The following is a 112248-nucleotide window of genomic DNA, read 5'->3' on the forward strand; positions in this document are numbered from 1 at the left end:
TGGCGGTGCGGCTCGCCCGGTGAGCGCTTGGCGATCTCGCGGAGGTGGGACGGGTGGGCGGTGCGTGCGGCGGCGAGGGCGCCCAGAAGGTCCTTGGAGGCGGGTGTCGTGGCCTCGTGGACGGTCAGTTCCCGGCCGATCCGGGCGCAGGCGTTCTCCAGGGCGCGCAGGATGTGATCGGCCTGGATCATGACCGCGTCCCGGGTGATCTGCGCGGTGACGTAGGGGTTCCCGTCGCGGTCGCCGCCGATCCAGCTGCCGAAGCGCAGGTACGGGCGGGCCTTCGGCGGCCGGGTGCCGTCGTCGCCGGGCTGCAGGGCGCGGTCCAGGGCCCGGTAGATGTGCGGGACGACGCGGAAGATCGTCTCGTCGAACGCGGCCATCGCGGTGCGGACCTCGTCGAGGGGGTCGAGCTGGGTGCCGCGGCGCAGCGCCGTCCGCCACAGCAGGTCGATCTCCTCGCGGAGGCTCCGCTCGATCTCCTCGCGCTCGGTCGCGCCGGGGGCGTCGTTCAGCCGCGTCATCAGGTCGCTGATCCGCTGGATGGCGGTGACGACCGCGCGGCGGCGGGCCTCGGTCGGGTGGGCGGTGAAGACCGGGCGGAACTCCAGGCCCTCGATGAGGCCGTCGAGCCGGCCGTCGGTGGAGGCGCGGATGTGCTGGACGGTGGCGGCCACGGAGCCGGGGACGGTGTCGCCGGTGTCGCGTTCCCGCAGCGTCCGGATGCGGTGGTGCTCCTCCGCGAGGTTCGTCAGGTGGAAGTACACGGTGAAGGCGCGGGCCACCTGCTCGGCACGTTCCAGCGTCCAGCCGTCGACGATGGCGGCGACGTCCGAGCCGGCCGTCTCGCCGCGGCGGGCGGCGATCACCGCGTGGCGGAGCCGTTCGACGTCGTCCAGCAGCCCCTGGCCGCCGTACTCCACGAGGCCGTCGCCGAGCATCGCGCCGAGGAGCCGCACATCGCGGCGCAGCGGTTCGGGCAGGTCCTGCCGAAAGATCTCACGCGTCTTCGTAGCCACCCGCCCAAGCCTAACGAGCCCCGGCCCCGTGGCGTTCATCCCGGTGAGCGGCCCCCACGCGCATCCGCGGCATCAGCGGCCGGTTACTCTGGCCCGCATGGCGACGGAAGCCCCTGAACCCCCGGTGGAGTACGACGTCCACACCACGGCGGGAAAGATCGCGGACCTGGAGCGGCGCAGGTACGAGGCGGTGCACGCCGGATCGGCGCGCGCCGTCGAGAAGCAGCACGCCAAGGGCAAGATGACGGCGCGGGAGCGGATCGACGCGCTCCTGGACCCCGGCTCGTTCGTCGAGTTCGACGAGATGGCGCGGCACCGCTCCACGAACTTCGGGATGGAGAAGAACCGCCCCTACGGCGACGGCGTCGTCACCGGCCACGGCACGGTGGACGGCCGGCCGGTCGCGGTGTTCAGCCAGGACTTCACCGTCTCCGGCGGCTCCCTCGGCGAGGTCTTCGGCGAGAAGATCTGCAAGGTCATGGACCACGCGATCAAGACCGGCTGCCCGGTGATCGGCATCAACGACTCCGGCGGCGCGCGGATCCAGGAGGGCGTGGTCGCGCTCGGCCTGTACGCCGAGATCTTCAAGCGGAACGTGCACGCGTCCGGGGTGATCCCGCAGATCTCGCTGGTGATGGGGCCGTGCGCGGGCGGCGCCGTGTACTCCCCGGCGATCACCGACTTCATCGTCATGGTCGACCAGACGTCCCACATGTTCATCACCGGGCCGGACGTGATCAAGACGGTCACCGGCGAGGAGGTGACCATGGAGGAACTGGGCGGCGCGCACTCGCACAACTCCAAGTCCGGTGTCGCCCACTACAGGGGATCGGACGAGGACGACGCGATCGAGTACGTCAAGGCGCTGCTGTCGTACCTGCCGTCCAACAACCTCGCGGACGCGCCCGCGTTCGACGTCCCCGTCGACCCGGCGGAGCTCGTCGAGGATCTCGACACCCTCGTCCCCGACTCGCCCAACCAGCCGTACGACATGCACACCGTCATCGAGCACGTGGTGGACGACGGCGAGTTCCTGGAGGTGCAGGAGCTGTACGCGCCGAACATCATCGTCGGGTTCGGGCGGGTCGAGGGCCATTCGGTCGGCGTCGTCGCCAACCAGCCGATGCAGTTCGCGGGGACGCTCGACATCGACGCGTCGGAGAAGGCCGCCCGGTTCGTGCGGACCTGTGACGCGTTCAACATCCCGGTGCTGACGTTCGTGGACGTCCCCGGCTTCCTTCCCGGCACCGACCAGGAGTGGAACGGGATCATCCGGCGCGGCGCGAAGCTGCTGTTCGCGTACGCGGAGGCGACCGTCCCGCTCGTCACCATCATCACGCGCAAGGCGTACGGCGGCGCCTACGACGTCATGGGGTCCAAGCACCTCGGCGCCGACATCAACCTGGCGTGGCCGACGGCGCAGATCGCGGTGATGGGCGCGCAGGGCGCGGTCAACATCCTGTACCGGCGCGACCTCGCCGCGGCCGGCGACCCCGACGCCCGCCGCGCCGAGCTGATCACCGAGTACGAGGACACGCTCGCCAACCCCTACGTCGCGGCCGAGCGCGGCTACATCGACAACGTGATCAAGCCGTCCGAGACGCGCGGGCAGGTCGTGCGTGCACTGCGGGCGCTGCGTGAGAAGCGCAAGACGCTGCCGCCCAAGAAGCATGGGAACATCCCGCTCTGACCGGACCCTCCCAGGAGGTCAGGAGATTCCGTGACCGCTGACAGCAAGCCCTTCCTCCAGATCGTCCGGGGCGATCCCGGCCCGGAGGAGATCGCGGCGCTCGTCGCCGTGCTGACCGCCCGCGCCCGGGCCGCCGCGGCCGCCCGGGACGGCGGCGGTGCGGCCAGGCCATCGCGCTGGGCGGACCGTTCCCGGCTCGTCCGCGGCACGTTCGCGGGCGAGCTGCCGCCGCGCGGCTCCGGCGCGTGGCGGGCCAGCGGCCTGCCGCGCTGACCTCCGGGAGCGAACCCCGTCCCGGGCGCCGGAGCGATGTGTAACCGCGGTTCATGCCCAGCGGGGGCCCGGCACGAATAAGGTGGAAGGTCATGGCCACCTCGGAGTTCGTTCCACAGCCAGCGCGATACGCCATCTTCGTCGACGCGGGGTACCTTTACGCGGCCTCCGGTGCCCTGTTGCTCAGCTGCGGGTCCAGGCGCGAGTACCGGGTCGCCGCCGAGAAGCTGATCAAGGCGCTGACCGCGCACGCCGACGACCAGGTGGCCGGCGAGCTGCTGCGGGTGTACTGGTTCGACGCGGCGCCGAAGCGGCAGCCGACGGTCGACCAGCGCGTCATCGCGAACCTGCCGCTGGTGAAGCTCCGCCTGGGCAATCTGAACGCGCAGGGCCAGCAGAAGGGCGTGGACGCCCAGCTCCGCGCCGACCTCGAGGCCCTCGCCCGGCACCGCGCCATCACCGACGCGGTCCTGCTGGCCGGTGACGAGGACATGCTTCCCGCCGTCGAGGCCGCGCAGCGTTACGGCGTCCGCGTGCACCTGTGGGGCGTCGAGCCGACCCACGGTTCGAACCAGGCCGAGTGGCTGGTGTGGGAGTCCGACACGGTCGAGGTGCTGCCCTCCGACTTCCTGCGTCCCTACTTCACCAAGGCCAAGGTGCTGCCGGTGCCCGCGCCCGGCAGCGCCGCCGCCGTCCGCGACGCCGCGGCCGCCGCGCAGCGCACGAGCCCCGTCCCGTCGCCGTCGCAGGTGTTCGCGGGACGTCCCCCGGCGGTGAAACCGTCGCCCGCGGCCGTCCGCAGCACCGTCCCCGTCCCGGGCGGTGCGACGCCCGCGACGGTGGCCGCGTCGATGAACTCCACCGCGGCGACCGACGGCAAGCTCGGCCCCGACCGCGACCACATGCTGGAGATCGGCGAGCATGTGGCACAGAAGTGGATCTTCGAGCGGGGCCGGGACAACATTCGCGACCTGCTGCCCGGCCCGATCCTGCCGCCCGTCATCGACAAGGAGCTGCTGATCGAGGCGGAGAAGGAGCTCGGCGGTTCCCTGCGCCCCTACCAGGAGGCCCGCACCTGGCTGCGGGACGGCTTCTGGGAGCGCGTCTACCGCGAGTTCGGCATCGGCATCGGCAAGTCCGACTGACCTTCGTCCGCGCCCTCGTCCGCGCCTTCGTCCGCGCCTCGGCCGTGGCCCGTCACGCCGCCACCGGTTCCCGGACGGTGCCCTCCCTCAGTTCGAGGCGACGGCCCTCGAAGGACGCGCGCATCCGGCGGTCGTGCGTCACGACCACGAGGGCCCCCGTGTAGCCGGCAAGGGCCTCCTCCATTTCGTCCACCAGGAGCGGTGAGAGGTGGTTGGTGGGCTCGTCCAGCAGGACCAGGTCCGCCTGCCCGGAGACGAGGCGGGCCAACTCCAGCCTGCGGCGCTGCCCGGCCGACAGCGTCCGGACGCCCTTGACCAGGTCCTCGGCCTTGAAGAGCCCCAAGGAGAGCAGTGTTTCCGCGTGCTCTTCGGGGTCACCTGGGCGGCCTTCAGCGAACGCGCACAGCAGCGACCGCTCGTCGCCGGTGGCCGCGCCCCCGTCCTGCCGCAGGTACCCGACCCGCGGCGGGCGCCGGACGCTGCCCGCCGCCGGGGTCAGCTCGCCGGCCAGCACCCGCATGAGGGTCGTCTTGCCGGAGCCGTTCGGCCCGGTGACGAGGATCCGCCGGCCCGCGTCGATCCGCAGCGACTCCACGTGCAGGCGGCCCGGGACGTGGACGCCGGTCAGTTCGGCCACCGGCCCGTCCCGCCGGGCGTCCCCGGCGCCCGAGGTGGACGGGCGTGCCGCGAACCGGAGCGGCTCGGGCGGCGGCGGGACCGGATCGTCCCCGAGTTCCCGGAGGCGCTGTCGCGCGGCGCGGATCCGGCTCATCGCGCCGTGCGAGCGTGACCTGGCCCGGAACGCGCCCGCGCCGCTGAACGCGCTCGGGGCCTTGCGCGGGATCGCCGACAGCCGGTCGATGTTGGTGTCGGCGAGCGTCTCGTGCCGGCGCACGTCCTCGCGCCACGCCTCGTACTCGTGCCGGTGCCGCTCCCGGGCGGCGGCCTTGGCGGCCAGGTAACCGGTGTAGCCGTTGCCGTAGCGGCGGACCGTGCGGGCATCGTGGTCGACCTCGATGACGGCCGAGGTGACCCGGTCGAGGAACGCGCGGTCGTGCGTGACGGCCACGACGGTGCCGCGGTGGCGGCGCAGATGCTCCTCCAGCCAGTGTGCGGCCTCGTCGTCGAGGTCGTTGGTCGGTTCGTCCAGCAGGAGCAGTTCGGGGGACGCCGCCAGCGTCGCGGCGAGCATCAGCCGCGACTTCTCGCCTCCGGACAGGGTGCCGAGGGCCCGGTCGCGGGCGAGGTCCGGTACGCCGAGCGCCCGCCGAGCGATCTCGACGCGCGTGTCGGCCTCGTAGCCGCCGCGCGCCTCGAACCGCTCGACGAGTTCGCCGTATCCGGCGAGTTCGGCGGGCGTGGCGGTGCCGAGCGCGGCCTCGGCGCGGGCCATCCGCGCCTGGAGGTCCCGCAGGTCGGCCAGCGCCAGGTCGATCGCGTCCTGGACGGTCGCGTCCGGCGGCAGGTCGAGCGTCTGGGACAGGTACCCGACGCCGCCGGGGGCCACGACGGCGGCGCTGCCGTTGTCGGGGACCTCGGCCCCGGCGATGAGGCGCAGCAGCGTCGACTTGCCCGAGCCGTTCTCCCCGATCACCCCGACCTTGTCGCCGGGCCGGATCGAGACGGAGGTCCTGTCGAAGACGACGTGGTCGTCGTAGCGCTTGGTGACCTCGGACAGGACGAACTGGGACTTCGAAGATGGATGCGCGGTGCGCAAGGGCGGACTCCTGGGAACTCGAGGAACGTGCGTTGACGGTGCGTGCGGAAACGCGACGCGCCGCCCGGCCGCGGAGCCTTGCTCAACGCAGGCGGACGGTGTCGAACGCACGAATCACAGAGTTCCCATGTCTCCCACAAGTAGTTCTGGAGCCTTCGCGGGGATGAACTTGATCGCTCCCGCATTTGTTCCCGCCGACGATCAACACGTTTTGCGATTGACCGGACACGGGGAGTCGTCTCTCGGTAGGGTCCCCGCCGTGTAAGGGGGACCGTGCATGGGACGTCAAGGAGGACGATCACGGGTCGCCGCCGTGCTCCCGCTCGCCGCGGCCCTCGCCTTGACCTGCGGTGTTCTGGCCGGATGCGAGTCGCCCGTGCCGTTCTACCGGCCCGGGGAGGGGGCCCCGGACGCGCCGGTGGTCGGGCTCGGCGGGCCGGCGCCGTACCTGAGCGCGCGTCCCCGCGACGCATCGCCCGAACCGCCCGACGGCGGCGACGGCGTCCCGGTGGCGCCGGCGGGCGGGCGCGTCTACGCCGCCACCGGCCCGGGGATGATCGCGCCGTACGCGCGGGGCATGCCTCCGCGGCTGTACGTCGCGCACGGGCGGTACATCGACGTCATCGACCCGGACACGCTCCGGACCGTCGGGCGGCTGCGCACCGGGGCGACGGCGGCACGGCTCGTGCCGTCCTGGGATCTGCGGCGGCTGTGGGCCACCGACCGGGCGCACGGCACGCTCGTCCCGGTCGGGCCGTTCGGCGCCGGGCGGGGCCGCCCGGTGACGGTCGCGGGCAGCACCGGGCTCTACTTCACCCCGGACGGGCGGAACGCGCTGGTCCTGGCCCGCCGGCCGCGCCGCGTCGACGTCCGCGACCCGGACACGATGCGGCGGAGGGCGTCGGTGCCGATGCCGTGCACCGCCGGGCACGCCGACTTCACGCCGGACGGGTCGTCCCTCGTGACGACCTGCACGTCCGCCGGCGCGCTCGCCCGCGTCGACCTCGCCGGACGCCGCGTCTCGGGGACGATCCGGCTGCCGGAGGGGTCGCGTCCCGGTGATCTGCGGCTGTCGCCGGACGGCGCCCTGTTCTACGTGGCCGACTCCGTCAAGGGCGGGGTCTGGCTCGTCGACGCCGAACGGTTCGCCGTGATGGGGTTCGTCCGCACCGCGCCGGGCGCGCGCGGCCTGTCCATCGGCCGGAACGCGCGCCACCTGTTCGTGGTGGGCGGCGGCATCCTCGCCGTCGTCGACTTCGGGACCCGGCGGGTCACGGCCCGCTGGCCGCTGCCCGGCGGCGGCTCACCGATACCGGGCGGGGTGTCGTCGGACGGGACGGCGCTGTGGCTCGCCGACCCCGCCGGCCTCGTCTACGCCGTCTCCACCCGCACCGGTGCGGTCGTGCGGAAGGTCAGGGTCGGCGGGCGCCCGGCGGGGCTGTCCGTCCACCCGCAGCCGGGCCGCTACTCACTGGGCGGCACCGGCCTGTACCGCTGACCCGTCGTTCACCGGCGGCGTGTCGTGGCTCCACGCATCCGGTATGTCAATCAGTGGTGATCAGCGACGGCTTGCCGTCCTCATCGCGTGCCAGGGCCCAGGCGGCGCCGCCGGGGGACGCCGCGATGTCCGTGGCGCCGGTCACCGAGTCCAGGACCACCTCGTGCCAGGTGCCGTTCTCGTAGCGGAACAGGCCGAGGCGCGGTGGGCCGCTCATCCGGGCCGTGACCCAGACGGCGCCCGCGCCGTCCACCGCGACGTCCTGGAGTTCGCTGGTGCCCTCGGGGGCGGGCGCGGCGGTCCAGCCGGTCCCGTCCCAGTGGGCGATCTCGCCGCGGGTGACGACCCATGCCCGGCCGGGACCGGACGGGGCCACCGCGACGATCCGGGCCTTGGGGCCGGATTCGCGGTGCGGGAGGACGCTGGTCCAGGAGTTCCCGTCCCAGTGGGCGAGGGCGGGGTGCTCCGGGCTGCCGTAGGTGTGCCGGGGCGGCTCGGTCTGCCCGACCGCCCACGCGTCGGTGGCGGTAAAGGCCTTCACGTCGTTGACGTAGCGCAGGTCCTCGGGGATCGGGGTGCCGGTCCAGCCGCCGCCGGAGCGGCGGTACAGGGAGTCCCCGGTCTCGGCGGCCACGCTGGTTCCCGCCCACACGCCGGCCGGTCCGGCACGGAGCACCTGGATGCTCCCCCCGGACGGACCGGCTTCGGGGACGAAGGCCGACCCGTCGAACCTGGCCAGATAGGCGCCCGCCGTCTCCTGCCGCCCCAGGATCCAGGTCTGCCCGGCTCCGGCGGCGACCTGGCGAATGGAGCCCTGTCCGCTCCATCCCTGAATGGGGTACTCGCGCCAGCCCGAGCCGTCCCATCGGCGGACGACAGGGTTGCCCGCGCGGTAGATCAGGCAGGGGGTCATGGGGGCCACCTGGACGCAGATCTCGCCCTGCTTCCCGCTGATCCACACCTGGTCGGGCGCGGCCGCGGCGACGTCCAGCAGCGACGAATGGTCCCAGAAGAACGGCAGCGCGACCGTGTGCCACGGGCCGTCCGCGGACGCCGGTCCCGCGGTGAGCGACAGGGCGAGGACGGCAGCCGCGCAGGACGCGGCCATCCGGGCGAGAGCGCGTGTCATGACGATCATTATCGGCACCCCGCCATAAAGATGCCAGTGTTCACTGGAAGAATTCAGGTCGTGGCGTGGCGCCATTGCGGCGCCAGTTCCTCCACCAGCGCCTCGGTCTCGGGCTGGAGCCGGTCGAGCAGCGGGTCGCGGCCGACGCGGCCGCGCAGCTCGTCCACCACGATCCGGACCTGGGCCGGGTCGCCGGTGGCGTGGGTGGCGCGGAGCAGGTCGCGCCACAGGCCCTCGTCCTCGGGCGCGAGCCGCAGCCCCGCGCGTGCCGCGCCGACCGCGCCGCGCGCGTCGCCCTCGTCCAGCCGCAGCACGACGAGCCGGTGCGCGACGTCGATGACCCGCGCGGACGCCTCGTACTCCAGGTCGTGGTCGGCCAGCCAGGCGTACTGGCCGCGCGGCCGGTCGGCGAGGAGCGGGCCGCGGACGAGGTCCAGCGCGTACGCCATGTAGGCGGTCTCGGACGCGGGCTCGGCCGCCGACCGCCACACCAGCCAGCGGAACACGTTGAGGTCGACCCGCACCTCCGAGCCGAGCCTGATCCGGCCGCGCTCGTCGTAGTACAGGTTCGGGCGGCCCCGCGCGTCCCGGCCGAGCCAGTCCGACACGCGCGCCACGCACGCGTCGCGGACCCCGGCGCTCGCGCCGCGCGGCCAGATCGCGCCGGACAGCACCGTCGGGTGGACGCCCTCCGGATGCGCCGCCAGGTACACCAGCAGTTCGGTGCAGAGCGCGCGGCGGCTCTCGTCCATCGGCCCGGACGCGTCGACCTCGATCGGGCCGAGCAGCCGGATGTCGACCGACGACTGCTGTGCGGTCGGCGGCTCCGGCCCGCCGGCGAGGCCCGGCAGCTCGGCGGAGTCGAGCCGGCCCGCCGTCCGGAACAGCTCGAACACGCCGCGGTAGTCGTCGTCGGGGACGAGCTGCGCGTCGACGTCGAAGCCGAGCACCCCGGCCTGGAGGCGGCCGGCCTCGTCGACGTCCCAGGTCCAGGTGGCGCCCTGCACGTCGCCGGGGACGAGGTACCCGGCGGCCATGCGGGTGCCGGTGCGGGCGAGCGCGACGAGCCGGTCCGCCTCCCGCTCCGACGGCCGGTCCGCCATGATCAGGTAGTGCGGCATCCACGCCTCGCCGAACACGCCGCGGCAGCGGCCGGTGAGCACCGAGTCGACGCCGGACGCGGCGAGCGCCTGCCGGACCTCCTCGCTGCGTCCCTCCAGCTCCGGCAGCGCGTCGGCGAGCGTCGGCACGGCCCGGATCCGGTCCGGCGCGATCTCCGCCAGGCCCTCGCCGAGTTCCCCGCCGAACCCGACGAGCGTGATCCGCATGTGGTCGGACCAGCGGTTGGTGGCAAGCTCCATCGCGACCGCGGCCAGCACCGCCCGGCGGGTGTCCTCGGGGCCGCGCAGCGCGATCAGGCCGTGCGCGGCCTCCAGGTCGACGAGGATGCGGCCGTTGTCGTTGGTGCCGATGGACACCAGGCCCGGATAGGGCGCGAGGACGTCGCCGAGGCCGGCCGCCTCCAGCCCGGCCAGCGCGTCGCCGTGCAGCCGCCACACCTGGCCGTCGTCGAACGCCTGCCACGGCGCGGGCGGGTTCCGGTCGGCGGGCGCGATCCACAGGTCGAGGCCGCCCTGCCCGGCCTGTCCCTGCCCGTCCTGCCCGCTCGATGAGGCGCCGATGTGCACCCCGTACACGGTCGGCAGGGCGCGGCCGCCCGCCGCCATCGACTTCGACAGGTGCCGCAGCCCGAGGTCGAGCAGCCGGACGGCCTCGTCGTCGGCGCCGAGCCGCAGCGCCCGTTCCGCCCCGGCCGCCTCCCCCTCCGGCCGGACGACCATGGTCCCGAACGCGCGGTTCCACAGCTGGACGCGGCGGCGCCGGCCGAGGACGGCGAGGAGTCCGGCGGCGAGCAGCGACGCGGCCGCCAGGCTGTGCGGCCAGCCGATGCCGAACGGCGCGCCGGTCTCGTCCTGCTGGTCGGAGCCCTGGCCGGGCACGGACGCGCCGCCGCTTCCGGCGTCGCCGCCCATCTCACCGGACGGCCCGCCGTGCACGGGCGGCTGCGCGGGTTCCGGCTTCTGCGTCTCCGGCTTCTGCGAGACCTCGGGCTGCGGCGCGGTCGGCGGCGCCTGCGACACCGACGGCTGCGGCGCCGTCGGCGGGGCCTTCGACACGGGCGGCTGAGGCGCGGTCGGCGGCGCCTGCGACGCCGGCGGCTGCGAGGCGGCGGGCGGGGCGGGCTGCTGCGGCTTCGGCTCCGGTTCGGGCGCCGGTGCGGGCTCCCGCGGCTTCTCCGGCTTGTCGGGGACGGCGTGCCCGTACCGGAAGTACTCGTCGAGGTCCTCGGCGGGGATGACCTTCGCGCCCTTGGCGTCCGCCGGCATCTCCAGGATCCAGCCCGGACGGATCAGGCTCGCGATGGTCAGCCGCGTCCCGTCCGGCTGGATGTGGCCCTTGTTGAGGGCGAAGATCTCCTTGTAGCGGCGTCCCTCGCCCAGGCACTTCTCGGCGATCTCCCACAGGCTCTCGTGGTGGCGTCCCTCCGGCGGCTGCACCCGGTAGATCTTGGTGGTGGCGGCCTTCTCCAGCGGTTCCGCGGCCGGATCGGCGGCGACCCGGTCGGTGACGGCCGTGCGTTCCGGCGCGGCCGGGATCCGGTGGAACTCCTGCGACTGCGTCTGCACCGGCGGCCGCTGCGACAGCCCGCCGGCGCCCGAGAACGCCGGCATGATCGCGGTGGTGGCGGTGAACAGCAGCAGCGCCGCGACGACGAGCCGGTGCACCAGCGACTGCGTCCCGCCGGCGAGCGGCACCCGCGCGGGCACGCCGACGCCGCGGATGCCCGCGTACACCTCGACGACCACGCACACCGCGAGCTGGAGCCAGGCGAGCCACACCAGCGCGACGAGGATGGCGATGAGCGAACCCGGCCCGACCCGCTGCGTGAGGTCGGACGCGGACGGCACGTGGTCCGGCAGCGGCGAGCCGAACAGGATGAGCAGCGCGGCCGGGACACCGGCCATGAGCGCCGACAGCGCGGCGACCGCGCCGATCCCGGCCAGGACGTCGCCCGCGCTGCGCCGCCTTCTGACGAGCTGCCCGCCGCCCCGGTCCGGGGTCCTCTGCCCTTGCCGCGTCACCATCGCGCCCCTGCCGTTCTCCGGTCCACGGACGTCGCAGACATCGTAAATCCGTTTCGCCTGGGGCTCACGGGTCGATTCCTCCCGTGACGGGATGGGCGGTCGCGCCGGAGGTCATCCGGAACTCGCTGAAGCCGGGGATGATCCCGAGCAGCTGCGGCCGGACGGTGATCTGCACGGTGACGGCCACCTCCTGCTCGTCGGCGTCGCACCGGGACGCGGTGACCTGGTCGCGGTAGGCGGCGAGCAGGTCGCAGGCGGCGGCGCGGGCCCGGGCCGGGTCGAGGACGGGCTCGCCGGTCGCCCGGAGCGCGTCGGTGTCGATCTGGTCGGCGCCGGCGCGGGCGGCCTGCTCGGCCATGTCCGCCGCGCGCTGCCGCGCGTGGATGGCGAGGCCGCCGTCGACGAGCAGCCCGGCCAGCAGGAAGACGATGGGGGTGAACAGCACCGTGTACAGCGCGATCGTGCCCCGGTCCCGGTCCCGGTCCCGGCCGCCGGCCGTGCGCCCCGTCATTGCCCGCCTCCGGGGTCTTCGGCGCCGCCCGCGTCCGTCCCCCGGTAGGTGAAGGTGTCGATGGGGGCGATCGCCTCGCCCTGGAGCCGTTTGCTGCCGGGCAGGCCGATGAACGACAGGTCGCCGAGGTCGACGTCGCAGGTGATCGTCACGCCGACGCGGCCGCCCGGCCCCCAGTCGGACACGTCGGTCCGGACGGTGGGCCCGCCGGAGCACCATTCGGTGCCGGTGAGGCCGGCCGCCGCGGTCTCGGCGGCGAGGCGCTGCGCGGCGGGGGCGCTGCGGGCGATGGAGGCGGCGCGGACCGCGTCCCGCGCGGCCCCGTCCACCTGGCTCTTGGCGTCGACCATCCGGCCGGCGCCGGCGAGGAAGAGCAGGAACGCCACGAACAGCGGCGTGACCAGTACCATCTCCAGCGACATCGACCCGCGGTCCGCGATTGTCATTGAGCGGCCCCCGGTTCGCACGCGACGCCTTCGCCGACGTCGGGACGGAAGCACTCGATCGGCCCCTGGGACCGCTGCGACACGTGGAACTTCATGAACGGGATGACCGCCACCGCGTAGCCGCTGACCTCGACCCAGCGCTGGTCGCCGGCCTCCCCCGCCCGAACATCGAGGCCGCTCAGCAGCTCCGGCCCGATCTCGCGGACGTCCCCGGCGGCCTTCGCGGTCGCCTCGCCCTGCCAGCCGCCGCCGACGGGCGCGGTCCGCGCGACGCGGGCGCCGGACTGCGCCGCCGCGAGCGCGACGTGGCGGGCGTGGAACACCATCGTGAACTGCACGACGATCAGCATCAGGAGGATGAGGAGCGGGGTGAGCAGCGCCCACTCCATCGACGACACGCCCGCGTCGGACCGGAGCGAGGCCGTCCCGGCGGGCCGGCGGATCAGCCGGTGTTGATCGTGTTGGCCTTGTCGGTGACCTTCTTCGTGATGACCGCGCCGATCGTGATCGCGAGCAGCGCCAGGATCGCGGTGATGATCGCCCATTCGATCGCGGACGCGCCTCGGTCGCGCTCCTGCGGGCCGCGCATCCGCGCGATCCGCGCGCCCGCCATGGCGCGCAGATAGACGACGACCGGATCGTTCATCGGGTTGTGCGGACTCATCGCGGTACCTCCAGGGGGCCGTCACGGGGACTCTTCGAACAGTGTGCGGGCTCATGAGGCGAGCACCCGCATGAGGGCCGGGTAGGCCAGGAAGATCAGGAAGCCGGCGCAGAGGAACAGCTGGGCGACGAGCATCGACTGGGAGCGTTCGCCCGCCTTGCCCTCCAGCTCCGAAAGCTCGCGGCTGCGCATCGACGCGGCGCGGGCGGACAGGGACTTGCGGACCTGCGCGCCGTCGTCGGCGACGAGGGCGAGCGCCCCGGCGAGATCGCGCAGCTCGGCGATGTCGAGTTCCTCGCCGAGCCTGCCGAGCGACTGCCAGGGCGTCTGGCCGGTGATGCGCGCGTTGGCCAGGGCGTCGCGGATGCGGTGCATGGCCCAGCCCTCACCGACGTTCGAGGCGGTCATCAGCGCCTCCGGCACACCGCGCCCGCCGGCGAGGTTCATCGAGACCAGGTCGAGGAACGCGCCGACGACGTGCCGGAAGTCCTGCCTGCGGGCCTGCGCCTCCTGCCGCAGCTGCATGTCGGGGAAGAAGAAGAACACGGCGGCGAACAGGATGCAGATCCAGACGGGGACGGCGACGGACGAGCCGAGCCCGAGCAGCGCGAAGTACGCGGCGATCAGCGGGATGAACAGCAGCGCGGCGGCGGGGAGCAGGAACTTCGTCGCGAGGAACGCCTCCAGCGACCGCTCGGTGATCGCCAGGTCGGCGCGAACCGAACGCAGCCGCCAGCCGCGCGACTCGCAGAACCGCGCCAGCTCCCTTCCCAGCCTGGAGCGCAGCCCGCCGACCCGCTCCAGCGTCGGGGACATCCGCCCCGCCTGCTGCTCCTCCAGGTCGCGACGGCGGGCGGCGTCGAGCGCGGCCATCCGCGCGGCGAGGCCGGGCCGCGGCGGGAACAGCGCCCGCGCGAGGACGTACAGGCCGAGGCCGACGACGGCGCCCGCGAGCATCGCGGCGTTCACTCCGCGCCACCCCCTCCCGCGTCCATGGTGTGCCGTCCGCGCAGCGGGAGTTCCTGCGGGCCGCCGGAACCGGGTCCGCCGCCCTGCCAGCCCGCCACGGTGCTCGGCACCTCACCGGGCACGCCGGGCTGGACGGCCCTGCGCGGCTCGCTGAGGAACCGCCCCGGCAGCTCGTACTTCGACAGCCGGCGCAGCCACAGGAACGCCGCCCCGTACAGCGCGACGACGATGCACAGGACGAGCTGGCCGAGGACGTCGTCGTACGGCTCGACGTAGGAGTGGTTGAACACGGCGAGGGCCAGGGCCGTCCCGACGGAGACGGCGACGACGATGCGGACGCTGCGCCGGGTGGAGCGCCGGTCGGCCTCCACGCGGCGCCGCATGTCCAGCTCGGCGCGGGCGGAGTTCGCGAGGGCACTGAGCATGTCGCGCAGGCCGGGGCCGCGGAGCTTGGAGTTCAGGATCAGCGCGGCGATCACCAGGTCGGCGGACGGGTCGTCGAGGTCGTCGGCGAACCGGCGCAGCGCCTCCGGCATCGGGACGCGGGTGTGCAGCCGGTCGACGAGGTTGCGCAGCGGCTGCTGCAGGGCCGGCGCGGCGGCGCGCTGCGAGGCGGGGATCGCCTGTTCGAGGCCGACGGCGCCCGCGATGGTGTCGCGCAGCGACTCCGTCCAGCCGGCGAGGGCCTCCAGCCCCGCCATGCCCTTGCGCTCCTCGGCGGCGCCGCCGACCAGGCCGTTCCAGGTGAGCACGAGCGCGCCGGTCCCGGCGGCGGCGATCGGCCAGCGCGTCACGACCAGCACGGCCACGCCGACGATGACGGCTACGGCGGTGCGGGTCGTGAGCGTCCTGACGAGGTCTTCGCGGCTGCGGACCTGCCGCCGCCCGCCGGCCGCGGACCGCGGCGGCAGCCCGCGCAGCGCGACGGCGAGGAGCAGCAGCCCGCCGCCCGCCACGGCGCCCGCGACGATGGCGAGCAGGACGTCCGGCGCGTACATCAGCGCCCTCCCCCGCCGGTCACCGGCGACCCGTTCACCAGGCACCTCCGGCGGACGGGTCGTAGCCGTGGTCGGCGAGTTCGGCGGCGCACGCGATCGGCGCGGCCGGCACCGCGAACCCGCCGGGCCCGAGCGCGAAGACCTCCGACGACATGACCCGCCCGTCCACTCCGGTGACCTCCCGGACGCTGGCGACGTAGCGGCGCAGCCGCCCCCCGGAGGCGTACTCGTTGCGCTTCTCGATGAACACGACGAAGTCGATCGCGCCCGCGATCAGCATGTGGGTCGCCTCGACGGGCAGCCGCTCGTCCGACTGGATCGCATACGTCGCGATGCGGTTGAAGACCTCCACCGACGAGTTCGCGTGGATCGTCGACAGCGACCCGTCGTTGCCCTGCGTCATCGCGTTCAGCATCGTGACGATCTCGTCGCCGAGCACCTCGCCGACGATCACGCGGGACGGGTTCATGCGCAGCGACCGGCGGACCAGCTCCGCCATCGAGATCGCGCCCTGCCCCTCGGAGTTCGGGAGCCGCTGCTCGAACGCGATGCAGTTGGGGTGCAGCTCGGGGAAGGCGTCCAGGCCGAGTTCGAGGGCGCGTTCGACGGTGATGAGCCGCTCGTCCGCCGGGATCTCGTTCGCGACGGCGCGCAGCAGCGTCGTCTTCCCCGCGTTCGTCGCCCCGGCGATCATGATGTTCTTGCGTGCCTGCACGGCGGCGCGGAGGAAGTACCCGATCTCCTGGGTGAACGTGCCGTTGCCGACCAGGTCGGCGAGGAAGACCTTGCCGAGGCGGGCGCGGCGGATCGACAGCGCCGGGCGGACCGTCACGTCCATCACCGCCGACAGCCGCGAACCGTCCGGGAGCCGCAGGTCGAGCTGCGGGTTCGCGGTGTCGAACGGGCGCGACGACAGCCCGCTGTAGGCGGCGAGTATCTGGATCAGCTCGACGAGTTCCTCGTCGCTCTCGGCGACCGGCTCGCCCATCACCTCGCGCCCGTCGGCGTAGCCGATGAACACGCGGTCGCAGCCGTTGATGTCGATGTTCTCGATCTCGGGGTCCTCCAGCAGCGGCTGGAGCCGGCCCACCCCGAACAGCGCCGCGTGCACCCCGGCCGCGAGCGCCTCCTCCTCTTCGGCGTTCGGCGGGCGGCGCCCGGAGGTGATCTCGCCGCGCGCGAACTCCTCCAGCACCTGGCCGATGAGGGCGCGGGCGAACTGCCGCTCGTCCTCCCCGGTCATCGGCGGCAGCCCGTTGGCGGCGTCGAGGCGGCGCTGCTGCGCCAGCCGGTCGCCGACCTCCTGGCGGAGACGTTTGACGAGCCCGTGGTCCATCTAGCGCCTCCCCTCCTCGTGCCGTCCGCCCGCCGGGACCTGCCCGGTCGCCGGGGGCCGCTCGCTCGCCGGGACCTGGCCGTCCGCCGACAGCCCCTCACCGCCGGGGCCGGGCGGGACCCTCGGGGCGGGCGGCGCCGACGGTGGTGGCGGCGGTGGTGGTTCGGGCGCCGGCCCGTACGGGGGCGGGACGTCGTGTCCGCCGCGGTCATGGCCCGCGCCCGGGACCGGCCGGGTCGACGCGAGACGTCCGGCGAGTTCGCCCGCGACCTCGCGCGCCGACCGGATCAGCAGCGAGCGGTCCAGGCGGCCGCCCCAGCGGCCCGACAGCAGCTCGGCGCCCTTGGGGTCGAGGGCCAGCCCGCCGAGGACGGTCACGTCCGGCGGCGGGGGCCCCTGCTGCGCGCCCGCGTCCATCGGCCGGGCGCGGCCCCGCACCCCGGCGAGGACGCGGTCGACCTCGGCGATCGAGCCGCGGAAGTCGCGCGGGTCGGCGAGGACGAGCACCCCGACGGGCGGGCCGCCGCGCAGCTCCGCCGTCAGCGCGGTGACGCGTTCGCGCAGGTGGGCGACCTGTTCCAGGGTGGCCCTGGTGAGCAGGACGACCATGTCGGCCTCGTGCATCAGCTCGGTCAGCGGGGTCCCGGCGCCGAGCCGCCCGCAGTCGGCGATCACGTCGACGGGGTCGAGGCCGGCGAACGCGCGGCCGAGCGGGCCCCACAGCCAGGTCATCGCCTGCGCCTGCTCGGCGTTGGTGGTCCCGACGAGCACGTCGAGGCCGCCGACGAGCCGCTGGCAGTGCTCGGCGATCTGGTCGGGGCGCAGGCCGCGGCGCGCGGTGGCGGCGAGGCTGAGCAGCCCGCGCGACGGGTTGAGCATCCCGCCGTCCCCGGCGTGATCCCGGGGGGCGTCACCGGCGTCCGGGGCGGCGGGCAGCCGGTACACGAGGTCGCCGCCCGCCTGGTCGCACTCCGCGACCAGCACGGGACGGGGCCACACGGCGCCGAGGGCGACGGCCGCGGTCGTGACGCCCGGCGCCCCCTTGTCGGCCGCGAGCGCGATGAGTGCCACGGTCAGTTACCGCCCGCGCCCGGTCCCGGTGTCCCGCTCTCGCCCGTGCCTCCGCCGCCCGGCACCGGCACGGTGCCGTCGGGAGGCTCGGCGCCGCCGGGCTCCTCGTTCCCGCCCGGGGTGGGCCCCTGCGGGCCGGGCCCGGCGGGTGCGGTGGCGGCCTTCGTCCCGTCCGGGATGAGCGCGAGCGCGACCGCCCCGGCCGAGGCCGCCTGGGTCACCTGCGGCGCGTCGGCCGGCAGGACGGCGACGTCCACGCTGGTCTGGTCGGACCGCAGCCGGGTGCCGCCGAGGTCGCCCCCGCCGCCTCCGCCGGAGAGGCCGACCACGATGGCGTCCTGGGCGAGGACGGTGCCGGCGCGCGGCCCGCCGTTCTGCCCGCCGCCGACCGCGTAGAGGGTGACGTGCTTGCCGACGGCGACGCCGCCGGACGGGAACTGGCCGGGCTTGAGCGCGAGCCCCACGATGAGGCGTCCCATCGCGGGGGCGTCCGGGGAGCTGATCATGGAGTTGGTCAGCAGCGCGCCCTCGACCAGCGGGACCGCCGCGAGGTGGCGGGCCACCTTGGCGCGCTCCGACCAGCTGATGTACTGGATCCCGGTGTCGCCGACCTGGACCTCTTCGAGTGCGGCGGCCGGGATCTGCTGCCCGGCGGCGACGGGCTGCGCGATCCGGATCGCCGACACCCGCTCGCCGCTGGCCATCACGAGGTAGGCACTCGCGAGGGCGCCGCCGAGGATGAGCAGCACCGCGAGGGCGGCCAGCGCCGGTTTGCGCTCGCGCGGGGAGGTGGGAAGCCGCTGCCCTCCGGACGTGCCGAGACCCGAACGTCCGAGCCCCGCCGCGGCGCCGGACGAGCCCGCCGCGCCACCGCCGGCCGAACCCGCTCCGCCTCCGCCCGAGCCCGTTCCGCCTCCGGCGAAGGTCGACTGGTTGGACTTCATCGCGCTGCCCACGCGCTCCTTCCCGCCCCTTCGCGGACCCGTTTCCCGGGATCCGCGCATCACCGAGCGATCCATGCTTGCGGGGGCGGCAAGGTCACGTCAATGGATTCGGTGAACGCAAGCCGTTCCATATCCGGGCATACCCCGGTGACCTGCGAATTCGTTGATCACCGGGTTCCTTACCACCAGTCACTTCTGTCACTGACCACATCCCGGGCGACTCCGGACGCGCGCCGGAGGCCCGCCGGATCGCGGTCGCGGGCGCCGGATCGCGGTCGCGCGCCCCGCCGGGTCAGGGGCGCAGGCCGATGAGACCCGCCAGCAGGGTCATGGTGTGGTCGAAGTAGCCGGCCCGGTCGTCCTCCAGCACATTGTTGAATTGCCCGAACAATTCGAAGCTGACCGTTCCATACAAACCGGCCCATGCCGTGAGGGAACGAACGATCAGGTCATCCGGGACGTCCAGGAAGACCGCGGTGCGCGCCCGGTCCAGGTCCGCGGCGATCGAGGGCGGCGGCGCCGGGGCGGCTCCGGCCGGCTCGATGGCGCCGGCCGCGTGCGCCTGGGTGACGATTTGCGCGAGGACGACCGTGTCGCGCACGGCCGCGGGGACGGTGTCCTCCGGCGCCTTGTAGCCCGGGACGGGCGACCCGTGCAGCAGGGCGTACTCGTGGGGGTGCGCCAGCGCCCACTCGCGGACGGCCCTGCAGACGGCGAGCCACCGTCCGGCGAAGTCGTCGGCGCGCGTTTCGGCGTCGGCGTTCTCCACGGCCTCGCCGACCGCGTTGTACCCGTCGATGATCAGCGCGGTGAGCAGGTCGTCGCGGCTCGGGAAGTACCGGTAGATCGCCGAGGACACCATGCCCATCTCGCGGGCGACCGCGCGCAGCGAAAGCCCCGTCGCCCCCTCGGTGGCCAGGTGCCGCCTGGCGATCTCCGTGATCTCGCGGATCAGCTCCGCCCTGACTCGTTCCCGTGCCGTACGACCCGCGCTCATGAGGCCAGGCTAGCAGAGCGTCGCACCAATTCGAGAGCACTGCTCTTGACAACGCCGCTCTCTAGAGAGAGCATTGCTCTCGTAACGGAGCACTGAACCCAGAGGAGCCCCCATGGCCGCCAGGAACCTCAAGACGCTGCACGAGGAGTACGCGCTGCGCGGCCGGATCGACGAGGGCGCGCCCGTCACCAGCTCGTCCGACATCGTCATCGACGCGCCGGCGCAGGAGGTCTGGGACGTCCTCGCCGACCTGCGCGGCTGGGAGACCTGGGCGCCCGGGTTCCGCGTCCGGGCACTGGACGCCGTGGAGCCGGGCCGGGAGTTCCGCTGGGCACAGGACGGCACCCCGCTGCGCTCCCGGTTCGCCGTGGTCGACCCCGGCAGGGAGCTCAGCTGGACGGGCAGCTCCCTCGGCCTCTACCGGGCGGTCGACCGCATGGTCCTGACCCCGGAGGGCGGACGCACCCGGGTGACCCTCCAGGAATCGCTCGCCGGGCCGCTCGTCCGCCGGGTCTTCGGGGCGCGCAAGCTGCGCGCGACCCACGAGACCCGCCTGAAGGCCCTCAAGACGCACGTCGAAACACCCGGCCGCACCCGTTGACCTGCGGCATGTCGCCCTCATGAGACCGCTGGAAGGGCGGCACACCGCAACCAGCGCAAGCACCGGACCAACCGAACGCAACGGAAGACAGGAGAACGACATGGGCAAGCACGTGATCGTTGGAGCCGGGCAGGTCGGCGCCCACCTCGCCGAGCGGCTCGCCGGGGCCGGGCACGACGTCGTCGTCGTGACGCGGTCCGGGTCGGGGCCCGAGGGCGTCCGGCGGGTCGCCGCCGACGTCGCCGACCGGACGCGGCTGACCGAGATCACCAAGGGTGCGGACGCGCTCTACAACTGCGTCAACCCGCGGTATCACCGGTGGGCGCAGGACTGGCCGCCGATGGCCGCGTCCTTCCTCGGCGCGGCCGAGGAGACCGGCGCCGTCCTGGCCACGCTGAGCAACCTGTACGTGTACGGACCGGTGGACGGGCCGATCACCGAGGACCTGCCGCTCGCGGCGACGGGAACCAAGGGCCGGGTGCGGGCGAAGATGTGGCGGGACGCGATCGCCGCGCACCGGGCGGGCCGCGTCCGGGTCACCGAGCTGCGCGGCTCCGACTACTACGGGCCCCGGAGCACCGACCAGGCGTACATCGGCGAGGTCCGGTTCGTGAAGCCGCTGCTGGCGGGCAAGCGCGTGTCGTACCTGAGCGACCCGTCCGTCCCGCACGCCTGGACGTACCTGCCGGACGTCGCGGAGGCCCTCGCCATCGCCGGGACGGACGAGCGGGCATGGGGGCGGGCGTGGCACGTCCCGACCGGCCCGGCCGTCTCCACGCTGGACGTCGCCGAGCGGCTGTGCGCCATCGCCGGCGCCCCGGCCCCGCGTGTCCGCGCGGTCCCGCGTCCCGTCTTCAACGCGCTCGGGCTCGTCTCGCCGATGATGAAGGAGCTGCGGGAGACCAGGTACCAGTTCGACAAGCCGTACATCCTGGACTCCTCGGCGTTCGAGTCCACGTTCGGCATGGCCCCGACGCCGATGGACGACGCCCTCAAGACCGTCGTCGCCGCCTACCGGGAGTCGGAGGGGACGGGTAACTAAGCTGAGCGCGGTTGTCCCGAGGACGTCGGAGGGCTCTGATGCGGATCTCGTTCACGGCGCTGACCGGCGGAGGACCGCGCGATGTCGTGCTGGACGCCGACTCCGAGGTCACGGTGGACGGGGTCGCGCAGTCCCTCGCCGCCCTGCTCGACGGCCGGGCGCCGTCGGCCGCGCCGCCGCCCGTCCCGGCGCCCCGCTACTCGAATGACGCCCTGCTCGCCAAGGACAGGCCCGCCCCCGGCGGCGGGCGGAGTCCGCGATCGAGGCGGGCCCTGTGGATGGACGGGCGGATGCTCGACCCGCAGGCCCTCGCCGTCAAGGAACTGCGGGACGGCGCCGTCGTGGCGGTCGAGCAGCGCGGCGCCGCCGCCACCGTCCTCGCCGAGCCGACCGGGCTCGTCGAGGTCCGCGTCGTCGGCGGCCCCGCGGCCGGGTCGGTGCACCGCCTCGGCCTCGGGGTCAGCACGATCGGCTCGGGCCGCGACGTGGACGTGGTGCTGGACGACCCGTCCGTGCCGGCCCGTTCGCTGCGGCTCACGGTCGGGCGCGAGTCGGTCGAGGTCGAGGCGTCCGCGCAGACGGTGCAGGGGGCCGCCGCGCTGGACGGGGCGCCGCTGGCCGCCAAGGCGATGTGGCCGGCGGGCGCGCTGCTGTCCGTGGGCTCCAGCGTGCTGGCGCTCGCGCCGAGCGCCGCCCCCGACACCCACCTGGAGCCGCTGCCGGAGGGCGGGCTGGCGTTCAACCGGCCGCCGCGGCTCAACCCGGCGCACCGTGACCGGCGGCTGGAGGTCCCGAAGCGTCCCGAACGGAATCCGCGTGAGCGGCTCCGGCTGTTCGGGGCGCTGCTGTTCTCGGCGTTCGGGCTCGTCATGGCGTTCGGGCTCGGGCAGTGGTGGTGGGCGCTGTTCGCGCTGGCCTGGCCCGTGATGACGGTCGGCGAATGGGTCGGCGACCGGCTGCACGGGCGCAAGTCGTACAAGAGGTCGCTGAAGGAGTACCACCGCAGGTCCGGCGAGTTCGACGGCGAGGTGGAGCGGCTGCGGCGCGAGGACGAGGCCGAGCGGCGCGCGTTCCACCCCGACCCGGCCGAGGTGCTGCTGACGGCGACCGGCCCGCGGCGGCGGCTGTGGGAACGCCGCCACGACGACCCCGACGTCCTGCACCTGCGCGTGGGCCTCGCCGACCTGCCCGCCGACATCGAGTTCACCGGCGACGCCCACATCGCGGTGCCGGCCGCTCGGCAGGTGCCGGTGGCGTTGCCGCTCGCGGAACTGGGCGTCATCGGGCTGACCGGTCCGCGTCCCGCGTCCCGCGCGCTGGCCCGCTGGCTGGTCGGGCAGGCCGCCGCCCTGCACAGCCCCCGCGACCTCTCCATCGTCGTCCTGTCCGCCGACCAGGGCGCCGGGGACGAGTGGAACTGGGTGCGGTGGCTGCCGCACTGCGCGCCGCGCGAGGGTGAGGACTGCGTCGCCCTCGTCGGCACCGACGCCGAGTCCGCCGCGCACCGCGTCACCGAACTGGCGATCCGGGTGACGGAACGGCGTCGTGCCGCGCAGTCGGAGTCGTCCTTCTTCGGGCAGGGCGGGAAGGCCGCCGACGCCGTCCCGTACAACGTCCTGATCGTCCTGGACGGCGCGCGCGCGTTGCGTCGCATACCCGGGATGCCGATGCTGCTGTCGCGCGGCGCCGAGTACGGGCTGTACGCCATCTGCATCGACGACGAGGAGCGCCTGCTCCCCGAAGAGTGCCAGGCCGTGGCGGCGTGGGACCCGCAGTACCCGTCGATGGTCCGGCTCCAGGGCCATGGGCTGGACGTGATCGGCCCCGTACTCGCCGACCAGGTCACGGCGACCTGGACAGACCGGGTGGCGCGCGCGCTGGCCCCCGTCCGGGACGTGTCACGCGAGGACGCCGAAGACTCCATCCCGCCCGAGGTGCGGCTCCTGGACGTCTTCGACATGCCCGACCCCACCGCCGAGCACATCCTCCAGATGTGGGCACGCACAGGAGGCCGGACCACACGCGTCCCCATCGGCGTCGGCCCGGGTGGGCACGGCCCCAGAGACCCGTACGTCATCGACCTCCGCGCGGACGGGCCTCACGGCCTCATCGCGGGAACCACGGGCGCGGGCAAGTCCGAGCTTCTGCAGACGCTCATCGCGTCCCTGGCCGTCGCGAACCGCCCCGACGAGATGACGTTCGTCCTCATCGACTACAAGGGCGGCGCCGCGTTCAAGGACTGCGCCCGCCTCCCCCACACCGTCGGCATGGTCACCGACCTCGACGGCCACGCGACGGAACGCGCCCTGGAGTCCCTCGCCGCCGAACTCCGCCGCCGCGAGGAGGTCCTCCTCGACGCGGGCGCCAAGGACATCGACGACTACAACGACCTGCGCGCCGCCGACCCGGACCTGCCCACCATGGCAAGGCTCGTCCTCGTCATCGACGAGTTCGCCGCCATGGTCACCGAACTGCCCGACTTCGTCACCGGCCTCGTCGACATCGGACGCCGCGGCCGGTCCCTCGGCGTCCACCTCATCCTCGCCACGCAGCGTCCCGCCGGGGTCGTCACCGCCGACATCCGCGCCAACACCAACCTGCGGATCGCGCTCCGCGTCACCGACCCCGACGAGTCCACCGACGTCCTCGATTCTCCCGAGGCCGCGCAGATCTCCAAGTCCACCCCCGGACGCTGCTACGTCCGCTCCGGCGTGTCAGCGCCGCAACCCGTCCAGTCCGCCCGGATCGGGGGGCGGCGCCCCGGAACCGGCACCACCGGCCACGGCCCCACCGTCCTGCCGCTCCCCTGGCAGGGCCTCGGCCACCCGCTGCCCGCGCCCCGCGACGGCGGCGACACCGCGGGCGACCCGGATCTGGCCACCGACCTCGGCGTCCTCGTCCAGGCGATCGACGAGGCGGCCCGCCGCGCCGGCGTCACACGCCTGCCGTCCCCGTGGCTGAGCCCGCTGCCCGAACAGATCACGCTGAGGCCCCGCACCGCCGCCGGCGGCTCCGTCGTCGACGTCCCCCCGATCCCGTTCGGCGTCACCGACCTGCCCGCCGTCCAGTCCCGCGAGCAACTCACCCTCGACCTCGCCTCCGGCGGCCACCTGTACCTCGCCGGGTCCGCGCAGTCGGGCCGCTCCACCGCGCTGCGCACCATCGCCGGGTCCCTCGCCGGCGCCTGCTCCCCCTACGACGCGCACCTGTACGCCGTCGACTGCGGCGCGAACGCCCTGCTGCCCCTCGTCTCCCTCCCGCACTGCGGCGCCGTCGTCACCCGCGACCAGCTCGACCGCTGCGAACGGCTCGTCACCGCGCTCGCCGCCGAGATCGCCCGCCGCCAGCAGCTCCTCGCCGAGGCCGGCTTCGCGTCCCTCGCCGAACAGCGCGCCGCCGTCGCCGCCACCGACCGCCTCCCCTGGATGGTGCTGCTCCTCGACCGCTGGGAGGGCTTCCTCGGCGCGTTCGAGCACTACGACTACGGCCGCCTCGTCGACCAGGTCATCCGGCTCCTGCGCGAGGGCGCCGCCGTCGGCCTGCGCGCCGTGTTCACCGGCGACCGCTCCGGCCTCGGCGGCCAGATCTCCACCGTCTTCGACCGCCGCCTCATCCTCCGCATGGCCGACCCGAACGACTACGGCTACGGCGGCCTCCAGGACAAGCAGGTCCCCGCCGCCATGCCGCCCGGACGCGCCCTGGAACCCACCGTCCCCGGCGCGCCCCCGCGCGAATCGCAGATCGGCCTCCTCGGGGACGACCCGTCCGGCACCGCGCAGGTCGCCGTCCTCCAGGAGATCGCCCGCACCTGCGTGTCCCGCTACGGCCGCCTGCCGCGCCGCCAGCGTCCCCTGCACGTGGACGAACTGCCCGTCCGCGTGACCTACCGCGAGGCCATGTCGCTCGACCCCGAGTTCCTCGCCCCGTCCGCCCTCTGGGCCCTCGTCGGCGTCGGCGGCGACACCCTCGCCCCCGTCGGCGTCGACCTCCTGAACGAGGGCCCCGGCTTCGCCGTCGCCGGCCCGTCCCGCTCCGGCCGCTCCACGACGCTGCGCACGATCGTCCACTCGCTCCTCGACCCCGCCGTCGGCGGCGGCCTCGTCCCCGTCGTCCTCGTCACGCCCCGGCGCTCCCCGCTGCGCCTGCTGTCGGGCCACCCGGGCGTCCTCGGCCTGCTCACCTCCGACTCCGACGCCGACGACCTCGCCGAAGCCATCGGCGACGAGCACCGCTACGCCGTCATCGTCGACGACGCCGAACTCCTCGACGAGACCGACCTGGACGACGCCCTCCGCGACGTCCTCCGCACCGCCCGCGACGGCGAGCACGCAGTCGTCATCGGCGGCACCACCGCCGACATCGGACGCGGCTACCGCGGCTTCCTCTCCGACACCCGCCGCTCCCGCTCCGGCGTCCTGCTGTCCATCGACTCCCCCGACGACGGCGACCTGTTCGGCCTCCGCCTCCCCCGCAACGCCCCGCTGGGCGGCCCCACCGGCCGCGGCCTCTTCGTCGCCACCGGCGCCACCACCCAGATCCAGGTCGCCCTCCCACCCCCGCTCAACACGGACTGATCACGGCTTCGGGGTGCACTCAAGTATTTCCCCGAACCGCTTCTGCGCGATCCGCATGAACTCGAACATGTCCTGCACCGCATCCCGCCCCCGCACCACCGGCGCGAAATCGATACTGATCCACGGCCGCTTCCCGCCGCACCTGAAAAGCGCGATCACGTAATTCGGCCTCGGATTGGCGCCCGACGTGGGACGGATGACCGCCAGCCCCTCTCCCATCTCGCGCGGAAGCGGATAAGACTGCGTCGCCGTATCCTCCTGCTGCCGGCGGACGATGTCCGCCCCATCGTTGTACGACCACCGCACCCCGAGCGGCGCTTGACGTCCCTTCGCATGCGCCAGGCACAACCCATTGTCCGTCTGCGGCCCCGCCCAGCGAACATTGAGACCGATGTTGAGCCCGGTGACCTCCTGGAACGCCTTCTCCGGGACGAAATCGCAGAGGTAAGGCGAACTTTCCACAACAGGACGCGGGGGCGCTGCCGGCGTTTGCCGGCCGTCCGGCGAATCTCCAGTACAGCCGACGGCCGAACCTCCCGTGGCCACCACCACGGCCATAAAGAGGGGCCATCTGGGAGTCATCGCTCAACACTTGGAGTAACGCTGTTGCCGTCTTTGTCTTCATAGTGCCCGGCGGCCTTCACCGCTCCATTATTGATGGCGTTCATCGCACCGTCGCTGATGGTCCGGAGCTTGGCCTCCTCGGTGGCCCAGCGCAGGAGCTCCTCCATTTCGATGGGGTCGAGTTCATCGAATGGGCGGATCTTCGGGTCCGGCCCGTCGGTGGCGAACGGCATTCCGGCAAGATCCGAGCCCTTGAAGGCTGAGCTCCTCGGCCACCAGCCTGCCGTCCTTGACCGCGAAGTGCTCGCGGGCGTCGGCGGCGAGGATCTTGGCGGCTGCGAACGCGAGGCCGGTCGACTTCTCGTCGTGGCCGGTTGCGGCGGCCTGGAGGGCCTTCCCGAGGGCGGCGCCGTGATCGGCGGCGCCCCAGATGGGGCGGCGGCGGCGGTCGTGGAGCAGGTAGTGACTCCACCCACGCGTAACGCGCGGGCTTCCCGTGTCGTCGGCTAGGCGACGGCGCGGAGGGCCAGCCCGGCCCTTGCTGCGATGTTGAGCGCTCCCACGTGGTCAGCGTGGTCGGCGTGCCCGCATCGGGTGCACTCGAACGCTTCTCGGTCGCGGTTCTGTTTCGCGGTGTGCCCGCACTGCGGGCATTCGCGGGAGGTGTTGCGGGGGTCCACGGGGATCAGTTCGCGACCGGCGCATTCTGCCTTGTGCGCGAGGACTCCCAGGAACACCCCCCAACCCGCGTCCAGGATGCTCTTGTTCAGCCCGGCCTTGGCCGATGCCCGGTTCGGCTCGAAGGTGCCGTCGTCGCCCTGCCGGGGCCGGGGACGGCGGACCATGTTCGCCACCGGCAGTTTCTCGTGCGCGATCACGTCGGCGGAGCGGACGAGGAAGTTGGCGGTCTTGTGTGCGTGGTCGAGGCGTTGGCGGCGGATCCTGGCGTGCAGACGCGCGACCTTCCGTGCCGCCCGCCGGTGCTTCTTGGTCCGCTTCCCGGCCTTCTTGCCGAAGGCGTCCAGGGCGCGTTGTGCGGCGGCGAGCTGGTCGGCCGCGTTCTTGGCGGGACGCGGGTTGGTCACGTACTCGTCGGCGCTGGTGACCAGGAAGTGCGTCACGCCCAGGTCGATGCCGACCTGGCGGCCTGTCGCGGGCAGGGACTCGGCCGGAACATCGGCACAGGACAGGATCACGTACCAGCGGCGGCCTTCCCGTTTGATGCTGATCGTCTTTACGCGGCCCTTGACGGGACGGTGCCGGTGCACGCGGACGTGCCCGATCCCTTGGAGCCGGACGCGGGTCTGCGCTTCGTGCGGGACGCTGTCCCACTTGCAGCCGTCACCGTCCTTGGGAAACTCGACGGTGTCGAATCGGGACCGGGACCGAAAGCGGGGGTAGCCGGGCTTGTCGCCGCCTGTGACGCGGCGGAAGAACGCCTCGAAGGCGCGGTTCAACCGGCGCAGGGTGGCCTGCTGGGAGGAGAACGACCATCGGGCCTGATCGGGGTCGAACGCGCGGATGCCAGACAGCTGGGCGGACTGATCCCCGTACCGGATACGGGTCTTGGAGGCGTGCGCGTAGGCGTCCCGACGTTCCTGCAACGCCGCGTTGTAGAGCGCGCAGTGGTCGGCCAGCATCGCGTGCAGCGCCCCGGCCTGCCGGTTCGTGGGGCGCAGCAGGAACTTGTACGACCTACGCACCCTTGCCCCCGGTGTCCTTCTTCCAGGGGCGTTCCCACTGGGTGTCGATGTAACGGCGCACGGTCGCCTCCGACACCGCGCCCACCGACGCGGCGAAGTACGACGACGACCACAGCGTCGGCAGCCGGGACTTCAGGTGCGGGAACTCGCTGCGCAGGACGCGGGAGGTGAAGCCCTTGAACTGGTTGGCCACATACGAGGCCGAGGCTTTCGGGTCGTGCTTGAGGAACAGGTGCACATGGTCAGGCATCACCTCCAGGGCGATGACCTCCCAGCCCTTCTCGTCGGCCTTGGCCCGGATCAGCTCCTCCAGCCGCGCCGCGACCCGGCCGACCAGCACCGGGCGGCGGTACTTCGGGCACCACACCACGTGCAGGCCCAGGTCGTACACGCCGCCGGAGAACCGGCGAACCTTCCGCGTCACGGACACGACCGATTATTATACATGTGAGGCACGTCTAACAGTGCACGATAGTGTTCACACAGGTTCAGCGGCGCTCCACGCCGTAGACAGGGAAGCGATTCCCCCCACGTCTAAAGGCGCTCGTCCTCCAGCGCGGATGATGCGGGTCCCGGCCTCGGGGGGATGGGCCGGGACCCGCGGCTCGTGGCGAGGCCTCAGCGGGTGGCGGCCTCGATGTTCTGCTGGGACTTGCGAATGTCCTGGCTGCCCTGCTCCAGGGCGACGGCCATCTTGTCGAAGGCGGTCTTGGCCTCGGCCCAGGCGCTGCGGAAGCGGTCGGCGCCCGGGCCCCACCAGGCGGCGCTGCTGCTGACGGTGCGGCCGTTGAGGTCCTTGATCAGGGCGTCGAGGTTGCGTGAGTGCTTGCTGAAGATACGGGACAGTTCCTCAAGCTCGCCGAGGTTGGCGCCGCGCTTGTCACCCATCGATCCGGCCCTTTCGTCGCTGATCGCTGGAACGTTTCAGGTCCTGCCGAAGAATGGGGGCCTTTTCCCGGTGCTGCGGGGGCGGAAACGGCTCACCACCGGCGTCAGCCTACGCCTCACCCATCACGTTGATCCAGGGCCATCACGCGGATCGTCCGCCGATACGGGTATTTTCGCGCCATCCCGGCGCGTCCGGATGTGGCCACACACGATCATCCACACCCCTTGTGACCCGCGTAATTACTGTCCGTCAAAGCATTTTCAGGGCCGGCGCTCGCGCAATTCGGCGGGACGTGTCAGCGGGCGGGAGAGACCGCGTCGTTCACCGGGTGCGCGTCCGGGTCGAGGACCCGCTCGGCGATCATGGTGATCTGCTCGCCCCGGGTCCGGAACACGAACCGGCGCCGCACCGACTGGGTGACCTTGCCGCCGCCGTACCGGACGACGGTGTGCTCGACCGCCTCCAGGGTGATGCGGTCCCCCTTCCGGACGGCGTGCCCGCCGTCGAGTCTCGTGCGGGCGCCGGTGTAGGCGGGGCCGCCCTCGACGGGGGCGCGGTTGCGGTTCTCCAGTTCGCGGACGGCCCGTTCCTGGGAGCGCGCGAGCCGCGGGGAGATCCGGACGCCGTACACCTCGCGGGGCACGGCCGTACTGTCGCGGTGGTGCTTCTGGACGAGGGCCTGCGAGCGGTGCCGCAGCAGCGTGCTCGCGGCGATCGTGAGCTGCCGGGTGACGTCGGCGTCCACGACGGGGCTCTCCCGCCGGACGGTGGACGAGGGAGCCAGCAGGCAGGCGGCCAGGGCGACCGTCAGGCCGACCCGGGGCCACGGGCGAACCATCGGCCTCTCCCGCTGATAGGAGCCGAGCAGATCCGAGCCGAAGATTACACCCGCCGGCCGGCGGCGCAGACGCGAAACGGTCACCGTGTACGAGTCCCCCTGGCCCGTGCCCGGCACGGGGCGGCAGACCCCGTGGCACGGGCGTTGCGGCGCCATAAGGAGGGGCTTACGAAAACCTGGTTCGGCGGTTATCTAGACTGCGCGTGCGAGGTTGAGGGAGGAGACCCACGTGCGCAAGGTCCTGATCGCCAACCGCGGTGAGATCGCGGTTCGTATAGCCCGTGCCTGTCGTGATGCGGGCCTGGCCAGTGTGGCGGTGTACGCCGAGCCCGATCTGGAGGCGCTGCACGTTCGGGTCGCCGACGAGGCGTTCGCCCTGGGTGGGCAGACGGCGGCCGAGAGCTACCTGAACATTGAGAAGCTTTTGAAGATCGCCGCTGAGGCCGGCGCGGACGCCGTCCATCCCGGCTACGGGTTCCTGGCGGAGAACGCCGACTTCGCGGCGGCCGTGCAGAACGCGGGGCTGACGTGGATCGGTCCGCCGCCCGACGCGATCATCGCGCTGGGCGACAAGGTGCAGGCCAGGCATATCGCCCAGAAGGTCGGCGCGCCGCTGGTCGCCGGCACCAAGGACCCGGTCTCGGGTGCGGACGAGGTCGTCGCGTTCGCCGAGGAGCACGGCCTGCCGATCGCGATCAAGGCGGCGTACGGCGGTGGCGGACGCGGCCTGAAGGTGGCGCGGACGCTGGAGGAGGTCCCCGAGCTGTACGACTCCGCCGTCCGGGAGGCGGTGGGCGCGTTCGGGCGCGGCGAGTGCTTCGTCGAGCGGTACCTGGACAAGCCGCGGCACGTCGAGACCCAGTGCCTGGCCGACAAGCACGGCAACGTCGTCGTGGTGTCCACCCGCGACTGCTCGCTGCAGCGGCGGCACCAGAAGCTCGTCGAGGAGGCCCCTGCGCCGTACCTGTCGGACGAGCAGGTCGAGCTGCTGTACACCTCGTCCAAGGCCATCCTGAAGGAGGCCGGGTACGTCGGCGCGGGGACGTGCGAGTTCCTCGTCGGCCAGGACGGGACGATCTCGTTCCTCGAAGTCAACACGCGCCTCCAGGTGGAGCACCCCGTCACCGAGGAGGTCACGGGGGTCGACCTCGTCCGGGAGATGTTCCGCGTCGCCGACGGCGAGGAGCTCGGGTACGGCGACCCGGAGCTGCGCGGCCACTCGATCGAGTTCCGGCTGAACGCCGAGGACGCCGGGCGCGGGTTCCTGCCCGCCGTCGGCACGCTGACCCGGTGGGAGCCGCCGACCGGCCCCGGCGTCCGGCTGGACACCGGGTACGGCGCCGGGCAGACCGTCCCGCAGGCGTTCGACTCCCTGATCGCGAAGCTGATCGTGACGGGGGCGACGCGCCGGCAGGCGGTCGAGCGGGCCCGCCGCGCGCTGGCCGAGTTCGTGATCGACGGGATGCCGACGGTGCTGCCGTTCCACCGCGCGGTGCTGGACGACGCGGCGTTCGTCCCCGAGGACGACGCGACGCCGTTCTCCGTCCACACCCGGTGGATCGAGACCGAGTTCGACAACCAGATCCCTCCCTACGAGACGCCCGTCGCCGGGGACGAGGACGAGGGCGGCCGGGAGCGCGTCACGGTCGAGGTCGGCGGACGGCGGATCGAGGTCGTCCTGCCCGCGGGTCTCGGCGCGTCCACGGCCCCGGGAGGCGGTGCCCAGCCCGCCAGGAAGCGCGGGGGCAAGAAGGGCGGCGGCGCGCAGGCGTCCGGTGACTCGCTGGTCAGCCCCATGCAGGGCACCATCGTCAAGATCGTCGTCGAGGACGGCGCGGCGGTGGAGGCCGGCGACACCATCGTGGTGCTGGAGGCGATGAAGATGGAGCAGCCGCTCACCGCGCACAAGTCCGGGACCCTCACCGGCCTGGTCGCCGAGGTCGGCCAGACCGTCTCCGCGGGCGCCGTCATCTGCGAGATCAAGGACAGCTGAGCCCGCCGGACGAGTCCGGCACGGCCGAGAAGGAGCCACCCCGTCCGGTTTCGGGCGGGGTGGTTTCCGGTCTGGGGGGCGGCCCCCATTGAACTCGGCCGCAAATACCTCTCGCGGAGGAAGCGATCCCGGCCTCCACGTGGGCAGACTGGGGACATGAGCACCGAGATCCGGGCCAACCAGGCGGCACGCCGGGGCGCCGTCTCGGCGATCATCGCCGCAGCGATCGCCGTTCCGGCGTTCGCCTTCACCGCCCCCGCACAGGCCGCCACGGAACAGTCCGCAACCACACGAACAGTCGCAGCACAGACAGCCGTCACGCACACGGCCATCGCCCAGACCGCCACGGCGCAGAGCCTCGCCGCGCCTCGGGCCGCGGCCGCCGACACGGTCGGGCAGATCGCCAACGCCCTGATCGACTCGCGGCTCTACGTGACGAGCGAGGCCGGGAACGTGCTGTCCCCGGCCGCCCAGAACCAGGTCAAGACCGCGCTGGCCGGTGACTCCGACGCCGACATCCGCGCCGTCGTCGTCAGCAACGACGTCACCGGGGAGCAGGTCAGGCAGCTGCTCCCGGCCGTCGCGCAGCGCGTCGGCGAGGGCGAGACGTATGTCGCGGTCACCGCCGACGGCAGCCGGATGGGAGCGATCTCCCAGAAGCTCGATCAGGCCGAGATCAACCAGCTGATCACGCGCACCAACGGCATGCCGCTGGAGGACCGGCTGACCCGGTTCGGCGAGCTCGCCGAGAACAAGGTCGACGAGAAGGCGCGGTCGAGCGCGATCGGCGGGTTCGTGACCCTCGGCGTGCTCATCATGGTGGCCGCGCTGGCGGCGAGCGCGTTCCTCGTGTCCCGGAAGCGGCAGCGCACCCGTGCGGCGCAGGAAATGGCCGACCTCAAGAGCGGCGTGGAAGAGGACGTGACGCTCCTCGGGGAGGACATCGCCCGCCTGGACCTCAACGTCATGGACAAGGACCTCGATCCCGACATCCGCGCCGACTACGAGCGCGCGATGAACTCCTACGACAGTGCGAAGACGGCGACCGAACGCGCCACCCAGCCGCAGGACATGCAGGAGGTCACGACCTCGTTGGAGGACGGCCGCTACTACATGACCGCGACGCGCGCCCGGCTCTCCGGCGACCCGATTCCCGAACGGCGTGCGCCGTGCTTCTTCAACCCGCAGCACGGGCCGTCCGTGAAGGACGTCACGTGGGCGCCGCCCGGCGGTGTCGCGCGTTCCGTCCCGGCGTGCCAGGCCGACGCCGACGCCGTCCTGCACGGGACCGACCCGGACGTCCGCATGGTGCCGTACGGCGGCGTCCGGCGCCCGTACTGGGACGCGGGCCCCGCGTACGGCCCCTACGCCGGCGGCTACTACCGCGGCTACGGCGGGATGGACCTGCTCGGCGGCATGATGATCGGCACCATGCTCGGCTCGATGATGGGCGGCGGCTTCGGCTACGGCGGCTACGGCGGCGAGGGCATGGGCGCGGAAGGCGGCGACATCGGCGGAGGCTGGGACTTCGGCGGAGGCGACTTCGGCGGGTTCGGCGGAGGCGGCGACTTCGGCGGCTTCTGAGCATCGGCGGCCTCTGAGCATCGCGGCCCGGATGCGGCGTGCCGCCCCTTGTCCAGAGGGGGCGGCACGCCGCGGGTCAGCGGAGCTCGGCGCCGACCGTGCCGCAGCGGCAGATCGGCAGGCCGGCGCGGACCGGGACCGTCGCGTCGGTGATGGAAACGAGGTCGGCGGCCACTCCCCATGGCCGGACCGCCTCGTTGACGCGCCGGACCAGATCGGCGTCGTCCCCGTCGGCCATCAGGGACGGCAGGTCCGCCAGGTCCCGGTCCGCTATCACAGCGCGCAGGGCGACCGCCGTGGTCTCCTGCGCGGCCGAGGACGGCGAGTCCGCTGCGGACGCGTACCTGACGGGGTCGTCGGCCCCCATCATCGCGAGCGCCTTGATGCGGACGGGCACGCCGTCCCTGGTGGTGGCCCTGAGCCAGATGTCGTGCGGCTGCATCCCCACGGGGACGCGCACGCCGGCGTCGGCGAGCGGGAGCAGGAACCGGAGCCCCGGCCCGCGGACACCGCGCGTCCTCCCGAACCGCCGGACGACGAGCCGTTCGGACGCCCCGACCCTCCGGAACCCGGAGGCGATGACCATGGCCACCAGGAGCCCGGCGACGATGACGAACGCCGCGCGGGCGCTCAGGAGGCCGTCCTGTGCGGCCAGGACTCCCGCCTGCTGCCCCACCTCGGCCTCCCTGGATCGTCGCCGGTATCCTCACCCTCCACCATCGGTGGTGGAACACCTCATCACCATCGGGCCGAGTGCTCATTTCGCGGGCGCACACCATGCAGACGAATCACCAGGCAGACGAATCACCCTGCAGACAAAGCACCCTGCAGACGGAACACGTCCCAGGCCGGGTGGCCGCCCTGATCGGAGAGCCGTGAATGCACAACAGGAGTGAGACCGGACCGGCGGCGGGCACCGGCGCCGGGGGCCGCGGCACCGAGCCGGGCGCCGGGCGGCCGCGGCGCCGGCCCAGGACTCCCGTGCCCGGCCTGTACTGGCGCATCCTCGGCATCAACGGGCTCATCTTCGTGATCGGCACCGCCATCCTGGCCTTCGCGCCCGTCACGGTGTCCTCGCCGGTGCTGCTGAGCGAGCTCGTCGTCCTGGCGATCGGCATCGCGCTGATGGTGGCGGCGAACGCGCTGCTGCTCCGCGCCAGCCTGGCGCCGCTGGACGGGCTCACTACGCTGATGGCGCGCCTGGATTCGCTGCGTTCCGGCGACCGGCTCGCGACGACCCCGAACCGCGACCTGTTCCGCCTGGTCGACCACTTCAACGCGATGCTCGACCGGCTGGAGGCCGACCGCAGCATCAGCACGGCCGTGGTCCTGGACGCGCAGGAGGCCGAGCGGCGCCGCATCGCCCAGGAACTCCACGACGAGATCGGGCAGAGCCTCACCGTGGTCCTGCTGGAGCTGAAATCGGTGGTGAACCGTGCGCCCGACGAGGTGGCGGAGGAGCTGCGCGGGGTTCAGGAGGTGGTCCGGTCGAGCCTGGACGAGGTGGGCCGGGTGGCCCGCCGGCTCCGTCCGGGCGTCCTGGACGATCTCGGCCTGACCAGCGCGCTCACCTCCCTCGCCGGGGACTTCTCCGCCACGGGCGGGCCGCGCGTGACACGCCGCGTCCAGACCGGCCTGGACGACCTCGGCCCCGACGTCGAGCTGGTGATCTACCGGATCGCGCAGGAGGGCCTGACCAACGTGTGGCGGCACTCCGGCGCCCGGAACGCGGAGCTGGCACTGGCACGCGACGACGACGGCCGGGTGATCCTGCGGGTCGTGGACGACGGCTCGGGGCCGCCCACCGAGTTCGGTTCCGGCATCCACGGGATGCAGGAACGCGCGATGCTCATCGGGGCGCAGCTCGACGTGGGTCCGGCCGATGGCGGCGGCACCGAGGTCAAGCTGGTCATCCCGCCGCCGGGTTCGCGGCGCGGCCAGTACCCCGCCAGAACCTGAGCCCGGCCCGGGGCGGGCGGGCCGGGGCGGGCGGCGGGGCTCAGGGCTCGACGAGGCCGACGCGGATGGCGTACTTGGTCAGCTCGAGCCGGTCGCGCATGCCGAGCTTGCCGAGGATGTTCGCGCGGTGCCGGTCGACGGTCTTGATGCTGATCGTCAGCATCTCGGCGATCTGCTTGGACGAGTAGCCCTCCGCGACCAGCTTGATGATCTCCTCCTCGCGCGGGGTGAGGAGGCTGTCGGGGCCGTCGCCGTCCCGGTCCCGGGCCAGGTACTCGCGGATCAGGGTGGTGACGGCACCGGGGTACAGGAACGGCTCGCCCCGCATTGCGGCGCGGCAGGCGTGCAGCAGGTCGCGGTCCGCGACGGACTTCAGCACGTAGCCGGACGCGCCGGCCTTGAGCGCCTCGAACAGGTACTGCTCGTTGTCGTACATGGACAGGATCAGCGTCCGCACGGAGGGGAACTGCCGGGAGATCTCCCGGACGGCCTGGAGCCCCGTCATGCGCGGCATCGCGATGTCGAGGATCGCGAGGTCGACCTCGGTGGCACCGCACGCCTCGATGGCCTCCGCGCCGTCGGCGGCCTCGGCGACGACGGTCAGGTCCGGTTCGGCGTCCAGGATCAGCCGGAGGCCGCGGCGCACCAGTGCATGATCATCGGCCAGCAGTATCCGGGTGCGGGTCTCCCGAGCGTGCACCGATCACCTCCGGTCTCGCCTCCATGGTAGGCAGGTCCCAGCTCATCCCGGACTGGGCGACCACAAATACATGGTTCCTCCCGCCCTATATGGGTGCTGGTCCCGATGCCGATGCGGTCCGCCGCCGCAAAGACTGGACAGCGTACGCAGAAAGGGGCGGACGCATGGCACAGCGATCTGGCATCGGACACGGTGCCCTGCCCAAGACGCCGCGGAGGCCGTCCTGCGACAGGACGCCCCCCGGCGTTAGGAGGAGGAACCTATCAGCCCTAGGAACCAGGCTCTCCGGAAGCCGAAAGGAAACCATGCAAGCGCGGGACATCGCCGTACAGGTGCCGACCGTGACACTCGGCGACTCGATCGCCCACGCGATCCAGGTCATGGCGCTCGGCCGCCTGCCCGGACTGATCGTCGTGGACGAGGAGCAGCGCCCCCGGGTCGTCCTGCCCGGGACGCAGGTGCTGAAGCTGGCGGTGCCCGCCGCCTATCACGAGGACCAGGCGCTGAGCCGCGCCGTGGACGAGGCGCACGCGGACGTGTTCTGGCAAGAGATAAGCGGCGACATGAGGGTAGGGGACTGTCTCGGAACACACACGGCCCGCCCGGTCAGCGTCAAACCGTCCGCCACACTGCTGGAGATCGCCACGCTGATGGCGCGGCACCGAAGCCCCCTGGTCGCGGTGGTCGACGAGGCTGGGCTGCTCGCGGGCGCGGTCATTCTGGACCGGCTCCTGTCGGCACTGGCGCTGACCAGGCCCGACGACTGAGGGACGCGCCGGGAGGGGACGCGCGCCCAAAAATCGCGCGCCCGGAAGGCGCACACCCCGACGGCACACCGTCCGGCCGCACCCGGTCCAACGGCACGGCGGGCGTCCGCACACGGTTCATCCGTAAACGGTTCATCCGCACACCGGTCACTTGCGCACCGGTCATCCGCACACCGCTTGACGGCACTTCGCTCGACGGCGCTCGGGAAGGGGACGCGCCATGAGCGCCGTAGCCGCGCTCGCCATCTTCGTCGTGGCGTTCTTCTTCATCGCGACGGAGAAGATCGACAAGGTCAAGGTCGTCCTCGTCACAGCCGGCCTGATGACGGTGCTCGGGCTCACCGCGGGCGCCGACGTGTTCTTCTCCGAGCACCAGGGGATCGACTGGAACGTCATCTTCCTGCTGCTCGGCATGATGATCGTCGTCGGCGTCATCAAGGACACCGGGCTGTTCGAGTACCTGGCGATCTGGGCGGCCAAGCGCTCGAAGGGGAGACCGTACCGGCTGCTGGTGATGCTGATGGCCATCACCGCGGTGGCCTCGCCGTTCCTGGACAACGTCACCACGATCATGCTGGTGGCGCCGGTGACGGTGGTGGTCTGCAACCGGCTGCGCATCCCGGCCCAGCCGTACCTCATCGCCGAGGTGCTGGCGTCCAACATCGGCGGCGCCGCCACCCTGATCGGGGACCCGCCGAACATCATCATCGCGAGCCGGGCGGGGTTGACGTTCAACGACTTCCTCATCCACATGACGCCGATCGTGGTGATCGTTTTCGTCACGTTCGTGGTGATGTCGCGGTGGATCTTCCGCAAGGCGTTCACCTACGACGAGCGGTACGTGGCCGAGGTGATGGCGCTGGACGAGCGCAAGGCGATCACCGACCACGGGCTGCTGGTGCGGTGCCTGGTCGTGCTGGGCCTGATCGTCGTCGGTTTCTCGCTGCACTCGGTGCTGGGCGTGGAGCCGTCGATCGTGGCCCTCGTCGGCGCGGGCGTCATGCTGCTGGTCACGAAGGTCGAGGTGTCGGACGTCCTCAGAGAGGTCGAATGGGGCGTCCTGGTGTTCTTCATGGGCCTGTTCGTGATGGTGGCGGCCCTCGGGCACACCGGCGTCATCGAGAACATCGGCACGTGGGCCGCGGACGCGATCGGCGACAACTACTTCGCCGCCGCAACCAGCCTTGTGTTCGGTTCCGCAGTGCTGGGCGCGTTCTTCGACAACATCCCCTACACGGCTACGATGGCGCCGATCGTGGAGGGGATGGCCGCCGGGGCCGACCCGCAGACCGCCGACGCGCTGTGGTGGTCGTTCGCGCTGGGCGCCGACTTCGGCGGGAACGGGACGGCCGTCGCCGCGAGCGCCAACGTCGTCGCGATCGGCATCGCCGCCAGGACCGGTCACCCGATCAGTTTCTGGCAGTTCACCCGCTACGGGGTGGGCGTCACGGTGGTGAGCACCGTGATGGCGTGGGTGTACGTGGCCCTGCGCTACTTCTAGCGGCCGGGTCGCCCGCCCAGGAGGCCGGGCACGTCTCTCAGTAGGCGTGCTCGGCCATCAGGCGGCGGGACGCCTCGGTGATGCTCCCCGACAGCGACGGGTAGACCGCGAACGTCTGGGCCACCTGGTTGACCGTCAGGTGCTGCTGGACGGCGATCGACACGCCCAGGATCAGTTCGCTCGCCCGCGGCGCCACGATGACGCCGCCGAGGATGATCCCGGTGGACGGGCGGCAGAACAGCTTGACGAAACCGTCCTCGAAGCCCTGCATCTTGGCCCGCGCGTTGGTGAACAGCGGCAGCATGACCGTCCGGGCGTTGACGTCCCCGGAGTCGACCATATGCTGCGTCACGCCGACCGACGCGACCTCCGGGTCGGTGAAGATGTTGGACGCGACCCAGCCGAGCTTCAGCGGCTGCACGGCCTCGCCCAGCGCGTGCCACATGGCGATGCGCCCCTGCATGCCGGCGACCGACGCGAGCATCAGGACGCCGGTGCAGTCGCCGGAGGCGTAGATGTTGGAGACCGACGTCCGCGACACCTTGTCGACCTCCACGAAGCCGCGCGCGTCGCACCGGACGCCGACCTCCTCAAGGCCGATGCCCGTCGTGTTCGGCACCATCCCGACGGTCATCAGGCAGTGCGTGCCCTCGACCTTCGTGCCGTCCTCCAGCGTGACGATCACGCCGTTGCCGGACCGCTCCACCCCCGCCGCCCTGGACCGCGACATGACGTTCATCCCGCGCCGCAGGAACACCTCCTGGAGGACGGCCGCGGCGTCGGCGTCCTCGGTCGGCAGTATCCGGTCGCGCGACGACACCAGCGTGACCTTCGATCCCAGCGACAGGTAGGCCCCGGCCAGTTCGGCGCCCGTCACACCGGACCCGACGACGATCAGGTCTTCGGGCAGTTCCGGCAGGTCGTACAGCTGGCGCCAGTCCAGGATGCGTTCGCCGTCCGGTTCCGCGCCGGGCAGCACGCGCGGCGTCGCCCCGGTCGCGATGAGCACGATGTCGGCCCCGATGTGCCGGTCGCCGACCGCGACCACATGCGGTTCGACCAGCCGCGCCTCACCACGGACGATCTTGACTTCCTCGTAGGCGAGCCGTTCGGCCACGTCGAACGACTGGGCCCGCGCGAGGTCCTTCACGCGGGTGTTGACGGTGGCGAGGTCGGCCTCCAGGGCCCCGACGATGCCGTCCGGGCCGCCGTTGAAGCGCAGGCCGAGGCCCGCCGACTCGGACATGACGGAGATCCGGGTCGAGGTGGCGATGAGCGTCTTGGAGGGCACGCAGTCGGTGAGCACGCAGGCGCCGCCCGGACCGTCGCGTTCGACGACGGTCACGTCGGCGCCGAGCTGCGCCGCGACGAGCGCGGCCTCGTAACCGCCCGGGCCCCCTCCGATTATCACGATGCGGGTCACATCTTCCATTCTTTCCTACTCCCGGCAGTGAAAAGTCCCGCCGCGGACCGGTTTTCGCCGCACATCCGCAGGACGGGCGCGTCGCGGCGCCTCATTTGGGGCCGGCCGCCCGATATCCGGATACGCGCCGCCCGCAATCCGCGCTTCGCTCCGGCCGGGGCGTGCGCGTGAGTTAGCCTTGGCCAACGTGGCACTGTACGCGGCGTACGCCTCCAACATGGATCCCGAGCAGATGGCGAGCCGGGCTCCGCATTCGCCCATGCGCGGCACCGGCTGGCTGGCCGGGTGGCGGCTGACCTTCGGCGGGCAGGACAAGCACTGGGACGGGGCCCTCGCGACGGTCGTCGAGGACGGTTCCGAGCAGGTCTTCGTCGTCATGTACGACGTGCCCGCCTGGGACGAGAAGGAGCTCGACGCCTGGGAGGGCGCCGCGCTCGACGTCTACCGCAAGATCAGGGTCCGGGTGCAGACGCTCGACGGCGACGCGCTGTGCTGGCTGTACGTCCTGGACGACTACGAGGGCGGGCTCCCGTCCGCGCGCTACCTCGGCATCCTCGCGGACGCGGCGGAGAAGGCCGGAGCACCCGACGACTACGTCAAGGAGCTGCGCACTCGTCCCTGCAAGTCGCTGGGAGACTGACCCACGGGCGGCCCGCAGAGGGCGCGGCGATCACGCCTGTAGTGTCGGCGATGTGAGCAACGACGCTTTTGCACTGGCGCGGAGCGCCGCGGACGAGCTGCGCGCCCGCACGTCCATCGACTCCTTCGACGTCGCCCTCGTGATGGGCTCCGGCTGGGTCCCCGCCGCCGACGCGCTCGGCGAGCCCGCCGCCGAGCTGCCGGTGACGGAACTGCCGGGGTTCGCGCCGCCCGCCGTCGAGGGCCACGCGGGACGCGTCCGCGTCGTCGAGGTCGGCGGGCGCCGCGCCCTGGTGTTCCTCGGCCGGACGCACCTGTACGAGGGACGCGGCGTCGACGCGGTCGTGCACCCCGTCCGGACGGCGCTGGCCGCCGGGGTGACGACGATGGTGCTGACCAACGCGGCGGGCGGGCTGCGGCCCGAGCACCAGCGGGTCGGTGACCCGGTGCTGATCACCGACCATCTGAACCTGTCGGGCGCGAACCCGCTGAGCGGCGCGGCGTTCCTCGATCTGACCGAGGCGTATTCGGCGCGGCTGCGGGCCCTCGCGAAGGAGGCCGACCCGACGCTGTCGGAGGGCGTGTACGCGGCGTTCCGCGGCCCGACGTACGAGACGCCCGCCGAGATCCGGATGCTGCGCACGCTGGGCGCCGACATGATCGGGATGTCGACCGTGCTGGAGACGATCGCGGCCCGGCAGGGCGGCGCGGACGTCCTCGGGATCTCGCTGGTCACCAACATCGCGGCCGGGCTGTCGGACGAGCCGCTCGACCACGAGGAGGTCCTCGCGGCGGGACGCGCGTCCGCCGGCCGCATGGGCACCCTGCTCGGCACCGTCCTGGCCAAGTTGTGAAATCGCGGGTCGTGGAGAAGACCAAAATATGAGCGAAGCGAACCGGGGGTGTGGGGTCGCCTCCCACGAGGGGCGGGTATGAGCGATCTGCGGGCACAGGCGGAGGAGTGGCTGGCACAGGACCCCGACCCGGGCACCCGCGCCGAACTCCGGGCGATCCTGGACGAGGGCGACGACCAGGCCCTCGCGGACCGGTTCGGGGCGCGGCTGGAGTTCGGGACGGCCGGGCTGCGGGGCGAGCTGGGCGCCGGGCCGAACCGGATGAACCGGGTGACGGTGATGCGCGCCGCCGCCGGGCTCGCCGCCCGCCTCCCTCGCAGCGGCCGGGTGATCATCGGGTTCGACGCGCGGCACGGCTCGCGGCGGTTCGCCGGCGACACGGCGGCCGTGCTCAGCGGGGCGGGCCTGCGGCCGGAGGTGTTCGCCGACCCGGTTCCGACACCCGTCCTGGCCCATTTCACCCGGACGTTCGACGACGTCGTGGCGGGCGTCATGGTGACGGCCAGCCACAACCCGCCGCGCGACAACGGCTACAAGGTGTACTGGGCGGACGGGGCGCAGATCGTCCCGCCGCTGGACGCGGAGATCTCCGCCGCGATCGACGCCGTCGGCCGCGTGGACGAGCTGCCGCTCGGCGCGGAATGGCCCGTCCACGGCGACGCCGGCCTCTACCTGGACGCGGTGTCGTCGCTGCGGCTCGGCGACGACCGCGACATCTCCGTCGTGTACACGCCGATGCACGGGGTGGGACGGGACGTCCTGCTCCAGGCGTTCGACCGGGCCGGATTCCCCGCCCCCATCGTCGTCCCCGAGCAGGCCGCACCCGACCCGGACTTCCCGACCGTCGACTTCCCCAACCCGGAGGAGCCGGGCGCGCTGGACCTGGCGCTGCGGCTGGCGGACGCCCGCGGCGCCGACCTCGTGATCGCCAACGACCCCGACGCGGACCGCTGCGCGGTCGCCGTCCCGGCGGGCGGCGGCTGGCGGACGCTGACCGGCGACGAGCTCGGCGGGCTGCTGGCCGAGCACGTCCTGCGGCACACCACCGGCGATGACCGCCTGGTCGTCACCACGATCGTGTCGTCGTCGCTGCTGCGCTCGATCGCGGCGGCGCACGGGGCCGGGTTCGCCGAGTCCCTCACCGGCTTCAAATGGATCATGAAGGCGGGCCGTCCGGGCGGGCGGCTCGTGTTCGGCTACGAGGAGGCGCTCGGCTACAGCGTCGGCGACGACCGCGGCGTGCTCGTCAACGACAAGGACGGCATCGGCGCCGCCCTCGCCGTGGCCGCGCTCGCCGCCGGCGCCCGCCGCGACGGCCGCACCCTGCTCGATCTCCTGGACGACCAGGCCCGCGAACACGGCCTGCACGCCACATCCCAGCTGTCCATCAGGGTTAGAGACCTCTCCCTGATCACATCAATGATGGCCCGCCTGCGGGCCGATCCCCCGGAGCGGCTGGGCGGACGGCCCGTCACGTCGTTCGACGACCTCTCGCACGGCGCGGACGGCCTGCCGCCGACCGACGGCCTGCGGTTCCGCCTGGACGGAGGTTCACGGGTGGTCATCCGCCCATCGGGGACAGAGCCGAAACTCAAGTGCTACCTGGAGGTCGTCCTGCCCGTCGACGACGACATCGCGACGGTCCGCGCGCGCGCCTCCGCGGAGTTGGACGCCCTCCGCGCCGACCTCTCCGCGATCCTGGGGTGACGGCTGCTCAGGTGACGGCGCCCACGATGGCGAGCACGACCAGCACCGCCGCGGGAACCGCCAGCGACGCCACCGCCGGGACGGACCATCGCACCGTTCCCCGCACCGGCTCCTTCTTCCCGGACTCCGCCTTGGCCGCGGCGGCCTTGTCCGGTGCCCCCGACCTGGTCTTCGGACGCTGACGGTCGAGGATCTCGTTCAGCCGCTGGGCCGCGAACGCAGCGGGCGTCCGTCCACGCAGATCGAGGCCCGCCGTCTTGCTCTCCTGTTTGCGGGCGCGGGCCTCCGCCTTGGCCTGGGCGCGCGGCGACGTCTGGTGAACCCAGGCCCGCGTCTCCAGCTCCGTCCCGTCGGGGCCGGTGAAGCGCACCGCCACCGCGTTGCCGCCCTGGATCCCGCGGACCGCGCCCCACGGCACCCGGACCTCCCGCAGCGGGTTGCGGACCGTGACGCCGTCATCGTCCCCGACGATCGCGGGCCGCAGCCCCACCGCGTACGCGATCCCGCAGCCCAGCAGCAGCACCACGCCGATGCCGAGCGTCATCAGGGAGTAGTCGGCGTCGCCGGTGATGCCGAACACCAGGTCGGCGATGTTCAGCGCCGCGAACACCAGCCACGCGTACGCCGCGATGCGCCCGCCGGTCGAACGAATGGTCATGGCTCGATCATGCCAGGGGCCGGGCGCCGCTCCACTTGAGCTGCGCGAAACCGGGCTTGATCACCCCGTTGATCAGTTCGAGCCGCTCGTTGAACGGCGCGAACGCCGATTTCATCGCGTTCACCGTGAACCACTGCAGATCGTCCCACCCGTATCCGAACGCCTCGGCGAGCTGCGCGAACTCGTTCGACAGCGTCGTCCCGCTCATCAGCCGGTTGTCGGTGTTCACCGTGACGCGGAAGCTCAGCCGCCGCAGCAGCCCGATCGGATGCTCCGCGATCGACTTCGCCGCGCCCGTCTGGATGTTGGACGTCGGGCACATCTCCAGCGGGATCCGCTTGTCCCGGACGTAGTCGGCGAGGCGGCCGAGCCTGGCGTCGTCCCCGTCCACCTCGATGTCGTCGATGATCCGCACGCCGTGCCCGAGCCGGTCGGCGCCGCACCACTGGATCGCCTGCCAGATCGACGGCAGCCCGAATCCCTCGCCCGCGTGAATGGTGAAGTGCGCGTTCTCCCGCTGGAGGTACTCGAACGCGTCCAGGTGGCGGGTGGGCGGGTACCCGGCCTCGGCGCCCGCGATGTCGAAGCCCACGACGCCCGCGTCCCGGTACCGGACGGCCAGCTCCGCGATCTCCATGCTCCGCGCCTGGTGCCGCATCGCCGTCACCAGCGTCCCGACGCGGATCCCGAAGTCCTCGCGGCCCCGCGCGAACCCGTCCAGGACGGCCTCGACGACCTGCTCCAGCGACAGCCCCGTAGTGAGATGCTGCTCGGGCGCGTACCGGACCTCCGCGTAGACGATCCCGTCTGCGGCGAGGTCCTCCGCGCACTCGTACGCCACCCGCGTGAGCGCCTCGGCGGACTGCATCACCCCGACGGTGTGGGAGAACGTCTCCAGGTAGCGCTCCAGCGACCCCGAGTTGGCGGCCGCCTCGAACCATTCTCGGAGATTGTCCGCGTCGGTGGCCGGCAGGTCCGCGTATCCGGACTCCCGCGCGAGGTCGACGATGGTCCCGGGCCGCACACCGCCGTCCAGGTGGTCGTGCAGCAACACCTTCGGCGCGCGCCGAATGTCCTCAAGAGTCGGCCGAACGTTCATCCCTAGACGCTACCCGCCCGCGGGGCCCACCGCCTCGTCAATTCACGCCAAGCCCCGGGCGCGTCACGCAGCCGGGGCATTGACGCCGTATGACCGCTTCGCCGGAGGTCAGGGCTTGCGCGCGACGCCGACGAACGCGTCCATCTCGGGGGCCTGCGCACCGGACGGCGCTGTGCCCGGCGGGTACCAGCGGCCCACCGACACCACGCCGGGTTCGACCAGTTCCAGGCCGGCGAAGAACGCGGTGAGCCGTTCGGGGGTGTGCAGATGGACCGGCGGGTTGCCGAACGCCTCGTTGTAGGCGGCGGCGGCGCGCTCCATGTTCTCCGGCTTGACGACGTTGGTGTTGACGGAGATCGCCAGGTGGCTGCCCGCGCATGTCGCGTCCATGAACCTGTCGATCAGGGCCTTGGCGTCGGCGTCGTCCGCGATGTGGATGAGGACGCCGAGCATCATGACCCCGACGGGCTTGCTGAAGTCGAGCGTCTCGGCCGCGGCGGCGAGGACCTTGCCGGGGTCGTGCATGTCGGCGTCGATGTAGTCGGTCGCGCCTTCCGGGGAGCTGGTGAGCAGCGCGCGGGCGTGCGCGAGCACGATCGGGTCGTTGTCGACGTACACGATGCGGGACTCGGGGGCGGCGCGCTGCGCGACCTCGTGGGTGTTGTCGGCCGTCGGAAGACCGGTGCCGACGTCGAGGAACTGGCGGATTCCGCACTCGCGCACCATGTACTCGACGGCACGCCCGAGAAATGCCCGATTGTGTCGCATCTGGTCAACAAAGTCGGGTTCAGCCTGAATGACCTGTTCACCGACCATGCGGTCGATGTCGTAGTGGTCCTTGCCGCCGAGCCAGAAATTGTAAATGCGGGCGGAATGCGGCACGTCGGCGCGGATCACGTCCTGGGTCGGGGCGTCGGCGGAAGGGTTCTCATCAGCGGTCATGCTCGGAGCGTACGACGAATTAGACCGATTTGTGGAGTTTTTTGATCTTCGAATCGGGGTCCACGATCCCTTGCAATCGCCCCTCGACCGGGCGGGCCGCCCGGCCGGCACGATTCCATGCTCCGGGCGGCCCGCACAGGCGAACTCAGGCCTTGGCGTACTCTTCCGCCGCGCCTCCGAAGTCGAGGGCCACGCATGGCTCGTCCCCGATGACCCAGGCGTCATGGCCGGGCGCCACGACGAAGACGTCCCCTGGTCCGACCTCTCCCTCGGAGCCGTCCCGCATCTGGATGCGCAGCCGCCCCTGGATGATGTTAACCCTTGTGGTCCGCCTCGCACAGGTCCGTGCCCATGATGTCCTTCAGCGACTCCGTCCAGCGCCATCCGGGCTCGAACGTCGCCTTGCCGAACAGAAGGCCCGACAACTGGACGACCTCCAGGTGCCCCCGCGGGAAGTCCCTTCGCTCGTCCGGCTTCTCGATGCTCTTGATCTCAGTCATGATGGGTCCCCCTTTCACCATCACCTTTCACGCTTGCACCGCCCCTGACCAGCGTCAAGAGAGGGCCCAAGCGGGTTGCCGCCCGCCGCCCCGGCCGCCGCGGGGCCGGCCGGGCAGGGGCGCGCCGATGCGCGGCAGGCCGCCGCCGTGCCCCGGAAAGCGATCCGGCGTTCGCGCGAAGTACCGGTGTAAGCCATCGAATTCCGCTCCGGAGGCACGGCATGAGAGAGACACGGATTTGAGCGCCGGCGTGGACGGGCACCTGACGGACGCCGACCTCGCCGCCCGCTTCCAACGCGACCCAGAGCTGTTCACCGCCGTCTACGACCGCCACTACCGCGACGTCTACCGGTACGTGGCAGGGCGCCTGGACGTGCACGCAGGCGAGGACGTCGCCGCCGAGACGTTCCTCACGGCGTTCGCCAAGCGCGACCGGTTCGACCCGGGGCGCGGCGAGCTTCGGCCCTGGCTTTTCGGCATCGCCACCAACCTGGTGGCCCGGCACCGCCGCGCGGAGGCCCGGCACTACCGGGCGCTGGCGGCGGTGCCCGAGCCCGCCGACGCGGGCCACGAGAACCACGTGGTCGCCTCGGTCGCCGCCCAGCGCATGAGGCCCGAACTCGCGGCGGCGCTGACGGGCCTGTCACGCGGGGAACGCGACGTCGTCCTCCTCGTGGCGCTGGGCCAGCTCACCCACGAGGAGGTCGCGCAGGCGCTCGGGATCTCCTACGGGACGGTCGGCTCCCGCCTGAACCGCGCCCGCAAGAAGCTCAACGAAGCCATCGACAGGGAGGCGTTCCATGGATGACCTGCAGACGCTCGCCACCGCGCTGCGCAAGCCCGACCCGTCCCCCGAGGCGGTCGACGAGGGGCGCCGCCGGCTCCAGGACGCGATGCGGCGCCGCCCGTCCCGCAGGCGCACGACCGGCTGGTTCGCCGCCGGCCTGAGCGTCGCCGGCGCCGCCGCGTCCGCGACGGTCGTCCTCGTCTCCGGGACGGCCGAGCCCACCGCTCCGCCCGGCGGGCCTCCGTCCCCCCTGTCGGCCGAGCAGGTCCTTCTCGCCGCCGCCACCTCCGCCGAGCGCACTCCCGAGGGCACGGGCGCCTACTGGCACGTCAGGATCGTGCAGCAGAAGCCGGAGACCGACGCGCAGACCCGCCTGATCCGTGAGCGCTGGACCACCCGCACCGGCGAGACATGGCAGCGGCACAGCGTGAAGACGGGCGGAAAGATTCTCAAATCGCCGGTCCGGTCCGTGGTCATGCTCGGCGGCGTCCCGGCGAACTTCCAGGAGATTCAGAAGCTGCCGGCAGACCCCGGCGCGCTCAAGGCGAGGATCGCCGAGGCCGCCCGGCGGTCCAAGCTCCGGACCAGCGCGGGCGAACTGACCGAGGCCGACCGGGAGAGGCTGCTCTTCCTGGACCTTGTGTCCCTGGTCACCACCGTCCCCGCCCCGCCCGGGGTGCGTGGTGCCGCCTTCCGCGCGATCGCCTCCTACCCCGGCGTGAAGAGCATGGGGAAGGTCGACGGCGGCCGGGGGCTGCGGTTCCCCGTCTCCGGCGGTCACGAGGCCAGGCTGGTCGTGGACCCGGAGACCGGCCAGGTGCGCAGCACCAACTTCTACGCCGCGCCCGGCGGCCCGACCGTCTGGTCGCCCCGCACCATGACGATCAGTGCCTCCTGGACCGACACGCTCCCCGGCTGACGGACGCGGCCGGGGGACGCTGCCCGCGCGTCCCCCGGCCGGCGCCGTCAGCGGCTCAGGCGCTGGTAGCGGCGGACGGCCAGGGGCAGGAAGACCGCCGTGATGACGATCGGCCAGACGAGCGCCATCAGGAGCGCGTTCTGCTCGATCCAGGTGTCCCCGACCGCCGCCGGGTTGCCGAACAGTTCGCGGGACGCCGTCACCGTGGAGGAGACCGGGTTCCACATCGCGATCGTGCCCAGCCAGTCCGGCATGAGGGACGGCGCCACGAACGCGCTGGAGATCATCGCGAACGGGAACGCGACCGCGAACAGGCTTCCGGCGGCCTCCTCGTTCGGCACCAGGAGCCCGAGGAGCACCCCGATCCAGATCAGCGCGAAGCGGAGCAGGAGGAACAGGCCGAAGGCGGCGAGGGTGCCGAGGACGCCGGCGCTGGAGCGCCAGCCGATCGCCAGTGCCGTGAGGGCCAGGACGGCGAGGTCGAGCGTCGCACCGATCAGGTCGCCGAAGCCCCGACCGGTGACGACGGCCGAAGGCGCCATCGGCATCGACCGGAACCTGTCGGTGACGCCGCGCGCGCTGTCGTAGACGACGACGTACGCGGTGTTCATGAAGCCCATCGCCATCGTCATGCCGAACATGCCCGGCATCAGGAACTCGCGGTAGTCGCCGCCCCCGGGAACCGACATCGCGCTGCCGAAGACGTACCCGAACAGCAGCACCGAGACGATGGGGAACCCCAGCTGCCAGGCGATGTTGCTGGGCTGCCGGACGTAGTGGGTCAGGCCGCGAAGGACGATCGTCCAACTGTCGGCGACGGCCCAGTAGAGGCGCGTGCCGAGTCCTTCGTCGGCGGCCGTCCTGCTTTCGACGCTCACGCCTCCACCCTTTCCTTCGCCTTTTCCTTCTTGTCGGCGTGGTGTCCGGTGAGGCGCAGGAACACCTCGTCCAGCGTCGGACGCCGTAGCCCGATGTCCTCCACGTCGATGCCGTCGTCCTGGAGCGTGCGCGCGACCTCGGTCAGCGCGGCCACGCGTTCGGCGACCGGCGCGTGGACCCGTGCCGCGGCCTCGTCGATCTGCGGCTCGGCGGACGCGACGCGGGCGACCACGGCCGCCGTCGCGGACAGGGTCGCGGGGTCGCGCACCACCACCTCGATGCGGTCGCCGCCGATCAGCTGCTTCAGCGACCGGGGCGAGCCGTCCGCGATGACCCGGCCGTGGTCGAGGACGGCGATGCGCCCGGCGAGCTGGTCCGCCTCGTCCAGGTACTGCGTGGTGAGCAGGACGGTCGTGCCCTGCGCGACCAGCGACCTGACCGACTGCCACACCTCGTTCCGGCCGCGCGGATCGAGGCCGGTGGTCGGCTCGTCCAGGAACAGGACGTCCGGCGCCAGGATCATGCTGGCGGCGAGGTCGAGCCGGCGGCGCATCCCGCCGCTGTACTCCTTGAGCCCCTTGTCGGCGGCCTCCACCAGGTCGAACCGCTCCAGCAGCTCGTCGGCGCGCTCCGCCGCCCGCTTCTTGCCCAGATGGAACAGCCTGCCGAACATGCGCAGGTTCTGCCGCCCCGTCAGGACCTCGTCCACCGCGGCGTGCTGCCCCGCCAGCCCGATCCGGCGGCGCACCTGCCGGGCCCGGGTGGCCACGTCCAGCCCGGTGACCTCGGCTCGCCCGCCGTCCAGCCGGACGAGCGTGGCCAGGATGCGCACGGCGGTCGTCTTGCCCGCGCCGTTCGGGCCGAGCAGCCCGTACACCATGCCCTTCGGCACCGCGAGGTCGAAGCCGTCGAGCGCCTGCTTGTCCCCGTAGTTCTTGCGGATCCCTTCGGCGAGGATCGCGTCGTCGGCCATGCCGCCTCCTGTTCCAGCAATTTGGGTACACGATACACTAATTCGCGTACACCATACTCTAAGTGGGGACGATAACGTCTGTACGGCGGCGCAAGCCGGTGCCGCACAGGCAGGAGCAGGGCGAACGATGACGACGGAGCATGGCGACGGCCGCGACCTCGGCTTGAGTCTGAAGCTGCTGTGGGGCGACAGGACCCGCCCGGCCCGCGGACGCCCGCCCACGCTCAGCCTCGACCGGATCGTCGCGGCGGCCGTCGAGGTCGCCGACGAACTCGCCGAGACCGAGGGCCTCGAAGCGCTGTCCATGCGCGCCATCGCGACCCACCTGGGCGTCGGGACGATGTCGCTCTACCGCTACGTCCCCGGCAGGAGCGAGCTGCTGGACCTCATGCTCGACCACGTCATCGAGGTCCCCGAGCAGGACGGGGAGGACGGCTGGCGGGAGGTCCTGACGGCCGAGGCCCACCAGTACTGGCGGCTGTGCATGGACCACCCCTGGTACCCGTTCGTGGACCAGAGCCGTCCGCTCCTCGGCCCCAACGGCCTGCGCGGCCTCGACCGGCTCTTCCGCCTGCTGCGTCCCGCCGGCATCGACGACCGGGCGTTGATGATGATGATCGGCGCCCAGCACGACTACGTGGACGGCGTCGCGCGCAGCTACATCAACGAACGCCGCGCCGAGAAGCGGACCGGCGTCAGCAACGAGGAGTTCTGGCAGGCCCAGGCCCCGACGCTCGAGGACGCGATGAACAGCGGCGCCTTCCCGACCATGGCCGCCCTGTCCGAGGACACCTTCGACTTCTCCTTCGAGCAGCTCTTCGAGTTCGGCCTGACCAGCCTCCACGACGGCTTCGCGGCCTTCATCGACAAGCCCCGCTGACCCCCGCCGCGCAACTCACACCGGGAACTCCGCGCGGACCCGGAACCCGCCGCCCGCCGCCGGCCCTCCGCAGCGCCGCCTCCTCCCGGGTCCGCTCGGCCTCGGCCGACCGCCACGAGCGCGACCGCAAGCCCGCACGCCCACGACAGGTCGGCGTGCTTCCTCGGCTTCATCACATGCCGACGGTAATCGCCGCCCGAAGCCGCGTCTTCCTGCCGGCGGACGAGGCCGCCGGTACTCCTCCCGCAGTAGGCGGCGCCTGCGCTACCGCAGGCGTCCTACTCCCCCGACGATCGTCCACGGCAGTTCCGGCAGGCCGGCCGCGCCGCCTCCGAGGGCCGGACGCCACTCCCGCACGTCGACCAGCCCGGGGTCGACCAGGTCGAATCCGTCGAAGAACTCCCCGATCCCGGCCCGCGTCCGGGGTGTGAGCGGCGCGCCCGAGGCGCGGAAGCCCCGCTGCGCCGCCTCCATGATCTCGCCGGGCGACTCGCTCGCGGTGTGCGAGAGGACCAGGTGGCTGCCCGGGGCCATCTTCGCGCGCAGCCGGGCGACGATGCCGTGGGGGTCGTCGTCCGGGCCGACGAAGTGCAGGATGGCCACCAGGAGCACGGCCACTGGCTCACTGAAGTCGATCAGGCCGAGGACCTCTGGATCGGCCAGGATCTCTTCCGGCCGGCGAAGGTCGCGTTCGGCGACCCGCACGGTGTCCGCGGTGCTCAGCAGGGCCCGCGCGTGCGCCACGACGACCGGGTCGTAGTCCACGTAGACGACACGGCTGTCCGGGGCGACCGCGCCCGCGACCTGATGGACGTTCTGCTGAGTGGGCAGCCCCGCCCCGATGTCGATGAACTGCCGGATGCCCTGTTCGGCGGCCAGGAACCGCACCGCCCGTCCGAGGAACTCGCGGTTCGCCCGCGCGGTCAGCGGAGCCGTCGGATTCGCGTTGACCATCTCCTCGCCGACCCGCCGGTCCGCGAGGTAGTTGTCCTTGCCGCCGAGCATGAAGTCGTAGATCCGGGCGCCGTTGGGGACGGCGGCGTCCACGCCTTCCGGGGGTTCTTCCACTTCGGCCACGGGCACTCCTCGATCAATTGAGGATGATCCTAGAACGCACCTCAAGCCTCGCGCCCGTGCTTCTGCGCGCTTGCGAGGTCAGGCGACCTCGACGCCGGTGTAGGCGCGTTCGAGGCGGCCCGCGGTGAGGTCGTCGTCATCGATCCAGAACGAGATGTTCACGACCTCGCCCCAGTCGATGCCGTCCACACCCTCCAGCTGGAGCAGCGGGCGTTGGCCGCCCGCACCGTCCCCTCCGCCGTCGTGCCAGCCCAGCAGCCGGTAGTCGACCTCCGGGAGAACGTCGGCCAGCGCGCTCACGGCGTCCATGGCGTCGATGAGGTCGTGGTCCCCCGGCAACCTGTCGATCGCCCGGCTGAAGGAGACGGGCAGCGACGGGGTCCGGGCTGCGGCGAGCGGGAGCGGGGGGATGACGGGCGTGTCCGGGGGCGCGGGACGTCCGGGCGCGTCGCCCGGCACGTGCAGGAGGCAGACATCGTCGGCGGAGACGGCGCCGAAGGTGTCGTCGTAGAAGAACAGCAGGAGCCCGTCACGCGGGAGGGGCCATTCGTCGCCGAGCAGCGGATGCAGGGCCGCGCAGTCGAGCTGCGCCACGAGTGTCCGCGGTCGCCCGCCGGCCGCCGGCCACCCGGCCTCCGGGGGAAGGGGCGGCAGGCCCCCGAGGCGCGTCGCCCCGCATCCCGGGCCGTCGGCGGGCGCGAGCGCGAGCGACGGGCGCAGCAATCCCAGCGCCTGGCGCGCGATCTGTGGGCTGGGGGCGTTGTCGGCGGCCTCGGCGAGCCGGGCGCGCAACTCCTCGTCCAGGACGATCTCCATGCCCGCCGAGTCTGCCACCACCGCCGGTCCGGCCGTGCTCAGTCAGGTACGGGGAACGCGACCGGGCTGCGGTGCCCATCGCGGTCGACGGCGCGGACGCCGAAGAAGACGTTGTCCTTGGACAGGTCGATGCCGACCTCGGTCACGTCCCCCACGGGGATCACATGCGTCCAGTCGGGGCTGGTCGTCTCCCTCCACACGACCTCGTATCCGGCGAGGTCGGGTTCGGTGCCGCGGTCCCAGGCCAGGTCGGTGTCGTTGGTGAGCCGGTCGGTGAGGACGCGGGCGTTCTTGGGCGTCCCCGGGGCCTGGGCGAGCGACCACAGGGCGGCGGCGTTCACCCTGGCGACGCGGGCGATGTAGGCGAAGTCGCAGAACTCGGGCAGGTCGCCGTACTGCGTCCCGTCCTCCACCCGGACGTCCTGGTGCTGGTGCGCGAAGTTCTCGTGGGGCTCGGTGAAGCGGGCGGCGGGATAGTCCTGCTCCAGGTAGCCGATGTGGTCGCCGCCGCGCAGATAGCGGTCGCGGCGGTAGATCGTCCGGATGCGCATGCCGGTGGCGTGGTTGTCGGCGACGGACGCGACGAACCGGGCGAGCTGACGGGCGGGAGAGTCGTTCTCGCCGCCCACCGCGCGCCGCACGTTCGCCTCCTCCGGAGTCTCGGCGGTGGGGACGCCCTCGGCGAACAGACGCAGGGAACGGGGGTCGCGGGTCCCGTCGTCGGCGGTGCTGCTGCCCACGATGTCGTTGGTGAACATCGCCTGCACGTCGGCCCCGGCGGACTTGTACTGCTTCGCCTGGTACCTGGAGCCGTACAGGCCCTGCTCCTCGCCGGCCACGGCGGTGAAGACGAGGGTGGCCTCCGGACGGCGCTCGGCCATGACGCGGGCGAGCTCCATGACGACCGCCACTCCGGACGCGTCGTCATCGGCGCCGGGCGCGTACGCCGTGGCGTTCATGACGTCGCTGACCCGGGAGTCGTAGTGGCCGGAGACCACGTAGATCCGGCCGGGGGCGGCCGATCCGCGCAGCGTCGCGACGACGTTGGTGATCCGGGTCGGGACGGGGATGCGGGACGCGGGCTCCTGGATGTAGGACTGCAGCTCGGCGGTCATCCGTCCGCCGGACGCGGCGGCGTACCGCTGCATCTCCGCGAGCATCCAGTCGCGGGCTGCGCCGATGCCGCGGTCCGGGTCGTCCTGGGCGGACAGGGTGTGCCGGGTCCCGAAGCTCACGAGCTTGCGGACGTTCGCCTCGATGCGGTCTTGGTCGATCTCGCGCAGTAATCCGCGCAGCTCCGCGTCCGGCGGCTGGTTCCTGACGGGCGCGCCGGGGCCGTCCGGCCAGCCCCGCTCCCGTGCACCGGCGGGCGCTGCGGTCAGCGCCACGCCCGCACCGGCGGTCGCGGTGACGGCGGCGGCTGTGGACAGTGAGAGGAATGTGCGGCGGCTCGCGGCGGCGGGGGGTTCGTTTGTGGTCACGACGCCGATGCTCCTCGGCGGTCCGCGCCTGTCCAGGGTCAGAGCCACCAGTCTTCAGGGTCCCCGGCTGTCGACAATTGCGCCCGCACCTCGCGGGGCGTCCACCCGTCGGCTTCGGGTCCGCCGAACCTGGCTAGGGTGAGGCGGGTGAGCAGGCCCGACGTCGACGCCGACGTGGTGAGGCGGGCGCAGCGCGGTGACCTGATGGCGTTGCACGAGGTTCTGGACGTGCTCACCCCGTACGTACGCCGGCTCTGCGGGCCGATCGCGTTGCAGGACGCCCCCGACGCCGCTCAGGAGGCGCTGATCATCGTCATGCGCAACCTGCGGACCCTGCGCGAACCCGCCGCCCTCTTCGGCTGGGTCCGGGTCATCGCCGTACGCGAGGCGGTACGGGTGGCGAGGCAGTCGTCACGGGCCGTCCCCGCCGAGATGCCCGAGCTGCCCGCGCCCGGCGACCCGTCGCTGGCCGCCGACGTCCGCGACGTCCTCAGCCGGCTGTCGCCCGAGCACCGCGCCGTGCTGACGCTGCGGGACCTGGAGGGCCTGGACGAGGAGTCGGCCGCGCGGATGCTGCGGGTCCCGGCCGGGACCGTCCGGTCGCGGCTGTTCCGGGCCCGGGCGAGCTTCCGGCGGAACTGGCGCGACGAAGGGAGTCCGCGATGACCTGGCCGCTCGGCGAACTGGACGACGTGCGCCGGCTCCGCGCGCTGGCGGCCTCGTTTCCCGGCGTCCTGCTGGAGGAGACCGTCCTGCCGTCCTCCTTCGAGGCCGTGTGGGCGGTGCTGGGCGACCCGGAACACGGCTTCCCCGGCCTGGTGCCCGATGTCCGCTCCTTGCGCATCACCGAACGCAGCGGCGAGAGGATGCGCGCGACGGTCCGCGGCCGTTCCGGCCTGCGGGCCCCGTTCGACCTGGTGCTGCGCCCCGGCTGGTGCCTCATGCAGAGCCGCTTCCTGGTGTTCGGCATGGCCGCCGTCCCAGAAGGGGACGTCACCCGCTTCGCCTACCTGGCCGGGCTGCGCCTCCCGGGCATGCGCATCCTGGGTCCGCCGCTGCGCCGGGTGCTGGGGCCCGTCCTCATGCGCCGGTTCGTCAGGCGCTTCACCCCGGCGAAGTGACCCGAATCACGGGAGTGCGGGAAGGCCCCCGCGCCCTCTTCCGGACATGCGAACCTACGAAATGGCGGCCCTCCTGGTCGCAGCGGTCCTCATCCTGGACGCGCTCCTGCACGTCTACTGGATGACCGGCCGCACCTGGCCCGCCCGCGACGTGACCTCCCTGTCCCGGGGCCTGCTGAACGCCGACGTCCCCTTCACCCCTCGCGTCCTGGCGCCGCTCGTCCTGGCCCTGTCCGGCGGGGCCGTCACCGTCCTCGCCCAGGCGGACGTGGTCCTCACCGGCCTGCCCGGCTGGCTTCCCATGGCCGGAACCGTCGCCGTCGCCGCCGGCCTCGCCCTGCGCACCCTCGCCGGCCTGGCCTGGGCCCTGGGCATCGGCGCCCGCAGGGACTCCACCTTCTACAAGCTCAACCTCGTCCTCTACACCCCCGTGTGCATCCTGCTGACAACCGCCACGACCCACGTCGCCTGTCGGTGGTGAGCAAGATGATGGGGACATGGCTGAGGGAACACCGGGCGGAGGGGCGGAAGTACAAGACTGGCTGGACGGCCTGGATGCACACGTCCGCGGCCAGGTGGAAGAACTGTCCGCATTGGTCGCCGCGGCCGATCCTCGGCTGGAGCGGTCGATCAAGTGGGGGCGGCTGACCTTCACGGTCATGGGCGACTGGCATCACTGGCTGTGCGGCATCGCGGCGCCGAAGAAGGGAGCCAAGCTGGTCTTTCACAAGGGGGCGCTGCTGGAGGACCCGGAGCGGCTCCTGACCGGCGCCGGGCGCTTCGTCCGGGAGGTGACGGCCGGAGTCGCACTCGGGCACGCCGAAGAGACCGTCGCCTTGATGCGCAGCGCCATCGCACACCAAACCGACATGCCGGCCTGAGCGACTTGCCGGCCCGACCGCGCGAGCGCGTGATCCGGGTCCTGCGCCTGCGCCGCCGCACCGGATGAGCCGGGCTGCCTAGGGGCGGGTCAGCGCGGCGGGCCGACGATGACCTGGCCGTAGGCGTCGGCCGCCGCGGACAATGCCTCCTTGGAGATCTCAAAGCCGTCCGGCCTGGGCGTGGTCATGTCGCGCCCGGCCTGGCGGAACATGCCCTCGATCCCACCGGGCGTGGCGATCATCAGCAGGTCCGCCCGATCGGAGGTGATGCGGTAGCCGTGCGGGATGTTCCTGGGCAGGTAGACGATGCCGCCTTCGGCGAGTTCCATCTCCTCGTCGCCGGCCCACAGCAGCGCGGTCCCCTTGATCAGCATGAAGATCTCGTCTTCGCGGGTGTGCATGTGGAACGGCGGCGCCTCGTCCTTGGCGACGTCGAACCGGCCGACGGTGAGCTGCCCGTCGGTCGCGGCGGCGTCCAGCAGGACGGAGAAGGTGCCGCCGGCGAGCCATTCGAGCCTCTGCTGCTGCTCGGGCTGCGCCAGGTACGGAATGCTCATCGGTTTCCTCCTCTTTAGCGGACGATTTCGTCCGTTTAACCACCCTACGTCGCGATGCGCGGGCCGTCCAGCGAAGCGGAATGAATCGTCCACTTTGCTAGGCTGGCCGAGGCGGACGGCATCGCCGTGCTCATGGATCCCTGAAAGCAGAGGCGTATGGCCGGAGTGCGAAACTCGACCCGCGGACCCGCGGCCGCCGGGACGTCCCAACACGGGCGGACCCGCCGGCCTCGACGGGACGCGGAGGCCAACCGCGAGCGGCTTCTCGCCGCGGCCGTCACCGTGATGCTCCGCGAAGGCCGCAACGTCCCCCTCGCCGCCATCGCCGCGGAGGCGGGCGTCGGCGTCGGGACCCTGTACCGCAAGTACCCCGATCGCCAAGCCCTGCTGCACGCGCTCGAGCAACGCGCCTACGACCTGCTCGTCGACCTGCTGGCGGAGATCGAAGAGCTGCGCCGCCCGGGGCGGGAGGCGGTCGCGGAGTATCTGAGACGCTGCGTCGCGGTCGGCGACCAGCTGGTTCTGCCCCTGCACGGCGCACCACCGCTGATGAGCGAGGACGCGGTGCGGTCCCGGAGGACGATCAGCCGGCGCCTGGAGTCGTTCCTCGAACGCGGACGCGCCGACGGCAGCGTCCGGGCGGACGCCGGCGCCACCGATGTCATCGTCTTCACCGCGCTGATCACACAGCCCCTCTCGTACGGCCCGGACTGGCCGCGCATGGCCGAACGCCAGATCGCCCTCTTCCTGAACGCGCTGGCCGCCGACGGCCCGGTCGGCATTCCGGGGCCCGGGATCACCGGCGCCGACATCGAGGACGCCTTCGCCGTGCACGCTGCGGGAGGCGACGAGCGGGGATAGCGGGGGCGGGCCGGCCGCCGCGGCCGGGGCTACGCCTCGTGGTGGTGCCGGCCGTTCCGCTCGGAGTCGTCGCGGTGCGCCCGGGGGCCGTCGGCAGGGGCGACGCCGTCGAAGAGGTTGGCGACCAGCGCGTCGGTGAAGCCGGTGCTCAGCGGCTCGGCCGGGAGCAGCAGCCGGTGGTAGCAGGCGCCCCACAGCTGGTCGACGAGCGTTTCGAGGTCGGCGTCGCCGCGGATCTGGCCCGCGTCCCGGGCGGCGGCCATGCGTTTCACGGCGAGCCGCCGGCGCGGTACGACGTACTGCTCCGACAGCGCGGCCGACAGGTCGGGGTCGCTCTGCGCGGCCCCGATCAGCTCGGCGAACGTGCCGCCGACGCGGTCGAGGAGGCCGACGAAGGCGCGCAGCTGCGCGGACAGGTCGGCGCGCACGTCGCCGGTGTCGGGGAAGGCGAGGGTCGTCTCGACGGCGCTGAAGTAGGCCTCCAGGGCCAGCGCGCCCGGGGAGGCCCACCACTTGTACAGGGTCATCTTGCTCACGCCGGCGCGCGTGGCGACCTTCTCGAACGTCACGCTCCGGATGCCGTCGGAGAGCAGCAGCTCGGCGGTGGCGGCCAGCGTCGCGCGGCGCACCTCGGCGGCCGGGCGGCGCCCGCGCCCCGGCTTGAGCAGAGGGGTCTCACGACTGTCGATGTGTTCCATATGTGTACTCCCTGTCCACTATAGCCGCGGGCCGGACGGCACCCGCCGAGCCCGCTTGCCGAACTATATGGACAAGTAGTCCACATATCGATTAGTGTACAACTCGTCCACATGTGATGAGGAAGAGCGGTTCCACCCTGAGCACCGTTGCGCAACCGGCCGGGCAGGTCGGGGTGGCCGGTGGGTCAACGGACAGGTCCTGTTCGCCCGCGGCGGCATCGCCCAGCGGCGGAAACGGAGGCACATCGTGCACACGAAGCAACCCCTCGCCCTGGCCTTGGCCGCCGTCCTGTCGGGTGCGGCGCTCGCCGGATGCGCAGGATCCGCAGCGCAGACCCCCGGCCGGACGGATCTCGGCTCGCCGGCGGCGGCTCCGGGCAAGGTGACCGAACTGGTCACCGGTCTCGACATGCCGTGGGGGCTGGCCTTCCTGCCGGACGGCTCGGCCCTGGTGTCCGGGCGCGCCTCCGGGCAGATCCATCACGTCCCGGCCGGTGGCGGAGAACCCGCACTGGTCGGCGAGGTGCCCGGCGTGGAGGTGAGCGCCGAGGGCGGCCTCCTCGGCCTGGCCGCCTCACCCGGCTTCGCCGAGGACCGCACCGTCTACGCCTACGTCTCGGCGTCGCCGACCAACCGCGTCGTCGCCCTCCGCATCGCCGAGGACATGCGGTCGCTCAGCCAGGAACGCGTCCTCCTGGACGGGATCGAGACGGCCGACCGCCACCATGGCGGACGGCTGCGCTTCGGCCCCGAGGGCAACCTGTGGATCGGGACCGGGGACGCGTTCCTGCCCGAGAACGCCGCCGACGAGAACTCCCTCAACGGCAAGATCCTCCGGATCCGGCCGGACGGGTCCATCCCGGACGACAACCCTTCGCCGGACTCCCCCATCTACTCCTCGGGCCACCGGAACGTGCAGGGCATCGCGTTCGGCCCCGACGGCACCGCCTACGCCTCCGAGCTGGGCCACCGCACCTGGGACGAGCTGAACGTCCTGCGGCCGGGCCTCGACTACGGCTGGCCCGAGACCGAGGGAACCGAAGGCGACACCGGCGAGCCGCCGATCTTCACCGTCCATCCCGACGACGCCTCACCCTCGGGGATCGCCTACGCCCAGGGGTCCATCTGGATGGGGGCCCTCGGCGGCCGGCGGCTGTGGCAGCTCCCCGTCGACGGCGCCGAGGCGGCCGGGAAACCCGTCGACCACTTCGTCGGCGACTACGGCCGCATCCGCACCGTCGAACGCGCGCCCGACGGATCCCTGTGGATCACCACGTCCAACACCGACCGGGCCACCTGGGGAGGCACCGCCCCCCGCCCCGGCGACGACCGCATCCTCCGCCTCGAACTCCCCCAAAACTAAAACCACCCGAACACGCGCTAGAGAAAGATGGCGAGGATGGGGTAGATCTCCAGTTCACCGGTGCCGGGGTCCCAGCGGATCTTGCCGAGGCAGTGCGCGATGAATGGGCTTTGCGGAATTTTCTCATGGCGCAGCCAGGCGGTGTCGGCGGTGACGCCGACCTTCGGCAGGTCGCCGGACAATTCGCTGGCATTGCCGTACGTAGCGGAGAATGTGGTCGTCGTCTCAGACTGGTCCGTGACCCAGAAACGCCCCTTGACCGAGACGAAGGCGGCCGTCTCAAGTTCTCGCAGAGGGGCGGAGGCCCGCTTGGCCCCCTTGCCGTGAGACTGCTCCAGCACCCGGTTCAGTCCGGCGCCCATCCCGATCGTACGCTCGATGAGGTCGACGTAGACGATGTCCCTCGCGCCGTCGAGCTCATGGATGATACGCCCGATGGTGGTGATCGACCCCGCGTCCTCGAAGTACTTTTCGATCTGTTCTTGCTTGACCGCGCGATCCACGGTCCCGCGTATGAGCGGGATCCGGAGCAGCAACCCCGACGCGCTGTTGCGGTGAGTCGTCCGCTGGACCGAGCGCTGCAGAGCCGGGTACTCCCCTTGCAGGTAGATGTCCAGGGCGCTTTTCTCGTCAAGGTACAGGCAGATCTTCGGTATCAGGTTTCTTCCCCACTTCCGCCGGTGGCGATTCACTTTGATCGCATAGGCGCAGACGATGCCCGCACCGGCGGCCAGCGCCATGGCGGTGACCAGTCCCACCAGCATCAACAATGTCTCAGAGGTCATCGGCAGCCACGGGTCTCTTTGATCGCCCGGTCCAGCGAGGACGCGTTGGCGTCCACCATGCGGCCGCCGGTCGCCTTCGCCACCCGGTCCAGTTCGGCCGGATCGGCCTCGCCGAGGCGTATCGGATAGGTGCGCACGGCCTTGGCCTCTGGCGATAGGGCCGAGTACCGGCGGAGGAATTCTTCCAAGCCGATGCCTGCGTTGCTCAGTCCGTCGGTCATCAGCACGATGGTCACCGGCCGTCCCGGGTCCGCGCGCTTCAGTTCGGCCGCCCGCCCGTAAGCGTGGTCGAGCGCAGACCATACGGCGGTGTTGTGGTCGAAGTCGTCGGCGGCGAGGAATCCGCGAATGACGCCGACGTCGCGCGGGCCGGAAATGGTGACGTCGCGCTCCGCCCGGACGTCCTCGCCGAAACGGATCAAGGTGAACTTCTCCCCCCGGTAGAAGCGCACGAACTTGCCGGTGGATGAGCCGTCGGCACCGCTGAGTCCGGCGAACGTGGTCCGCAATGCCCCGATGCGCGCCCCCTTCATGGACCCGGAGTAGTCGAGCACGAAGATCACTTGGCCTGGCCTCCTCGCACTCGGGTCATAGTTGGCGAGCAGCCGGTCGATGACTCCGGACCAGTCCGGGAAGTACAGCGCGTTGCCGATCTCCGTGCGCAGCCGAGGGTCCCGCCGCACGCCGGGGTCGACCGGACGGCGCAGCGTGCGGTTCATGATCTTCCGCTGGGTGTCCCGGCGGGCCAGCCACGCCACGACCTTGTCGTATGCGGCGCGGCGCGAGGGGTCGAGCAGCAGCAGCGGATAGTCCGACAGCACGATGCCGTCCTCGGGATAGACGATTTCCAGCGGCTCGCGCAACCTCCCGCTCGCGTTGAGGGACAGCAGCGTCGACTCGTATCCGATCAGGGCGTCTGCCCTGCCTTCGGCCGCGGCGAACGCGTCGACGAGTTCGTCCGTCGAGGGCGCGGTGAGCGTCTGGCCGGAGAACAGCCCGCGCAGCCGGTCGCAGGCGAGATCCTGCGGACGCAGCGCCCCGCCGGTGCCGGCGGCGGCCGTGGCCACACCGACAAGGGCGGCCAGCCCGCTCTCGGTGTGGCGCGGATCTGCCATGCCGAAGCGCACCAGCCCTTCGGCCGCGCCGTCGGCGATGTCCGCCCAGGACAGCTTCGCGCTCCGGGCACTGTGGCGGAGCCGCCGTGCGGTCTGCGGCCGGACGCCGAACACCACCGGGGACCTCATGATCTCCCTCGACAGCGGCCGCAGCCGCCGCCCGCCCGACTCCCGCAGCTTGAGCTGCAGATAGCGGTCGTTGGACAGCCAGGCGAGGTCGTGGTCGTCATCGCCTCTGGCGAGCGCGGTGGAGGCGTCCACGGTTCCCCGGTAGTCGAGCACGAGCTCGATCCCGGTGTCGCGCCGGAGCTCATCGAGTATGGGACGCATGTCGGCGAGCTCGTGACTGGCCAGCACCCGCAGTGTCGTGTCCTGCCCATCCGAGGTGCATGCGGTGTCCAGGACGAGCAGCAGGCATGCCACGAGACCGATGAACAGGCGCGGGGGCCGCCTCATCAGGGGCACCCGCCGACCGCGTCGATCAGCCGTTGCAGCAGGCTCAGCCTCGGCAGTTCGGCGCTCGTGTAGTCGGTGCGCTCGTCGGGCGTCGGCACGCCTTGGCCGGCGAGCAGCTCGAAGAGCCGCCTGGTTCCGGTGGAGTCGGTGTCATCGATGACCCGGAAGCCGAGCTGCATCATGCGCCGGCGCAACTCGGGGTCGGTGTGAAGCAGGGTGCCGAGCCGGTCACCGGCGCCCGGCTTGAGCGAGATGTACTCCGGATCGGTCTGGAACTCCTGCTTCGGGTAGAGCAGCACCCGCCCGGTGTCGACCCGGCCGGTACGGCTGCGATGGCTCTGCTGGTAGGCGAAATACTGGTGCTCGTAAACGACGACGATCGGCCCCTGGCTTTTGCCCTCCGGCGTTATATAGGACCGCCACGGCTTCGACTCCGGCATGCCGGACGCGGTGAAGAGCGGCTGGATCTCCCCGGCGATGCGGTCCACCTCGGCCTCGGTCTGCGCCGGTTCCCCGCCGTTCTCCACGAAGGCGGCCAGGCCGAGGTAGGTCGCCCCGGAGTTGGACCTGCACACGCCGGGGGTGTGGACGAGGACGCGGTTGCCGTTCGTGATGCTGGAGCCGTCCGGATTCGTGTATCGGTCGATCCCGAGGTCGTTCCAGGTTTTGCCGCGCTTGCCCAGCTCGATGAACTTCGCCGTGTCCAGCGTGTAGTAGAGCGCGCCACCGGGGCCGCCGGAGTGCCGATCCGCGGCACCGTTCCTGACCAGGGTCTCGGCGTACTCACGGTAGCTGGCGAGCACGATCGGGCTGGTGAACAGGCGCGTCGTCGCAGTGTGCAGTCCCCTGCTCCGCCGCTCGTTCTTGATCAGATCCGCGGCCGGCTGCCCCGAGGGGAAGGCGAAGTCGTAACGCTGCGTCTCCTGGTTGAGCACCTCGAAGGCGACTTCACTGGAACCGCGCGCGGTGACCTCGACGCGGATTTCGTGCTTCCTCAATAAGCGCTGGACTTCCTCGTCGTTAAAGAAGTCCTGCTTGGAGGCCATGATGCCGTGGATCGTGCTGATCTGCGCAGTCGGCCAAAAGGTGCTGACGAGCAGCGTCACAGTCCCGACGACCGCGACACTGACGCTGATCATGAATGACCTACCGAAGGGCGACGTCCAGAAACGGGGCGGGTGGGCAATGCCGAGCAAGGGCTCATCGACGTCGTGGGGAGCATCCGCCGTCACCGCGACTCCTCGCGATCGCTTTGCCGTACACCACAAACTTACGCACATTCCCGACGAAGAAGCGTGATTCCAACGGATTCACGTGCGCGGAACATCCGAACCCGAGATCACCGACCGGTGACGCTTGACCTCAAGCTTGCTTCAGGTTGAAGACTGGGCGGGTAGCTCGGGATTTCTTATGAAGGAGCCGGTCATGCGTGCTGTCCAGGTGGGTTCGTTCGGCGGTCCGGAAGTGTTGCGGCCTGTCGAGTTGCCCGATCCCGTGCCGGGGCCCGGCCAGGTCGTGGTGGGCATGGCGGTGGCGGACGTGATCTTCCTCGACACCCTTTTGCGCGCCGGGTGGGGCCAGGACTTCTTTCCCCGGGAGCTTCCGTACATCCCGGGCGGCGGCGGAGCGGGCGAGGTGCTGAAGGTCGGATCGGGGGTGGACCCCGCGTGGGTGGGACGGCGTGTGGTCGTGCGGACCGGGACCGGCTATGCCGAACAGATCGTCGCCGGGGCGGAGGAGATCGCACCCATCCCCGACGGGCTGGCCGGCGAGCCGGCGGCCGCGCTCGTCCACGATGGCGTGACCGCGCTCAGCCTGAACCGGCTGGGCGTGCCCGAGAAGGAGGAATGGGTGCTGGTGTCCTCCGCGGCGGGCGGGGCCGGATCGCTGCTGGTGCAGCTCGCCGTCCAGGCCGGCGCCCGGGTGGTGGCGGCCGCGTCCCGGCACGACAAGCTGGCGCTCGCCCGTGAACTGGGCGCGGAGGCCACCGTCGACTACACGCGGTCCGGCTGGGCCGAGCGGGTTCGGGAACTGACCGGCGGCGGCGTCGCGCTCGCCTACGAAGGGGCGGGCGGCGCGCTCGGCGCGGCCGCCCTCGACGCGGTGTCCGACGGCGGGAGGTTCGTCACCTACGGCACCGCGGACGGCTTCACAAGCCCGGACCCCGAACTCGTCGAGCGCCGCGGACTGCGAGTGTTCACCCCGCTCATGGACGGGCCACCCGACCAGGAGACCGTGAGCGAACTGCTGGGCGTCGCCCTGGACGAGGCCACGCGGGGACGGCTCAACCCGGCGATCGGCGCCGTCTACCCGCTGGCGCGGGCCGCCGACGCCCACCGTGCCCTGGCCGCCCGGACCACGATCGGCAAGTCGCTCCTCTCGGTGTGACCCTGCCCGTCCCGCGTCAGGAGGTCGTCGGGCTGCCGTAGACGCGGCGGGGGACGATGAGCACGGCGGCTCGTCGTTCCTCCGCCATCACCCGGTCGTAGGTGTCCCAGTCGTCGTGTGTGCCGCCGGCCGCTCGGAAGATGTCCCGCAGCAACACCCGCAGCGCTTCGCCGTCGACCTCGGGATGCGGGTCGTCAGGGCCGATGATCTCGGCGTCCCCCTCGACGGCCGTCCACCGCCACCCCGCCCGCGCGACGAGCGTGACGCGGGGGTCGGCACGCAGATTGTGCAGCTTGCGGGAGCCGCCGGTGGCGACGAGCCCGGCGACCCGCCCGCCCCTCAGCGGATGTTCCAGGACCCCGGCGTTGACCACCGACGACTGGACGCTCCCATCGCCCCGCACCGTGTTGACCACGCACAAGCCGTGGTCGAGAGGTATCAGCTCGGCAAAAGCGGAAAGGTCGGTCACGTTGATTCAGCCTCTCTCCGTGTCGTCCGTGCTCAAGTATGTTCCCGGCGCGGTCGCCGCCGGCGCGATGACCGGCCTCATCGGCACACCCGCCCAGAGCGCGGCCTGCAGGTCGGGGACGCGGCCATCACGTCGAGACTTCGTGCGGCTCAGATGCACGCCCTCGCAAACCGTCGGAGTGGCCGACTGGGGCACCGCGGTCCTTCTCGCCGGACTCGGCATCGGCCGCGTCCCCGGCCGGGTCGTTCACGGTAGGGCGACCCGGCCCTCGTGAGCGAGGACGGACACGATCTCTTCGGCCTCCGCGATGGTGACGTGGCGGGCGCTCTCCTCGTCGCCGGGCAGCTCGAAGGTGAGGTCGGGGCCCGGCCCCCACGACGCGATCAGGCCCCCGCCCGACGGGATCATGAAGTTGATGTAGTTGCCCTTGTAGGGCGCCACCGTGAGCAGGACGTCGCGTGCCTGCGGAAACGACACCGGAACCCACGCGTTCTGCACCCCGCCGCGCGGCATGTCGCAGTACGAGACGGACAGGGGCCGGTCGGACGAGTCCGGTTCGCCGCCCGGCCAGGCGGCCAAGGGGCCGAAGCGGCGGCGACGCCAGGTGAGCGACACGTCGATCCGCCTCTTGGGGCTGCCGTTCCAGTCGACCGTCAGGCCGTGGCGGCGCAGGGCGCCGGCCACCTCCTCGCCGATCCCGGCCTGCGCCTCCGGGGGCTGGTCGCCACGGCTCCGGACGCCGTAGGAGAGGGTCAGGCCTCCGCCGGGGACGGCCGCCTCCATGTCCTGACGGTGGGCGAAGACGTAGCCGCGCCGCTCTTCGTCCGCCGGGATCTCCCCGCCGATCTCCGAGATGCCGCAGTTCTGGCAGCAGGTGTGGTCGAGGCGGGCCACGATGCCGGACACGTCCAGCTCGCGGAACGCGCGGTGCAGGCGGTCGGTGTCGAGTTCGTCGGGCCAGGTCTCCTGCTCGGTGAGGTGGGCGGCGAAATGCTCCCCGACGATCCGGCGGGCGAGACGTTCGCTCGCCTCGGAGGGGTCGTCCAGTATCTCGGTGCACTGCTGGACGACAGATTCGAAGTCGTGGTCGCCGAGGGCGACCAAGAACCGGGCATGGTCGAGCAACACGGACTCGTCTGAGTTGTCGGTCATGGGCCGGGAGTATCGCAAAGACCACCGACATCGACCGGCGTAACGGGACCCCCGGCCGGTGAGCCCCTGCCGCCCGGCGGGCCCGGGGCGGGCCTGGCCCGCCGGGCGGAGGGGCCGCGCCGCTACCCGGCGTAGGTCTCGAACTCGGCGACCCTGGGGGTGCCGGCCGAGCCGGTGATCCTGAAGGTGATCTTGCGGAGCGAGGTCGGGGAGAAGGTGATGACGCCGGCCCCGCTACCGGAGGCCAGGACGGTCCCGGCGTCGTGGTCGAGGACCTCCCAGGACCCGATGTCGCCCTCGGAACCCGCAGCCTCCCGGATGTTGATCATGGACACCGTGGGGGTGGAGTCCCACTTGATCGAGATCGAGCCGGTGGAGCCGGCCGGCGACCAGTAGGTGCTCATGTCACCGTCCCGGACGTTGCCGTAGCTCGTCCCGTCGGCCTTGCTGGAGCCGTCGGAGTCCGCCCCAAGGCTGAGGTTGGTCCCGCCGGGCTCGGTCGGTCCCGGCGTGGGGGTGGTGGGACCCGGCGTCGGGGTGGTCGGTCCCGGAGTGGGGGTGGTCGGTCCCGGCGTCGGTGTCTGCGGCGTGCAGTTGCCGTCCGAGACCCGCAGGCCCTTGCCGGCGCCCGCGGTCTGGCTCACGACGTCCGGCACGCAGCCGGCGTCGTCGAGGGTGTAGGAGTACGGGATGCTGACGGTGGTGTTGGACTGCGGGTCGGGGCCGGCGGGGTGGTTCTCGCTCCCCGGGCTTGACCAGGTCACGTTGTCGAAGATGTTGCCGCTGACCTGCCAGTAACCGGCCTCGTCGGTGTAGAAGGTGCCCAGGACGTCCTTGGAATCCTCGAAGTAGTTGGCGTCGACCTTGGCGCGGGCCCCGGCCCGGGAGTTGATGCCGGACTTGCTGATACCCGCGAAGTGGCTGTTGTAGATGTGGGCTATGCCGCCGCGCAGCAGCGGCGTGCGGGAGTCGATGTTCTCGTACAGGTTGTGGTGGTAGGTGATGAAGCCGTTCGAGCGATCGCTCTCACTGCTGCCGACCAGGCCGCCGCGGCCGGAGTTGCGCAGGATGCTGTAGGAGAGCGTCACGTACTGGGTGTTGTCCTTCATGTCGAAGAGGCCGTCGAACCCCTCCGACTCCCCACCGGACGCTTCCAGCGTCGTGTGATCGACCCAGACGTTGCGGACGTCGCTCTCCATGCCGATGGCGTCACCCCCGTTGGACGTGGGCGAGCCCGACTTCTTGACGTTCCGGACGGTCACGTTCTGGATGATGATGTTGCTCGACTCGCGGATGTGGATGCCGATCTGATCGAAGACGGCACCGCCGCCGACCCCGATGATCGTGACGTTGCTGATCTGCTTGAGCTCGATCTTGTCGTCGGCGGTGCTGCAGCTGTCGCCCGACACCTTGCTGGTGTTCCCGTGGTTGATCGTCCCCTCGACCTGGATGGTGATCGGAGTGTCGCTGGCGGCCCGGTTGCACAGGGCCGCATGAATCGCGGTCCCCGTGGAGGCCCGCACCGTCGTCCCGCCGGCGCCGCCGGTGGTCCCGCCGTTCTGGGTCGCGTAGCCGGTGGCGCCGGCCGCCGCCGACACCTCGGGCGTCGCCAGGACCACACCGGCCGCGGCCGCGAGGGCCATCGTCGCCAGCGCCCCGGAAAGTCGCAGTACGACTGGTCGTCTCATGCTCGTCTCTTCTTTCGTCTTCGGGTGGTGGGGGTGGGTGCTCTGCCTTCCCGGCCGGGTCAGGGCGTCGCCGCTTTGCCGCCGAAGGTCACGACGAGGTGGCCGTCGGAGGCGAGATACCAGCCGAGGGCGCCGGCGTAGGAGGAGCAGCGGGAGCCGTTCGAGCCGGACCAGAACTGGTTGGAGCCGTCGGCGTCACCGACGGTCCTGTCGTTCGACCCGTCGCCGTCGAAGCGGCACGAGGTGTTGCCGCGGAAGACCGAACTGCCGTCGTCGAAGGAGAAGTTGCGTTCGGCGTTGTCGATGCTGACGTTCCCCGAGATCGTCATCGAGCCGGGGTTGCTGTTGTAGGTGAACCCGTGCTTGCCGTTGTCGACGGCGAAGGAGCGCCGGACGATGTGGTTGACCGGAATGTCCTCACCGCCGAGCTTGTAGCCGTTGCGGTCACCGTTTCCGCTCTGGCCGCCGCCGCTGAGCGTGCCGTTGTCGTAGGCGAGGGAGTCCTCGATGGTCACCGCGCCGATGGGGCCGGTCTCGCCCTTGGTGTAGAGGTCCCAGCCGTCGTCGATGTTGTTGTGGGCGACGGAGTGGCGGAAGACGTTCCCGGGGCCGGAGGTGAGCTTGGCGGCGAAGCCGTCGGCGTCCTCGCCGTCGGAGTCGGCGTTGTCGTGCGACTCCGCGCTCAGGATGAGGTTGCCGGACGGCCACTGGTCCTCGGGGGTGTCGGAGGTCATGCGCGACAGCTGCAGTCCCGTGTCGCGGTTGAAGCGCGTCACCGTGCGTTCGATGACGTTGCCGCTGCCGCCGACGAAGATCCCGTTGTCGCCGGCGTGCTCCACGACGATGCCGTAGACGTGCCAGTACGACCCGTTCACCGCGAGCCCGCGGTTCGCCGAGTTCTCGCTCATGGCCGAGAAGTTCAGCACCGGGGTCTCGCCCGGATAGGCGGACAGTTGCGTGCGGTCGCCGGAGGTGCCGTTGTTGCCGGGCGGGATGGTGACCGTCTGCGAGTGGCGGTACGTCCCGCCGCGCATGTAGATCGTCCCGCCCGGGGCGATGCGGTCGATCGCCGAGGTGAGGGTCGTCGGGTCCGCCTCGGTTCCGGCGGCGCCGTCGCTGCCGCCCGGCGCGACGTACAGCGCGTCCTCGTCGGACGGCGGGGGCGTGTCGCCGTCACCCGTCTCGACGTCGATGTAGTCGATGTTGGGCAGGCCGTTGGAGGTCGTGGGGGTGAACCGGATGGTGTTGCCGCCCGCGTTCACCGGCACCGTGATCGTCTTCGTCGTCCACGCGTCCCACGAGCCCGTGCTCTCGAACGACGCCGACGTGCTCGGCGACCCGTTCACGCTGATGTCCGCGGGCCGCGCGGTGGTGGTTCCGTTGGCGAAGCGGACGTGCAGTGTCGCCGTGCCCGATTCCGCGGCGTTCACGGTGAACTGCGCGTAGGCGCCGATCTCGTTGTCGCCGTTGCAGAATCCGCGGCCGGAGTAGCCGCTGTGGTCGGAGTCGATGGTTCCGCTGCACACCGCCGGGGAGGTCCCGGCTTCGTACCGGACGGTGGCGGCCTGCGCCGCGGTGCCGGACAGTGCGACGAGCGCACCGGCCAGCACGGTGCCGCAGGCGATGGCGGGTTTCACTTGCATTGCTGCTCCAAGCTCGGCCGGCTTGGCCGACCAGATTTCAGGGCATCGGTCGGCCTGGCCGACCGGACTTCGGGGAAAAGGTGCGGCCGGCGAATACGCGCTGCGGTGATGGTCGGTCCACCGGCGCATGTCGGCCACATTCGGATCGCTGTTCCCGGGCTTATTCATTGAGGGGTGCGGGGGGCGGCCGGGCTCGGCGGAGAGGGAGCGGGCACATGGGGGCTGGCCCTTCTGCGGCAATTGCGGCTGCGGCGATGCGGCCGTCTCGATGGCGGGGGCGGGGGGCGGACGCCAGTTGTCCGGTGCTACAGAAAGCGCTTTCTCACAAGCTATGCGTTCGCCGTGAACACGTCAATGGACTTGCGATCCTTTCATGGGTCTCGATGCGGGATAATTGTCCGCGACCATGTCGGTGAGCCAAGTGAAGGCCGCGTTCTGCATGGAACGGTCGAATTGGTGGGCGGCGTCGAAGAAGGCGCCGGTGTAATGGCCGGGCGCACTCCGGTAGGCCTCGGTGATCTGGTGATGGGCCCGGCGCATTCCCTGGACGGGGAAGAGCGGATCCGCGGTCGCGTAGAGGACCATCAGCGGCGCCGGGGCGCGGGCGGCGACCACGCCGGGCCAGTCGGCCAGGCGGGTCAGGCCCGGCGGGAACAGCATCCAGGAGTGGGCGGCCACGTGCTCGTCGCGCAGGTCCCGGAAGGACGAGACCATCGCGGCCACGACGACGGCGCGGATCCCGAGGTCGAGGACGCCGAGGAGGGCGGCACGCGCCCCGCCTCCCGACAGGCCGATCGTGCTGACGGAGGCGATATCGGGACGGGACCGCAGGTACGCCGCGGCCGCGAGGTCTTCGGAGGCGAGGACGCCGGCGAACGAGGTGCCGAGGATCGTGCACGCCTTCGCCAGGACGTGCTCATGGTCACGGGCGGCACGGTCATATCGGCCAAGGTCGTGGCGGTCGGGGGCGCTTTGGTCGCCGGTGAGTGGGAAGCGGCGGCTGCCCCAGGCGAACACGTCGTGCGCGAGCACCGCGAAGCCCCGGCGGGCCAGCTCTCCCGCGTAGGCGCGGCGGCCGTAGAGCCGGGTGCGCAGCCGGACGATCTCGGCGAGGGGCGGCTCCGGCCCGTCGGCGATCTTGTCCTTGCCCGCCCACTTCACGCCCCCGTGGCAGTGCATCGCGACCACGCCCGGAAGCGGGCCTGCGGCGTCGCGCGGGCGCAGCAGGAAGGCGCGGGTGCGGGGGCCGAACCCGACCGTCCAGGACAGTTCCTCTCCCACCAGGCCGGCGTCGCTCCACCGGCGCTCGACCCGGACGTCGCCGGCGCTCAACTCCAGGACGCCGAGCGCGTCGCGGAGACGTTCGGGCAGGTCCGGGCCGGGTGGAGGGAACAGGTCGCGGCTGCGGGCGGCGATGTCCGCCAGGCCGGAGAATTCGCCGAGCATCAGCCGGCCGTCCGGGTGCCGCCGGCCGTGAGGGCGACGGGAGCGCCGGTCGCCGCGGAGAGGTTCGCGGACGCGCCGATCATCACGGCGGCGACGCCCGCGCGGTACCCCGCCTGGCGGGCGAGCGGGTCGTCCGACGGGCCCCGGAACACGTCGTCGAGCAGCAGGACGTCGCCGCCGCCGTGCGCGCCCGCGCCGCCCTCGATCGCGATCTCCTCCGGCTTGCGCCAGTGGCGGTGCAGGACGAGCCGCTCGGACGCGCCCTCGGCGTGCTCCTTCCCGGACGCGGTCGGGTCGATCGCCGCGTGCGGCGGCGTCCACGCCCGCTCGACGACGTCCAGTTCCAGCCGTCCGGCGGTGCCGTTGAAGACGACCCGGTACCCCTCCGCGGGCGCGTGGGCGTTGAGGGAGTAGGTGAGGAGCGCGCCGCCTTCATAGCGGACGAGGACCGACATGTTGTCGTCGATCGTCACGCCTTCACCGAAGACGTCCTGGTCGCGGATGTAGCCGTCCTCGTGCTCGGCGTCCAGGTAGAGGCGCTTCAGCCGGGGATCGGCGGACAGGTCCAGAAGGAACGGGTCCGTGCCGAGTTCCGGAGCGCGGAACGCCCGCGCGGGACGGTCCGCGAGCCCGCGGGCGCGGGCGTTTCCGGCGCCGTAGAAGCGCAGGGAGGTCTGGGCGTAGACGGACGCTGCGGCGTCGTCGATCCACCAGTTGACCAGGTCGAAGTGGTGGGTGGCCTTGTGCACCAGCAGGCCGCCCGAGTTCGCCCTGTCCCGGTGCCAGCGGCGGAAGTAGTCGGCGCCGTGGATGGTGTCGAGCGCCCACGCGAAATGCACCGACGTGACGTCGCCGATCGCGCCGTCCGCGATCACCTGGCGAACGGCGCTGTTGCGCGGCGCGTAGCGGTAGTTGAAGGTGACGATGAGCCTGCCGGTGCCCCGCTCGGCCGCCTCCGCGATCGCCGCGCAGTCCTCGGCGGTGGTGCACAGCGGCTTCTCCACGACGACGTCCTTGCCCGCGTCGAGGGCCGCGACGACGTAGCGGGCGTGGGCGGCGTCGACGGTGGCGACCACGACGGCGTCGGCGAGTTCGAGCATCTTGCCGAACTCCTCGGGCGCGAAGCACGGCACGTCGCGGCCGATCCTGTCGAGGTAGTAGCTCAGGCGCGTCCGGTTGGGATCGCAGAGCGCGGCGATCTCGCCGGTGTCGCTCCACTCGCCCAGCAGCGCGTCCACGTACATCTGTGCCCGGTGGCCGAGCCCGACGAAGGCGTATCGCATGGTCTGGGGCTCCAGAGATGAGAGTGGCCGGAGGTCGGTGGCGCCGCGCGGCCCGGAGCTTTCACGGGCCGCGCGGCTCGTCGATGGGACGCCCCGTTACTGGGACAGGGCGTTGTTGGCCTCGGTCAGGAAGACCTTGGCCGCCTCGTCCGGCGTCGACTTGCCGAACAGCACCGAGTCGGTGGGGCGCTTGAGGATGTCCTCCATCTCCATCGCGCCCTTCGGCGGGACGACGATCGGGGTGAGATCGTCCTTGATCGAGTCCATGAAGGCCAGCACCTTCTGGTCGGCCGGGGACAGCTTGCCCTTGATCGCGGCGATGACCTTGGCGTTGGTGGGCAGGCCGCGGTCGCTGAGCACGATCGCGCCGGCGGCCGGGTCGTTGACCATGAACTCGACGAACTTCTGGGCGGCGGCGGACTGCTCGGTCTTGGCCGAGATCGTGTAGTACATCGCCGGCTGCAGGAACATGCCGGAGCCGGTGGCGCCCGGCGCCTTCGGCATGCGCAGCAGGTCCAGTTCCTGGCCGGAGCCCTTGGTCAGCGTGTCGAGCTGGTTGCTCCACCAGCTTCCGAACGCGCTCTTGTTGGTGGCGATCAGCGCCTGGTCGACGTTGGTGCCGGTCTCCAGCATCTCGGAGGCGCCGGGCCCGGCCTTGGTGTCGACGATCTTCTTCAGCAGGGCCCACCAGTCCTTGATGGTCTGCTCGGACAGGGCGACCTTGCCGTTCGCGTAGAACTGCTCACCGCGCTGCGCGGCGAAGATCTGCAGGAACGCGGGGTTCTCGTTCCATTCGGTGCCCCAGACCTCGCCGCCGCTCTTCTCTGTCACCTTGCTGGACATCTCGATGTAGTCGTCCCAGGTCCACGTCTTGTCGTCGGGAACCTTCTGGTCGTACTTCTCCAGGGTCTCCTTGTTGACGATCATCGGGAACGCGTTGACGCCGGTGGGGATCGCGTACTGCTTGCCGTCGACCTGGCCGGCCTTGAGGACGCCCTGGTCGAGGTCCGCGGTGTCGACCTTCCCGCTCATGTCGGCGAGGACGCCGCGGCCCGCGTACTCCGCCAGGCCGCGGATCTCGATCGTCATGACGTCCGGGGCGTCCCCGGCGGCGGTCTTGGTGGCGAGCTTCTCGTAGTAGCTGTCCCAGTCGGTGAAGTCGCCCTCGATGTCGATCGTGGGGTTCTTCTTCTCGAACTCGGTGATGGCCGCCTCGGTCAGCTTCTGCCGGGAGTCGCTGCCCCAGTAGGAGAAGACGACCTTGGTCTTGCCGCCGGACCCGTCGTCGCCGCCTCCGCAGGCGGTGGCCGACACCGCGAGCAGGGTGACGGCGGTGGCCGCCAGGATGCGTTTCATCAGTGGTACCTCCGGGGGGAGAGGAATGGGGGGAGGGGTTGTTTGAGGGCGGTCGCTGTTCGGGGGCGGTCGCTATTTGAGGCCGGTGGTCGCCACACCTCGGACGAGGTATTTCTGGCCGGCCAGGAAGAAACCGAATATCGGGCCGAGCGAGATGATCGACATCGCGAACATCGGTCCCCAGGACGAGTCGCCGCTGGTGTCCATGAAATGGCGCAGCGCGACCGGGGCGGTGAGGTTGTCGGAGTTGGTCAGGTAGAGGTTCTGGGTGAAGAAGTCGTTCCACGTCCAGATGAACGTGAAGATCGCCGTGGTGGCCAGTGCGGGCATGCACAGCGGCATCACCACCTGGAGGAACGTGCGCAGGTGTCCCGCGCCGTCGATCGCGGCCGCCTCGTCCAGCTCCCGGGGAAGGGTGCGGATGAACTGCACCATCAGGAAGATGAAGAACGCGTCGGTGGCCAGGAACTTGGGCAGGATGATCGGCCAGATCGTGTTGATCCAGTCGATCTTGCTGAACGCGATGTACTGCGGCACGACCGTCACATGGTGCGGCAGCATGATCGAGACCAGCATGATCGCGAACCAGAGCTTCTTGAACGGGAACTCCAGCCGCGCGAACGCGTAGGCGGCCAGCGAGCAGGCGACCAGGTTGCCGACGACCGCCAGGCCGGTGATGACGGCGGAGTTCCACATGTAGTAGCCGAAGGAGTGCGTGAGCGCGTCCCAGCCGCCGGTGTAGTTCTCGCCGGTCACCTCGGACGGGACGAGGCCGGGCTCCCGGAAGATCAGTTCCTCGGGCTTGACCGAACTGGAGATCATCCAGAGCAGCGGGTAGAGCATGAACAGCCCGAACACGATCAGCAGCACGTGCTTGGTCAGCCGCGAGGCGGGCCGGAACAGGACCGGCACGCGCGTGCCCGCCGGACGCCGGCCCGCCGGGCGCCGGCCCGCCGCGCGCTTGGTCCCCGTACGCTTACTTGTCGTCGCCATAGAAGACCCAGAATCGAGACATGAGGAAGTTGACGGCGGTCAGAGCCCCGATGATGAGCAGGAGCACCCACGCCATGGCGGCCGCGTATCCCATCTCGTAGTTCTTGAAGCCCTTGAGGTAGAGGTAGAGCGTGTAGAAGAGGGTCGAGTCGACCGGTCCGCCGTTGCCGCCGCTGACGATGAACGACTGCGTGAACGACTGGAACGACTTGATGACCTCCAGCACGGCGTTGAAGAAGATGATGGGCGTGAGCAGCGGCAGCGTGATCGAGCGGAACTGCCGGATCCTGCCGGCGCCGTCGACCCGCGCCGCCTCGTAGAGGTTCTGCGGGATCTGGCGGAGCCCGGCCAGGAAGATGACCATCGGGGCGCCGAACGTCCAGACGTGCAGGATGATCAGCGTCCACAGCGCGGTGTCGGGGCTGGTGACCCAGCCCTGGCCCTCGTAGCCGAACCAGCCCAGGAACGTGTTGACGATCCCGTCCGTCCCGAAGATCTTCCGCCACAGGATCGAGATCGCCACGCTGCCCCCGAGCAGCGAGGGCAGGTAGAACATCGACCGGTAGAACGACAGCCCGCGCAGACCCTTGTCGAGCGCCAGCGCCAGCCCGAGGGCGAACGCGAGCTGCAGCGGAACCGAGACGACGACGTAGGTGGTCGTGACCTTGAGGGAATTGAGGTAGCGGTCGTCGGCCGTGAACATCTTGTCGTAGTTGTCCAGGCCGACCCAGTGCGCCTCGCTCAGCAGGCTGTAGTCGGTGAACGACAGGTACAGCGAGGCGATCATCGGGCCGAGCGTGATGGCGAACAGGCCGATGAACCACGGGGCGAGGAACAGGTAGGCGGTCCATGCCTGTGAGCGGGTGCGGGAGCTCTTGCGGCGTCCGGGGCGGCGGGCGTCCGTGTTCACGGAGGACGCGAGCACGGGCTCGGCCGTCCCCGTCGCCGTGTCGGCAGCAGCGGGCCTCAGCGTCATCACCGGCCCTTCGGTGAGTCGGATGGCGGTTGAGATAGCGCTTTCTTAGCGCGAAGCCGGAGATCACGTCAACCCTTTGCAGTGAGATTCCTCACTGCGAACGTCGGCCCGTTCTCCTGTATTTCGAGGTCAGAGCCGCATTCGGGCACAGAGCATTGCCGAAGGGTTTTTCGGTGCCGCTGCTTGTTACTACAACCGTTTGCAGTGCTCAGGAAACGCTGAACCGGTACCCGGTGACCGAGACGTGCGTCTCTCCGGGCCGCAGGACCGCGGACGGGAACGCCGGCCGGTTCGGCGCGTCGGGGAAGCGCTGGGTCTCCAGGCACAGGCCCGCGAACGGGCCGTACGGGGTGGCGGCGCCGTCCAGCATGTGGCCGGTGTAGAACTGGACGCCCGGTTCGGTGGTGGTGACCTCCATCGAACGGCCGCTGCCCGGATCGGTGACCGTCGCCCGGCCCCGGCCGGGGGCGGTGAAGGCGTAGCAGTGGTCGTAGCGGCCGCCGAGCCGCGCGTCCACCCGGGCGGGGACGGTGAAGTCGAAGGGCGTCCCGGCCACCGGGGCGAGCTCCCCCGTGGGGATCTTCCCCTCGTCCACCGGGAGGTAGCGGTCCGCCTCCATCATCACCACGTGACCTCGTACGTCGCCGGCGCCCGCCAGGTTGAAGTAGGAGTGGTTGGTCAGGTTGACCACGGTCGGGGCGTCGGTCGTGGCCCGGTACTCCACCCGCAGCGTGTCGCCGTCCAGCAGGTACCGGACGCGGACGGTCAGCTCCCCCGGATAGCCTTCATCGCCGTCCGGGCTCACGAGGCTCAGCAGCAGTTCCGCCGGATCCGCCGACTCGACCCGCCACACGCGCTTGTCGAAGCCGCGGACGCCGCCGTGCAGGCTGTGCGCGCCGTCGTTGACCGGGAGCCGGTACTCCGTGCCGTCGAGGGTGAACCTGCCGCGGGCGATGCGGTTGCCGTACCGGCCGACGACCGCGCCGAAGTACCGGCTGCGGTGCAGGTAGTCCTCCAGCGTGTCGAGGCCGAGCACCACGTTGGCGCCGTCGGCCACCTCCAGCCGCTGGACGGTCGCGCCGTAGGTGAGGACGGCGACGCGCAGGCGCCCGTTGTCCAGCACGTGCCGCTCGACCTTCTCGCCTTCCGGGGTGGCGCCGAAGGCGACGTCGTGACTTCTCATGGGGGTCCTTTCGGGGGAGCGGTTGACTCGCGGACCACCAGATGGGTCTCCAGGACGGTGGCCGCGCTCATCGACGTGATGAGCAGGTCGACGGCCATGCGCCCGGCGTCCGCCGTGGGCATGGCGACCGTGGTGAGCTTGGGCCGGTACAGGCGTCCGGTGATGCTGCCGTCGATGCCGATCACGCTGATGTCGCCGGGCACGCCGACGCCCAGCTCGTCCAGGCCCTCGATGAGCCCGATGGCGACGAGGTCGTTGTAGGCGAGCACGCCGGTCACCCCCGCCGCCGCCACCTGGCCGGCGACGGAGACGCCGCCCTCCTCGGTGGGCGCGTTGGGGCCGATGACGACCGTTTCGAGACCGGGGACGTCGGTGACGGCCTTGCGGATCTCGCCGCTGGTCCAGGAGCCGGACGGGCCCGACACGAGGGCGACGCGCCGGTGGCCGAGCCCGGCGAGGTGCTCCATCGCGGTGCGGGCGCCCCGGGCGACGTCCATGACGACGGTCGTCACCCCGCGCAGCCGCCGGTTGACCAGGACGAACGGCAACGTCTCGACCAGTTTCTCCAGCGCCTTGTTCGATGACCGGGGGCTGCACAGCACGATGCCGTCGACCTGCTTGGAGAAGGCGTGGACGAGTTCCTCCTCCTTCGCGGGGTCCTCGTCGGTGTCGGCGACGAACAGGTGGTAGTCCCGGGCGCGGGCGGTGGCCTGCGCCGCTTTGATCAGCGGGGGGAAGAACGGGTTCGCGAGATCGGCCACGATCAGCCCGAGGTTGTGGGTCCGGCCCGTGGTGAGCGAGCGGGCCGCCCGGTTCGGCCGGTAGCCGAGCTGCTCGGCCACCGTCAGCACCCGGGTCCGCGTTTCGGCGTTCACCATGTGCGGCGCGGAGAAGGTCCGCGAAACCGTCGACACATGGACGCCGCACGCGTGGGCGACGTCCCGGATAGTCACTGCCATGGCGCCTACCTTAGCGCAACCGTTTGCAAGTCCGGGATGATCGTTGCGACTGTTTCCGCTGGTCGAACGCTGCTCACTTGACGGAGAGGTGGTACTGCCGCGATTGTTACTGCAACTGGTTGCAGCACGTTAAGGAGTCCATGCGGTGAGCAGAGTGCTCGTCACCGGAAGCGCGGGCCGGTTGGGCCGCAGCGTCGTCACCACGCTCGCGGCGGCCGGACACGAGGTGATCGGCGTCGACAGCGCCCCGGGGACCCCGCGGGAGGCCGCCGACACCCTGCCGGCCGACCTCACCGACCTCGGCGAGGCCCACTCGGCCATCACCCGGTTCCGGCCGGACGCCGTCGTCCACCTCGCCGCCATCGCGGTGCCCTTCGGCCGGACGGACGCGACGACGTTCCGGGTCAACACCCAGCTGGCGTTCAACGTCTGCGCGGCCTCGGTGGCGCTGGGCGTGCCGAGGCTCGTCGTCGCGAGCAGCCCGACGGTGATGGGCTACGGCGCGCCCGGCGGCTGGACGCCCGCGTACCTGCCGCTGGACGAGGAGCACCCGCCCCGGCCCTGGAACGTCTACAGCCTGTCGAAGCTCGTCGCCGAGCAGACCATGCAGACGTTCGCCCGCTCGGCCGCCGGGACGAGGATGGCCGCGTTCCGTCCCTGTTTCGTCATCGCGCCGGAGGAGTGGGAGGGCGCGCCGACCCAGTCGGGGCACACCCTCCGCGAGCGGCTGGACCGGCCCGAGATCGGCAGCGTCTCGCTGTTCAACTACCTCGACGCGCGGGACGCCGGCGCGTTCATCGACGCCCTCCTCGACAAGCTGCCCCGGCTGGAGCGCAACGGCGAGGTCTTCTTCGCCGGGGCCGGGGACGCGCTGGCCCGCGAACCGCTGGCCGAGCTGCTGCCCCGCTTCTTCCCCGCGACCAAGGAGGCCGCCGGCGCGCTCACCGGCACGTCCCCCGCGTTCTCCGCCGCCAAGGCCGAGCGGCTGCTCGGCTGGACCGCAAAGCGCAGCTGGCGCACCGAACTCGTCTGAAGGGCCCGCTCGTGATCGAGGATTCGGCATGATCAAGGACTTGTCGGTCGTACAGCGGTCGGTGCCTCTGGCCCGGCCGTGGGGCCCGGACGTGCCGTGCAACCACGTCCTGTTCGTCACCCTCACCCTGGACGACGGACGAACGGGGACCGGGATCTCCTGGACTCCCAAGATCGGGGCGCATGCGGTCAAAGCACTCCTGGAGCACGACGTCCGCGAGGCGGTGATCGGGCTTCCGCCGCACCCCGGCGTCGTGTGGGACAGGCTGTCGGCCCATCTCGGCGAGGCGGGGCGGTCCGGAATCGTCCCGATCGCGATGGCCGGCGTCGACCTCGCGCTGTGGGACCTGGAGTGCGGTGACCGTTCCCTGGTGGACGTCCTCGGGGCGCGGCGCGACAGCGTCCCGGTCTACGGCAGCGGGATCAACCGGCACTACTCGCTGGACGAGCTGACCGCGCAGGCCGCGCGGTGGGCCGCCGCCGGGTACCCGGCCGTCAAGATCAAGGTGGGACGGCCCTCGCTCGCCGAGGACGTCGAGCGGGTCGCGGCCGTCCGCGAGATCATCGGCCCCGGCACCGCGCTGATGATCGACGCCAACCAGCGCTGGGACCTGCACCGGGCCCGGACCGCGCTGCGGGCGCTGGAGCGGTTCGACCTGTTCTGGATCGAGGAGCCGCTGCCCGCCGACGACCTCGCCGCCCACGCGGAACTGCGCCGGAGCATCGGCACGCCGGTCGCCGTCGGCGAGAACGTCGCCACCGCGCACGGCTTCCGCGACCTGCTGACCGCGGGCGCCTGCGACGTCGTCCAGCCGAACGTGGTGCGGGTCGGCGGGATCACCCCGTTCCTGCGCATCGCCGGCCTCGCCCAGGTCTTCGACGTGCCGGTCCACCCGCATCTGCTCACCGAGCTGTCGGGGCAGCTCGCCCTCGCCCTGCACCATCCCGCGATGGTGGAGGCGGCGGAGGGCGCCACGCTCACCGACCTCGGCCTGCTCGCCGATCCGCCCCCGGTGCAGATCACCGGCGCGGAGCTGCGGGCGACGGGCGCACCGACGAGGTGGTCGCCGTGAGGCCGGTGAGGGTCGTCGTCGCCGGAGTCAACGGCTACGGGCGCAACCATCTGGAGAACGTCCGGCGGCTGGCGGCGGCGGGCCGCGCCGAGCTGGCCGGAGTGTGCGACATCGCGCCGCCGCCCGGGTTGGGCGTGCCCACGTCGGCGGACCTGGCCTCGCTGATCCGGGAGACCGGGGCGGAGGCGGCGGTCATCGCCACCCCGATCCACACCCATGCGCCGCTGGCCGTGGCCGCGCTCCGCGCCGGGGCGCACGTGCTCCTGGAGAAGCCGCCCGCGCCGTCGGTCGAGGAGTTCCAGACGATCTCCGCCGCGGTGGCCGAGACCGGGCTCGCCTGCCAGGTCGGCTTCCAGTCGCTCGGCTCGGACGCCGTCCAGGCGGCGCGGGACGTGCTCGGCGAACCGGTCCGCGGCATCGGAGTGGCCGGGGCGTGGACCCGGCCGTTCGGCTACTACACCCGTTCGGCCTGGGCGGGCCGCCGCCGACTGGACGGCGTCGACGTCATGGACGGCGCCCTCACCAATCCCTTCGCGCACGCCGTGGCCTCCGCCCTGGCCGTGGCCGGAGCGGACGCGGTCGATTCGGTCGCCGGCATCGAGCTGGAGCTGTACCGCGCCAACGCGATCGAGTCCGACGACACCTCCAGCGCCCGGCTCCGTCTCGCCGACGGGACGGTCATCGCGATCACCGTCTCGCTCTGCTCCGCCCGGCGCACCGAGCCCTACCTCCACCTCCACGGCGATACCCGGTCGGCCCGGCTCTTCTACACCCTCGACGAGATCGAGTCCGACGGGGTCAGGACCGGTTTCGGCCGGACGGATCTGCTCGGCGACCTCCTCGCGCACATACGGGACGGCACGCCGCTCCTGGTCCCGCTCGCGCGCACCGGCGGCTTCACCCGGCTGCTCGACGCCATCCGGCTCGCTCCCGGACCACGCCCGATCGAGGCGCGCTTCGTCCGGAGGGAACCGTCCCGGCTGGTCCTGCCCGGCATCGAGGGCCTGGCCGTCCGCGCCGCGCAGGACCTCAAGACCCTCTCCGAACTGAGCTTCCCCGACAGCCTCGGGTCTGTGGACGAACCGTGGCCGGAGACAATGCTGCGGGCGGGGACGCGAGGAGTGGCCGCCTATATCCAGCGCGGGGACGTGCAGGCCACCGATGCCCCGCGACCTCACCTGCATCCCGTCCGGACCCTCGGCGGGACGGTCGTCACCGAGACCCAGCCGGACGACCACGTCCATCATTTCGGCGCGGGCGTCGCGATCTCCGACGTCGACGGGGTCAACTTCTGGGGCGGCTCCACCTACGTCCCCGGCGAAGGCCCGAAGATTCTCCCCAACCACGGACGGCAGCGCCGCCGCACCCTCCGTCCCATCGACGGCGGCTACGCCGACTCCCTCGACTGGGTCGGCCCGGACGGCACCGTCCTGGCCGGTGAGGAGCGGACCCTGACGGCGCGTCCCGTCGCGGGAGCGTGGGCGCTGGACTTCGCGTTCACGCTGACCGGCCGGACCGGGCGGCCGCTCGTCATACAAAGCTCGGCCTGCAAGGGCCGCACGGGCGCGGGCTACGGCGGGTTCTTCTGGCGTGCGCCCAAGGACTCCCCCGGCCTGGCCGTCTTCACCGGCGAGGCGTCCGGAGAGGAGGCCGTGCACGGCAGCGTCACGCCCTGGCTGGCATTGACCTCGGACGCATGGAGCCTGGTGTTCGTCCAGACCGCCGGGCTCGACCCGTGGTTCGTGCGGGTCGCCCAATACCCCGGCGTCGGCCCCGCCCTCGCCTGGGACAAGCCGCTGACCGTCCCGCACCACATGACCCGCGCGATCACCGTGGTGGTCGCCGACGGCCGCCTCACCCCCGACCAGGCCGCCGACACGATCACTTCCCTGCACGTGCCGTGAAGGTCATACCACGCCCTCGACCCCGTGTCGGCACGGCGCCTGTGGGACCTGAGCGAGCAGCTGCTCAAGGCGTGATCACGATCTTGCCGATGTGCGCGCCGCGACGGAATTCGTCCTGGGCGGCGTGGACGTCGCTCAGGTGATACCTGGCGGCGATGCGCGGGCGCACGGCGCCGGTGCGGGCCAGCTCGACAAGGTCCGCGAAGTGCGAGCGGGTGTGCATCGAAGAGCCGATGAGACTGACGTTGTGCAGGTAGAGGCGCCGCAGGTCGAACGTGACCACGGGCCCGGCGACGGCTCCGGCGATGACCCAGCGGGCACCGTCGCGCAGTGCGGGCAGCAGGCGCTCAAGCCAGGGACCGCCCGCCACGTCAGCGACGGCGTCCAGCCCGCCGGGTGCCGCCGCGTCCAGCCGGCGTCGCAGTTCGGCCGGATCCGCGTCCCGGGAGACGGTCTCGGCGGCGCCGGCCTCGGACAGCGCCTCGGCTTTGGAGCCGCTGGTCAAGGCCACTACCCGCGTGCCGCGTGCTGCGGCGAGCTGGACGAGGGCGAACCCGACGCCACCGGAGGCGCCGGTGACCAGGACCGTTTCGCCGCTCGTGATGCGGGCGCGTTCCAGCATGCCCATCGCCGTGCCGTAGGCCACGGGAAGCGAAGCCAACTCCTCGTCGGACAGTGGTGAGGCGCTCATGTCGTGAACGCGGGCGGCGTCGACCGCGACGTAGGTGGCGAAGCCGCCGTCCGCTTCACTGCCGAGCAGCCCGATCGGCACGGCGTCCTCGCGGTCGTCGGCGTAGAAGGCGGGATCGACCAGTACCCGGCGGCCCACCCACGTGCCGGGGACATCGGCGGCCGCCTCCTGGACGGTGCCGGCGATGTCCCCGCCCTGAACGCGGGGGAAGTCCACCGGGCCGCGCCATCCGGCCTTCGCCTCGGGACGGCCCGGCAGCCCGTACGCGCCCTCCCGCGTCCAGATGTCGGTGTTGTTCAAGGCCGCCGCGCTCACCCGCACGAGCACCTGGCCTGGACCGACCCTGGGTACCGGCCAGTCGTCCCGCAACTCCAGCACGTCCGGCCCGCCGTGCCGGCGCAGGACGGCGGCGGTCATGAATTGATCGCTCCCCATGCACCCAGTCTGACTCCGCCGAGGTTCGGGGGCCCGTTCTAATTGGCTCCCTTCTGTTTTTGGAGGCATGCCTTGAGCGCCTTTTGGGCCTTCGCGGGGTCATAGCCGGGCGGCGGTGTCCACTGCTCGCCGGGTGCTGGGACCTTGATGCCCTGCCGGCGCAGGCAGTCCGTCAGGGTGCGGATCGCGCTGGGCGGCGCGGTGCTCGGGGCGGTCGGGTCGTTGTCGGGGGACGGGGTGACGGGCGCCGGCGAAGCGGCCGTGGGGGAAGGAGGCGCCGTCTGCGGGGCGGCGCCACCCGCGTCGTCGTCGTTCCCCCCGCAGGCGCTCAACGCAAGCACCAGTGCCAGTGGCAGAACCGCGAGACGGCCTTGGCCGAAGGTGAACTTCATCAGAAAAACCTCTCGGGACGGACGGGGCGGACCGCCCCCGGCCGAACCGGGGGCGGCCCGCGCGGACCTGGGCCGAAACCGCTCAGAGCGTCAGGTCACCGGGTTGTCGACGAGGTAGACGGACGGTGACGGCTTGCCGCAGGTCGCCTCGGTGGGCGCGCCGCCGTCGAAGGCGAGTTGCGCGCGGGCGCCGCCCAGCATCACCCGGACGTTCTCCGACCCGGACGACGGCTTGAACGGCCCCGCCGTCAGCGTGCCGTCCGCGGGCAGCGGCACGACGAGCCGCTGGTCCCGCACCAGGGTCGTCGCGGGGATCGGGACGCCCTGGCTCGGGATGACGTTCAGGGTCTGCGGCGTGCCGCCCTCGACCTCCAGGTTCAGTTCGGACACCTTGCCCGAGACCGTGGTCACGCCCTGGTCGAGGAGGTCGTTCACCGTCTCCTTCGGCACCGTCAGCGCCCCGGACGCGTTCGTGAAGGAGAACGAACCCGACCTGCTGACCGTGAGCGGGATGCCGTCGGCGCCGACCGCGATCCCCACGTCGTGCGACTGGCCGCTCCAAGTGCACTGGTACGGCGCGTTGATGATTCCCGCCAACTCACCCGACTTGGGCTCGGGGAAGTTCAGCGGCGCGCCGTGGAACTTCGCGGGCGGCTGCCCAGGCTCCCCGCCGACCGCGATCGTCAGCAGCGCGTTGCCGCCCCGCGGCTTGCAGTCCGCGGTGATCGGGAGCGAGAAGCCGGCCGAGGACTTCAGGTCGACCTGCGCGAACGCGCTGTTGAAGCCGAGCGTGACCTTGCCGCTCTGCGGCGCGGTGTACGGCCCCACGTCGAACGGGTCCTGTCCGGGTGCGGGCAGCCCGACCTTCAGCGGCTTGCCGGGCTCGACCGGGATGTCGGTGAGCGTGATCGGGTCCTTGGCGATGTTGACCGCGTCCGGCGTCGAGTTGGTCGCGCCGATGGACATGTCGCTGACCGTCGCGTCGGCCCTGTCGATGCCCAGGATCGGTGCCAGCGTGGTCAGCCATTCGGGGAAGGTGATGCTGCCCGACCCCTGCGTCAGCCAGAACTCCTGGCCGGGGCCGAGCTGCACCGGCGCGACGCCCTGGATGTCGACGTCCAGGGGCAGCCACAGCACCGGCAGCACTCCGGCGAAGTTGATCGTGCAGGCGATCGGGAGCTTGAACCGGCCGGTGTCCACGCCGATCGCCGGCAGGTCCTGCGCGGGGATCGCGTTGGCCGCCGGAGGCGCCACCAGCGTGGGCACCAGCATGACCAGCGCGCTGACGGCGGAGAGCATCGCGGTGCGGATCGGTCTGTGCCGGACGGGACGCCCGGGAGTGGGGCGTGGTGTCGGGGCGAGTCGCATGTGGTCCCTCATTCCTTCGGATCGGGGGAATGCGTCCCACAGTGTGTGTCACACAGTTGTCCGCCGAGTAGGAAGAGCGGTGCGGTTTTCGTTCGGCGACCTTCTGCCCTGACTCACAACAACGTCCCGGGGGCCTCAGCCCACCTGCGCGTCGAGCGCGGCGCGGAGCCGCCCCAGCACCTCCGCGTGCCACCCGTCCAGGAGCTCGATCGCCTGCCGGGCGGGGCCCATGTCCCCCGCCTCCCAGGCGCTGATGAGCTGGTCCCACCACCACACGTGCAGGCCGGGGGCGCCGAACACGACGTCCAGCACCTCCGGCACCTCGGCCAGCATCGGGCCCAGCGAGTTCAGCACCCCGAGGAAGACGCCGCCGCCGACCGCCATCGACCCCGCCCGCAGGACCTCTAGGACGCCCTGGTGGACGTCCGCCGGGGTCGCCTTCTCGTCCCGCGCCAGCATTTCGAGGCGCCGCCACGCCCGCCGCGCCGGCGCGGGGTCGTGGACGCCCGGGTTCGCCTCGATCTTGTCCGTGACCGACTCGTAGAACATGCGCAGGGTCTCCAGGATGTCCTGGAGGATCCGGACCGCCAGGTCGGGCAGCCTCCGCGAGAACCGGAACAGGTAGCGCCACGTCTCCACCCCGCCGTACGCCTCGACGTCGCGGACCACGGCGCCGATCCCGTGATGGGTCTCCACGAACCCCGCCGCCCGCAACTGCCCGAGGACGAGCTGGACCGTGGACGGGTTGATCGCGTACTCCCCGGCGAGCCGCCGGATCGACGGCAGCCGCTCCCCGGCCCGCAGCCGCCCCGACGCGATCGCGAACGCGATCTGGTCGGCGACCTCCTCGACCACCGTCCCGCGGGTCATGGCGTCCCCGCCCCGCCCCCGGACCGTCCAGCGCCCACCTGTGAGCTCCACATGCCGGCCAGCGTACGGCCCGCACCGCCGGGGCACGGCCGCTCCGCCGGTGCCGCCGTCCTCTGAGCCGTCACCGGCCGTCCGCCGCGCTCTCGGCCCCCCAGCGGGCAGCACACCCTTCTTGGGCCCGGTCGGGGCGAGGTACGTCTTCTGATCTTTTTCTGCGGGGTTGTCGGATGGCGACGAGCCCGTTCGTAGCCATGGTGAGAGACCGGCAGCGGGCCGGTCGCCACTCACCGGACCGGACCGGTCCTACGACGACGGGATCAGATCTTGACCACTGCGAACACGAGGCCCGGAGCCGGGCGGCGGGAATGGGTCGGGCTGGCCGTGCTCGGCCTGCCCACGTTTCTCGTCTCCATGGATTTCTCCGTGCTGTACCTGGGTGTTCCGCACCTGACCGCCGACCTCGCGCCGAGCGGGATCCAGCAGCTCTGGATCGTGGACATCTACGGCTTCCTGATCGCGGGCTTCCTGGTCACCATGGGCACCATCGGCGACCGGATCGGACGGAAGAAGCTGCTGCTCATCGGCGGCGCCGTGTTCGGCGTCGCCTCGGTGGCGGCGGCGTTCTCCACCAGCCCGGAGATGCTCATCGCCAGCCGTGCGCTGCTCGGCGTGGCGGGCGCCGCGGTGATGCCGTCGGTGCTGGCCCTGGTCACCGGCATGTTCACCGAACAGAGGCAGCGCAGCCGCGCCCTGGCCGTCTACCTGACCTGCTTCATGGGCGGGGCGACGCTCGGCCCGCTGGTCGGCGGCGTGCTGCTGGAGTACTTCTGGTGGGGCTCGGTGTTCCTGGTGGCCCTGCCGGGGATCGTGCTGCTGCTGGTGCTCGGCCCCTTCCTGCTTCCCGACCAGCGCGCACCGCGGCCCGGCAAGCTCGACCCGGTCAGCGTCGTGCTGTCCCTCGCGGCGATCCTGCCGTTCGTCTACGGGCTCAAGGAGCTGGCTCGCAACGGCTGGGAGTGGTTCCCCGCCGAGGCGCTGATGTTCGGCGTCGCGGCGGGTGCGGTGTTCGTCCGCCGGCAGCGACGCCTGGAGCACCCGCTGCTCGACCTGCGCATGTTCGGCAACCGCACGTTCAGCTCCGCGCTGACCCTGTTCTTCGTGACCGCCGTGGTGGGCGCGGGCGCCCTCCTGCTCGTCACGCTGTACCTGCAGAACGTCACCGGCCTCACCCCGCTGGAGGCCGGCCTGCTCCTGCTGGTGCCCAACGTGCTGATGATCGTGGGCAACCTGAGCACACCACCGCTGGCGAACCACGTCCGTCCGGCCTATCTGATCGCGGGCGGACTGTCCGTCGCGGGCGTCGGCTACCTGATGTTCGCGCTGGCCGACTCGACGTCCGGCCCCGAAATGATCTTCATCGCGATGTGCGTCGTCATGCTCGGCACCGCGCCGCTGGCCGCACTCTGCAACCACCTCGCCATGGGCGCCGTGCCGCCGGACAAGGCCGGCTCCGGGGCGTCGATCGTGCAGACGACCACCGAGTTCGGGCTCGGGCTCGGCATCGCCACGGTCGCCATGCTCGGGACCGCGGTCTACCGGAACAACGTGGAGGGCGCGCTGGGCGCGGTACCACCGGACGTGGCGGGCGCCGCCCGGGAGAGCATCGACCGCGCGGTCGCCTCGGCCGGCCGACTGCCCGCCGAGCAGAGCAGCGACCTGCTGGCCGCGGCCCGCGACGCGTTCACCTCCGGCCTGCACACGGTGGGCATCGTCAGCGCCATCTTCTACGCCGGCCTGGCCGTACTCGCCCTGCGGACGTTCAAGCACGTGCGGAACTCGCACGGCGACGATGCCGACACCACGAACCACGACAGGGAGACCGACCCTGTACCCGAGGCCACGTCGGCGACCGAGGCGTAAAACCGCCGATCATCGCGGGATGGGGGGCGTCGGGCTAAGGCAGGGTGGTGCGCTCGGTCAGGCGGCGCAGCAGATCGACGAGGTGGCGGCGGTCGGCCTCGGTGAACCCGCCGAAGATGTGCTCGCCCACCTGTTCGGCGGTACGCCGCGCCTCCGCCAAAGTCTGCTCACCCCGGCGCGTCAACACGATCGAGTACGCACGCCGATCCTGCGGCACCCGCTCGCGGGACACCAGGCCGCCGTTCTCCAGCTCGTCGATGAGCCGGACCATCGTGGACTTGTCGATGCCGATGTGACCGATCAGGTCCCGCTGGCTGACCGGGCCGTACATCGGAAGCGCGAGCAGCACGGTGAATCCGCGGACGTCGATGCCCAGCGGGTTCAGCGCCCGGTTGAGCCGGTCCCTGCTCTGGTTGTGGGCCGCGGCCAGCAGCATGCCGACCCCCACGTGGTCGGCGGCAGGGCCGCCGTCCCCGGACAGGAGGCGTTCGAGCAGGTCGTCGAGCATGCGGCCACTCTAGTGCCATCTGATATAGTCTCACTTGAGATTATCTCGTGTGGGCGGCACCAGGCGATCGACCAGGAGACGTCCATGCCCGACCTGACCCGCCGACGCACCCTCAAGCTGACCGCCGCGACCGGGATGGCGGCCGCCGCCGCGACCCTGCCGGTGCGCGAGGCCGCCGCGAGCCCGCACCGTCCCTCGTACGGACGGATCGACACCCACCACCACGCCGTGCCGCCGAAGATGCGGCAATGGGCGGTGGAGCAGGGCATCATCCCGCCCACCGGCGGTCCCTCCTGGGCCCAGTGGACCCTGCCCGACACCCTCGCGACCATGGAGGCCAACGGCATCGCCGTCGGGGTCGCCTCCGCACCCGTGCCGGCCGAGATATTCGCTGACCGCAAGGTCGCCGAGTCGGGTGTGCACGTGTGCAACGAGTCCCTGGCCGAACTGGCACGCGACCACCCCACCCGGTTCGGCTTCTTCGCCAACGTCGCCATGCTCCACCCGGACCTGGCGCTCAAGCAGGTCGCCTACGCGCTGGACGAGCTGGGCGCCGACGGGGTCCTGCTCAACACCTCGGCCGGCGGCCGCTACCTCGGCGACCCGGTGTTCGCCCCGCTGCTGGCCGAGCTCGACCGCCGCGGCGCCGTCGCGTTCACCCATCCCTTCTCGCCCGAGGGGATCGTCGAGGTGCCCGGGGTGGGAGGCTGGCTCGGCGACTTCCTGCTCGACACCACCCGCACCGCCCTCAGCCTCATCGCTTCCGGGGCCCTGGACCGCTACCGCAGGCTGTCGATCATCCTGTCCCATGGGGGCGGATTCCTGCCGTACATGGCCGGCCGCGCCGAACGCTGGGGCAGGGAGGACGACGGGCCCGACCCGGCGAAGATCCGCCGGGCGCTGCGACGCTTCTTCTACGACACGGCGCTGCCGATGTCCCCGTACGCCACCCCGACGCTGCTCGGCGCGGCCGGCGCCGATCGCGTGCTGTTCGGCACCGACTGGCCCGCCAACTCCGCCCGCGAGGTGACCCTCAACACCGCGGCTCTCGACCGCGACCCCAATCTGAGCCGCCGCGCGCACAAGGCCATCGCCCGGGACAACGCTTTGCGCCTACTCCCCCGCCTCGCGGAACGACGCCGATGACCGGCCCCCACCCGACGCCCCGGTCGCCGGAGCGGCGCCCGCGTCCACCATCGACGCCGTCCACGCCCACATGCGCGAGATGGAGGGCTGACACTATGGGCAACCCCATGTGGCTCATCGCGCGCCGGTCGTTCACGGAGGGTTGGCCGCGGCTGATCGCCACGCTGCTAGCGGCGCTGGGGTCGATCGCACTCATCGCGGGCTCGCTACAGTTCGCGCTGCGCGCACAGGAGGCGGTGTCGGGCAGCGACGCCAGCGTCTACTTCCGCGCGGACGTGCTGGTGCAGGGCGGCACGGTGGATCCGGGCGACCCTTACGCGCCGCCTGACGGCCGGATCCGCCTGGACCGGGTCAGTTCCCTTCCCGGGGTAGAGGCGTCCGCCGGAGACGCCGCAGTGACGGTAACGGCCACCGGTCCCGACGGGAAGGCGATCAGGCCGGCGGCCGAGGGCCGTACGCTGCTGCGTCCGTGGGTGCCCGACCGGCGGCTGAACCCCTACCGGCTGGAGGAGGGGCGCGCACCCGCCGCCGGCGGCGAGGTCGCGGTCGTCCGGCACATGTCGCGCGCCGGGAAGCTCAAGGTCGGCGACACGATGACGCTGACACTGCCCCGCGAGACGCGCCGGGTGCGGGTCGCCGGGGTGGTCAGCGTCCAGGGAAGCGACGCGGTGGCCGCCGGCGACCTGGTGCTCGCCCCGCCCGAGACGGTGCGGCACGCGGCCATGCTGCCTCCGGGGACCTGGCAGGGCGTCTGGGTGAAGGCCGCCGCGGGCGTGCCCGCCGATCGGCTGCGCGACAACCTGGCCCGGGATCTGGGCGGCGCGGCCACGGTGCGCACGGCGGAGTCCGCAGGACGCGCGCAGAGCGCCGCCGCCGCAGGTGAGGGCGCCTCGATCGCCGGGGTGGTCGGAGGTCTCTCCCTTGTCGCGATCTTTGTCGGCCTGTTCGTGGTGGCCAACACGTTCGGCACGCTGGTGCGGCAGCGGACCCGCCGACTGGCGCTGCTCGGCGCGATCGGCGGCACACCGCGGCAGGTCAAACGGCTGATCCGGTTCGAGGCGCTGGCGGTGGGCGGGATCGCCTCGGCGGGCGGGGTGGCCGCGGGCTTCCCGTTGTCCGCGTTGATCGTCCGGCTGTTCGCACGGGACGGCTTCGACGTCTCGGCCGCCGGAGCGCAGTTCGGCTGGGCCGCGCTGGGCGTCCCCGTCGCGGCCGGGATCCTGGTCACCCAGGCGGCCGCCTGGCGGGCGGCGCACCGTGCCGCGAACCTCCCGCCCGTGCAGGCGCTGCGCAGCACGCTCACCGAGACCCGGGAACGACGCCGGCCGCGCCTCCTGGCCGCGTCCGCGATCTTCACCGGTACGGGTTTCTGGTACGCGGTGGCGGTCGTGATCCGCGTCACCGATCCGCCCGGCGCGGACCGCACGTTCGGGGTCGCGCTGATGGTCATGTTCGGTTCGCTGCTGGCCGTGGCCGGGCTGGCCGTCCTCACCCCGTTCTTCGTCGCGCCGCTGGGCGGGCTGGTGGGCCGCCTCGGGATGCTGGTCGGCGGGGAGACCGGACGGCTGGCGCACGCCACCGTCACCCGCAGCCCGCGCCGGGTCGCCTCGGCCGCCTCGTCGCTGATGGTCGGCGTCGCACTGGTCGCCTCCGTGGCGCTGGTGACGCAGTCGGTGCACGGCCGGTTCCAGGAGGCGGGACGGCAGGTCATGGCAGCCGAGCATGCGATCGCCGCGACCGCCAGGACCTCCGAGGGCGCGCCCGCCCCGCTCTCCCGCAACGTGGCCGCCCTGGCAACCGACGCGCCGGGGGTGTCGCGGGCGACCGCCCTCACACAGGCCGAGGTCAAGCTGGTGTCACCACCACCGGACGCCCCCGACCCGGACGAGGAACCCGAGCCGTTCTACTTCCTGGTGAGCGGGGCCGAACAGGCCGGGCTGCGCGACGTCCTGCGGCTGGGCGGCCGGCCGCCCCCGCTGCGTCCCGGGGAGATCGCGCTGTCGTCGACCGTCATGAAGGAGCGGGGGCTGCGCCGCGGGCAGGAGATCGTCGTCCGGGGCGTCCAAGGCCGGGTCACGCTGACCGTGGCGGGCGCCTACCACGACCCGTCCCACCTCTTCGCAGATCAGGCACTGGTGGCACCGGCGACGATGGACCGGCTCGACGCCAACGCCGCGACCCGGGCGATCCTCGTGCGGGGCGGCTCCGCGGAGGCACTCACCCACGCCGTCGCCGCTGTGCCCGGCCTGCAGGTCCTCGACCGGAACGCGTACGTGGACGCGGCGTCGGACTCACTCACCCGCCCACTGCGGGCGACCTACGCCTTCGTCGGCATGGCGCTGCTCCTCGCACTGTTCGGAATGGCGACCACGGTGTCGATGAGCGTCGCCGAACGCACCAGAGAATTCGGGCTGCTGGGTGCCGTCGGCGCCACCATGCGGCAGATCCGCTCAATCGTCCGCTGGGAGGCGGCCACCATTGTCACCCTCGGCACCACCCTCGGCCTGTTGATCGCAACGGGATGGCTGGCGCTCCTGCACATGACGACCGGCAGCTCATTCCTACGCCCAGCCCCACCATGGTGGCTGTTCCCCACAGTGGCAGCGGCCGCCGCAATAGCGACACTAGCGACCTCGTCCCTACCCGCACGCCGAGCCGCCGCCGTCCCAGTCCTCGAAGCCGTCAAGGCAGAGTGAGCCCTCCGGCTGCATCACACACCCGCGGATGGGCCGGCTCCTGACGGGACGGTCCGGGCCCGGGGCGCCCTACCGGGCTGACCGTGCGTCAGCGAGCCACCGAGGTGCTTGGTAGGCATGTGCCAGAACACCGCCAGTTCTTGGTCCTTCGATAAAGAAGGCGGGTATAGCGTGACAGTGTTCGCCGTCGGCGCCGGCACCGTTCCGCCGCTCGACAGGAGCGTGCCGGAGCCGCCTTCACCGACGTCCGGGCTCGTCCAGGGCCCGACTTCCAGGAGGAATGATGTCCTCTCGGCTGAACCCATATTTGACGTTCAACGGCAACGCCCGCCAGGCGATGGAGTTTTACGCGAGCGTGTTCGGCGGAAACCCCGCCTTCAACACCTTCGCCGAGTTCGGCACCACGGATTCACCGGACGCCGACCGGATCATGCACGGAATGTTGGAGACCGACGCCGGTTACACGATCATGGCCAGCGACGTCACCAGCGACATGGAGTACCAGCCCATGGCGGGGTGCTCGATGAGTATCAGCGGCGACGACGCCGACCTCCTGCGCGGCTACTGGGAAAAGCTGTCCGCGGACGGGACCGTCACGATGCCAATGCAGAAGCAGGTTTGGGGTGACGAGTTCGGCATGTGCGATGACAAGTTCGGCGTGACGTGGATGGTCGATGTCACCCAGCCGCAGACCTAGCAGCTCAGGGATACCGCCCGGTCGCCGCCGGCGTGCCGGCCACGCGGTCCGGCCGGTACCGGCGCCCACAGCAGAAGCGGGCATTTGAGCAGTGGACGGCTCACAACGTGACCGGGTGATAGCGGAATGCCTCGCCAAGCCAGGATCGTTGGAGGACTACCCGTTCGGCGACCAGGTGGCCGTCTTCAAGGTGGCCGGGCGGATGTTCGCGCTGGTGCCGCTGGATCCGCCGCCGGGGACCGTCAGCCTCAAATGTGATCCCGATCTGGCCACCGACCTGCGTGCGCGCTACGCGGCGATCACGCCGGGCTACCACCTCAACAAGCGGCATTGGAACACCGTGGTCCTCGATGGCTCGGTGCCCGACGAGGAACTGATGGATCTGATCGATCACTCTTACGTGCTGGTGGTGGCACGACTCACCAAGGATCAACGGAAACGCTGATGTCCTGACATGCGGATGAAGGCTCCGACCATCTGGGGCCGGTTCGAAGGCCAAGCCCGCCTGTGAAGGTCGCCGCCCGCCGGGCAGATCGACCCTGCGGATCGGGAAGGACGGCCCCGGAACTCCGACAGGTCGTGGCGAACCGCCCGAAACCACGGCTACTGCGGATCGTCGGTGTGCCAGGGGTAGAGGAACTGTTCGGGGCGCAGATCCCACGCTTCGAGCGTCGCGGTCAACTCCTCCTCGCCGACGGACGTCGCGTCCCGGATCAGCACGGCTCCGATGTCGTGGTCGTAGCCGTCGATGTGATCGATGTCGTAGTCCCAGTGCTGGAGGCGGAACGTGCGGTCGTGGTCGGCCCGCGTCCAGCCCTGCCGGTGGGCCACGACATCAGCTGGTGTGGCGACCGGGGTGATATCGACGAACGCCCGCCGACCGGGCCCCGATGCCGGCACTTCGGTGACCAAACGCCGACCGAGCCGCAACGCGTTCCGCTTGTCGACGGGCCATCCCGGGAGCCTCCCACCGCCGCGTGAACGACTCGGCGAGCTCACGACTAACGTTCCAGGTCGAACTCGCACGCCTTCGCACCGTCGGCGAACACACGCCATGCCGCAACATCGAACGCTAGCGTCGCGCCGTCCGGGTCCTTCGAATCGCGCACCGCCACTCTCGGAGCGAGCCACGCAATTTCTACGCATTCACCACCATGCTGTGAGCTACGGCTGCTCTTACGCCACAGGGTGCCCGAAACATCCGAAGTGCTCATAGGTGCTCCATCGCATCTTGGATCATGGCCAACGACTCCTCGACGGAGAGCGTCTGGCCCTGGATCAGGTCCCACGTTACGACTTGCAGTGCGACCCTGTCGCGCTGCTTCAGCAGTATCCCCTCTGCGGAAGCCTCCGTATAGGCAACGTCTGGCTCGTCTTCGAAACCTAGGATGATGAAGCTTCCTGCCAGGCCAGCGTGAAATCCCGCAGCATACGGGACGATCTGTAGTTGAGTCTTCTCGCGCCGCCCTACCTCCAGCAGGTAGTGGAGCTGCTCACGCATGACCTCCTTACCTCCCACGTTCCGGCGGATAAGGTCCTCGTCCATTACGAGGAAAGTGTGCGGAGGGTTCTCTCGCTCGAAGATCGACTTCCTCTCCATGCGTTCGGCGACGAACTTCGGTGTAGCCGAGCCCATCATCACGCTGATGACCGTGCCTGCGTAAGCCTCCGTCTGGAAGAGACCGCTGATGAGGTTGGTGCTGCAGACGCGGACGTGGCTGGCCCTCTTCTCGTAGCCCAGGTACTCCGGGAAGCCCGGGGGCAGGGTGGTCAGGTGCCGCGTGTCGTTGATCCGCTCCCATAGGCGGCAGAACAGGCCGTCCGTCTCGAAGAAGGTGTCGAGGGCGGCGGCGAATTCTTCGGACGGAAGGTTCTTGCATAGTTCGACCTGGCCGACGTAGGAGTCGGCGAAGCCGAGCTTTTCAGCGAGTTCCTTCTTGGTGAGACCGGCCTGCTTTCGGCGCCACTCGAGTTCCTTGGCGAAGGTGACGATGGCGGGTCCGTCGTAGGGCTCGGATTGGGCGGGCATCACGACCTCCGGGGGGCTGCACCCATCCGCCGGGTGCGGACGATCTTGCCTTTGGTGCATTGCTGGTAGTGCTCAGTCGATTCCTAAGCGTAGTCGAGCGTGTGAGGGTGGTCACACGAAATGGCGAGTGGGAACGAGTCAGAGGGAACTCGATGGATACGCGAGTGCAGGTGGACGAGCGGGAGCTGGGGCGGCTGCGGGCCGACTTCGGCGGGTGGCGGATCTGGCGGGCCGTCAAGCAGGACGGGCGGCTGGGCGAGTGGGTCGCCAGCCTCCACGACCCCAAGGCCGGGGTCGAGCCGACGCTGATGTTCCCCACAGCGGCCCTCCTGCGGAAGGCGCTGCTCCGGCAGGCCGAGAGGGCGCGAGCGAAGGGCTGAAAGCCGAGGTGATGGGCGCAGGTCGTCCATCACCTGACGTGAGGCCCCCCAGAGCGCGGCGCGGTCGGTGGACGTCCCCCCGGGCCCACCGGCCGCGCCGTCCCACGAGAAGAGGTGAGTGATGGGAATGCAACCCGGCAGGCAAGCGGCCACGCCCGTGCCGTCCAACGAGAGGCGTGCGCACCTGGACGCGCTGCGGGCGGCGGTCGAGGCGCGGCGGGAGCTGGCGTGCGGGGTCGTCGAACGGCGCGGGGTGACCTGGGTGAGCGTCGTCGGGGTCGGTGAGGCGCGGCGGCTGGTCGAGGTCGGGTGCGACTACGTCCGGTCGGCGTGGTGGTTCATCCGAGACGACGGGCGGCCGATCGCACCGGCGCGGGACGTCCACCATGCGGTCGACGTGCTGGTTCGTGAGCTGGTGGACGCGTGAGTCCGGGCGAGCTGGGGTCGGTCGCAGTGGACATCGCCCTGTTCGGCGTGGCCTGCGTCGCGACGGGATGGTTCTTCGGGTTCCTGGCCGGGAGCCGGTGACCCGCTGGGGCCGGGTCACCGGCGCAACGCTCAGCCCTGGGGAACGGGCGGCAGGTCGGCGTGCCTGACGTTGTAGTCGCCCTTGACGACCGGGGCGAAGGCCGCAGGGCCCATGCAGGTGCCGACCTTGCCCTGTCCCCATGCGCCCTCCTCGTTCTGGTCGCTGTTGACGACCGACCAGGAGAAGCCCATGCGGTCATGCCCGCCACCGGGGCCGCCGTCGTGGACGGTGAAGCCGAACCGGCGGCCGATCCAGTCCTTGATCTGCTCGTCGGCCTTGGTGACGACCGCGGTCAGGGTGGCGTTGCCGGGGCTCGTCGCCAGGCAGTCGACCCTGGCCTCCGACCGGACGGTCGACCCCGCCTCCGGGGAGTAGTGGGAGATCTTCACGATGCCGCGGGCGTCCGTGGGCAGCCCGTTGGGAAGCCCCGGCTTGGGCGCCGAGTACGGGACGGCGTGGGCATTGAAGGTGAAGGCGCGGACGTCCTGATCGGGCCAGTAGGTAAGGCGGATCTGCGCGGAGCCCGACACGCGCGCCGTCTTGGCCTCGGCCGCGGGCGCCGCTGTCGGCGTGGAAGTCGCCTGCGCCGCGACCGGCGCGGCCATCGCGGTGATGGCCGCGCCGATCAGAATGGCGGTCTTGGTCGTGTTGCGCATTGGGGGCCCCGTTCGGTCGACGGACGGGCCCCGGCGGCCCGGCCACCCCAATGCTCCGATCGGGCACCGCCCGCCGCCCTCCCCCGTTCGGGCCGATCACCTCACCCGTCGGTATGAGTCGGCACATCGGCATGGCCGGCGTTACTCGTCAGCCGCCGGGGAGGTGGGCGGTAGCGGGCTGCCTATGCGGAGGAGGTTGCCGCTGCGGTCGATCAGGGCGAACTCGCGCAACCCATAGTCGGTGTCGCGTGGCGGCTCCAGCCGGCTCCCCGTGGCGCTGTCGGTCGGCACTCCAATTCCGGCCCACGTGCGGTGCAAGGCGTTCGCGTCCTTGACCCGGACGTAGCAACCGGTGGCGGTGGTCAGCGGATCCACCTCTGGATGGTGGAAGAAGTGCAGTTCCACGGTCCCCCGCGCCACGATGAGGTACCCGTACTGCTCCGGTGGGGCACCACGCATCTCGAAGCCCAGCCGGGCGTAGAAGTCGAACGTCTCGTTCAAGTCCCGGCTGGGCAGGATCGGGACCGCGTACTCGTCCATGCGGGCAAAGGTAACCCGCCGCGTGCCGCCGGAGCGGTTACTTCCACTCGAAGACCTTGGACTCGGTCTTACCGCTCGCGTCGGCGTCGTATTCGAACATGGCGGCCACCTTGTTCAGGCGTGAGAACTTCTCGGACGTCGCCCGGTAGAAGATCGCGCCCCGGAAAGACGTCGCGCCGTCGTTCAGGAGCCTGCCGACTCCCATGCCCTTCCAGGTGGTGGTCTCGCCGTCGCCGGACATCGTGCAGCCCTGGCCTTCACCGCGCAGAACGCCGTCCGAGCCGAGGACGGACACGTACGTCCCCATGTCCACGACCTCTTCGTCGAGGAGCCGGCCACGGGACTCGAACGAGACCTCGACCCGCGCTTCACCCTGCTCGGTCGGCGGCAGGACGCGAGTCCCCGTGACCTGGCCCGTGTCATGACCCAATTGATCGCCCAATGCCATCTTGATCCTCCCCCTTTCGGATCACTCAATTTCAGTCGAACACCGGCCCCGCTCGCCGGTCAATGCCGTCGGCGCGTGCGGCCGTCCCCCTTGTCTCCCGCTTTTCGGCAAAAGGGATCTCCGTCCGCGGCGGCGTGGAAACCTCGGGCAAAGCGCCTGTGCGCGTCAGTCTTTGCGCGCGAGGCCGGCGTAGTAGTACGCCTCGTGCGGGTCGGACGGGGGCGTGTCCGGACGCCACGTCGCGATCGGCACCGCGCCCGGTTCCAGCAGCGTGGTGGCGCCGAACAGGGCGGTGAACTCGGCGCGCGTCCGGGAGACCAGCGAGATCCCCGCCGCGTTCGCCGCGGCGTTGGCGGCGGCGACGGCCTCCGGGTCGAAGTCGGCGGTGGGGTGCGACAGCGCCAGGCGGCTGCCGGACGGGAGGGCGGCGAGCAACTCCGCGACCCAACGCTCCGGACGACGCTCGGCCGGGAAGTACATCAGCAGCGCGACGACCATCAAAGCGACCGGCCGGGAGAGGTCGAGCGTTCCGGCGAGAAGCGGGTCCGCGAGGATCGTCTCCGGCTCGGTGAGGTCCGCGTGGATGTAGGCGACACCCGGGACGTCCGCGAGCATCGCCCGCGACTGCTCGGCGACCAACGGGTCGTTGTCGACGTAGACGACGCGGACGGACGGGTCGATCGCCTGCGCGATCTCGTGCAGGTTCGGTGACGTGGGGATCCCGCTCCCGATGTCGAGGAACTGGGTGACGCCGGACGACACCAGATGCCGTGCCGCCCGTTCCATGAAGGACCGGTTCGCCCGCGCCATCGCGGGGAGCGTCGGGATGGCACGGATCATCGCGTCCCCGAGTTCCCGGTCCGCCGGGAAGTTGTCGGTTCCGCCGAGCCAGTAGTCGTACACCCGGGCGGGATGCGCGACGGAGGTGTCGAACTCCGGGGAGGCTGCCATGCGCGGTCCTTCCAACAAGATCGGCTGACCCGATCCTCGCACCTCGGGCGCCGCGGCGAAACGACGAAACCGGCCACGCGGCCCGCCGCGCCGCGCCCGCTGGTTCGCCTTCCGGCGCAGGTGCCGGTCACGGCGCAGTCGGCCTCGTAGATGCCGCGGGGCAGACCGGAGTAGTGCGCGAACTGCTCGATCTCGGCCGTCTGCGCCGGCGGTCGTGACCGCCGCGGGGCGTCCCCCGCCGTCCCCCCGTACGGGCCGTCCCCCGGTGGTATGGCCCGGGCGCCGCGGCTCAGGAGATTCTGTCGATCACCAGGGGGTGAAGGGACGGGGTGCCGCCGTCCACGATCTCGTAGGCGCCTTCCAGGGACTCCAGGGCGCGGGGCAGGCGGGTCTCGTCGTCGGTGTGGAGGGTGAGGAGCGGCTGCCCTGCCGTAACGGTGTCGCCCGGCTTGGCGTGGCAGGTGATGCCCGCGCCGAACGAGACCGGGTCCTCCTTGCGGGCCCGGCCGGCGCCCAGGCGCCAGGCGGCGACGCCGACGCCGTAGGCGTCCAGGCCGGTCAGGACGCCGGAGGACGGGGCCGTGACCGTGTGGGTCTCGCGGGCGGACGGGAGCGGCGCGTCGGGGTCGCCGCCCTGGGCGCTGATCATCCGGCGCCAGACGTCCATGGCGGAGCCGTCCTTCAGCGCGTCGGCCGGGTCCTTGGACGACAGCCCGGCGGAGGCGAGCATCTCGCGGGCCAGGGTCAGCGTCAGCTCGACCACGTCGGGCGGGCCGCCGCCCGCCAGCACCTCGACCGACTCGGCGACCTCGACGGCGTTGCCGACCGCGTTGCCCAAGGGACGGTCCATGGCGGTCAGGAGGGCGACGGTGCGCAGGCCGTGGTCGGTGCCGATCGCGACCATCGTCTCGGCGAGTTCGCGGGCGTTCTCGACCGTCTTCATGAACGCGCCGGAGCCGACCTTGACGTCCAGGACGAGTGCGCCCGTCCCCTCGGCGATCTTCTTCGACATGATCGAGGACGCGATCAGCGGGATCGACTCGACCGTCCCCGTCACGTCGCGGAGGGCGTAGAGCTTCCGGTCGGCTGGGGCCAGGCCGCTGCCCGCCGCGCAGACGACGGCCCCGGCCGAGCGCAGGACGTCGAGCATCTCCGCGTTCGACAGCGACGCCCGCCAGCCCGGGATCGACTCCAGCTTGTCGAGCGTCCCGCCGGTGTGGCCGAGGCCGCGGCCGGAGAGCTGCGGGACGGCGGCGCCGCACGCGGCCACCAGCGGCGCCAGCGGCAGGGTGATCTTGTCGCCGACGCCGCCGGTGGAGTGCTTGTCGGTGGTGGGGCGGTCCAGCGCCGACCAGTCCATCCGCTCGCCGGAGCGGATCATGGCCTCCGTCCAGCGGGCCACCTCGGGACGGGTCATGCCGTTCAGCAGGATCGCCATCGCGAGCGCCGACATCTGCTCTTCGGCGATACCGCCGCGGGTGTAGGCGTCGACCGCCCAGTCGATCTGGCCGGGGGTCAGCGTCCCGCCGTCGCGCTTGGCGCGGATGACGTCGATGGCGTCCACAAGGTCCCTTTCAAGCACGTTCGATCAGGTCGTCGGGGCCGAACGCGTCCGGCAGGACGTCCGACATGGGCAGGATGCCGCGCGTCGTCTCCAGCAGCATCGGGGCGCCGCCGTGCTCCCAGAGGAGCTGCCGGCAGCGCCCGCACGGCATCAGCGGGTTCCCGTGCCGGTCGACGACCGACAGCGCGACCAGGCGGGGCCGCTGCGACTTGCCGGGGCCGTGCAGCGCCGACACGATCGCGCATTCGGCGCAGAGCCCGATCCCGTACGAGGCGTTCTCGACGTTGCATCCGGTGATGACGCGGCCGTCGTCCACCAGGGCGGCGGCGCCGACCGGGAACCCCGAGTACGGGCAGTACGCGCGCGTCATCGCCTCCCGCGCGGCGTCGCGCAGAGCAGGCCAGTCGATCTCCATACGGTTATCGTGCCTCACCGCGCCGGTACCGCAGCCCGTTGGCGGCGGGCATGCGGAGTCGCTGGCTGGCCAGAGACAGGACGAGCAGCGTCGTCAGGTGCGGCGTGAAGGAGACCAGTTCACCGGGGACCGCGTCGCTCAGCAGGAACCAGGCGAGCAGCCCGACGGCCGCCGCCAGCGCGAGGACGGCGCCGATGTAGGCGTTGCGGACCTCGCGGCGGGCCAGGTCCGTCGCGGCCTGGGGACGCAGCTTGCCCGCGCGCAGGGCCTGCCAGATCGCGACGCCGATGAGCAGGATCGCCACGAACAGCAGCAGCGCGTGGACGGCCTGGCCGCCGCCGCGCACGTTCATCGCGTCGGTGTAGCCGAACAGTAGCGAGCCGGCCGTGAGGCCGCCGGGACGCCAGTTGCCGAAGATCATGGCGGCGAGGCCGATGAAGCCGCGGCCGTTGGTCTGGCCGTCCTGGAACAGCGGGGCGGCGACGGTGACGAGGAAGGCGCCGGCGAGGCCGGAGAACCCGCCCGAGATGATCACTGCGGCGTACTTCATCCGGTACACGTTCACGCCGAGCGACTCGGCGGCGTACGGGTCCTCGCCGCAGGACCGGATCCGCAGCCCGAACGGCGTCTTCCACAGGACCAGGAAGCTGAGCGGCACCAGCAGCAGCGCGACGAGCGTGAGCAGCGACATGTCGCTGGTCAGCCCGCGCAGGATGCCCGCGAGGTCCGACGCCAGAAACCAGTGCCTGTCCTCCAGCGACCCGAGCCAGTCGGGGCTCTGCCAGCCGCCCAGCTTCCCGCCGGACAGCACCGGCATCGTCAGCGTCATGATCGGATCGACCGGCGGGGACTGCCGGGGACCGCCGCCGAGGGCCTTCGCCTCGCCGGTGGCGAAGATCAGCCCGGCGAGGAACTGGGTGAGGCCGAGCCCGAGAATGTTGATCGCGACACCGGACACGATGTGGTCGACGCCGAACGATACGGTCGCGATCGCGTGCAGCAGCCCGCCGAGGGCGCCGCCGAGGATGCCGAACAGGACGCCGATCCACGGGCCCCACTGGAATCCGGCCCACGCGCCCGTCCAGGTCCCGAGGATCATCATGCCCTCGAGACCGATGTTGATGATGCCGGACCGCTCCGACCACAGCCCGCCGAGACCGGCCAGGAAGATCGGCACGGCGAGGCGGAGCGAGGCGCTGACCGTCCCGCTGGACGTCACCGGGTCCGCGTCGTCGATCACGCGGACCAGCGACAGCAGCACCAGCAGCCCGGAGGCGATCAGCAGGTAGTGCGGCCAGCGCAGCCGGCGCTTGCCGTTCGCGGGCTTCTTCGCGGCCATCGTCTCGGTCGCGGCGCTCATGAGCGGTCCCCCGTGGACTCGCGGGCCAGGTCGTGGCCGGTGGCCAGTTCGATGGCGACGGCCCGCTGCTGCATGCGGATCTCCCAGCGCCGGACGAGTTCGTACACGATGACGACGGTCAGCACGACCACGCCCTGCATGACCCTGACGATCTCCTTCGGGACGTCGACCGCCTGGAGGACGTCGGACGTCTGGTCGAGGAACGCGAACAGCAGCGCGGCGAGCGCGATGCCGGCCGGATGGTTGCGGCCGAGCAGCGCGACCGTGATGCCGGTGAACCCGAGGCCCGCCGGGAAGTTCAGCGAGTACTCGTAGGACGCGCCGAGCAGCTCCGGCATGCCGATCAGCCCGGCGACCACACCGGACGCCAGCATCGTGTAGACGATCATGCGGCGGGCGTTCACGCCGCTGGCCTGCGCGGCCGACGGGGACAGCCCCGACACCTTCAGGTCGAACCCGAACCTGGTGTAGTTGATGACGACCCAGAACACGATCCCGACGATGATCGCGAGCGGCAGCAGCCCGTACATCTGGTTGGGCAGGTCGAGCCCGAGCGAGGACAGGAAGCCGTTCAGCGGGCCGACCCGTCCCGACTCGGGGATCTGCGGGGTCGCGACGTTGTTGCTTCCCGGCCGGAGCTCCGCAAGCCGCTGGTCGTTCAGCAGGTAGGCGATCAGGCCGGTCGCGATCGCGTTCAGCATGATCGTGGACAGGACCTCGCTGACCCCGCGGGTCACCTTCAGCACCCCGGCGATCGCAGCCCACAGCCCGCCGACCGCCATCGCCGCGACGATCACGAGCATCTGGCCGAAGGGCGCGGGCAGGGTCACCGCCCCGCCGAGCACGGCGGCCATGAACGCGGCGAGCCGGTACTGGCCGTCCACGCCGATGTTCAGCAGCGCCATCCGGAACCCGATCGCCACCGCCACCGCGGACAGGTAGTAGCGGGTGGCGCGGTTCACGATGTCGACGATCGAGTGTTCCGTGGTGCCGTAGTTGATCATGCTCCGGATCGAGCTGATCGGGTCGGCTCCGGTGACGCGCAGCAGGATCATCGTGATGCCGAGGGAGATCAGCAGCGCCAGCGTCGGCGCGCCGATCTTCAGGCCCAGCCCGGTGGGGCCGAGGCCCCGCAGGATCGCCTTCCACGCGGGCACCGGCTCCGGCTCCACGGGCGCGGCGCCGCCGTTCGGGTCGCCGTCCTTCGGGTCGCCGTCCTTCGGGTCGCCGTCGGTCGGGCCGGTCATGACGCCGCCCCGGCGCCGGTCATCGCGGAGCCGAGGTCCTCCGGCGTGACGGTCCGCGGATCGACCTCCGCGACGAGCCGTCCCCGCAGGATCACGTGCAGGGTGTCGGACATTCCGATGAGTTCCTCAAGATCGGCGCTGATCAGCAGCACGGCGAGCCCGGCGGCACGGGCCTGCCGCAGGTAGTCCCAGATGGCGGCCTGGGCGCCGACGTCGATGCCGCGCGTCGGGTGCGCGGCGATCAGCAGGTGGGGCTCGCCGGACATCTCCCGCCCGACGATGAGCTTCTGCTGGTTGCCGCCCGACAGCGCGGCGGCGGGCACCTCGATGCCCGGGGTCCGCACGTCGTACTCCCGGACGATCCGGGTGGTGTCGCGGCGGGCGCCGCGCCGGTCGACCAGCGGGCCGCGGACGTTCGGCGGCTGCGTCTGGTGGCCCAGCATGCGGTTCTCCCAGAGCGTCCCCTCCAGGACGAGCCCGTGGCGGTGCCGGTCCTCGGGGATGTAGGAGATGCCGGCCTCGCGGCGCCACCGGGTCGTCCAATGGGTGATGTCGTCGCCGCCGTGGACGATCGACCCGGCGTCCGCCTGCCGGATCCCCATGATCGCCTCGATCAGCTCGGTCTGCCCGTTGCCCTCGACCCCGGCCAGCCCGACGATCTCGCCGCGGCGGATGCGCAGCGACACCTCGTCCACGATGGAGCGGCCCTCGGGGGACAGCACCGTCAGCCCGCCGATCTCCAGCTGGACGTCCTCGGTGACGGTGGACTCGCGCAGCTCCGGGGTGGGCAGCTCCGACCCGACCATCAGCTCCGCCAGCTGCCTGGAGGTGACCTCCCCCGGGTCCAGCCTGGTCCCGACCGTGGTGCCGCGCCGGATCACCGAGATCGTGTCGGCGACGGTCAGCACCTCGTCGAGCTTGTGCGAGATGAACAGCACGGTCAGGCCCTCGGCGCGCAGCTCCCGCAGGTTGCCGAACAGCTCGTCGACCTCCTGCGGGACGAGCACCGCGGTCGGCTCGTCCAGGATCAGCACGCGGGCGCCCCGGTAGAGCACCTTGAGGATCTCCACGCGCTGTCGCTCGCCGACGCCGAGCTTCTCGACGAGCACATCGGGGTCGACGTGCAGCCCGTACGCCTCCGACATTTTCTTGATCTTGGCGCGGGCGGCGGTGAAGTCGATGCGGCCGAGGCGCCTGCCCCCGTCGGGGCGGGGCACACCGCGCAGGACCTTGCGCTCCAGGAAGTCCAGGGCGCGGCCGCCGACGCGGGGCTCGGCGCCGAGGATCACGTTCTCCAGCACGGTCAGGTTGTCGGCCAGCTTGAAATGCTGGTGGACCATGCCGATGCCGCGGCCGATCGCGTCGGCCGGGGTCCGGAAGGAGACCTGCTCCCCCTCGACCTCGATGGTGCCCTCGTCCGGCCGCTGCATCCCGTAGAGGATCTTCATCAGCGTGGACTTGCCGGCGCCGTTCTCGCCGCAGAGCGCGTGGACCTCGCCGTGCTCGATGGTGAGGTTGATGTCGCGGTTGGCCACCACACCGGGAAACCGCTTGGTGATCGATGTCAGCCGCACGGCCGGCACCTGGTCAGGCACGAGTGCCCCTCCTCCTGCCTCGAACGTGCTGTGGGACGTGCCGGACGTGCGCGACGGGACGTGCCGCGCACCGGGCGTCATCGGATCGGTGACGCCCGGTGCGCGATTACGGCCGTGCGGAACAGGCCGGTCACGTCACCGTGCGGAGACACGCCCCGCCGGCGTCACGCCTTGGTCGGGACCTTGATCTCACCACTGACGATCTTGGCCTTGAACTCGTCCAGCTTGGCCTTGATGTCGTCGACGTGGCCGCCGGACGTCGCATAGCCGACGCCGTCGTTGCTGAGGTCGTACAGCTTGGTGCCCGCCTTGAACTTGCCGTCGGCGACGCTCTTCACGAAGTCGTACACCGCGACGTCCACGTGCTTCTCCATCGAGGTGAGGATCTGGTCCTTCACCCCGGCGACCGCGGGCTGCTTGTACTGGTCGGCGTCGACGCCGATGGCCCACTTGCCGGCCGCGCCGACGGTCTTGATGACGCCGATGCCGGCGCCGCCCGCGGCGTGGTAGATGACGTCCGCGCCCTGGTCGAGCTGGCCCTTGGCGGCCTCGTTGCCGAGGCCGGTGTCCTGGAAGCCGTTGAAGTTCGGCGGCTGCGTCAGGTACTTCGCCGGAAGGATCTTGATGTCGGGCTTGGCGGCCTTCGCGCCCGCCTGGTATCCGGCGAAGAACTTCTGGATCAGCGGCACGTTGACGCCGCCGATGAAGCCGATCGTGCCGGACTCGGACTTCAGCGCCGCGGCGGCGCCGACGAGGAAGGAACCCTGCTCCTCGGCGAAGCAGGCGCCGCTGACGTTGGCTCCCTCGACCTTGCACTGGTCGGCGTCCACGACGAGGAACTTGGTGTTCGGGAAGTCCTTGGCGACCTTGACCACCGAGGTGGTGTAGGCGAAGCCCACGCCGATGATCGGGTTGTAGCCCTGGTTGGCCATCAGGCGCAGCCGCGACTCCTTGTCGGAGTCGGGCTCGTCGGGCTTGGCCGAGATCTCCTCGGTCTCGAGCTTCAGTTCCTTCTTCGCCCGGTCGAGGCCGGCGGCGGCGGAGTCGTTGAACGACTGGTCACCGCGGCCGCCGATGTCGAACGCGAGGCCGACCTTGAGGGCCTTCTTGCCGCCCTCGTCGCCACCGCCGGTATCCGCCTGCTTGCCACCGCACGCGGAGGCGGCGAACGTCAGCGCCGCGCCCGTGAGGGTGACGAGTGAAATCTTCAGTCCACGGCGCAAGGTAGCGCTCCTCTCGTTCCCCACCCAGGGTCGGCGGCCGTTCCGGCCACCGAAATCGATCGGACGCTACCTCGCGAATGCGGGCAAACTTCCCGCTTGCACTGATTCGCAACAGGTCCGTTACCAATGCGTACGCATATCGCCACAGGTCAGCGCGGGGGGTCACCACCAGGGACTACGCCAGTGCGGCACCCTCGATCGTTTCGGGGTCGCCGGGACGTCCGCCTTCCCACAGCGCGGTCAGCGCGGTCGCGCTGAGCACCCGCACGCCGACCGCGACGCACCGCTCGTCGACGTCGAAGTCGCCGCGGTGCAGGTCGTACTCGCCGGACGACCCGGGGGTGCGGACACCGAGCCGCGCCAGCGCGCCGGGGATCGACTCCAGGTACCAGCCGAAGTCCTCACCGCCGAGGCTCTGCGGGGTGGGGACGACGCCGTCCTCGTCGATGACCTGTGCGGCCGCGTCGCGGAACATCTGCACGCTGGTCGCCTCGTTCACGGTCGGCGGGACGCCCCGGACGTACTCCAGGGACGCCTCCACGTCGTAGGCGGCGGCGACCGACTGCAGCAGCGCCTTCATCATCTCCGGCGCGCGGTGCCACGCGTCGTCGTCCAGGCAGCGGACGGTGCCCTCGGCGATCCCGTCGTCGGGTATGGCGTTGGCGACCGAACCGGCCGAGACCCGTCCCCACACCAGCGACAGGCTGGAACGCGGGTCGACGCGCCGCGACAGCGCCGACGGCAGCTCGGTGACGATCTTGGCGAGCGCGTACACGAGGTCGGCCGTCAGGTGCGGCCGGGCGGTGTGCCCGCCGGGACCGGTGACCTTCACGTACACCTTGTCGCAGGCCGCGGTGATCGGGCCGGTGCGCAGCCCGAGCTGGCCGACCTCGATGCGGGGGTCGCAGTGCAGGGCGAACGCGCGGTCGACGCCCGCGATGCCGCCGGCGGCCATGACGTCCAGGGCGCCGCCCGGGGTCTCCTCGGCCGGCTGGAACAGCAGGCGCACCCGGCCGGGCAGCAGCCCCGCCTCCGCCTGCTGGGCGAGGAACAGGCCCGCGCCCAGCACCATCGCGGTGTGCACGTCGTGGCCGCACGCGTGCGCGACGCCGGGGACGGTCGAACGGTAGGTGACTCCGTCCTTCTCGTCCTCCAGGGGGAGCGCGTCAATGTCGGCGCGCAGCGCGACCGTGGTGCCGTCAGCGGGGCCGATGTCGCAGAACAGGCCGGTGCCGCGCGGCAGGATCACCGGCTCCAGCCCCACCGCGCGGAGCCGCTCGGCGATCTTCTTGGTGGTGCGGTGCTCGGCGTAGCCCAGCTCAGGGTGCATGTGCAGGTCGCGGCGGAACTCGATCAGCTCGTCCTCATGCCCGGCCAGGAACGCGTCGAGCTGCGGCTGCAGCACCGCCCCGCCGAGCACCTCGGACCCGGCGGAGGCGGCGGCCACGGCGGGCGGACCCGGCACGATCTCACCGGTGACCGAGCCCTCCGGCCCTGCCGGCGCGTCCTCGCCGGCCACCAGATCCTCCTCCACCGGCATGTTCTCGCGGGCCGGCACGATCTTGGAGACGGGCGCGGCCGCACCGGCGCCGCGTTCGTCCCGGCCCTCGGGGCCGACGGGCCCCGGGGCGGCGGGAGGTTCAAGGCCGGGCATCACCCCGGGTCCTGGACGTGTCATCTGCGCCCCCTGCGCGACGGCGGAGCCGAAGGGTCTCCGCCCGGTGGTCTTGTCTGTCTTCTCCCCGGGGCCGCCCCCGGGTTCACGGACGGCACCGGATTCGGCGCCGGAGCCGGGTTCGGAGCCGGGTTCGCGGACGGCGCCCCGCCCTGGGACGGCGCGCTCAGGGTCGGCGGCGCCGCGCGGCTTCCCCGGGACGGCCGGTTCCTCAGGCTCCGGCATGTGCGACCTCCCCCAGTGTGACGAACCTGTCCTCCGCGAGCTCGGTGATCGCCGCGTCGACGATGTTCTCGAGCGTCCCGCCCTCGGCGCGGATCGCGCGCTGGCGCTCGTACGGGGCGCCGTGCTCCAGGACCTCGCCGGCCACCTTGAGCTCCTCGGCGCAGCCGAGCCGGTCGGCCACCGGCTCCAGCTCCCTGATCAGTTCGTACAGGTCGTCGCGGAGCGGCGCGGTGCTCCCAGTGTCGTCGGTGATGGCGATGGCGTCGAGCCCGTACCTGGTCGCGCGCCACTTGTTGTCGCGCACCACCCAGGCGGCCGGCCGCGGCAGGGTGTAACCGCGGTCGAGCTGCTGATCGAACAGCGTGACCAGGCTCTGGCACAGCGCCGCCGCCATGCCGACCTCGCGCATGGTGGGGATGCCGTCGAACATCCTGATCTCGACCGTGCCGAAGTCGGGATGCGGGCGGATGTCCCACCAGACTTCTTTGATGCTCCTTATCGTTCCCGAACGCAGAAGCGTGTCCATGTAATCCTCGAAGGCCGCCCAGTCGTCCAACGAGTGGGGTGGACCGGCCGTCGGCAGCTGACCGAAGACGACCGCCCTGCAGGACGCGAGGCCGGTGTCGCTGCCGCTCCAGAACGGGCTGGAGGCGGTCAGCGCGAGGAAGTGCGGAAGGTAGGACGAGAGCGCGTTGACGATCGGGATCGCCTTGGCGCCGTCGGAGATGCCGACGTGGACGTGAACGCCGAACGTCTGGATGCGCCGGGCCAGCCACTGCATCTCCTCGATGAGCTCGGCGTAGCGCCGCATGGGCGCCATCACCGCGTCCCGCCAGTCGCTGATCGGGTGGGTGCCCGTGCAGGCCAGCGCGATGCCCCGTTCGGCGGAGGCGGACCGGAGGGCGGCGAGCGTCCCGGCCAGGTCGGCCTTGGCCTCGCCGACGGTGTCGCAGATGCCGGTGACGACCTCGACCGTCGATTCCATCAGCTCGTGCCGGACGCGCGGGTTGTCGCCCTCCTCGCTGAGGAAGGGCAAGGCGGCGAGCACCTCGCGTGCGTCCTGCCGCAGGTGCCTGGTCTCCGCATCGACGAGCTGGATCTCCCACTCGACGCCGAGCGTCGCCCCGTTCGATGCGTTGAAGTCAATGGCCACGGCCAACCTCCGTCCACAATCCTTGCAGGTCGTTGCGTGGCACGTGGCGCTATTCAGCCAGCGGGTCCCTAAGCCTGGACAAACGCCGGTCCAGGTCACGTGTTCGCTCCATGATGACGCCCGCGCCCGCGACCCTGCCGGGTCTCCATGCCCTTTGCGGATCATTTGACTCATGCGGAGGGTCAGTGAGCACCGCGGTGCCATACCTTTCGGTCATCGATCTTGTCTGCGACACCATCCGATCGAACTAGTTAGTCCGTCCCAAAATACCGTCGATGACGGACTGTAACCGATAGGGGTCGTCCCATACATACCGTATTGGTCACGTCTGTACCTTGCGTCACGTAAGTCACGTGCTTGCCGCCTTCGCGGTCGGGTACCCCTTCGCCGGATACGTCGCCTAGTCTTCGGGGGGAGTCATGGGCGTCGAGCGCATGCGCGCCGGAAGCGAGAGGGCTTCCGCGGGAACGAGGAGCGTCGGAAGCTTGCGAGCAGAGCGACGAGGGCGGGCGGACGCCCGCCGCGCCCTGACGATGATCACAGTGCCCCTGGCCGCGGCCTCGCTCGCCGCGGCGCCCGTCCTCGTCGCGGCCCCGGCCACGGCCGCGCCGCAGATCCCGCCGGAGACCGCGCCGTCCGGCGCACCGGGGACGGAGACCATCGGCGGCCCGCAGCTCGCCGGCCGGGGCATCGTCGTCAACAAGGCCCCGGGCGTCCCCGACCTGCCGAAGATCAAGGCGTCCTCGTACCTCATCGCGGACGCCGAGACCGGCGACGTCCTGGCCGCCAAAGACCCGCACGGGCGCTACCTCCCGGCGAGCACGATCAAGACGCTGACCGCGCTGGCCCTCGTCCCCAGGCTGGACGCGAACCGGCTCGTGCGGCCCTCACAGAAGGCGTGCGACGTCGAGGGCACCAAGGTCGGGCTCACCCCGAAGATGCGCTACAAGATCTCCGACCTGTTCCACGCGCTGCTGATGATGTCGGCCAACGACGCGGCGGTCGCGCTGGCCGAGGCGAACGGCGGCCTGAAGAAGACCGTCGCCGACATGAACGCCGAGGCCAGGCGGATCAACGCGCACGACACCCTGGCGGGGTCGGCGAACGGGCTGGACGTCGACCTCGGGCTGAACGTCCGCACCCAGCACACCTCGGCGTACGACCTGGCGCTCATCCTGCGCGAGGGGATGAAGAACCCCGACTACCGGACGTACATGCAGGCGATCGACCACAAGTTCCCGGCGCCGCCGACCAAGAAGGAGCGCAAGAAGGGCAAGAAGGTCGGCGGATATCCGATCCACACCCACAACCACATGCTGCCGGGCGAGCGGGAGGCCTACACCGGGATGCTCGGCGGCAAGAACGGCTACACGATCGCCGCCAAGCAGACCTTCGTCGCCGAGGCGCGGCGCGGCGGGCGCACGATCGTGATCGCGCTGATGCGGGCCGACCGGCCGCCGTCCCCGTACGCGGCCGAGCTGCTGGACTGGGGCTTCACCGCCCACGGCAAGGTCCAGCCGGTGGGTGTGCTCGTCTCCCCCGGCAACCCGAAGCAGGCCAAGAAGGACGCCGGCTCCGGCGGCGTGCTGCCGGACGCCCCGCTCGCCTCCGACGACGCGTCCCGCAGGTGGCTGCTCGTGGGCGGCGGCGCCGTGGGCGCCCTGCTGGCCATCGCGGTGCTGTTCGCGGTACTGCGCCGCCGCCGGTTCGACAAGTCGCTGCGCGGCGGCCGGTAAAGGTTCCCTCACCCGCTCCGAGGGCACTGGCCTGGCCGCGCCGGCGGGCTTACGCTCGCGGTGGCGCCGGTGACCTCGCCGCCGCAGGAGACGGCGGACCGGCGTCGCAGGAGGGAGCGCGCCATGTCCGACATGTACGTCTCTGCGCTCGGTGCGCCCGCGCTCGAACATCCGAACGTCACGCTGCTGAAGGACGGCTACACGGCCTTCGCCAAGGGCGACGCGGCCTTCATCCGCGGGCTGCTCGCCGATGACGTCGTCCACCGCGTCCCCGGCCGCGGGCCCCTGAGCGGCGAGTACCGCACCCCCGAGGAGGTCCTCGGCTTCTACGTCCGCCTGTTCGAACTGTCCGGCGGGACGTTCCGCGCCGAGCCCTACTCGGTGATGGCCAACGACGAGTACGGCGCAGCCCTCGTCCAGACCTACGCCGAACGTCCGGGCCGGGTCCTGGACGGCCGCTCGGTGGACCTGTTCCGCATCCGGGACGGCAAGATCACCGAGATCCGCACGCTGGCCGAGGATCAGTACGCCGACGACGCCTTCTGGTCCTGAACCGGCACGTCCCGCGCGGGCGCGTCCTTCCGCTCGCGGTCGTCGTCGGCCTCGGCCCGCTCCTGGAGCGCCTCGGCCTCCTCGCGGTCCGCGACGTTCTCCGGGTTGCCGGCGTCGGCGGTGAGGACGACCCGCCGGGTCGCCGTCCACGCCGCGACGAACAGCGTGAACCGCGACACGATGTTGATCCACACCATCAGCCCGACCAGCACGGCGAACGTCCCGTACACCGGGTTCTCCGTCACCCGCGCGAGCAGCAGCGTCGCGAACTGCTTGAGGGCCTCGAACCCGACGGCGCCGAACAGCGCGCCGCGGATGATCCGCCGCCACGGCGCCCGCGTCCCCGACAGGCGGCTGAACAGCACCAGGAAGATCACGGTGTTGAACATGATCGCGCAGGCGAGGGACAGCATCCGCAGGCCGGTGCCCGCGCCCGGCACGTCCTGCAGGCCGAACCATCCGAGGACGGTGCTGGTGGCGGCCGTCGTGACCGTCGAGACCGCCATGCCGCAGATCAGGACCACGCCGAGGAACGCCAGGACGGCCAGGTCCCAGAACCGTTCGACGAAGAAGTTGCCGCCGCCGTCGGGCTCGTTGCCCCACATGTCGCGGAGCGACTCGCGCAGCACCTGCACCCAGCCCTGCCCGGTGATCAGCAGGGCCGCCAGGCCGATGATCCCGACGGCCGTCTTGGACTGGGCGATCTCCTCGACCCGGATCTCGGCGGCCAGGCCGGGCAGCAGCGAGTCGACCGCCCGGACGAAGTAGTCGCGCGCCTGCGCGCTGACCCCGACGAGGTAGCCGAGCAGCGAGTACCCCAGCGCCAGCAGCGGGAAGAACGACAGGAAGGCGTAGCACGTGAGGGCCGCGGCGAGCCGGTCACCGCGCCGCTCCTGATACCGCCGCAGCGCCCGGACGTGGTGGTCGAACCACCGCCAGCGTTCGCGGGCGTCGCGCAGCAGGTCCTTCCCCCGGCCGAACAGGGACTCGCTCCCCCGCTGAACCCTGTCGAACGCCTGCCGCATGCACGCAACCTACCCACCCCGGCCCACCCGATGCCGCGGACGGTAATCAATCGCTAAACCCGGCGTTGCCCACCATCCCCGCAGGGCAGCGCCGCCCTCACCAGACGATCAGCGCGAACCGGCACCGCCCGCGCCGAGCGACCAGCGCGAACCGGCGCCGCCCTCACCAGACGATCAGCGCGAACCGGCGCCGCCCTCACCAGACGATCAGCGCGAACCGGCGCCGCCCGTGGCGGGCGATCAGCGCGGGGCCGGGCCGCCTTCGGCGGGGGTCGTGTGCGGGACGGGGCCGCCTTCGCCGAAGACGAAGTCGCATTGCGGGCGCCAGACTCCGTCCAGGCCGTGCTCGTAGAGCGAGAAGCCCCACACGTCGAAGTCGGCGCCGTAGCCGGCGAGTTCCTTGAAGGCCCGGTCCATGACGTCGTCGGGGAGGTGGTGGGCGATGGTGACGTGCGGGTGGTACGGGAACGGCAGCGGCCGGGCCAGCGGACCCGACAGAACCCTCGCCTGGACGCGCTCGCAGCCGCCGATTCCTTCGGCCAGCGCCACGAACACGACCGGGGACACCGGCCGGAACGTTCCGCTGCCGCGGAGCTTGATCCGGAACGGCCGCTCGGTGCGGGCGATCTCCCGCAGATGCTCCTCGACGGCGTCCAGCGCCGAATCGGCCACCTCGGTCGGCGGGAGCAGCGTGATGTGCGTGGGGATCGCGGTGGCGAGGGGGTCGCCGAAGGACTCGCGCTTGGCCTGCAGGTGCGCGCCGTGCGGGTCGGGGATGGGGATCGCGACGCCGATCGCGCGGGCTTCCGGCCCGCGGTCGGCGTCGCGACAGACGCCGGGACTGTCGGAGGCGTCGCCGGCGCCCTCCGCCGCGCCGCCGCCGCTCGCGGAGGGCGCCTCCCCGGGGCCCTTCGCGGCGTCGTCGTGGTGCGAGCGGT

General features: G+C 71.6%; 110 protein-coding genes (2 of these 110 cut by a window edge). 38 read left to right on the plus strand and 72 right to left on the minus strand.

What is annotated here, in order from left to right; all coding sequences use genetic code 11:
* Window positions 1-1019 (minus strand): phosphoenolpyruvate carboxylase (locus AB0C35_RS22470; protein ID WP_358458847.1); only part of this gene is annotated, 1019 nt, incomplete at its 3' end.
* 97 nt (window positions 1020-1116) lie between these two features.
* Here AB0C35_RS22470 and AB0C35_RS22475 point away from each other — a divergent pair.
* From AB0C35_RS22475 to AB0C35_RS22485, 3 genes are all read left to right on the plus strand, one after another.
* Window positions 1117-2709: an acyl-CoA carboxylase subunit beta gene (locus tag AB0C35_RS22475; protein ID WP_358458849.1), complete on the plus strand. Its 1593-nt coding sequence runs from the start codon at window positions 1117-1119 to the stop codon at window positions 2707-2709.
* Window positions 2710-2739: 30 nt separating this feature from the next.
* The gene (locus AB0C35_RS22480; RefSeq protein WP_358458851.1) at window positions 2740-2982 is read left to right on the plus strand and encodes an acyl-CoA carboxylase subunit epsilon; all 243 of its coding nucleotides are present in this window, start codon (window positions 2740-2742) and stop codon (window positions 2980-2982) included.
* A gap of 92 nt (window positions 2983-3074) precedes the next feature.
* A complete protein-coding gene (locus AB0C35_RS22485) occupies window positions 3075-4127 on the plus strand; it encodes an NYN domain-containing protein (protein WP_358458853.1) in 1053 nt (350 codons plus the stop codon).
* Window positions 4128-4179: 52 nt separating this feature from the next.
* Here AB0C35_RS22485 and abc-f read toward each other — a convergent pair whose 3' ends face one another.
* A complete protein-coding gene (gene abc-f / locus AB0C35_RS22490) occupies window positions 4180-5844 on the minus strand; it encodes a ribosomal protection-like ABC-F family protein (RefSeq protein ID WP_358458855.1) in 1665 nt (554 codons plus the stop codon).
* A 277-nt stretch (window positions 5845-6121) separates the two neighbouring features.
* Between abc-f and AB0C35_RS22495 the strand changes: the two genes are divergently transcribed.
* Window positions 6122-7342: a hypothetical protein gene (locus AB0C35_RS22495; RefSeq protein ID WP_358458857.1), complete on the plus strand. Its 1221-nt coding sequence runs from the start codon at window positions 6122-6124 to the stop codon at window positions 7340-7342.
* A 46-nt stretch (window positions 7343-7388) separates the two neighbouring features.
* Here the strand turns inward: AB0C35_RS22495 and AB0C35_RS22500 are convergent, their stop codons facing one another.
* The 12 genes from AB0C35_RS22500 to AB0C35_RS22555 all read right to left on the minus strand — a co-directional run bounded on the left by AB0C35_RS22500 (window position 7389) and on the right by AB0C35_RS22555 (window position 19553).
* Window positions 7389-8471 (minus strand): hypothetical protein, encoded by a 1083-nt coding sequence (locus AB0C35_RS22500; protein ID WP_358458859.1) that lies wholly within the window; start codon window positions 8469-8471, stop codon window positions 7389-7391.
* A gap of 53 nt (window positions 8472-8524) precedes the next feature.
* Entirely contained in the window at window positions 8525-11617 is a 3093-nt protein-coding gene (locus AB0C35_RS22505; RefSeq protein ID WP_358458861.1) for a BTAD domain-containing putative transcriptional regulator, read from the minus strand.
* A gap of 64 nt (window positions 11618-11681) precedes the next feature.
* Entirely contained in the window at window positions 11682-12128 is a 447-nt protein-coding gene (locus AB0C35_RS22510; protein WP_358458863.1) for a TadE family protein, read from the minus strand.
* Window positions 12125-12574, minus strand: coding sequence for a TadE/TadG family type IV pilus assembly protein (locus AB0C35_RS22515; RefSeq protein WP_358458865.1), 450 nt, complete (start codon window positions 12572-12574; stop codon window positions 12125-12127). Before AB0C35_RS22515 ends, AB0C35_RS22510 begins: the two co-directional genes overlap by 4 nt.
* On the minus strand, window positions 12571-12963 hold the full coding sequence (locus AB0C35_RS22520; protein WP_358459158.1) for a TadE/TadG family type IV pilus assembly protein: 393 nt from the start codon (window positions 12961-12963) through the stop codon (window positions 12571-12573). The genes AB0C35_RS22515 and AB0C35_RS22520 overlap by 4 nt, the downstream gene beginning before the upstream one ends.
* 53 nt (window positions 12964-13016) lie before the next feature.
* Window positions 13017-13238, minus strand: a complete 222-nt coding sequence (locus AB0C35_RS22525) for a hypothetical protein (RefSeq protein ID WP_358458867.1) — start codon at window positions 13236-13238, stop codon at window positions 13017-13019.
* A gap of 51 nt (window positions 13239-13289) precedes the next feature.
* On the minus strand, window positions 13290-14207 hold the full coding sequence (locus AB0C35_RS22530; protein ID WP_358458869.1) for a type II secretion system F family protein: 918 nt from the start codon (window positions 14205-14207) through the stop codon (window positions 13290-13292).
* Complete coding sequence (locus AB0C35_RS22535; RefSeq protein ID WP_358458871.1) at window positions 14204-15205, minus strand: type II secretion system F family protein; 1002 nt, start codon at window positions 15203-15205, stop codon at window positions 14204-14206. The genes AB0C35_RS22530 and AB0C35_RS22535 overlap by 4 nt, the downstream gene beginning before the upstream one ends.
* Window positions 15206-15239: 34 nt before the next feature.
* A complete protein-coding gene (locus AB0C35_RS22540; protein WP_358458873.1) occupies window positions 15240-16541 on the minus strand; it encodes an ATPase, T2SS/T4P/T4SS family in 1302 nt (433 codons plus the stop codon).
* Window positions 16542-17612, minus strand: a complete 1071-nt coding sequence (locus tag AB0C35_RS22545) for a hypothetical protein (RefSeq protein ID WP_358458875.1) — start codon at window positions 17610-17612, stop codon at window positions 16542-16544.
* 2 nt (window positions 17613-17614) lie between these two features.
* Window positions 17615-18568, minus strand: coding sequence for a hypothetical protein (locus AB0C35_RS22550; protein WP_358458877.1), 954 nt, complete (start codon window positions 18566-18568; stop codon window positions 17615-17617).
* A 280-nt stretch (window positions 18569-18848) separates the two neighbouring features.
* Window positions 18849-19553: a TetR/AcrR family transcriptional regulator gene (locus AB0C35_RS22555; RefSeq protein WP_358458879.1), complete on the minus strand. Its 705-nt coding sequence runs from the start codon at window positions 19551-19553 to the stop codon at window positions 18849-18851.
* Window positions 19554-19665: 112 nt separating this feature from the next.
* Between AB0C35_RS22555 and AB0C35_RS22560 the strand changes: the two genes are divergently transcribed.
* The 3 genes from AB0C35_RS22560 (at window position 19666) to AB0C35_RS22570 (ending at window position 25770) form a co-directional block, all read left to right on the plus strand.
* Entirely contained in the window at window positions 19666-20154 is a 489-nt protein-coding gene (locus AB0C35_RS22560) for an SRPBCC family protein (RefSeq protein ID WP_358458881.1), read from the plus strand.
* A 100-nt stretch (window positions 20155-20254) separates the two neighbouring features.
* On the plus strand, window positions 20255-21196 hold the full coding sequence (locus tag AB0C35_RS22565; RefSeq protein ID WP_358458883.1) for an NAD-dependent epimerase/dehydratase family protein: 942 nt from the start codon (window positions 20255-20257) through the stop codon (window positions 21194-21196).
* A gap of 38 nt (window positions 21197-21234) precedes the next feature.
* Window positions 21235-25770, plus strand: a complete 4536-nt coding sequence (locus AB0C35_RS22570) for an FtsK/SpoIIIE domain-containing protein (protein WP_358458885.1) — start codon at window positions 21235-21237, stop codon at window positions 25768-25770.
* On the opposite strand, the gene AB0C35_RS22575 is transcribed toward AB0C35_RS22570, so the two are convergent.
* Window positions 25771-26328, minus strand: a complete 558-nt coding sequence (locus tag AB0C35_RS22575) for a hypothetical protein (RefSeq protein ID WP_358458887.1) — start codon at window positions 26326-26328, stop codon at window positions 25771-25773.
* Between the two features lie 20 nt (window positions 26329-26348).
* On the minus strand, window positions 26349-26567 hold the full coding sequence (locus AB0C35_RS22580; RefSeq protein WP_358458889.1) for a hypothetical protein: 219 nt from the start codon (window positions 26565-26567) through the stop codon (window positions 26349-26351).
* Between the two features lie 19 nt (window positions 26568-26586).
* Here AB0C35_RS22580 and AB0C35_RS22585 point away from each other — a divergent pair, with 19 nt between their 5' ends.
* Complete coding sequence (locus AB0C35_RS22585) at window positions 26587-26844, plus strand: hypothetical protein (RefSeq protein ID WP_358458891.1); 258 nt, start codon at window positions 26587-26589, stop codon at window positions 26842-26844.
* Here AB0C35_RS22585 and AB0C35_RS22590 read toward each other — a convergent pair.
* The 4 genes from AB0C35_RS22590 to AB0C35_RS22605 form a co-directional block, all read right to left on the minus strand.
* Complete coding sequence (locus tag AB0C35_RS22590) at window positions 26841-28037, minus strand: transposase (protein ID WP_358458893.1); 1197 nt, start codon at window positions 28035-28037, stop codon at window positions 26841-26843. The two genes, AB0C35_RS22585 and AB0C35_RS22590, sit on opposite strands and share 4 nt — an antisense overlap.
* The gene (gene tnpA, locus AB0C35_RS22595; RefSeq protein ID WP_358459160.1) at window positions 28030-28461 is read right to left on the minus strand and encodes an IS200/IS605 family transposase; all 432 of its coding nucleotides are present in this window, start codon (window positions 28459-28461) and stop codon (window positions 28030-28032) included. Before tnpA ends, AB0C35_RS22590 begins: the two co-directional genes overlap by 8 nt.
* Window positions 28462-28655: 194 nt before the next feature.
* Entirely contained in the window at window positions 28656-28925 is a 270-nt protein-coding gene (locus tag AB0C35_RS22600) for a WXG100 family type VII secretion target (protein WP_176404684.1), read from the minus strand.
* Window positions 28926-29221: 296 nt separating this feature from the next.
* Window positions 29222-29848: a hypothetical protein gene (locus AB0C35_RS22605; RefSeq protein ID WP_358458895.1), complete on the minus strand. Its 627-nt coding sequence runs from the start codon at window positions 29846-29848 to the stop codon at window positions 29222-29224.
* Between the two features lie 145 nt (window positions 29849-29993).
* Here AB0C35_RS22605 and AB0C35_RS22610 point away from each other — a divergent pair, with 145 nt between their 5' ends.
* Complete coding sequence (locus AB0C35_RS22610) at window positions 29994-31757, plus strand: biotin carboxylase N-terminal domain-containing protein (protein ID WP_358458897.1); 1764 nt, start codon at window positions 29994-29996, stop codon at window positions 31755-31757.
* A 156-nt stretch (window positions 31758-31913) separates the two neighbouring features.
* Complete coding sequence (locus AB0C35_RS22615; RefSeq protein WP_358458899.1) at window positions 31914-33341, plus strand: hypothetical protein; 1428 nt, start codon at window positions 31914-31916, stop codon at window positions 33339-33341.
* 76 nt (window positions 33342-33417) lie between these two features.
* Here the strand turns inward: AB0C35_RS22615 and AB0C35_RS22620 are convergent, their stop codons facing one another.
* Entirely contained in the window at window positions 33418-34017 is a 600-nt protein-coding gene (locus AB0C35_RS22620; RefSeq protein ID WP_358458901.1) for an SPFH domain-containing protein, read from the minus strand.
* Between the two features lie 203 nt (window positions 34018-34220).
* Here AB0C35_RS22620 and AB0C35_RS22625 point away from each other — a divergent pair, with 203 nt between their 5' ends.
* Window positions 34221-35300 (plus strand): sensor histidine kinase, encoded by a 1080-nt coding sequence (locus AB0C35_RS22625; RefSeq protein ID WP_358458902.1) that lies wholly within the window; start codon window positions 34221-34223, stop codon window positions 35298-35300.
* 40 nt (window positions 35301-35340) lie between these two features.
* Here AB0C35_RS22625 and AB0C35_RS22630 read toward each other — a convergent pair whose 3' ends face one another.
* On the minus strand, window positions 35341-36000 hold the full coding sequence (locus AB0C35_RS22630; RefSeq protein WP_358458903.1) for a response regulator transcription factor: 660 nt from the start codon (window positions 35998-36000) through the stop codon (window positions 35341-35343).
* Window positions 36001-36305: 305 nt separating this feature from the next.
* Between AB0C35_RS22630 and AB0C35_RS22635 the strand changes: the two genes are divergently transcribed.
* Both AB0C35_RS22635 and AB0C35_RS22640 read left to right on the plus strand, forming a co-directional pair.
* Complete coding sequence (locus tag AB0C35_RS22635; protein WP_358458905.1) at window positions 36306-36767, plus strand: CBS domain-containing protein; 462 nt, start codon at window positions 36306-36308, stop codon at window positions 36765-36767.
* Between the two features lie 220 nt (window positions 36768-36987).
* A complete protein-coding gene (locus tag AB0C35_RS22640; protein WP_358458907.1) occupies window positions 36988-38268 on the plus strand; it encodes an ArsB/NhaD family transporter in 1281 nt (426 codons plus the stop codon).
* 37 nt (window positions 38269-38305) lie between these two features.
* On the opposite strand, the gene AB0C35_RS22645 is transcribed toward AB0C35_RS22640, so the two are convergent.
* Entirely contained in the window at window positions 38306-39691 is a 1386-nt protein-coding gene (locus AB0C35_RS22645; protein WP_358458909.1) for an NAD(P)H-quinone dehydrogenase, read from the minus strand.
* A gap of 187 nt (window positions 39692-39878) precedes the next feature.
* On the opposite strand from AB0C35_RS22645, the gene AB0C35_RS22650 reads away from it, so the two are divergent.
* The 3 genes from AB0C35_RS22650 (at window position 39879) to AB0C35_RS22660 (ending at window position 42891) form a co-directional block, all read left to right on the plus strand.
* Window positions 39879-40331 carry a gamma-glutamylcyclotransferase gene (locus AB0C35_RS22650; RefSeq protein WP_358458911.1) on the plus strand — a complete coding sequence of 151 codons (453 nt, stop codon included), beginning with the start codon at window positions 39879-39881 and terminating at the stop codon, window positions 40329-40331.
* Window positions 40332-40383: 52 nt separating this feature from the next.
* A complete protein-coding gene (locus AB0C35_RS22655; RefSeq protein WP_358458912.1) occupies window positions 40384-41184 on the plus strand; it encodes a purine-nucleoside phosphorylase in 801 nt (266 codons plus the stop codon).
* Window positions 41185-41262: 78 nt separating this feature from the next.
* On the plus strand, window positions 41263-42891 hold the full coding sequence (locus tag AB0C35_RS22660; RefSeq protein WP_358458914.1) for a phospho-sugar mutase: 1629 nt from the start codon (window positions 41263-41265) through the stop codon (window positions 42889-42891).
* Window positions 42892-42898: 7 nt separating this feature from the next.
* Here the strand turns inward: AB0C35_RS22660 and AB0C35_RS22665 are convergent, their stop codons facing one another.
* From AB0C35_RS22665 to AB0C35_RS22685, 5 genes are all read right to left on the minus strand, one after another.
* Window positions 42899-43549: a PH domain-containing protein gene (locus tag AB0C35_RS22665; protein WP_358458916.1), complete on the minus strand. Its 651-nt coding sequence runs from the start codon at window positions 43547-43549 to the stop codon at window positions 42899-42901.
* Between the two features lie 7 nt (window positions 43550-43556).
* The gene (locus AB0C35_RS22670; protein WP_358458918.1) at window positions 43557-44648 is read right to left on the minus strand and encodes an adenosine deaminase; all 1092 of its coding nucleotides are present in this window, start codon (window positions 44646-44648) and stop codon (window positions 43557-43559) included.
* Between the two features lie 108 nt (window positions 44649-44756).
* Window positions 44757-45590: an SAM-dependent methyltransferase gene (locus tag AB0C35_RS22675; RefSeq protein ID WP_358458920.1), complete on the minus strand. Its 834-nt coding sequence runs from the start codon at window positions 45588-45590 to the stop codon at window positions 44757-44759.
* Window positions 45591-45735: 145 nt separating this feature from the next.
* Entirely contained in the window at window positions 45736-45876 is a 141-nt protein-coding gene (locus AB0C35_RS22680) for a hypothetical protein (protein ID WP_358458922.1), read from the minus strand.
* Between the two features lie 28 nt (window positions 45877-45904).
* Complete coding sequence (locus tag AB0C35_RS22685) at window positions 45905-46090, minus strand: hypothetical protein (RefSeq protein ID WP_358458924.1); 186 nt, start codon at window positions 46088-46090, stop codon at window positions 45905-45907.
* Between the two features lie 238 nt (window positions 46091-46328).
* Here AB0C35_RS22685 and AB0C35_RS22690 point away from each other — a divergent pair, with 238 nt between their 5' ends.
* Window positions 46329-46898 carry an RNA polymerase sigma factor gene (locus tag AB0C35_RS22690; RefSeq protein ID WP_358458926.1) on the plus strand — a complete coding sequence of 190 codons (570 nt, stop codon included), beginning with the start codon at window positions 46329-46331 and terminating at the stop codon, window positions 46896-46898.
* Window positions 46891-47796, plus strand: a complete 906-nt coding sequence (locus AB0C35_RS22695; RefSeq protein WP_358458927.1) for a CU044_5270 family protein — start codon at window positions 46891-46893, stop codon at window positions 47794-47796. The genes AB0C35_RS22690 and AB0C35_RS22695 overlap by 8 nt, the downstream gene beginning before the upstream one ends.
* A gap of 47 nt (window positions 47797-47843) precedes the next feature.
* Here the strand turns inward: AB0C35_RS22695 and AB0C35_RS22700 are convergent, their stop codons facing one another.
* Together AB0C35_RS22700 and AB0C35_RS22705 are read right to left on the minus strand one after the other, a co-directional pair.
* The gene (locus tag AB0C35_RS22700; RefSeq protein WP_358458929.1) at window positions 47844-48674 is read right to left on the minus strand and encodes an ABC transporter permease; all 831 of its coding nucleotides are present in this window, start codon (window positions 48672-48674) and stop codon (window positions 47844-47846) included.
* Window positions 48671-49648, minus strand: coding sequence for an ATP-binding cassette domain-containing protein (locus AB0C35_RS22705; RefSeq protein WP_358458931.1), 978 nt, complete (start codon window positions 49646-49648; stop codon window positions 48671-48673). The genes AB0C35_RS22700 and AB0C35_RS22705 overlap by 4 nt, the downstream gene beginning before the upstream one ends.
* Before the next feature lie 127 nt (window positions 49649-49775).
* On the opposite strand from AB0C35_RS22705, the gene AB0C35_RS22710 reads away from it, so the two are divergent.
* Window positions 49776-50528 carry a TetR/AcrR family transcriptional regulator gene (locus AB0C35_RS22710; protein ID WP_358458933.1) on the plus strand — a complete coding sequence of 251 codons (753 nt, stop codon included), beginning with the start codon at window positions 49776-49778 and terminating at the stop codon, window positions 50526-50528.
* 264 nt (window positions 50529-50792) lie between these two features.
* Here the strand turns inward: AB0C35_RS22710 and AB0C35_RS22715 are convergent, their stop codons facing one another.
* From AB0C35_RS22715 to AB0C35_RS22725, 3 genes are all read right to left on the minus strand, one after another.
* Window positions 50793-51605 carry an SAM-dependent methyltransferase gene (locus AB0C35_RS22715; RefSeq protein WP_358458935.1) on the minus strand — a complete coding sequence of 271 codons (813 nt, stop codon included), beginning with the start codon at window positions 51603-51605 and terminating at the stop codon, window positions 50793-50795.
* 78 nt (window positions 51606-51683) lie between these two features.
* A complete protein-coding gene (locus AB0C35_RS22720) occupies window positions 51684-52421 on the minus strand; it encodes a DUF1963 domain-containing protein (RefSeq protein WP_358458937.1) in 738 nt (245 codons plus the stop codon).
* Window positions 52422-52459: 38 nt separating this feature from the next.
* Window positions 52460-53902 (minus strand): M20/M25/M40 family metallo-hydrolase, encoded by a 1443-nt coding sequence (locus AB0C35_RS22725; RefSeq protein WP_358458938.1) that lies wholly within the window; start codon window positions 53900-53902, stop codon window positions 52460-52462.
* A 147-nt stretch (window positions 53903-54049) separates the two neighbouring features.
* Between AB0C35_RS22725 and AB0C35_RS22730 the strand changes: the two genes are divergently transcribed.
* Genes AB0C35_RS22730 through AB0C35_RS22745 form a run of 4 tightly spaced genes read left to right on the plus strand, consistent with a single transcriptional unit; the run spans window position 54050 to window position 55904 of the window.
* Entirely contained in the window at window positions 54050-54568 is a 519-nt protein-coding gene (locus AB0C35_RS22730; RefSeq protein ID WP_358458940.1) for an RNA polymerase sigma factor, read from the plus strand.
* A complete protein-coding gene (locus AB0C35_RS22735; protein WP_358458942.1) occupies window positions 54565-55023 on the plus strand; it encodes a hypothetical protein in 459 nt (152 codons plus the stop codon). Before AB0C35_RS22730 ends, AB0C35_RS22735 begins: the two co-directional genes overlap by 4 nt.
* Before the next feature lie 46 nt (window positions 55024-55069).
* A complete protein-coding gene (locus AB0C35_RS22740; RefSeq protein ID WP_358458944.1) occupies window positions 55070-55504 on the plus strand; it encodes a DUF3995 domain-containing protein in 435 nt (144 codons plus the stop codon).
* 16 nt (window positions 55505-55520) lie between these two features.
* Entirely contained in the window at window positions 55521-55904 is a 384-nt protein-coding gene (locus tag AB0C35_RS22745) for a DUF1801 domain-containing protein (protein WP_358458946.1), read from the plus strand.
* Between the two features lie 89 nt (window positions 55905-55993).
* Here AB0C35_RS22745 and AB0C35_RS22750 read toward each other — a convergent pair whose 3' ends face one another.
* The gene (locus AB0C35_RS22750) at window positions 55994-56461 is read right to left on the minus strand and encodes a cupin domain-containing protein (RefSeq protein WP_358458948.1); all 468 of its coding nucleotides are present in this window, start codon (window positions 56459-56461) and stop codon (window positions 55994-55996) included.
* A gap of 156 nt (window positions 56462-56617) precedes the next feature.
* On the opposite strand from AB0C35_RS22750, the gene AB0C35_RS22755 reads away from it, so the two are divergent.
* Entirely contained in the window at window positions 56618-57322 is a 705-nt protein-coding gene (locus tag AB0C35_RS22755) for a TetR/AcrR family transcriptional regulator (RefSeq protein WP_358458950.1), read from the plus strand.
* 29 nt (window positions 57323-57351) lie between these two features.
* Here the strand turns inward: AB0C35_RS22755 and AB0C35_RS22760 are convergent, their stop codons facing one another.
* Entirely contained in the window at window positions 57352-58020 is a 669-nt protein-coding gene (locus tag AB0C35_RS22760; protein WP_358458952.1) for a TetR/AcrR family transcriptional regulator C-terminal ligand-binding domain-containing protein, read from the minus strand.
* A 247-nt stretch (window positions 58021-58267) separates the two neighbouring features.
* Here AB0C35_RS22760 and AB0C35_RS22765 point away from each other — a divergent pair, with 247 nt between their 5' ends.
* Window positions 58268-59383 carry a PQQ-dependent sugar dehydrogenase gene (locus tag AB0C35_RS22765; RefSeq protein ID WP_358458954.1) on the plus strand — a complete coding sequence of 372 codons (1116 nt, stop codon included), beginning with the start codon at window positions 58268-58270 and terminating at the stop codon, window positions 59381-59383.
* A gap of 17 nt (window positions 59384-59400) precedes the next feature.
* Here the strand turns inward: AB0C35_RS22765 and AB0C35_RS22770 are convergent, their stop codons facing one another.
* Genes AB0C35_RS22770 through AB0C35_RS22780 form a run of 3 tightly spaced genes read right to left on the minus strand, consistent with a single transcriptional unit; the run spans window position 59401 to window position 62971 of the window.
* Window positions 59401-60168: a hypothetical protein gene (locus tag AB0C35_RS22770; protein WP_358458956.1), complete on the minus strand. Its 768-nt coding sequence runs from the start codon at window positions 60166-60168 to the stop codon at window positions 59401-59403.
* Window positions 60165-61739 (minus strand): VWA domain-containing protein, encoded by a 1575-nt coding sequence (locus AB0C35_RS22775; RefSeq protein WP_358458958.1) that lies wholly within the window; start codon window positions 61737-61739, stop codon window positions 60165-60167. Before AB0C35_RS22775 ends, AB0C35_RS22770 begins: the two co-directional genes overlap by 4 nt.
* Window positions 61739-62971 carry a hypothetical protein gene (locus AB0C35_RS22780; protein WP_358458959.1) on the minus strand — a complete coding sequence of 411 codons (1233 nt, stop codon included), beginning with the start codon at window positions 62969-62971 and terminating at the stop codon, window positions 61739-61741. Before AB0C35_RS22780 ends, AB0C35_RS22775 begins: the two co-directional genes overlap by 1 nt.
* A 193-nt stretch (window positions 62972-63164) precedes the next feature.
* Here AB0C35_RS22780 and AB0C35_RS22785 point away from each other — a divergent pair, with 193 nt between their 5' ends.
* The gene (locus tag AB0C35_RS22785; protein WP_358458961.1) at window positions 63165-64127 is read left to right on the plus strand and encodes a zinc-binding dehydrogenase; all 963 of its coding nucleotides are present in this window, start codon (window positions 63165-63167) and stop codon (window positions 64125-64127) included.
* A 16-nt stretch (window positions 64128-64143) separates the two neighbouring features.
* Here AB0C35_RS22785 and AB0C35_RS22790 read toward each other — a convergent pair whose 3' ends face one another.
* The 11 genes from AB0C35_RS22790 to AB0C35_RS22840 form a co-directional block, all read right to left on the minus strand.
* Complete coding sequence (locus AB0C35_RS22790) at window positions 64144-64596, minus strand: TIGR03618 family F420-dependent PPOX class oxidoreductase (protein WP_358458963.1); 453 nt, start codon at window positions 64594-64596, stop codon at window positions 64144-64146.
* 246 nt (window positions 64597-64842) lie between these two features.
* Window positions 64843-65748: a hypothetical protein gene (locus AB0C35_RS22795; RefSeq protein WP_358458965.1), complete on the minus strand. Its 906-nt coding sequence runs from the start codon at window positions 65746-65748 to the stop codon at window positions 64843-64845.
* A gap of 122 nt (window positions 65749-65870) precedes the next feature.
* Entirely contained in the window at window positions 65871-67436 is a 1566-nt protein-coding gene (locus AB0C35_RS22800; protein ID WP_358458967.1) for a pectate lyase, read from the minus strand.
* A 59-nt stretch (window positions 67437-67495) separates the two neighbouring features.
* A complete protein-coding gene (locus AB0C35_RS22805) occupies window positions 67496-69079 on the minus strand; it encodes a carbohydrate-binding protein (RefSeq protein ID WP_358458969.1) in 1584 nt (527 codons plus the stop codon).
* A gap of 351 nt (window positions 69080-69430) precedes the next feature.
* The gene (locus AB0C35_RS22810; RefSeq protein ID WP_358458971.1) at window positions 69431-70525 is read right to left on the minus strand and encodes a hypothetical protein; all 1095 of its coding nucleotides are present in this window, start codon (window positions 70523-70525) and stop codon (window positions 69431-69433) included.
* Window positions 70525-71808: a Gfo/Idh/MocA family oxidoreductase gene (locus tag AB0C35_RS22815; RefSeq protein ID WP_358458973.1), complete on the minus strand. Its 1284-nt coding sequence runs from the start codon at window positions 71806-71808 to the stop codon at window positions 70525-70527. The genes AB0C35_RS22810 and AB0C35_RS22815 overlap by 1 nt, the downstream gene beginning before the upstream one ends.
* Window positions 71809-71904: 96 nt before the next feature.
* A complete protein-coding gene (locus AB0C35_RS22820; RefSeq protein WP_358458975.1) occupies window positions 71905-73164 on the minus strand; it encodes an extracellular solute-binding protein in 1260 nt (419 codons plus the stop codon).
* Between the two features lie 72 nt (window positions 73165-73236).
* Window positions 73237-74007 (minus strand): carbohydrate ABC transporter permease, encoded by a 771-nt coding sequence (locus AB0C35_RS22825; RefSeq protein ID WP_358459162.1) that lies wholly within the window; start codon window positions 74005-74007, stop codon window positions 73237-73239.
* A gap of 133 nt (window positions 74008-74140) precedes the next feature.
* Complete coding sequence (locus tag AB0C35_RS22830; protein ID WP_358458977.1) at window positions 74141-75133, minus strand: sugar ABC transporter permease; 993 nt, start codon at window positions 75131-75133, stop codon at window positions 74141-74143.
* A 208-nt stretch (window positions 75134-75341) separates the two neighbouring features.
* Window positions 75342-76316 carry an aldose epimerase family protein gene (locus AB0C35_RS22835; RefSeq protein ID WP_358458979.1) on the minus strand — a complete coding sequence of 325 codons (975 nt, stop codon included), beginning with the start codon at window positions 76314-76316 and terminating at the stop codon, window positions 75342-75344.
* Window positions 76313-77275, minus strand: coding sequence for a LacI family DNA-binding transcriptional regulator (locus AB0C35_RS22840; RefSeq protein ID WP_358458981.1), 963 nt, complete (start codon window positions 77273-77275; stop codon window positions 76313-76315). The genes AB0C35_RS22835 and AB0C35_RS22840 overlap by 4 nt, the downstream gene beginning before the upstream one ends.
* 145 nt (window positions 77276-77420) lie before the next feature.
* On the opposite strand from AB0C35_RS22840, the gene AB0C35_RS22845 reads away from it, so the two are divergent.
* From AB0C35_RS22845 to AB0C35_RS22855, 3 genes are read left to right on the plus strand one after another with little or no spacing between them, the layout of a single operon-like run.
* On the plus strand, window positions 77421-78308 hold the full coding sequence (locus AB0C35_RS22845) for an NAD(P)-dependent oxidoreductase (RefSeq protein ID WP_358458983.1): 888 nt from the start codon (window positions 77421-77423) through the stop codon (window positions 78306-78308).
* 28 nt (window positions 78309-78336) lie between these two features.
* Window positions 78337-79380 carry a mandelate racemase/muconate lactonizing enzyme family protein gene (locus AB0C35_RS22850; RefSeq protein WP_358458985.1) on the plus strand — a complete coding sequence of 348 codons (1044 nt, stop codon included), beginning with the start codon at window positions 78337-78339 and terminating at the stop codon, window positions 79378-79380.
* Window positions 79377-81284 (plus strand): DUF6807 family protein, encoded by a 1908-nt coding sequence (locus tag AB0C35_RS22855; RefSeq protein ID WP_358458987.1) that lies wholly within the window; start codon window positions 79377-79379, stop codon window positions 81282-81284. Before AB0C35_RS22850 ends, AB0C35_RS22855 begins: the two co-directional genes overlap by 4 nt.
* A gap of 64 nt (window positions 81285-81348) precedes the next feature.
* Here AB0C35_RS22855 and AB0C35_RS22860 read toward each other — a convergent pair whose 3' ends face one another.
* From AB0C35_RS22860 to AB0C35_RS22875, 4 genes are all read right to left on the minus strand, one after another.
* On the minus strand, window positions 81349-82410 hold the full coding sequence (locus tag AB0C35_RS22860; RefSeq protein ID WP_358458989.1) for a zinc-binding dehydrogenase: 1062 nt from the start codon (window positions 82408-82410) through the stop codon (window positions 81349-81351).
* A 38-nt stretch (window positions 82411-82448) separates the two neighbouring features.
* Window positions 82449-82802: a hypothetical protein gene (locus AB0C35_RS22865; RefSeq protein WP_358458991.1), complete on the minus strand. Its 354-nt coding sequence runs from the start codon at window positions 82800-82802 to the stop codon at window positions 82449-82451.
* Between the two features lie 90 nt (window positions 82803-82892).
* Window positions 82893-84170, minus strand: coding sequence for a hypothetical protein (locus AB0C35_RS22870; protein WP_358458993.1), 1278 nt, complete (start codon window positions 84168-84170; stop codon window positions 82893-82895).
* Window positions 84171-84305: 135 nt separating this feature from the next.
* Window positions 84306-85091 carry a GntR family transcriptional regulator gene (locus AB0C35_RS22875; protein WP_358458995.1) on the minus strand — a complete coding sequence of 262 codons (786 nt, stop codon included), beginning with the start codon at window positions 85089-85091 and terminating at the stop codon, window positions 84306-84308.
* 273 nt (window positions 85092-85364) lie between these two features.
* Here AB0C35_RS22875 and AB0C35_RS22880 point away from each other — a divergent pair, with 273 nt between their 5' ends.
* Entirely contained in the window at window positions 85365-86960 is a 1596-nt protein-coding gene (locus AB0C35_RS22880) for an MFS transporter (RefSeq protein WP_358458997.1), read from the plus strand.
* A gap of 34 nt (window positions 86961-86994) precedes the next feature.
* Here AB0C35_RS22880 and AB0C35_RS22885 read toward each other — a convergent pair whose 3' ends face one another.
* Window positions 86995-87468 carry a MarR family transcriptional regulator gene (locus AB0C35_RS22885; protein WP_358458999.1) on the minus strand — a complete coding sequence of 158 codons (474 nt, stop codon included), beginning with the start codon at window positions 87466-87468 and terminating at the stop codon, window positions 86995-86997.
* 84 nt (window positions 87469-87552) lie between these two features.
* Here AB0C35_RS22885 and AB0C35_RS22890 point away from each other — a divergent pair, with 84 nt between their 5' ends.
* From AB0C35_RS22890 to AB0C35_RS22905, 4 genes are all read left to right on the plus strand, one after another.
* Complete coding sequence (locus AB0C35_RS22890) at window positions 87553-88614, plus strand: amidohydrolase family protein (RefSeq protein ID WP_358459001.1); 1062 nt, start codon at window positions 87553-87555, stop codon at window positions 88612-88614.
* Window positions 88615-88709: 95 nt separating this feature from the next.
* Complete coding sequence (locus AB0C35_RS22895; protein WP_358459003.1) at window positions 88710-91310, plus strand: ABC transporter permease; 2601 nt, start codon at window positions 88710-88712, stop codon at window positions 91308-91310.
* Window positions 91311-91593: 283 nt separating this feature from the next.
* Window positions 91594-92007 (plus strand): VOC family protein, encoded by a 414-nt coding sequence (locus AB0C35_RS22900; RefSeq protein ID WP_358459005.1) that lies wholly within the window; start codon window positions 91594-91596, stop codon window positions 92005-92007.
* A 115-nt stretch (window positions 92008-92122) separates the two neighbouring features.
* Window positions 92123-92452 carry an MmcQ/YjbR family DNA-binding protein gene (locus AB0C35_RS22905; protein WP_358459164.1) on the plus strand — a complete coding sequence of 110 codons (330 nt, stop codon included), beginning with the start codon at window positions 92123-92125 and terminating at the stop codon, window positions 92450-92452.
* A gap of 158 nt (window positions 92453-92610) precedes the next feature.
* Here the strand turns inward: AB0C35_RS22905 and AB0C35_RS22910 are convergent, their stop codons facing one another.
* The 3 genes from AB0C35_RS22910 to AB0C35_RS22920 form a co-directional block, all read right to left on the minus strand.
* Window positions 92611-92838: a hypothetical protein gene (locus AB0C35_RS22910; protein WP_358459007.1), complete on the minus strand. Its 228-nt coding sequence runs from the start codon at window positions 92836-92838 to the stop codon at window positions 92611-92613.
* 170 nt (window positions 92839-93008) lie between these two features.
* A complete protein-coding gene (locus AB0C35_RS22915) occupies window positions 93009-93221 on the minus strand; it encodes a DUF397 domain-containing protein (protein ID WP_358459009.1) in 213 nt (70 codons plus the stop codon).
* A complete protein-coding gene (locus AB0C35_RS22920; RefSeq protein WP_358459011.1) occupies window positions 93218-94036 on the minus strand; it encodes a helix-turn-helix transcriptional regulator in 819 nt (272 codons plus the stop codon). The genes AB0C35_RS22915 and AB0C35_RS22920 overlap by 4 nt, the downstream gene beginning before the upstream one ends.
* Before the next feature lie 152 nt (window positions 94037-94188).
* Here AB0C35_RS22920 and AB0C35_RS22925 point away from each other — a divergent pair, with 152 nt between their 5' ends.
* Both AB0C35_RS22925 and AB0C35_RS22930 read left to right on the plus strand, forming a co-directional pair.
* Window positions 94189-94416: a hypothetical protein gene (locus AB0C35_RS22925; RefSeq protein WP_358459013.1), complete on the plus strand. Its 228-nt coding sequence runs from the start codon at window positions 94189-94191 to the stop codon at window positions 94414-94416.
* Between the two features lie 121 nt (window positions 94417-94537).
* Window positions 94538-94843, plus strand: a complete 306-nt coding sequence (locus AB0C35_RS22930) for a hypothetical protein (protein ID WP_358459015.1) — start codon at window positions 94538-94540, stop codon at window positions 94841-94843.
* 131 nt (window positions 94844-94974) lie between these two features.
* Here the strand turns inward: AB0C35_RS22930 and AB0C35_RS22935 are convergent, their stop codons facing one another.
* From AB0C35_RS22935 to AB0C35_RS22990, 12 genes are all read right to left on the minus strand, one after another.
* Entirely contained in the window at window positions 94975-95601 is a 627-nt protein-coding gene (locus tag AB0C35_RS22935) for a hypothetical protein (protein WP_358459017.1), read from the minus strand.
* Between the two features lie 141 nt (window positions 95602-95742).
* Entirely contained in the window at window positions 95743-96141 is a 399-nt protein-coding gene (locus AB0C35_RS22940; RefSeq protein WP_358459019.1) for a VOC family protein, read from the minus strand.
* Window positions 96142-96178: 37 nt separating this feature from the next.
* Window positions 96179-96589, minus strand: coding sequence for a hypothetical protein (locus AB0C35_RS22945; protein ID WP_358459021.1), 411 nt, complete (start codon window positions 96587-96589; stop codon window positions 96179-96181).
* A gap of 165 nt (window positions 96590-96754) precedes the next feature.
* On the minus strand, window positions 96755-97540 hold the full coding sequence (locus AB0C35_RS22950; protein WP_358459023.1) for an SAM-dependent methyltransferase: 786 nt from the start codon (window positions 97538-97540) through the stop codon (window positions 96755-96757).
* Between the two features lie 289 nt (window positions 97541-97829).
* Window positions 97830-99104 (minus strand): thymidine phosphorylase, encoded by a 1275-nt coding sequence (locus AB0C35_RS22955; protein ID WP_358459025.1) that lies wholly within the window; start codon window positions 99102-99104, stop codon window positions 97830-97832.
* 10 nt (window positions 99105-99114) lie between these two features.
* The gene (locus AB0C35_RS22960) at window positions 99115-99519 is read right to left on the minus strand and encodes a cytidine deaminase (protein WP_358459027.1); all 405 of its coding nucleotides are present in this window, start codon (window positions 99517-99519) and stop codon (window positions 99115-99117) included.
* A 4-nt stretch (window positions 99520-99523) separates the two neighbouring features.
* Window positions 99524-100879 carry an ABC transporter permease gene (locus AB0C35_RS22965; protein WP_358459029.1) on the minus strand — a complete coding sequence of 452 codons (1356 nt, stop codon included), beginning with the start codon at window positions 100877-100879 and terminating at the stop codon, window positions 99524-99526.
* Window positions 100876-102126 carry an ABC transporter permease gene (locus AB0C35_RS22970; RefSeq protein ID WP_358459031.1) on the minus strand — a complete coding sequence of 417 codons (1251 nt, stop codon included), beginning with the start codon at window positions 102124-102126 and terminating at the stop codon, window positions 100876-100878. Before AB0C35_RS22970 ends, AB0C35_RS22965 begins: the two co-directional genes overlap by 4 nt.
* Window positions 102123-103802 carry an ABC transporter ATP-binding protein gene (locus AB0C35_RS22975; protein WP_358459033.1) on the minus strand — a complete coding sequence of 560 codons (1680 nt, stop codon included), beginning with the start codon at window positions 103800-103802 and terminating at the stop codon, window positions 102123-102125. The genes AB0C35_RS22970 and AB0C35_RS22975 overlap by 4 nt, the downstream gene beginning before the upstream one ends.
* Before the next feature lie 83 nt (window positions 103803-103885).
* Window positions 103886-104944: a BMP family ABC transporter substrate-binding protein gene (locus tag AB0C35_RS22980; RefSeq protein WP_358459035.1), complete on the minus strand. Its 1059-nt coding sequence runs from the start codon at window positions 104942-104944 to the stop codon at window positions 103886-103888.
* Between the two features lie 175 nt (window positions 104945-105119).
* Window positions 105120-106364 (minus strand): amidohydrolase, encoded by a 1245-nt coding sequence (locus AB0C35_RS22985; RefSeq protein ID WP_358459166.1) that lies wholly within the window; start codon window positions 106362-106364, stop codon window positions 105120-105122.
* A gap of 466 nt (window positions 106365-106830) precedes the next feature.
* Entirely contained in the window at window positions 106831-107997 is a 1167-nt protein-coding gene (locus AB0C35_RS22990) for a glutamate--cysteine ligase (protein ID WP_358459037.1), read from the minus strand.
* 485 nt (window positions 107998-108482) lie between these two features.
* Here AB0C35_RS22990 and AB0C35_RS22995 point away from each other — a divergent pair, with 485 nt between their 5' ends.
* Both AB0C35_RS22995 and AB0C35_RS23000 read left to right on the plus strand, forming a co-directional pair.
* Window positions 108483-109733: a D-alanyl-D-alanine carboxypeptidase gene (locus tag AB0C35_RS22995; protein ID WP_358459039.1), complete on the plus strand. Its 1251-nt coding sequence runs from the start codon at window positions 108483-108485 to the stop codon at window positions 109731-109733.
* A 123-nt stretch (window positions 109734-109856) separates the two neighbouring features.
* Window positions 109857-110285, plus strand: coding sequence for a nuclear transport factor 2 family protein (locus AB0C35_RS23000; protein ID WP_358459041.1), 429 nt, complete (start codon window positions 109857-109859; stop codon window positions 110283-110285).
* Here AB0C35_RS23000 and AB0C35_RS23005 read toward each other — a convergent pair.
* Entirely contained in the window at window positions 110255-111310 is a 1056-nt protein-coding gene (locus AB0C35_RS23005; RefSeq protein WP_358459043.1) for a YihY/virulence factor BrkB family protein, read from the minus strand. The two genes, AB0C35_RS23000 and AB0C35_RS23005, sit on opposite strands and share 31 nt — an antisense overlap.
* Window positions 111311-111550: 240 nt before the next feature.
* Window positions 111551-112248 carry the 3' portion of a 2'-5' RNA ligase family protein gene (locus AB0C35_RS23010; RefSeq protein ID WP_358459045.1) on the minus strand. It continues 10 nt past the right edge of the window, so only the last 698 of its 708 coding nucleotides appear in the window; its start codon lies off the right edge, out of view; it ends in the stop codon at window positions 111551-111553.
* Window position 112248 carries a 1-nt sliver of a tryptophan--tRNA ligase gene (trpS, locus tag AB0C35_RS23015; RefSeq protein ID WP_358459168.1) on the minus strand. 1088 nt of this gene lie beyond the right edge of the window, so a 1-nt sliver of its 1089-nt coding sequence is all that appears in the window; its start codon lies off the right edge, out of view — the gene reads right to left on this strand; only part of the stop codon is in view: it crosses the right edge, with 1 base visible at window position 112248. The genes AB0C35_RS23010 and trpS overlap by 11 nt, the downstream gene beginning before the upstream one ends.

This window comes from Spirillospora sp. NPDC048819, from assembly GCF_040650055.1.
Classification (GTDB): domain Bacteria; phylum Actinomycetota; class Actinomycetes; order Streptosporangiales; family Streptosporangiaceae; genus Spirillospora.

Bases quoted from the DNA above. Each gene is read 5' to 3' on its own strand.
- AB0C35_RS22670 (WP_358458918.1), bottom strand. From the start codon at position 44,648: ATGAACGTTCGGCCGACTCTTGAGGACATTCGGCGCGCGCCGAAGGTG.
- AB0C35_RS22535 (WP_358458871.1), bottom strand. From the start codon at position 15,205: ATGTACGCGCCGGACGTCCTGCTCGCCATCGTCGCGGGCGCCGTGGCG.
- AB0C35_RS22720 (WP_358458937.1), bottom strand. From the start codon at position 52,421: ATGGAGATCGTCCTGGACGAGGAGTTGCGCGCCCGGCTCGCCGAGGCC.
- AB0C35_RS22890 (WP_358459001.1), top strand. From the start codon at position 87,553: ATGCCCGACCTGACCCGCCGACGCACCCTCAAGCTGACCGCCGCGACC.
- AB0C35_RS22740 (WP_358458944.1), top strand. From the start codon at position 55,070: ATGCGAACCTACGAAATGGCGGCCCTCCTGGTCGCAGCGGTCCTCATC.
- AB0C35_RS22685 (WP_358458924.1), bottom strand. From the start codon at position 46,090: ATGACTGAGATCAAGAGCATCGAGAAGCCGGACGAGCGAAGGGACTTC.
- AB0C35_RS22755 (WP_358458950.1), top strand. From the start codon at position 56,618: ATGGCCGGAGTGCGAAACTCGACCCGCGGACCCGCGGCCGCCGGGACG.
- AB0C35_RS22975 (WP_358459033.1), bottom strand. From the start codon at position 103,802: ATGACGCCCGGTGCGCGGCACGTCCCGTCGCGCACGTCCGGCACGTCC.
- AB0C35_RS22885 (WP_358458999.1), bottom strand. From the start codon at position 87,468: ATGCTCGACGACCTGCTCGAACGCCTCCTGTCCGGGGACGGCGGCCCT.
- AB0C35_RS22485 (WP_358458853.1), top strand. From the start codon at position 3,075: ATGGCCACCTCGGAGTTCGTTCCACAGCCAGCGCGATACGCCATCTTC.
- AB0C35_RS22760 (WP_358458952.1), bottom strand. From the start codon at position 58,020: ATGGAACACATCGACAGTCGTGAGACCCCTCTGCTCAAGCCGGGGCGC.
- AB0C35_RS22935 (WP_358459017.1), bottom strand. From the start codon at position 95,601: ATGCGCAACACGACCAAGACCGCCATTCTGATCGGCGCGGCCATCACC.
- AB0C35_RS22675 (WP_358458920.1), bottom strand. From the start codon at position 45,590: ATGACCGCTGATGAGAACCCTTCCGCCGACGCCCCGACCCAGGACGTG.
- AB0C35_RS22515 (WP_358458865.1), bottom strand. From the start codon at position 12,574: ATGACAATCGCGGACCGCGGGTCGATGTCGCTGGAGATGGTACTGGTC.
- AB0C35_RS22540 (WP_358458873.1), bottom strand. From the start codon at position 16,541: ATGGACCACGGGCTCGTCAAACGTCTCCGCCAGGAGGTCGGCGACCGG.
- AB0C35_RS22815 (WP_358458973.1), bottom strand. From the start codon at position 71,808: ATGCGATACGCCTTCGTCGGGCTCGGCCACCGGGCACAGATGTACGTG.
- AB0C35_RS22840 (WP_358458981.1), bottom strand. From the start codon at position 77,275: ATGGCAGTGACTATCCGGGACGTCGCCCACGCGTGCGGCGTCCATGTG.
- AB0C35_RS22635 (WP_358458905.1), top strand. From the start codon at position 36,306: ATGCAAGCGCGGGACATCGCCGTACAGGTGCCGACCGTGACACTCGGC.
- AB0C35_RS23000 (WP_358459041.1), top strand. From the start codon at position 109,857: ATGTCCGACATGTACGTCTCTGCGCTCGGTGCGCCCGCGCTCGAACAT.
- AB0C35_RS22570 (WP_358458885.1), top strand. From the start codon at position 21,235: ATGCGGATCTCGTTCACGGCGCTGACCGGCGGAGGACCGCGCGATGTC.
- AB0C35_RS22800 (WP_358458967.1), bottom strand. From the start codon at position 67,436: ATGAGACGACCAGTCGTACTGCGACTTTCCGGGGCGCTGGCGACGATG.
- AB0C35_RS22660 (WP_358458914.1), top strand. From the start codon at position 41,263: ATGAGCGATCTGCGGGCACAGGCGGAGGAGTGGCTGGCACAGGACCCC.
- AB0C35_RS22495 (WP_358458857.1), top strand. From the start codon at position 6,122: ATGGGACGTCAAGGAGGACGATCACGGGTCGCCGCCGTGCTCCCGCTC.
- AB0C35_RS22835 (WP_358458979.1), bottom strand. From the start codon at position 76,316: ATGAGAAGTCACGACGTCGCCTTCGGCGCCACCCCGGAAGGCGAGAAG.
- AB0C35_RS22960 (WP_358459027.1), bottom strand. From the start codon at position 99,519: ATGGAGATCGACTGGCCTGCTCTGCGCGACGCCGCGCGGGAGGCGATG.
- AB0C35_RS22970 (WP_358459031.1), bottom strand. From the start codon at position 102,126: ATGACCGGCCCGACCGACGGCGACCCGAAGGACGGCGACCCGAAGGAC.
- AB0C35_RS23005 (WP_358459043.1), bottom strand. From the start codon at position 111,310: ATGCGGCAGGCGTTCGACAGGGTTCAGCGGGGGAGCGAGTCCCTGTTC.
- AB0C35_RS22525 (WP_358458867.1), bottom strand. From the start codon at position 13,238: ATGAGTCCGCACAACCCGATGAACGATCCGGTCGTCGTCTATCTGCGC.
- AB0C35_RS22695 (WP_358458927.1), top strand. From the start codon at position 46,891: ATGGATGACCTGCAGACGCTCGCCACCGCGCTGCGCAAGCCCGACCCG.
- AB0C35_RS22665 (WP_358458916.1), bottom strand. From the start codon at position 43,549: ATGACCATTCGTTCGACCGGCGGGCGCATCGCGGCGTACGCGTGGCTG.
- AB0C35_RS22505 (WP_358458861.1), bottom strand. From the start codon at position 11,617: ATGGTGACGCGGCAAGGGCAGAGGACCCCGGACCGGGGCGGCGGGCAG.
- AB0C35_RS22895 (WP_358459003.1), top strand. From the start codon at position 88,710: ATGGGCAACCCCATGTGGCTCATCGCGCGCCGGTCGTTCACGGAGGGT.
- AB0C35_RS22575 (WP_358458887.1), bottom strand. From the start codon at position 26,328: ATGGCCGTGGTGGTGGCCACGGGAGGTTCGGCCGTCGGCTGTACTGGA.
- AB0C35_RS22805 (WP_358458969.1), bottom strand. From the start codon at position 69,079: ATGCAAGTGAAACCCGCCATCGCCTGCGGCACCGTGCTGGCCGGTGCG.
- AB0C35_RS22940 (WP_358459019.1), bottom strand. From the start codon at position 96,141: ATGGACGAGTACGCGGTCCCGATCCTGCCCAGCCGGGACTTGAACGAG.
- AB0C35_RS22930 (WP_358459015.1), top strand. From the start codon at position 94,538: ATGGGAATGCAACCCGGCAGGCAAGCGGCCACGCCCGTGCCGTCCAAC.
- AB0C35_RS22640 (WP_358458907.1), top strand. From the start codon at position 36,988: ATGAGCGCCGTAGCCGCGCTCGCCATCTTCGTCGTGGCGTTCTTCTTC.
- AB0C35_RS22830 (WP_358458977.1), bottom strand. From the start codon at position 75,133: ATGACGCTGAGGCCCGCTGCTGCCGACACGGCGACGGGGACGGCCGAG.
- AB0C35_RS22785 (WP_358458961.1), top strand. From the start codon at position 63,165: ATGCGTGCTGTCCAGGTGGGTTCGTTCGGCGGTCCGGAAGTGTTGCGG.
- AB0C35_RS22915 (WP_358459009.1), bottom strand. From the start codon at position 93,221: ATGAGCACTTCGGATGTTTCGGGCACCCTGTGGCGTAAGAGCAGCCGT.
- AB0C35_RS22565 (WP_358458883.1), top strand. From the start codon at position 20,255: ATGGGCAAGCACGTGATCGTTGGAGCCGGGCAGGTCGGCGCCCACCTC.
- AB0C35_RS22770 (WP_358458956.1), bottom strand. From the start codon at position 60,168: ATGACCTCTGAGACATTGTTGATGCTGGTGGGACTGGTCACCGCCATG.
- AB0C35_RS22795 (WP_358458965.1), bottom strand. From the start codon at position 65,748: ATGACCGACAACTCAGACGAGTCCGTGTTGCTCGACCATGCCCGGTTC.
- AB0C35_RS22555 (WP_358458879.1), bottom strand. From the start codon at position 19,553: ATGAGCGCGGGTCGTACGGCACGGGAACGAGTCAGGGCGGAGCTGATC.
- AB0C35_RS22920 (WP_358459011.1), bottom strand. From the start codon at position 94,036: ATGCCCGCCCAATCCGAGCCCTACGACGGACCCGCCATCGTCACCTTC.
- AB0C35_RS22475 (WP_358458849.1), top strand. From the start codon at position 1,117: ATGGCGACGGAAGCCCCTGAACCCCCGGTGGAGTACGACGTCCACACC.
- AB0C35_RS22560 (WP_358458881.1), top strand. From the start codon at position 19,666: ATGGCCGCCAGGAACCTCAAGACGCTGCACGAGGAGTACGCGCTGCGC.
- AB0C35_RS22965 (WP_358459029.1), bottom strand. From the start codon at position 100,879: ATGAGCGCCGCGACCGAGACGATGGCCGCGAAGAAGCCCGCGAACGGC.
- AB0C35_RS22945 (WP_358459021.1), bottom strand. From the start codon at position 96,589: ATGGCATTGGGCGATCAATTGGGTCATGACACGGGCCAGGTCACGGGG.
- AB0C35_RS22950 (WP_358459023.1), bottom strand. From the start codon at position 97,540: ATGGCAGCCTCCCCGGAGTTCGACACCTCCGTCGCGCATCCCGCCCGG.
- AB0C35_RS22520 (WP_358459158.1), bottom strand. From the start codon at position 12,963: ATGGAGTGGGCGCTGCTCACCCCGCTCCTCATCCTCCTGATGCTGATC.
- AB0C35_RS22860 (WP_358458989.1), bottom strand. From the start codon at position 82,410: ATGGGGAGCGATCAATTCATGACCGCCGCCGTCCTGCGCCGGCACGGC.
- AB0C35_RS22850 (WP_358458985.1), top strand. From the start codon at position 78,337: ATGATCAAGGACTTGTCGGTCGTACAGCGGTCGGTGCCTCTGGCCCGG.
- AB0C35_RS22750 (WP_358458948.1), bottom strand. From the start codon at position 56,461: ATGAGCATTCCGTACCTGGCGCAGCCCGAGCAGCAGCAGAGGCTCGAA.
- AB0C35_RS22870 (WP_358458993.1), bottom strand. From the start codon at position 84,170: ATGCGACTCGCCCCGACACCACGCCCCACTCCCGGGCGTCCCGTCCGG.
- AB0C35_RS22680 (WP_358458922.1), bottom strand. From the start codon at position 45,876: ATGCGGGACGGCTCCGAGGGAGAGGTCGGACCAGGGGACGTCTTCGTC.
- AB0C35_RS22625 (WP_358458902.1), top strand. From the start codon at position 34,221: ATGCACAACAGGAGTGAGACCGGACCGGCGGCGGGCACCGGCGCCGGG.
- AB0C35_RS22925 (WP_358459013.1), top strand. From the start codon at position 94,189: ATGGATACGCGAGTGCAGGTGGACGAGCGGGAGCTGGGGCGGCTGCGG.
- AB0C35_RS22600 (WP_176404684.1), bottom strand. From the start codon at position 28,925: ATGGGTGACAAGCGCGGCGCCAACCTCGGCGAGCTTGAGGAACTGTCC.
- AB0C35_RS22810 (WP_358458971.1), bottom strand. From the start codon at position 70,525: ATGCTCGGCGAATTCTCCGGCCTGGCGGACATCGCCGCCCGCAGCCGC.
- AB0C35_RS22825 (WP_358459162.1), bottom strand. From the start codon at position 74,007: ATGCTCTACCCGCTGCTCTGGATGATCTCCAGTTCGGTCAAGCCCGAG.
- AB0C35_RS22745 (WP_358458946.1), top strand. From the start codon at position 55,521: ATGGCTGAGGGAACACCGGGCGGAGGGGCGGAAGTACAAGACTGGCTG.
- AB0C35_RS22865 (WP_358458991.1), bottom strand. From the start codon at position 82,802: ATGAAGTTCACCTTCGGCCAAGGCCGTCTCGCGGTTCTGCCACTGGCA.
- AB0C35_RS22580 (WP_358458889.1), bottom strand. From the start codon at position 26,567: ATGCCGTTCGCCACCGACGGGCCGGACCCGAAGATCCGCCCATTCGAT.
- AB0C35_RS22615 (WP_358458899.1), top strand. From the start codon at position 31,914: ATGAGCACCGAGATCCGGGCCAACCAGGCGGCACGCCGGGGCGCCGTC.
- AB0C35_RS22775 (WP_358458958.1), bottom strand. From the start codon at position 61,739: ATGAGGCGGCCCCCGCGCCTGTTCATCGGTCTCGTGGCATGCCTGCTG.
- AB0C35_RS22500 (WP_358458859.1), bottom strand. From the start codon at position 8,471: ATGACACGCGCTCTCGCCCGGATGGCCGCGTCCTGCGCGGCTGCCGTC.
- AB0C35_RS22510 (WP_358458863.1), bottom strand. From the start codon at position 12,128: ATGACGGGGCGCACGGCCGGCGGCCGGGACCGGGACCGGGACCGGGGC.
- AB0C35_RS22710 (WP_358458933.1), top strand. From the start codon at position 49,776: ATGACGACGGAGCATGGCGACGGCCGCGACCTCGGCTTGAGTCTGAAG.
- AB0C35_RS22900 (WP_358459005.1), top strand. From the start codon at position 91,594: ATGTCCTCTCGGCTGAACCCATATTTGACGTTCAACGGCAACGCCCGC.
- AB0C35_RS22705 (WP_358458931.1), bottom strand. From the start codon at position 49,648: ATGGCCGACGACGCGATCCTCGCCGAAGGGATCCGCAAGAACTACGGG.
- AB0C35_RS22820 (WP_358458975.1), bottom strand. From the start codon at position 73,164: ATGAAACGCATCCTGGCGGCCACCGCCGTCACCCTGCTCGCGGTGTCG.
- AB0C35_RS22735 (WP_358458942.1), top strand. From the start codon at position 54,565: ATGACCTGGCCGCTCGGCGAACTGGACGACGTGCGCCGGCTCCGCGCG.